Below are 111,668 nucleotides of genomic sequence, written 5' to 3' on the forward strand. Positions count from 1 at the left end.
TGATCGCCCTGTTGCTTTCTATTATTATCACCGTCTCTTCGCGTCGCCTCTCTGCGTCGGTGGTGGGGGGGGGTTCCGGGGGCCCCCCCCCCCCCCCCCCCCGAAGGTGGGGGCGTACGTGATGCGAGGGCCTGGGCTTCACGCCTAAACGGTTCGCACTCTTCGTAGTCGGTGTGCTACTTTCCGCATCATCAATAGAACATAGGAGACCCCGGCGGTGGTGGAACACCCCGGGGTCGGGCACCAGGAGCTGGAACTCCAGATGCAGATTCATCGTAGCGCGCACGTGCGCGCGTTCACCGTTCTACCGAACGGCCTGTTGCAGGACCGTCGGCTCAGTTACACCGCTCGTGGTCTCCTCGCCGACCTCCTCTCCCGGCCGAGCGGCTGGCGGGAGGACGGGCGGCAGATGGCGGACAGCAGTCCGCAGGGGCGGGGTGCCGTGCGGCGGGCGCTCAAAGAACTCAAGGACGCCGGGTACTACCGGGTCGACACGGTCCGGATGGCCGACGGGAGGGTCCGATCCGAGGCCCACGTCTTCGACACCCCGCAGCCCGAACCGGCTGCCCAGCGCCCGGCTTCCGGTGGGCGAGGGACCGGCGGCGCTGTCACTCCTCCCGTAAAGGACCCGGGACAAGAACCCACCCTCCCGGATGAACGGACGCGGGCCGCCGTGGCCACCCTGTTCCGGGTGATCCGGCCCGAACCCCGCCTGCGCCTCGGCGAGGCCGAGGCCCGCGCACTGGCACCGCTCGTCACGCAGTGGCTGGAACGAGGCTGCAGCGGGGCCGAGTTGGCCCACGCCCTGCTCCCCGGGCTGCCCCAGCCGATGCACTCCCCCGTGGCGATCCTCCGGGACCGCCTGCAACGCAAGCTGCCACCCGAACAACCAGCGCCACCGGCTCCGTTCGCCGAGTGCGGCCGCTGCCACGACCCCGTGCCCCGCCCCGGCATCTGCCGCACCTGCGCGGGCCTCGGCACGAGAACCGTCGCGGTCGGAACCGGCGCACCCGCCACGCCCGGAGGCGTCGCCCGGGCGCGCGCGGCCCTGCGCGGGTGGCCCCGGCAGCGGGCCGCCGCAGGCTCCTAGCCGGCGAAGCCGCTCTCGGGGTGGATGATCTCCAGGTCGGTGCCGTCGGGGTCGTCGAAGTGTGCGACCCGAGTGCGGAGGGCGGCGTTCGGGGTGACCTCGCCCGCCACGTCGTCGCCGAGGTCTTGGCCGATCACGCGTAGGCGGGCCGAGGGGTGGCGGCCGCTACCGGTTCAGTGCACCCACAGTGCGCCGGACTGGCCCTTGTACTCCCACTGCTGGGCGTTGGCCCCGTTCGCGGTGGAGGAGTTGGTGATCTCCAGGCACTTGCCGCTGTCGTTCGGGAACTCGAACGTGGCCGAGAGGCCGGCGTGCGAGTCGGCGAAGGCCTGGCCGCCGCCGAGGCCGCTGAGCGCGAGCGCGAGGGCGGCGAGGCCGACGGCGGCGGCGGAGCGCCGGGTGCTGCGAAGTCCGTTGCTGGACATGGATGGTCCCCCTTCGAGGGTGCTGGTGGGTTCGCGTCCACCACCTGATCCCCCGTGCTGGACGCATCATCAGCGTGCCGTTCCCCCAGGGGCGTTGTCGTTAACGGGCAGTCCACTCCGGCTTCGCTCAGCGTCCACCGCCGGCCGTCGCGGCGGCACCGTGGCGGTAGTCGCTGGGCGGCAGCCCGTACGCGCCGCGGAAGGCGCGGCTGAAGTCGGCGGCGCGGGGGAATCCGCAGCGGGCCGCGATGGCGTGGACGGGGGTGGTGGCCAGGGCCGGGTCGGTGAGGTCGCGGCGGGCTCGTTCGAGGCGCTGGCGGCGGATCCAGGCGGCGACGGTTTCCTCCTCGTTCTCGAAGAGGCGGTGCAGGTAGCTGACCGAGATGTGGTGGGCGGCGGCGACGGTGCCGGGGTTGAGGTCCGGTTCGTGCAGGTGGGCGCGGATGAAGGCCCGGATCCGCTGGACCAGTGCCCGGCGCCGGCTCTCCGGCGGTACGGCGTCCTCGGCGTCGAGGTGGTGGGCGAGCAGCGCCGACACCAGGTCGAGGGCTGCGGTGCCCAGCCGGGGCGCGTCGCCGGCCCGGTAGGCGCCGGTGTCGGCGGCGATGCCGTTGAGCAGTTGGACGAGCAGGGCGCCCACGCCCGTGCCCCCGGGCATTCGGCGGGCGATCAGCTCGGCCACCTTGTCCGGGGGCAGCGGCAGCGCCTGCCGGGGGACGGTCAGCCAGGCCCCGCGGATCTGCCGGCGCGGATCGTCGGTGCTCACCTGGAGGGAGATGGGTCGGATGCTGTCGTACATCACCAGGTCCCGAGGGCGCCACTCGCCGTGGCCGTCGGACCGGGACGCGGGGCCGGCGCCGGGGAACGGGAGCGAGAGGAGGTAGAACTCCGGGTCGGACGAGCGGATCAGGCGCGCCGGCCGGCGTACGGTGATCGACGGGCTTTCCATGTTCCAGAGCTGTAGCTCACCGAGCGTCAGGATGCGCAGGTCCGCCCGGAAGTCGACGGCGTTTTCCGTGCCGGCCTCGAACGGGGCGCTCCTCTCGGCGAGTCGGTGCCGCCAGTACTCCAGGCGGTCCGGCGGGGCCACGTCCTCGGTCCGGAACACCGTCTCGTCCAGCATGCCCGCCCTCCCCGACTCGCGCTTCCGGTAAGGGCATTGTCACATCACGAACGGTTTCGTTCAGGAGGCCCCGCGGGGTACCCGGTGCTGCCACTCGCGGGCGAACACCACCGATCCCGCCTCCAGCGCCCGCAGTTGGACGACGCTGATGAAGTGCCCGGCGTCGCAGCGCAGTTGGGTGCGGGTCTGGACGGTGACGTCCCAGCCGATGTCGGGGCGCTCCAGCCGGACGGTGTGGTCGGTGCGGGCCTGGGCGCTGAGCGGGGCGCCGGTGAGCACCCGGTAGGCGGTGACGGTGTGTTCGTCGCGGACCAGGCCGTCGGGGTGGGTGCGGGTGCCGTCGGTGGCGGGGGAGAGTTCGGTGCGCCACTCCTGGCGGCCGATGTCGTGCACGGTGAGGTGTTCGGGCCGGGCGGTGAGCGGTTCGGTGAGGTGGACGTCGAGCGGTTCGGGCAGTGCCGGGGTCTCGAAGGTGACGGGCGGGGCGCCGACGTCGGCGGCGAGGTGGCGCACCGGCAGGCTGAGGGTGGAGCGGGACGGGTCGACGCCGTACCCGGTGTCCTGCGCCGGGGGCCAGACCCAGGGCCAGTAGACCGAGGAGAGGGCGAGCCGCAGCCGGTGGCCGGCCGGGAGCGTCCAGGCGCAGGCCGCGAGCTCGACCTCGGCGTCCGGGCCTTCGGTGACCAGGACGCCCCGGGTGACCAGCTCCGAGGTGCCGTCCGGGCCGACCGCGCACAGCCGCACCGCCACCTGGACGGGCGCCCCGTCCTCGCGCAGCCGCAGCCGTACGGTCGGGGCGCCGAGCAGTTCGACGGGTTCGGGCAGCGGCTGGGAGTCGAAGCAGACCGAGCGGCCGTCCTCCTCGCGCTGGTCCGGCGGCTGGTCGGCGGGGCGGCCGTGGGGGACGTAGGCGCCGGCGTTGAGGCCGGTGTGCTGGGGGGAGCGGACGCGGACGTACCGGTCGTCGGAGGCGGTGCCGGCGGTGCGCAGCGGCCCGTCCAGGCCGTAGTGGATCTCCCGGACGTCGGGGGAGGGCCAGGCCTCGTCCCCGGTCCAGCGGGTGGTGAGCCAGCTGCGCAGGGCGGGTTCCTTGAGGGCGCCGGTGTCGATGCCGCGCAGCCAGTGGTCCCACCAGCGCAGGGTGTCGGGCAGGGCGGCTTCGGGCAGGCCGTGCGGCCAGGGGCCGATCAGGGCGCGCGCGGTGGGGGACTCGGCGAGCAGCCGCAGCACGAAGGAGCAGGACGGGTCGCCCCAGCCGGCCACGGCGAGGGCGGGTACGGACACCGGGACGGTGCTCTCGCCGGCCGCGAGCCAGTCGTCGACGGGCGGCTGCAGCGATTCCAGCCGGGCCAGCCAGGCGGCCCGCCAGGCGTCGCCGACGTGCCGGGGGTCCGGTGGCAGGGCGGCGTCGGCGACCAGGGCGGTGAGCCGGGTGTGCAGGTCGGCGGCGAGCAGGGCCCCGCCGAGCCGGTGGCCGTCCTCGGGGCAGGCGGTGACCACGGCGCCGACGGTCTCGGGGGCGCGGGCGGCGAGTCGCAGGGCGGTGGTGCCGGCCGTGCCGGTGCCGAGCAGGCCGAGCCGGCCGTTGCACCAGGGGCGGCGGGCGAGCCAGTCGACGACGGCGGCGCCGTCGGCGAGTTCCTGTGCGCCGCCGGGTTCGCCGGGGGTGCCCTCGGAGTTGCCGTGCCCGCGGGTGTCGACCCGGACGGCGGGGTAGCCGTGGCCCGCGTACCAGGGGTGGCGGCGGGCGTCCTCGGCGGCGGTCCGGTCGGTGAGGCGGCCGCCGGAGTACTCCAGCAGCGCGGGGCCGGGCTCGTCGCCGACCGGCCGCCACAGCCGGGCGGCCAGCCGGGTGCCGTCGGGCAGCGGGATGCGCAGGTCCTCGCGGGTGGTGTGGAAGGGGTACGACGGCATGGCCGCTCCCATCGGTGCCGGGCGTCGGCAGTGCGACGGTTCGGTACTCCGACAGTAGGGGAGGGAGCGGACCTTTTCCTGGTGAGAGGAGTCGGGTGCGACGGGCCGGGCAGCAGGAGTCGGTCGCGACGGACCCGCCGGGAGGCGCCTCCCGGCGGGAGGCGCCTCGGCGAGGGGTGCGGCGCGGCGAGGGGCGCGGTGCGGTCAGGCCTTGCTCAGCCAGGCGGTGGCGTTGAGGGCGAGGGCGGCGTCGGTGCCCGCCGGGTCGTCCCAGCCGTTGAACAGGGTGTTGCCGGACTGGCCGGTGCCGTCGTCGATCGGGGAGCTGTCGCCCCAGATCGCGACCCGGCCGGTGCCGAAGGTGCTGGTGACGAAGAATGCGCCGGTGTTGCCGCTGTAGCCGGTCCGGTAGACCAGGCCCTTGACGTTCGGGTTGTCGGCGGGCTTGAGGGTGAAGGTGGTGCCGTTGCGCAGGATCGAGCCGGTGACGGTGCCGTAGGGGCCGTGCAGCACCGGGTCGGTCGGGGCGTCGGCCGCGCGCGGGTTGTCGGTGGTGATGTTGAGCAGGTCGACCGAGAAGCCGAAGGGGTCGTTGTTGTTCACCCCGTTGTTGGTCAGCAGGTCGTTGATGATCTTCGGGGAGTCCCAGCCGTCGTTGTTGCGGTCGCTGTTGATGTGGTCGGAGACCAGGAACAGCCCGCCGCCGTTCTTCACGAAGTTCATGAGCGCGGTCTTCTCGCTCGCGGAGAACCGGATGTTGGGCTCCGGGATCACGAAGGTGTCGAAGTTGGCGAGGTCGAGCGCGGCGCCGGTGCCGTAGCTGATGGTGGAGCCGGCCGGGAGGGTCTTCAGGCTGTACTGGCCGGTCTTCTGGAGGGCGACGCCCCAGGCGGACAGGGCGCCGGTCCAGCTCTTCTCGGTGGTGGGGGCGGCGTTCTGGGCCAGCGGGTCGGGCTGGCTGGTGCTGATGATCCAGTCGGCGTTGCCCGCGGTCTCGGCCTTGCTGTTGTCGAACAGCACCCGGTGCGGGGTGGCGCTGACCGCGGCGGCGCGGGTGGCACCCCCGGCGGTGGCGGCGACGGGCGCGACGGGCGCGACGGGCGCGGCGGTGGCGGCGGGGGTGGTGAGACCGGCCGCGAGCAGCGCCGTTCCGGCGAGGGCCGCAGCGGTTCGAATACGGATCGTCATGTGCCGTTCCTCCGTGGGGAGTTGAGGGGGCAGCGCTCGGTTTTCGCGCGTAGAACGGGAGTATCCGCGCGTAGAGCGCGCGGTGAAAGCCCTCCGGGGTTACGAAGCCCTGTACGAGTCGTGACGATCTTCGGGAGGGGGGAGGGAGAGCGGGGTGACGAATCCGTAATTGCGTATGACTTGCAACTGCGCACACCGAGGCGGAAAGATGGCCCAGCTTCGACCACCCGACCGGAAGGACCACGACGATGACCGCCCCCCGTTGGCGCGACCGGCTCACCCGTGAGGAGTGGATCCGCCTGGCCGGAATGGGCGGCTTCATCCTCGCGCTGCACGTCGTCGGCTGGTTCACCCTGCTGGCGCTGGTCGAGCCCGAGCACTACGAGGTCGGCGGCAAGGTGTTCGGCGCCGGGATGGGGCTGACCGCCTACACCCTCGGCATGCGGCACGCCTTCGACGCGGACCACATCGCCGCCATCGACAACACCACCCGCAAGCTGATGGGCCAGGGCAAGCGGCCGCTGTCGGTCGGCTTCTGGTTCTCGCTCGGGCACTCGTCGATCGTCTTCGGCCTCTGCGCGCTGCTGGCCCTCGGCATCCGCTCGCTGGCCGGCCAGGTGGAGTCCGACGACTCGACGCTGCACGAGATGACCGGTCTGATCGGCGTCACCGTCTCCGGGACCTTCCTGCTGCTGCTCGGCCTGATCAACCTGGGCGCCTTCAACGGCATCCTCAAGGTCTTCCGCCGGATGCGGGTGGGCGACTACGACGAGGCGGAGCTGGAGCGCCAGCTGGAGCGGCGCGGGCTGATGAACCGCATCCTCGGCCGGGTCACCAGGGCCGTCACCAAGCCCTGGCACATGTACCCGGTGGGCCTGCTGTTCGGCCTGGGCTTCGACACCGCCACCGAGGTGTCCCTGCTGGTGCTGGCCGGCGGCGCGGCGGCGTTCTCGCTGCCCTGGTACGCGCTGCTCACCCTGCCGATCCTGTTCGCGGCCGGAATGAGCCTGCTGGACACCATCGACGGCTCGTTCATGAACTTCGCGTACGAGTGGGCCTTCTCCAAGCCGGTCCGCAAGATCTACTACAACCTGACCGTCACCGGGCTGTCGGTGCTGGTCGCGCTGGTGATCGGCTCGATCGAGCTGATCGGCCTGCTCGGCGAGAAGCTGGACATCACCAGAGGCCCGGTCGCCTGGATCGGCGAGCTGGACCTCAACTTCGTCGGCTACGCGATCGTCGGGCTGTTCGTGCTGACCTGGGCGGCGGCGATCGCCTACTGGAAGCTCGGCAACGTCGAGGAGAAGTGGTCGGCCGGGCTGGCCGCCGGTTCCGCCGCGGCCGCCACCTCCTCCGCCGCCGCGAAGCCGGAGTAGCCGCCGTACGTCGGGCGGCAAGCGCACGCGCGGGCCGAGGGGCCGGTGACCGGGGTCTGGTCACCGGCCCCTCGGGGCTCTCCGGACGGTGCCGCCGTCACGTCACGGTGTGTGACGTCGTCGCGGGCTACTTCATCGCGGCGAGCACCGCCTGCGCCATCACCTGCTCGCCGGTCGCGTTGGGGTGGAACGGCACGGCGGGAGAGCCGGGCAGCGCGCCCTCGATCCAGCGGTCGTCCGAGCAGACGTCGTGCCCGACGGTCGGCGTCGCGGTGTCCACGTAGGTCGCGCCGTTCGCGGCCGCGGTGGACTTCATCGCGGCGTTCAGCTTGTTGAGCACGCCGTACATGTATTCGACGTCGCCGGGCGTCACCGGCTGGCGCAGGACGCACTTCGAGCCGTCGGCGGGCAGCACGGTCGGGTAGCCGACCAGCAGCACCCTGGCCCCGGGCGCCTTGGCGTGGACGCGCTTGATGGTGTCGGCCAGCTGCGGGGCGATGGTGGTGCGGATCCGCTCGGCCAGGTCGTCGGTGCCGTACTGCCAGGACAGGGTGCTCCAGTCCCAGTAGCCGTGGTGGTAGACGTCCTTGCAGGGCGTGCCGAGCGGGTTGACGACGGCGCCGGCGATGCAGGTGGCGACCAGTTCGCCGAGGCCGAGGTCGCTGGCCGCGAGGTCGTTGCCGCCGATCCCGAGGGTGACCAGGTCGGTGTCGGCGGTCACCGCGTCCAGCTGCGGGTCGTTGACCCTGATGAAGGCGTCGTACTGGGGCTGCGTCATCGCCTTGATCTTGGCGGCGGAGCAGGTGACGTCGGTGTACGTGCCGGCCTTGAGGGCGGCGGCGACGAGGTGCCCGTAGTTGCGGTCGGAGCGCAGGCACAGGCCGGCCGACTGGCCCGGCACGCCGGCGCCGGCGGCGTAGGAGTCGCCGAGCGCCACGTAGTGCTTCGGCGCCGTGCCGGCGGCCTGGGCGGTGGTGGACGTGAGCGCGAGCGCGGCGCCGAGGGCGACGGCGGCGAGCGCGGTGGAATTCCGGAGGTGCCGGGATTTCCGGGCAGGGCGGAGCACGGTTCCTCCTGGGGGAGAGAAACGACGGGTGGGGGGTCGTGCAGGGCCGGGCCACAGCTACCAGCAGGTAAGTTACTGTCAGGTTTCCTCGGCGTCCATGGTTTGCTCGGAAATTGCCGGTATTCCGGCAGATGTGTCCGGATCGCATTTCGCATTTCGCTCCGCCCGGTATCGGAAAGGCGGCGGCGGCATTTCCGAAACGCCTCGGAGCGGAATTCACGCGGGCGGTTGCCACCCGCCGGTTGACCGGGCGTCACCGCAGACCGCAGTATCGGGCGCACAGCCGCGGCGCGTCCCGGACGCGCCGCCACCGCGAGCCGCGACGGAGGACTGCGCATGGCCCTGGACGCCGACGTCATCGTCATCGGAGCGGGCCTCGCGGGCCTCGCCGCCACCGCCGAACTCGCCGACGCCGGACGGAAGGTGATCCTCCTCGACCAGGAGCCCGCCGCCTCCCTCGGCGGCCAGGCGCACTGGTCCTTCGGCGGCCTCTTCCTGGTCGACTCGCCCGAACAGCGCCGGATGCGGATCCGCGACTCGCACGCGCTCGCCCGGCAGGACTGGCTCGGCACGGCCGGCTTCGACCGGCCCGAGGACGCCTGGCCGCGCCGCTGGGCCGAGGCGTACGTGGACTTCGCGGCGGGCGAGAAGCGCGCCTGGCTGCACGGCATGGGCGTGCGGTTCTTCCCGGTGGTCGGCTGGGCCGAACGCGGCGGCTTCCTCGCCGACGGGCCCGGCAATTCGGTGCCGCGTTTCCACATCACCTGGGGCACCGGGCCGGGGCTGCTGGAGCCCTTCGTCCGGCGGGTCCGCGCCGCCGCCGCGCGCGGCCTGGTGGACCTGCGCTTCCGGCACCGGGTCACCGGGCTGTCCGCCACCGCGGGCGCCGTCGACACCGTCACCGGCGAGGTGCTGGTGCCGAGCCCGGCGGGCCGGGGCGAGGCCAGCTCGCGCGAGGTGGCCGGGGGCTTCGAGCTGCGCGCCCAGGCCGTGGTCGTCACCTCCGGGGGCATCGGCGGCAACCACGACCTGGTCCGCAAGGCCTGGCCGGCCCGGCTCGGCACCCCGCCCGCCCGGCTGCTCTCCGGCGTGCCCGCGCACGTGGACGGACTGATGCTGGAGGTCGCCGGCCGGGCCGGGGCCAGCCTGATCAACGGCGACCGGATGTGGCACTACACCGAGGGCATCGAGAACTGGGACCCGATCTGGGCCCGGCACGGCATCCGCATCCTGCCCGGCCCCTCCTCGCTCTGGCTGGACGCGCGCGGCCGGCGGCTGCCCGCCCCGCTGTTCCCCGGCTTCGACACCCTCGGAACGCTCGAACACATCATGTCCACCGGGTACGAGTACACCTGGTTCGTGCTCAACCAGCGGATCGTCGAGAAGGAGTTCACCCTCTCCGGCTCCGAGCAGAACCCCGACCTGACCGGCAGGTCGGTGCGCGGCGTGCTCGGGCGCGCGCTGCCCGGTGCCCCCGGCCCGGTCCAGGCGTTCCTGCGGCACGGGCGGGACTTCGTGGTCGCCGGCGACCTCGCCGACCTCGCCCGGGGCATGAACGCCAGGACGCGCGAGCCGCTGATCGACCCGGACGAGCTGCGCCGCACCGTCGAGGACCGCGACCGTCAGCTGGCCAACCCCTTCGCCAAGGACCTCCAGGTCACCGCGATCCACGGGGCCCGCCGCCACCTCGGCGACAAGCTCATCCGCACCGCCGCCCCGCACCGCATCCTCGACCCCGCCGCCGCCCCGCTGATCGCCGTCCGGCTCAACATCCTGACCCGCAAGTCGCTCGGCGGGCTGGAGACCGACCTCTTCTCCCGGGTGCTGCGGCCGGACGGCGAGGTGCTGCCCGGGGTGTACGCGGCCGGCGAGGCCGCCGGCTTCGGCGGCGGGGGTGTGCACGGGTACCGCTCCCTGGAGGGGACGTTCCTGGGCGGCTGCCTGTTCTCGGGCCGCACGGCGGGACGGGCGGCCGCCCGGGCGGTCGGGTAGCGCGGGCACGGGAGCACCCGGGAGCACCCGGGAGCACCCGGGGCACGGGGGCTCGGGAGCACCCGGGGCACGGGGATCCGGAGGCGCGGGCGCACGGGCGCGCGGGGGTGGGCACGTTGCTACGGGCACGCGGGGGTGCGCACGGGCGCGCGGGGCCCGCCGCCGGGGCCCGTCGCGGGGGCCGACCCGCGGCCGGGGCGCCGGCGGGGTGACAGGTACAGTGCGGAGGCCGGTGCGCAGGGCGCCGCAGAGCCCGAGGGGTGCCAGAACCGATGAGCCGCCGAGACCGCGACGGTGCCCGAGACCGCGACGGCGCCCGGGACCGCAAGCGGGGCGCCGGTGCCCCCGTGACCGTCACGGTGTGCCGGGGCTGCTGCTGCGGCACCGAGGCGAAGCACCCCGGGGTGGACCACGCGGGCCAGTACGAGCGGCTGCGCACGGCGGTGGGCACGGCGGGCCGGGTCCGGGCGGTGAAGTGCCTCGACGTGTGCACCCAGTCCAACGTGGTGGTGGTGGGCCCCTCCGCCGAGGGCCGGGCGGCGGGCGGCCGGCCGGTCTGGCTGGGCTTCGTGCTGATGGACGAGATGATCGACGACATCGCCGCCTGGGTGCGCGCGGGCGGCCCGGGCCTCGCCGATCCGCCCAGACTGCTCGACCTCCAGCTGATCTCGGTCTCCCGGCGGGTCCGCGAGGGCCTGCCCGAGTGAGGCCGCGCCCCGGGCCGTGTCCCGGGCGCTGCCCCGGGCCTCGATCCGCCCGTGCCGCCGGTTCTGCCAGTTCTACCGGCTGATCGTCAGATCGTAGTGAACAGAGGCGGACCCGGGTCTGTCCGAGGGCCTTCCGCACTACCATGACCGATGGCGTCGGGCCGTTCCGGACGGGGCCGAGCCGATTCCGCGCGAGGAAGGAAGCCGATGACGACGGTCTGCCGCATCTGCGCGGGCACCGGCCGGACCGCCGGCCTCAGCTGCCGGACCTGCCAGGGCACCGGCACCACCGAGGTGGGCGGCGGGGGCGGCAACTGCTTCCTCTGCGACGGCACCGGGGTGTACGTGCGCTACCGGGTGGACGCGACCGGGGCCAAGCACGCCTACCGGGACGAGATCTGCCGCACCTGCGACGGCACCGGCAACCGGACCGCCACCCAGTGGGACGACCCCTCCGGCTGACCCCTCCCGCCGCCTTCGCGGCCGCCGCCGCCGACGCGCACTCAGCCCGAGGGGCGGACAGGGGCCATGATGCGCCGTCGGGACGGTACGAGTACGTCGTTTACCGAATCATGGTCGAACATTGACGTTCGAATGGGCGGTACGCTGCGACCCGTTCACCCGGTGTCCGTGCGTGATCAACACGCCGCTGGAAGAGTCCCGCGCATGGATATCCCCAACATGGGCGTGCCGGCCAAGCTTGCCGACCGCATGAGCATGGCCGAGCAGCACGAGTACCTGCGGGCCCGTTTCTCCCGCCGCCGGATGCTGCGCGCCGGTGCCGTGACCGTGGGTGCCGTCGCCGTCGGCGGCGTGCTGGGCGGCGGGACGGCCTTCGCCGCCCCGGCCGGCCCGCAGCTGCTGACCGGTGGCACGACCGACGGCATCGACGGCTCGCTGGTCGCGCCGATCGGCCGTCACCTCCAGTTCGGCCCCGAGCCGGACACCCAGTTCCGCATCTCCTGGCAGGTGCCGGCCCCGGTCAGGAAGCCGTTTCTGCGCTTCGGCAAGACCCCGTGGGACCTGAGCCACAAGGTCCAGGCCGAGGTCCGCGCCCTGCACACCCCGGCGCTGACCCCGACCGGCCAGCCGGTGGACCAGTACTACCTGCACGTGGCGCTGGAGGACCTCCACCCCGACACCACCTACTACTACGGTGTCGGCCACGAGGGCTTCGACCCGGCCTCGCAGCAGCGGATCTCCACCCTGCACACCTTCCGCACCGCGCCCTCCCGCGACCACCGCTGGGGCAAGGTGTACGAGCCGTTCACCTTCACCGCCTTCGGCGACCAGGGCGTCAGCGCCCATGCGGCCGGCAACGACCACATCATCAAGGCCCAGAACCCGGCGTTCCACCTGCACGCCGGCGACATCTGCTACGCCGACCCGGCCGGTTCCGGCACCGACCCGGACAAGTCCGTCTTCAACGCGAAGACCTGGGACGACTTCCTGGTGCAGACCGAGACGGTCGCCGCCGAGATCCCGTGGATGGTCGCGTACGGCAACCACGACATCGAGGCCTGGTACTCGCCGAACGGCTACGGCGGCGAGAACGCCCGCTTCTTCCTGCCGAACAACGGTCCGGACCCGCGCACCGTCCCCGGCGTCTACACCTTCCGCTACAAGAACGTCGGCGTCATCTCGCTGGACGCCAACGACGTCTCCTACGAGATCCCGGCCAACCTGGGCATCTCGGCGAACAAGCAGACCAGGTGGCTGGAGCGCACCCTCAAGGACCTGCGCAACGACGAGACCATCGACTTCGTCGTGGTCTTCTTCCACCACTGCGCCTTCTCCACCACCGTCGCCCACGCCTCCGAGGGCGGTGTCCGCGAGGCCTGGGTGCCGCTGTTCGAGAAGTACCGGGTGGACCTGGTCATCAACGGCCACAACCACATCTACGAGCGCACCGACGCGATCCTCGGCAACAAGGTCTCGAAGCAGGTGCCGAGCGGCGCCACCATCGAGCCGGCCAAGGACGGCGTGGTCTACGTCACCGCGGGTGCGGCCGGCCGCAGCCTGTACAAGTTCGACGTGCCGGACACCTACGAGGGGCACGAGAACCACCAGGACGAGGTCAAGACCTACTACTGGAGCAAGGGCCGGGTGAAGACCCCCGAGACCATCCAGTGGTCGCGGGTGCGCTACACCGGCTACTCCTTCATCAAGGTCGACGTCACCCCGAGGCACCTGGGCCAGAAGTCGGTCATGAAGGTCACCGCGCTGGCCGAGGACGGCACGCAGATCGACAACTACACGATCCTGCGCGAGGTCGGCGAGGGCTGGGACTCGAACCGGGACGACGACGGTCAGGGCGGCGGCTGGGGCTGGTAGTCCCGGTCCCCCGAGCCCGAGCGGGGCCCCGGCGCCGGAGGTTCAGCGCCGGGGCCCGTACATGATCACGGCGACGCCGGCCAGGCAGATCAGCGCGCCCAGCACGTCGTAGCGGGTCGGCCGGAAGCCGTCCACGGCCATGCCCCACAGCAGCGAGCCGGCCACGAACACCCCGCCGTAGGCGGCCAGCACCCGGCCGAAGTGGCTGTCCGGCTGCAGGGCCGCGACGAAGCCGTACGCGCCGAGCAGCACCACGCCCAGGCCGGCCAGCCACCACGGCCGCTGCTCGCGCACGCTCTGCCAGACCAGCCAGCAGCCGCCGATCTCGGCGAGCGCGGCGAGGACGAACAGGGCGGCGGAGCGGAGGACGGTCATGGCCCCGAGCGTACGGGTGGCTCCCGGGTGCTCAGACCTGGCGGTAGGTGGCCAGGAAGCGCCCGATCCGGTTGACGGCCGTCTCCAGGTCGTCGGCCCGGGGCAGGGTGACGAAGCGGAAGTGGTCCGGGCGGGGCCAGTTGAAGCCGGTGCCCTGGACGACGTGGATCTTCTCGCGCAGCAGCAGGTCCAGGACGAACCGCTCGTCGTCGACGATCCGGTGCACCGCCGGGTCGAGCCTGGCGAAGGCGTACAGCGCGCCCTTGGGCTTGACGCAGCTGACGCCGGGGATCTCGTTGAGCGCCTTGACCGCGATGTCGCGCTGCTCGGTGAGCCGGCCGCCGGGCAGCACCAGGTCGTTGATGGACTGGTGGCCGCCGAGCGCCGCCTGCACGGCGTACTGGGCGGGCACGTTGGGGCACAGCCGCATGCCGGAGAGCATGGTCAGGCCCTCCAGGTAGTCGGTGGCGTGCTGCTTGGGGCCGGAGACGACCAGCCAGCCGCTGCGGAAGCCGGCCACCCGATAGGACTTGGAGAGGCCGTTGAAGGTGAGGATCAGCACGTCGTCGGCCAGGGCGGCCAGGCAGTGGTGCTCGGTGCCGTCGTAGAGGATCTTGTCGTAGATCTCGTCGGCCAGCACCATCAGGTGGTGGCGGCGGGCCAGGTCGAGGATGCCCTCCAGCAGTTCCTTCGGGTAGACGGCGCCGGTGGGGTTGTTGGGGTTGATGACGACGATCGCCTTGGTGCGGGCGGTGATCTTGGCGGCGATGTCGTCCAGGTCCGGGTACCACTCGGCCTCTTCGTCGCACAGGTAGTGCACGGCCTTGCCGCCGGCCAGCCGGACGGCGGCCGTCCAGAGCGGGTAGTCGGGCATCGGCACGAGCACCTCGTCGCCGTCGTCGACCAGGGCGGTGACGGCCATCTGGATCAGCTCGGAGACGCCGTTGCCGAGGTAGACGTCGTTGACGGTGACGCCCTGGACCCCGCGCTGCTGGTAGTACTGCACGACCGCGCGACGGGCCGGCAGGATGCCGCGCGAGTCGCTGTAGCCGTGCGCCTTGGGCAGGTTGCGGATGATGTCCTGGATGATCTCCTCGGGCGCCTCGAAGCCGAACGGGGCCGGGTTCCCGGTGTTCAGCCGCAGCACGCTGTGCCCGGCCTCCTCCAGGGCGTTGGCCTGGTCGACCACCGGGCCCCGGATCTCGTAGCACACGTCATTCAGCTTGCTGGACTGCCGAAACTCCATCTGCGGCCTCCCGACCGTCACCACCGCTCCGTTGCTTCAGCTTTGTTCTACCAAGTGTGCACTTGGAAAGTCCAACCTCTTGGCTATGCTGATCCACATGTCACGCCGAAGCTACGACCAGTACTGCGCCGTCGCCCGCGCCCTGGACGCGGTGGGGGAGCGCTGGAGCCTCCTGATCGTCCGTGAGCTCCTCGGCGGCCCGCGCCGCTACACCGACCTGCACGCCGACCTGCCCGGCGTCTCCACCGACATCCTGGCCGCCCGGCTCAAGCAGCTGGAGGCCGAGGAGCTGGTCACCCGCCGCCGGCTGGAGCGGCCCGCCAACGTGACGGTCTACGAGCTGACCGGGCGCGGGCGTGAACTGCGGCCGGTCGTCGAGGCGTTGGGGGAGTGGGGGCTGGCCGCCCTCGGCGAGCAGCGGCCCACCGACGCCGTGCGCGAGCACTGGTTCACGCCCCGCGGCGCGGGGGAGGAGACGGCGGTCGCGGCCGGCTGAGGGCTGCGGGCCGAGGCCCGCGGGCTGTGGGGCGGTGGGGCCGTGGGGCGGCGGCAAGGCCCCCGTCGCCGGCCGCCGCCCCGTGTCCCCAGGATGGCCCGGGCCGATAAACGAACGCTCGACGTGCGATGAGCGCCGGGGCCCGTGCCCGCCCCGGACGGACCCGCACGTACGATCGTCGGATCGTCGGACCGCCGGAGTCATCCCGGGAGAGCGGAGGCCAGCCCGTGCCCACCCCCTACCGCAGCTACGTCGCCGTCGGCGACTCCTTCACCGAGGGCATGTGCGACGACCTGCTGCCGGACGGCCACTACCGGGGCTGGGCCGACCGGGTCGCCTCGGCACTGGCCGCCGAGCGCTCCGGGGCGCAGGGCGCGGACGCCGACTTCCGGTACGCCAACCTCGCCGTCCGCGGCAAGCTCATCGGCCAGATCCACGACGAGCAGCTCGCCGCCGCCACCGCGATGGGCGCCGAGCTGGTCACCCTGGCCGGCGGCCTCAACGACGTGCTGCGCCCCGGCTGCGACATCGACGCGGTCGAGCGGCTGCTCGGCCGCTGCGCCGCCGAGCTGCGCGCCACAGGCGCCACCGTCGTGCTGTTCACCAGCACCGACCCCACCCGCCGCCTGACCGGCAGCGCCCGGCTGCTGCCCGCCATCCTGCGGATGAAGGCCTTCGTCCAGGAGCTGGGCCGGCAGGACGGCTTCGCCGTGGTCGACCTGTTCTCCGCGCCCTGCTTCGACGACCGCCGGCTGTGGGCCGAGGACCGCCTGCACCTCTCGCCCGAGGGCCACCGCCGGGTCGCCGAGGGCGTGCTGGAGGCGCTCGGCCGCCCCGCGGCCTTCGACTGGCGCGCCCCGCTGCCCGCCGCCGCCCCGGCCGGCCGCGCCGAGCGGCTGCGCGAGGACGCCCGCTGGCTGGGCGCCCACCTCGGCCCGTGGATCGGCCGCCGCCTCACCGGCCGCTCCTCCGGGGACGGCCGCCCGGCGAAGCGGCCGGAGCTGCTGCCGTACCGCTGAGGGCCGCCGAGGGCCGCTGAAGGCCGTCACGCCTCCGGCTGGGTCGGCTCCGGCGCCAGGACCAGGCTCGCCATGGGGGCGTGGGTGGTCCAGCCGAGCGCGGTGTAGAGCGCCTGTCCCTCCGGGGTGCCGACCAGCACGCCGGTGCGCGCGCCCCGCTCGTACGCGGCGGACTGGAGCGTGCGCATCACCAGGACGCCCAGGCCCCGGCGGCGGTGCCCGGGCACGGTGGTGATCTGGTCCGGTACGGCCACCGGGCCGGCCAGGCCCGCCTGGCCGCGGGCCGCGGGGTGCCCGTCCTCGGTGCGCACCAGCACCCGGAGGACCCCGCCCCGCTCCCAGGTGGTCACGGTGTACCCGGCCGGGGTTCCGGGCCGCTCGGCCGCGAGCGGGACGCTCATCAGGAAGCCCGGCGCGTCCAGGCGCCACCGCTCGTCCAGCCAGGGGCGCACCGTGGCGTCCTCGGCGAACAGCTTCAGCCAGGTGGTCGGCGCGGTGACGGTCTCGGCGAGCTTGCGGACGTCGGCCTCGGCCGGTTCCGGCAGCACGTGCCGGCCCACCTCGCCGGCCGGCGCGCCGACGTCGATGCTCCAGCCCCAGGGCCGGTCCACCGGCTCGGCGGAGCCGCGCGAGACGGCCCAGCCCGAGATCCACATCCGTACCAGCTCCCTGACGTCCGGTTCCGGCATGCCGCCCACCCCCGTGTGTAATGGTCTCCAGTGCATTTCATAACTTACCGGCGCCGAGGGCTGTCCGGCCAGTAGGATTTCCGGGTTCACGGCGCCGCCCGGCGCCCGGCTGCTGGAAGGACCCCGGAACGTGCGCGAGACCGAGTCGCCGCAGGACCCCACGGCGGCCTCGCCGACCCCGCTCGCATCCGACTGCGGCAGCTGCTTCGGGCTCTGCTGCGTCGCCCTGCCGTTCGCCGCCGGCACCGACTTCGCCATGAACAAGGCGGCCGGCAGCGCCTGCCACAACCTCCAGGCCGACTTCCGCTGCGGCATCCACACCCGGCTGCGCGACCAGGGCTTCCAGGGCTGCACCGTCTACGACTGCTTCGGCGCCGGGCAGCGGGTCTCCCAGGTGACCTTCGGCGGCCGCAGCTGGCGCGAGGAGCCGGACAGCGCCAAGGCGATGTTCGACGTCTTCCCGATCGTGCGGCAGCTGCACGAGCTGCTCCGCTACCTCACCGAGGCGCTCGCCTTCACCGCCGCCGGCCCCCTCCGCGACGAGCTGCGGCAGGCGCTGGAGGAGACCGACCGGCTGGCCGGCGGCACCCCCGAGGAGATCCTCGCCATCGACGTCCCGGCCCACCGGCAGCGGGTCAGCGAGCTGCTGCTGCGCGCCGGCGAACTGGTCCGCGCCGCCGTCCCGCGCCGCCGCGAGCTCCGCGGCGCCGACCTCTTCGGCGCCCGCCTGCGCGGCGCCGACCTGCGCGGGGCCAACCTGCGCGGCGCCCTGCTCGTCGCGGCCGACCTCGCCGGCGCGGACCTGCGCCTCGCCGACCTGGTCGGTGCCGACCTGAGGGACGCCGACCTGGCCGGCGCGGACCTCGGCACGGCCCTCTTCCTCACCCAGGCCCAGCTCGACGCGGCCCGCGGCGACGCCACCACCCGACTGCCCGAGGGCCTCACCCGCCCCGCCCACTGGCCGGAGAAGGCCGCCCCGGCGGCCGGCGGCGGTGGCAACCGCGGGGCCGGTGGCAACCGCGGAGCCGGGGGCAAGGGTGGGGCCAGGGGTGGGGCCGGGCCCCGCTCCGGCAAGGGCGGCGGCCGCCCCGCGCGGGGCGACCGCCGCAGCTGAGACGGTGAAGCGCCGAGGCGTACCGGCGGGCTACTGCCCCAACCGGCCGTCGACGCACTCGCGCAGCAGGTCGGCGTGGCCGCAGTGGCGGGCGTACTCCTCGATCCGGTGCACCAGCAGCTCCCGGACCGAGATCCGGTCCTTCCCGATCCGCTCGCCCAGGTCCTGGTGGCCGGCCAACTCGGCGTCCAGCGCCGCCTGTTCGCGTTCCAGGTCGCGGAACGCGGCGTCCACCGAGGCCTGGTCGCCGACGGCCTCGCCGAAGTCCGCGTCCCGCCTGCCGTACAGCGTGGGCAGCGGCTCGGCGTCGGTGATCCAGTTCCGCCAGTCCCGCTCCACCTCGGCCAGGTGCCGGACCAGCCCGAGCAGTGACATCGTCGACGGCGGCACCGAGCGGCGGGCCAGCTGCTCCGGATCCAGTCCGTCGCACTTCATCCGCAGGGTCAGCCGGTAGTTCGTCAGGAAGTCCTGGAGCGTGGCGAGTTCGCCGTCCGGTCCGGGGCCGTCGTTGTTGCGGGGGTCGTCGTCGGGGTCGGCCCACATGTCGGGGTGGACGGTCGCCTCGGTCCATCGCGCGGGTTGTTCGGTCATGCCGCGCATCGTCGTTCGTGACCACCCCTTCCCGCCACCGGATTGTCGCGCCGCCGGGCCGCCGCCGCGCCTCCGGGCCTCCGCACCTCCGCGCCGCCGCGCGGCTCAGGAGGTCAGCAGGAGGTCAGCAGGCGGGCGCGCAGGGCGTCGGTCTGCTCGCGGTCGATGCCGAGGGGGCCGGTGAGGTAGGCCTCGACCGAGCCGTGGCGCTCGGCGAGGTCGGCGAGGGTGAGCCGGATGACGGCCTCCGGGGCGCGGCCGAAGGCGGGCCAGCGCAGGGTGCGGCCGGGGTGGGCGGCGTGCCAGTCGGCGACGAGTTGCGCGGTGGCGAGCTCGGTGAGGGCGAAGTCGGCGGCGATGTCGTCCTCGCCGACGCCGAGCAGGGTGAGCAGCAGGGCGGCGATCAGCCCGGTGCGGTCCTTTCCGGAGGCGCAGTGGAAGACCACCGGGGCCTCGGCGGCGGTGATCACGTCCAGGGCCCGGCGGATCTCCTGCACCCCGTCCTCGGCGACCTCGGCGAAGCGGTCGGCGAGGTAGCGCCAGGGGTCGAGCTCCGGGTCGATCTCGGCCTGGTCGTACGGGCGGTGCTCGATCGAGAGGTTGTGGTACTCCAGGCCGTCGAACGCGGGCACCCGGCCCTTGGCGGCGATCTCCCAGGGGTAGCGCAGGTCGATCACGGTCCGCACGCCGAGGGCGCGGAGCCGGTCGAGGTCCTCGGGGGTGTCGAGCTTGCCGAGCGAGTCGGAGCGGTACAGCCGCCCCCACCGGACGGACCGTCCGCCGGCGGCCGGATAGCCGCCCAGGTCGCGGAAGTTGTGCAGGGCATCGAAGGAGTGGTGACGCGTTGTCATGCGCGCACTCTAGTCAGCGGCCGCCCGCTCGCCGGAGGGCGGGCCGTAGCCGTGGGCGAGCAGGTCGAAGGCGCCGGTGGCGTCCTCGACGGCCTCGGCGTACAGCTCGTCGGCGGTGCGGCCGTCCCGGATGCGGCGCCAGTTGTGCAGCGCGAGGACCCGCTGGGTGGCGGTGACCTGGGCGGCGAGCAGGGCGGCGGCGAGCTCCTGCGCCCCGGCCGACCCCTGCGCCCGCGCCGCTCCGTTCGCCCGCGCCGCCCCGGGCGGCGCCGCGCGCAGCGCCTCGGCCAGCGACTCCTCGGCGCGGGCCACGTACTCGCCGACCCGCGCGGCCAGGCTGGGCGTGCCGTAGACGAGGCCGGTGAAGGCGAGCACCGCGGGGTGGTCGTTGAGGCCGGTGACCGGGTCGCGCCGGGCGAGCCCGGCCAGGAAGTCCCGCAGCAGCGCGTCGAGCGCCGGCTCGCCGGCCGTCCGGGTGCGGACCACTTCGGCGGCCTGTTCCTGGTGGTCGGCGAAGCGGTGGACGACCAGGTCCTCCTTGGTGGGGAAGTAGGAGAACAGCGTCGGCTTGGAGACCTCGGCGGCCGCCGCGACGTCGGCCACCGACACCCGGTCGAAGCCGTGTTCCAGGAAGAGCGTGATGGCCGCCTCGGAGATGGCCCGCCGGGTCCGCTCCTTCTTCAGCTCCCGCAGTCCCGTCATGCGCCTCAGGCTAGCAGCGGGGATTGACCGGGGCAGGTTTTGGACCAGGTCCTCCGGCGGACGTGTCCCGGCCCGGGAGGGCGGCCGCCGCGCGCCGGCCGGGCAGGGTCCGCGGTGCCCGCCCTACCCGCTGCGGTCGGCGAGCACCTCGCGGACGACGTGGCGGGCGTTGGCGGTCAGCGCGTGGTCGGTGTGGCGGTAGTACGGGATCGTCACCAGTGCGATGGAGAACGCCCAGGCGCGGCCGCGGGCCCACATGGCCTGGTCCGCGTTCAGGGCGGCGCGGAAGGCCGGACGGGCGGCGGCGGGCAGCAGGTTCCAGGCGGCTATCAGGTCGGCGGTCGGGTCGCCGACGCCCATCATGGCGAAGTCGATGACGGCGGCGAGCCGGCCGCTCGGGGCGAGCAGCAGATTGCCGGGGGTGAGGTCGCCGTGCGTCCAGACCGGCGGGCCGGCGTACGCGGGCAGCCGAAGTGCCTCGTCCCACACCGCGGTTGCGGCCGCCGTGTCGATCGAGCCGGAGAGCTGGGCGATGGCCGCGCGGGTGGCGCCGTCCCGGGAGGCGAGCGGGGTGCTGCGCTGGGAGGCCGGGGCGCCGGCCGGGTCGACGTCGCGCAGCGCGTTGACGAAGCCGGCCAGGTCGCGGGCCAGGGCCTGGGGCGCGGCCAGCGAGTTGACCACCGGGTTGGCGCCGTCCAGCCAGTGCAGCACCGACCACTCCCAGGGGTAGCCGACGGCGGGCCGGCCGACCGCGAGCGGCGCCGGGACGGGCAGCGGCAGCCGGGGCGCCAGCCGGGACAGCCACTGCTGCTCCCGCCGTGGGCCCCCGGCGGCCCACTCCACCCGGGGCAGCCGGACGGCGAGTTCGGGCCCGAGCCGGAACATCGCGTTGTCCGCCCCGGGAACGGGCACGGGGGTGATCAGGAGGCGCTCCCACTGCGGGAACTGGACGGAGATCAGCCGCCGCACCAGGGCCGCGTCGACCACCGGTCCGTCGGGATGCATCCGGGTGGCAGCGCACATGCCCGGCAGCGTACAGCGCCGATCGTCACCGTTCAGCCCGATTCCCGAACTGGGCACGTTCCGAAGGACATTCGACACCGATCGGCCGGAGGTCGGCCGGAGGCGGCCTCCGCTCGGCGGGCGCCCGGTCCGGTCCCGGCGCGACACCGGACGGCGCGCCACGCCCGGCCGCCCCGGGTGCGGCCGGGCGCCGTCGTCGGCACCTGCCAGAATGCAGGGCGTACGGCGCAAGCACTGATGGAGAAGGTGACCGGCTTCGTGAGCACGGCAGTCGAACAGGTGGCCCGGCAGGCCCAGCAGGCGATCGAGCGGAAGATCGCCGAGGAGCTGGGCGTCCGCGAGGGGCAGGTGAAGGCGGCCGTCGAGCTGCTCGACGGCGGCGCGACCGTCCCCTTCGTGGCCCGCTACCGCAAGGAGGTCACCGGCTCCCTCGACGACGCCCAGCTGCGTGCCCTGGAGGAGCGGCTGCGCTACCTGCGCGAGCTGGAGGACCGCCGGGCGGCCGTCCTGGAGTCGATCGCGGCCCAGGGCAAGCTGGACGACGCGCTGCGCGCCCAGGTGCTCGCCGCCGACTCCAAGGCCCGCCTGGAGGACATCTACCTGCCGTTCAAGCCGAAGCGGCGCACCAAGGCGCAGATCGCCCGCGAGGCCGGCCTGGAGCCGCTTGCCGACACCCTGCTCGCCGACCCGGGCCAGGACCCGGCCGCGCTGGCCGCGCAGTACCTGAACGAGTCGGTCGCGGACGGCCCCGCCGCACTGGAGGGCGCCCGGGCGATCCTGGTCGAGCGCTTCGGCGAGGACGCCGACCTGGTCGGCTCGCTGCGCGAGCGGATGTGGACCCGCGGCCGGCTGGTCGCCCGGGTCCGCGACGGCAAGGAGGGCGACGGCGCCAAGTTCGCCGACTACTTCGACTTCGCCGAGCCGTACACCAAGCTCCCCTCGCACCGCATCCTGGCGATGCTGCGCGGCGAGAAGGAGGAGGTGCTCGACCTCGACCTCTCCCCGTACGACGGCGAGACCGAGGGCGACCTCCCCGGCGAGAACGACTACGAGCAGCGCATCGCCGCCCGCTTCGGCATCGCCGACCGCGGCCGCCCGGCCGACAAGTGGCTCGGCGACACCGTCCGCTGGGCCTGGCGCACCCGCGTCCTGGTCCGGCTCGGCATCGACCTGCGCGCCCGGCTGCGCGCCGAGGCCGAGGAGGAGGCGGTGCGGGTCTTCGCCGCCAACCTGCGCGACCTGCTGCTCGCCGCCCCGGCCGGCACCCGCGCCACCATGGGCCTGGACCCGGGCTTCCGCACCGGCGTGAAGGTCGCCGTGGTCGACGCCACCGGCAAGGTCGTCGCGTACGACACGATCTACCCGCACCAGCCCGCCAACAAGTGGGACGCGGCCCTGGCCACCCTGGCCGCGCTGGCGAAGAAGCACGACGTGGACCTGGTCGCGATCGGCAACGGCACCGCCTCCCGGGAGACCGACAAGCTCGCCGAGGACCTGCTCAAGCGCCACCCCGAGCTGAAGCTCACCAAGGCGATGGTCAGCGAGGCCGGCGCCTCGGTCTACTCGGCCTCCGCGTTCGCCTCGCAGGAACTGCCGGACCTGGACGTGTCGATCCGCGGCGCGGTCTCGATCGCCCGCCGGCTCCAGGACCCGCTGGCCGAGCTGGTCAAGATCGACCCCAAGTCGATCGGTGTCGGCCAGTACCAGCACGACCTGAGCGAGGTGAAGCTCTCCCGCTCGCTGGACGCCGTGGTCGAGGACTGCGTCAACGCCGTCGGCGTGGACGTCAACACCGCCTCGGCGCCGCTGCTCACCCGGGTCTCCGGGATCACCGGCACGCTGGCCGACAACATCGTGGCGCACCGCGACGCCAACGGCCCGTTCCGCACCCGCAGGCAGCTCAAGGACGTCTCCCGGCTCGGCCCCAAGGCCTTCGAGCAGTGCGCCGGCTTCCTGCGCATCCCCGGCGGCGACGACCCGCTGGACGCCTCCAGCGTGCACCCCGAGGCCTACCCGGTGGTGCGCCGCATCCTGGCCGCCACCGGCGGGGAGCTGCGCGAGCTGATCGGCAACGGCGAGCGGCTGCGGGCGCTGCGCCCGGCGGACTTCGCCGACGACACCTTCGGCGTCCCGACCGTCACGGACATCCTCGGCGAGCTGGACAAGCCGGGCCGCGACCCGCGCCCGGCCTTCCGCACCGCGACCTTCAAGGAGGGCGTCGACAAGATCGGCGACCTGGAGGTGGGCATGGTGCTGGAGGGCGTGGTCACCAATGTCGCCGCCTTCGGCGCCTTCGTGGACGTGGGCGTCCACCAGGACGGGCTGGTGCACGTCTCGGCGCTGTCGAGGAACTTCGTCAAGGACCCGCGCGAGGTGGTCAAGCCGGGCGACATCGTCAAGGTCCGGGTGCTCTCGGTGGACGTGCCGCGCAAGCGGATCGGGCTGACCCTGCGGCTGGACGACGAGGTCGGGCGCGAGCGCGGCGGCGACCGCGGGGACCGCGGGGACCGCCAGGCCCGCCCGCCGCGCCAGGAGCGCCGCGGCGGCGGCCAGGGCAACCAGGGTGGCCAGGGCGGTCAGGGCGGTCGTGGCGGCCAGGACCGGCGCGGTGGCGGCGGCGGTGGCGGCCAGGGCGGCGACCGGGGCGGCTCCGGTGGCGGCGCGCCCGCCAACAGCGCCATGGCGGACGCGCTGCGCCGCGCGGGCCTGACCGGCGGCGGCGGCGGCGACGGCGGCCGGGGCGACCGGCGCTCCGGGCGGCGCTGAGCGGCGACGGACGGATCACGGATCACGGACAACGGATCACGGATCACAGATCACGGCCCGGGGCCGGTGGACGCGCACCACGGCGTCCACCGGCCCCGGGCCGTCGTGACCGTCCGGACGTTCAGGCCAGGATCTTCTCCTTGGCCTTCTGGTACTCCTCCTCGGAGATGGCGCCCTTCTCCTTCAGGTCCGCCAGTTTCGCCAGGTCGTCGACGTGGCTGCGGCCGCCCGCGTCCGGTCCCGACGTCGCCGCGTCCCGGACGTAGGCCTTGAACGCGGCCTGGTTCTCCTGGGCCTGTTGGATGTCGCGTTTGGTCATCGACTGCCCGCGGGCGATCAGGTACACGAGGACGCCGATCAGGGGCAGGATGATCACCAGGACCAGCCAGCCGGCCTTGCCCCAGCCGCTGAGGTCGTGGCTGCGGAAGATGTCCGTGATGATCTTGAACAGCAGGAAGAACCAGAGCACCCAGAGGAAGAACTCCAGCATCGTCCAGAAGATGTTGAGCACCGGGTAGTCCACGGCCAGTGAAGTGGTGTCCATGGCTGAGTAATACCACCGCAAATCGGACATCTTCACTCGATGTTCCGCCGTTCCGGTGACCCCCGCGGTCGCGGGAACGGCGGTCAGGGCCGCTCCGTCACCCCAGTCCGGCCCGGCGGCGCAGCTCCACCGCCAGCGTGACCAGCTCGCCCCACCAGGCGTCGTGCCCGGTCAGCAGCAGCCGCTGGGCCTCCGCGGGCGGCACCGCGCGCACCTCGACGACCTGCTCGCCGTCCGCCGGGTTGGTCGGCGCGGAGTCCAGCGCCACCTCGCCCCAGCCCCACAGCCAGGCCTTCTCCGGGTGCGGCTGCCACGGCCGGTACGGCACCGGGTCCTCGGTGCGGCAGCGGTGCGCGCCCAGCCAGTGCGGCTCGCCGAGCAGCCGGGCGCCCGCCTCCTCGTTCAGCTCGCGGGCGAGGCAGGCGGCGATGCTCTCGTCCTGCTCCCGGGTGCCGCCGGGCAGGAACCAGTGGTCCCGGTCGTCCCGGCAGAGCACCACCCCGCCGTCCGCGAAGCCGACCAGGTGGATGTTGGTGACCAGCGCGTCCGGCGGCAGCTCGGTGGAGAACTGCGCGTCGAACCGCCCCCAGCTCCAGTACTGCGGCGCGTGCAACGCCGGGAACCGCGCGGCGAGTTGGGCGGCTCTGGCAGAGGTGTCGGTGCGGTCCGTGGTGTCAGTCATCAGGAGATCGTAGTGCCGGTCGGGAAACGGCGGGAGGCGGTCGGATGGACGAGGGCGATGTCGGAGGTGGCGATGGCGCGAGGGCGGCGCGGGCGCAGGGCGTCGGTGGGTGCGCCGACCCAACTGCCCAGTGAGATCTCGGCGGTGATGCCCGGTCCGAAGCCCGCGATCAGGCCGGTGGTGCCCTCGGGGACGCCGCCGTCGGCGAACAGCCGGGCCAGGGCGTCGAAGACGACGGCGCTGGCGATGTTGCCGCGTTCGGTGAGCGTGGCCCGGCTGTAGCGGAAGGTGGCGGGCTCCAGGTTGAGGTAGCGGCACAGGTCGTCCAGGATGCGCGGGCCGCCCGCGTGCACGATGTAGAAGCCGAGCCCGGAGACGTCCCAGCCGTGCTCCCCGGCCAGGCCGCGCAGTGCGGGCGCGAGCATCTCCATGGTGCCGGGCACCCGCTTGTCCAGCTGGAAGTGGAAGCCGGTGTCCTTGACCCCGTAGGAGATCCAGTCCTCGGTGTGCGGGACGAGGTGTGAGCCGTTGCGCTCGACCTGCACGCCGTACCCGCCGTTTCCGCGCATCACCACGGCGGCGACGGCGTCCCCGAACAGGCCGTTGGAGAGCAGTGAGCCGACGCCGAGGTCGGTGGGCTGGTAGCAGAGCGAGCAGAACTCGCAGGCGACGATCAGCACGTTGGCGCCCGGGTAGGCGCGGCAGAAGTCGTGGGCCCGGTTGACGGCGGCGCCGCCGGCCGCGCAGCCGAGCTGGGCGATCGGCACCTGGCGGGTGTCGGAGCGGAAGCCCATGGTGTTGATCAGCCAGGCGGTCATCGACGGCATCATGAAGCCGGTGCAGGACACGTAGACGATCAGGTCGATGTCCCGGGCGGTCAACTCGCCGTGGGCGAGGGCGCGTTCGACCACCTCGGGGACGCGCCGCTTGGCCTCGCGCTCGTACACCTCGTTGCGGACGGTGAAGCCCGGGTGGGTGAGGGTCCGCTCGATCGGCTGGACCAGGTGCCGGGTGCGCACCCCGGTGTTCTCGATCAGCCGCAGTGCCAGGCCGAGTTGGGGGTGCCCGGCGTGCAGGGTGCGGGCCAGGTCGAGGGTCTGGTCGAGGGTGATGACGTGCTCGGGCACGGCGATCGCCGGGCGGCAGAGAGTTGCCATGGTGTGGGTCTCCCCAGTGCTGCGGGAACGGTGGGTTGAGGGGAGCGGGCTACCAGGCCACCGGCAGGGTGCGCGGGAAGCGCCAGATCGAGCCGGAGTTCCAGTCGAGTTCGGCGGGCTCGGCGGCCAGCCGCAGCCCGGGGAAGCGGCGCAGCAGGGTGCCGATGGCGACCTGGAGCTCCATCCGGGCCAGGTGCGAGCCGAGGCAGTGGTGCTGGCCGTACCCGAAGGCCATGTGGGTGGGCGCGCCGCGGTCGAGGTCCAGCTCGTCGGGGCGCTCGTAAAAGGCCGGGTCCCGGTTGGCGGTGAGGTAGGAGACGTGCACGGCCTCGCCGGCCCGGATCGGCACGCCGCCGAGCTCGACGTCCTCGGTGGCGACCCGGGCGATGCCGACGCCCTGGCGGAACGGGATGAAGCGCAGCAGCTCCTCCAGGGCGCGCGGCAGCATCTCCGGCTGGGCGCGCAGTTTGGCGAGCTGTTCGGGGTGGGTGAGCAGGGTGTAGGTGAGGTTGCCGAGCTGGTAGGTGCTGGTGTCGTGGCCGGTGACCAGCAGGACCATCGCCATGACGGTCAGTTCGTCCGGCTCGAGCAGTTCGTCGCCGTCGCGGGCGGTGGCGAGGGCGCTGATCAGGTCCTCGCGGGGGTGTGCCCGGCGTTCGGCGGTGAGCTCGGTGAAGTAGCCGCGCAGGGCGGTCTTGGCGGCCTCCTGGCCGTCCCGGCTGCCGGGGCCCATCCGCATCATCGCCACGGCGTGGCCGCGCAGTTCGGCGCGGTCGGCGGCGGGGATGTCCAGCAGTTCGCAGATGGTGGTGAGCGGGAGGCGGTTGGCGAGGTGGTGCATGAGGTCGGCGGGGGCGCCGTGCTCGGTCATCTCGTCGAAGTAGCCGTCGACGGTCCGCTGGGTGGCCGGGCGCATCCGTTCGACCTGGCGGTTGGTGAAGCCCTGGGCGACCAGCCGGCGCAGCCGGTTGTGGGCGGGCGGGTCCATCAGGTTGATCGCCTCGGCCTGGGCGATCGGGGCGGGCGTCATCCGGGGCAGGTCGCGGCCGATGCCCGCGGCGCGGCTGAACCGGCGGTCGGTGGTGACGACCTTGACGTCCTCGTAGCGGGTGGCCAGCCAGGCCTCGCCCTCGCCGTGCGGCAGCCGGATCCGCGCGACCGGGGCCTCGGTGAGCAGCCGCTTCAGGAGGGGGTCGAACTCCAGGCCGTCGGTGTGGTGGAAGGGGCAGTCCCACACGGTGGGGTTGGTGGTCACGGGCCGATCCAAGGGTTGTGGTCATGCCGGGGGGTGGCGCCCGAGGACGGTGGTCAGGTTCGGGCGTGGACATGCAGATGGTGCCCCATGAACTGGCAAAAAGGGGAATTCGGTGAAGAGTTAACTCCAAGGAGTGAGATTCGGATGATAGTCACGCGAATCGGCACACGGGGAGGGCGAGTTGACGGTCAGCCGCCACCCGGAGCGACCAGCCCGGTCTCGTAGGCGAGGACCACCGCCTGCGCCCGGTCGCGCAGGTTCAGCTTGGCGAAGATCCGGGCCACATGGGTCTTCACCGTGGACTCGCTGAGCGTCAGTTCGCGCGCCAGCTCCGTGTTGGAGAGCCCGCGCCCGAGCAGCGCGAGCACCTCCGCCTCGCGCGGGGTGAGCGGGGCGAGGTCGCGGTGCAGCGGCGGGCCGTCGGTGCCCGGGGCCGGGCGCGGCGCCCCGGCCGCGAAGCGCTCCACCAGGCGCCGGGTGATCGAGGGGGCGAGCAGCGCATCCCCGGTGTCCACCAGCCGTACGGCGGCGGCGAGATGGGCCGAGGTGACGTCCTTGAGCAGGAAGCCGCTGGCCCCGGCGGACAGCGCGGCGTAGACGTAGTGGTCCAGGTCGAAGGTGGTCAGCATGATCACCCGGCAGCCGGGCACCTGCGCCAGGATGCGCCGGGCGGCCTCCAGACCGTCCATGGTCGGCATCCGGATGTCCAGCAGTGCCACGTCGGGGCGGTGCAGCACGGCGGCGGCCACCGCCTCGGCGCCGTCGCCGGCCTCGGCGACCACGTCGATGCCGCGCGCGGTGAGGATCATCCGGAAGCCGGTGCGGACCAGCTCCTGGTCGTCGGCGATCACGACCCGCGGCCGGCGCTCCCGCTCCACGTGCTCTTCCCCCGGTCCGTTGCCCAGCTCCACGTGCTCTTCCCCCGGTCCGTTCCCCTGCTCCATGGTCCCCTCCGTCACGGCCGGTCCAGCGGGATCCGGGCGCGGACCCGGAAGCCGCCGCCGAGCCGGCGCCGGGCGTCCAGGTCCCCGCCGTACACCGCGACGCGCTCGCGCAGGCCGAGCAGCCCGCGCCCGGCGCCGTCCGCCCGCTCCCGCGCGGGGGCCGGCGCCGCGCCGGAGAGCACGCTCGGGCCGCTGTTGAGCACCTCCACCCGCAGGTAGTGGTCCGCGTAGCGCACCGTCACCTCCGCCGTCACCCCGTCCCCGTGCTTGAGCGCGTTGGTCAGCGCCTCCTGGACGATCCGGTACGCCGTCACGTCGATGCCGCCGGGCAGCGGCCGCGGCTCGCCGGAGATCCGCACCTCGACCGGCAGCCCGGCGAAGGCGAACCGGTCGATCAGCGGGCTCAGCCGGCTCAGGCTGGGCTGCGGCGCGAACTCGTCCGCGGCCGGCTCCTCGCCGCCGTCCGCGGCGGGGGCGAGCAGTCCGAGCAGGTGCCGCAGCTCGGTCATCGCGTCCCGTCCGGCCGCCTCGACCGCGGCCATCGAGGCCGCCGCCTCCTTCGGCATGGTGGCCAGCACCTCGCGCGCGGCCCCGGCCTGCACCACCATCAGGCTCACGTTGTGGCTCACGATGTCGTGCAACTCGGCGGCGATCCGGGCCCGTTCGGCGTCCACCGCCGTCCGGGCGGCGCTCTCCCGCTCCCGTTCCAGCAGCCAGCCGCGCTCGCCGATGGCCGCCCGGTGCTGCCGCCGCGCCCGGGCGAGCGCCACCGCCAGCCAGCCGGCCGCCGTGCTCGCCGCACCGGCCGTCGCGACGGCCGCCCACTCCCACCCCGTTGCCCACACGACGTCAGCTTCCCAGGTCACGGCATGATCCACATCATCCGGGGGTGCCGCCGCCGTACATCCCGGGTACTACGGCCGCCCTCGGTTACATCCGGGGTGGGACGTGCCCGCGGCGGCCCCGCGCCTACCGTCGTCCACCATGAGCAACGACCACGACGGGACCACCCGGCCGGGCGACGCGCAGGTCGTCGTCGAGCTGTCCGGGGTGCACAAGGAATTCGGCGACGCCAAGGCGCTCGACGGCCTCGACCTGCGGATCCGCGCCGGCGAGGCGGTCGCGGTGATGGGCCCCTCGGGGTGCGGTAAGTCCACCCTGCTGAACATGGTGGCCGGGCTGGACCGGCCCACCGCCGGCACCGTCCGGGTGCAGGGGCAGGACCTCGGGCGGCTGAACGAGAACGGCCTGGCCCTGTTCCGCCGCCGCCACATCGGCATGATCTTCCAGTTCTTCAACCTGATCGACGACCTCCCCGCCCTCGACAACGTCGCCCTGGCCGCCCAGCTCACCGGCACCGGCGCCCGCCAGGCCCGCCGCCGGGCCCTGGAGCTGCTGGACGAACTCGGCGTCGCCCACCGCAAGGACGTCTACCCGGCGACGCTCAGCGGCGGCGAGCGCCAGCGCGTCGCGGTGGCCCGCGCCCTGATGAACCGCCCCGCCCTGCTGCTCGCCGACGAGCCCACCGGCGCGCTGGACAGCCGCTCGGGCGAGCAGGTGATGGACCTCCTGATCGACCTCAACCAGATCGGGCAGACCCTGCTGATCGTCACCCACGACCCCAGCCTGGCCACCCGCTGCGCCAACCGGCTGGTCGAGGTCGCGGACGGGCGCGTGGCGAACGAGCGGACGCTGGAGCCGCAGTCGTGACCGGGGCGGTGTGGCGGGCCTCCCGGGCGGCGGTCAAGCGCCGCCGCGTGCAGACCGTCGTGATCGGCCTGGTCGTCTTCTGCGCCACCACGACCGTCCTGCTCGCCCTCGCGGTGATCAGCGCCGCCCGGGCCCCCTTCGACGCGGCCTTCGGCGAGCAGCGCGGAGCCCACGTCGTGGCGGCCTTCGACCCGGCCGGGGCCTCCGCCGGGCAACTGGCCGCCACCGCCCACCGGCCGGGCGTCGAGGCGGCCGCCGGCCCCTTCGACCAGGTCATGGTGGAGCTGACCGCCGACTCGCTCGGCCGCCCGCCCGGACCGCTGACCCTGGTCGGCCGGGCCGACCCGGCGGGGCCGGTGGACCGGGTGGAGATGCTGGCCGGCCGCTGGGCCACCGCCCCCGGCGAGGTGGTCGTCAACCAGCCGTTCGGGGCGGCGGCCGACACGTTCCTCGGCTCCCCGATCCCCATCGGCGACGGCCGGCAGCTCACCGTCGTCGGCTTCGCCACCAGCATGAGCCAGAGCGCCGGCGGCTGGATCACCCCCGACCAGGCCGCCGCCCTGCACCCCACCGCCCGGCAGATGCTCTACCGCTTCACCGACGCCCCCGACGAGCAGCGGCTCACCTCGGCCCTGGCCACCGCCACCGAGGGCCTGCCGGCGGACGCCGCCGTCAGCGTCCAGTCGTACCTGGTGCTCAAGCAGGCCTTCTCGGCGGGCGCGGACGCCTACCTCCCGCTGATGACGGTCTTCGGCCTGCTCGGCCTGGTCGTCTCCGCGCTGATCGTCGGCAACGTGGTGAGCGGCGCGGTCGTCTCCGGCTACCGGCACATCGGCGTGCTGAAGTCCATCGGCTTCACCCCGCGCCAGGTGGTGACGGTCTACCTGACCATGGTCTCGGTGCCCGCCGCCGCCGGAACCGTCCTCGGTACGGTGGCCGGCTGGCTGGCGGCCTTCCCGATCCTCCGGTCCGCGTTCTCCGGCATCGTCACCGGCACCGCCGTGATCCGGCCCGCCGGCTGGCTGCCGCTCGCCACCCTGGTCGGCGTCCCGCTGCTGGTCGTCCTCGCCGCCCTGGTCCCGGCCTCCCGCGCCCACCGGCTCTCCGCCGCCCAGGCAATCTCGGCGGGCAGCGCGCCGCGCAACGGCCGCGGGCTGAAGGTCCAGCGGTGGCTGAGCGGCACCCGGCTGCCGCGCGCCGTCAGCCTCGGCCTCGGCCAGCCCTTCGCCCGCCCCGCCCGCACCGCGCTCACCATGGCGGCGATCGTGCTCGGCGTGGTCACCGTGACGATGACGGCCGGTCTGAGCACCACCCTGACCCGGCTGGTGGACCACGCCGACGGCCACACCCACGTCAACGTGAAGACCGCCCACTTCGGCGGGAACGGGAACGAACCGAAGCTCACCCCGGCCCAGACCGAGACGATGCTGCGCGCCACCCCCGGCGCCGAACGGGTCAGCACGCGCGGACTGGTCCAGGTCGGGCTGGTCGGTCAGCCCCAGTCCGTGTTCGCCAACTTCTACGGCGGCGACGACGCCGTCGACTCCAAGCGGCTCGACGTGGTGGAGGGCCGCCCGGCGACCGGCCCGGGCGAGATCGAGGCCGGCCCGTCCTTCCTCAGGCAGCACGGGCTCGAGGTCGGCGACAGGCTCACCCTGCTCCTGGACGGCCGGCAGCTGTCCGTCACCATCGTGGGTGAGGAATCCGAGGGCAACGCCCGGGCGTTCACCTCCAACGACGCCACCAGGGCCGCGCTCACCGACGACCCCCACGTGGTCGAGTACGACGTGAGGCTCGCCGAGGGCGCCGACGCCGAGGCCTACCGGAAGGCGGTCACGGACGCCGACCCGAGCCTGTCGCCCTCGGTGTTCGCGCCCGAGGTCGGCGGGCCGATCGCCGCCGTCATCGCCTTCACCACGATCTTCACCGTGCTGCTGTCGGTGGTCGCCTCGCTGGGCGTCTTCAACACCCTGCTGCTCACCGTCCGCGAGCGCCGCCGGGACCTCGGCATGCTGAAGTCGATCGGCATGACACCCCGGCAGGTGGTGGCGATGACGGTCACCTCGGTGGCCTGGCAGGGCGCGGTCAGCGGGATCGTCGGCATCCCGGTCGGGGTGGTGGCCCACCGGCTGATCGTCGAGAACGTCGGGACGATCGTCTTCCCGGAGACGACGATCGAGGTCTGGAACGCCCCGCTGCTGACCGGCCTCGCCCTCGCGGGCGTGGTGATCGCCGTCCTCGGCGCGCTCGTCCCGGCCCGCTCGGCGGCCCGGCTGCCGATCGCCGAGGTGCTCCACAACGAGTGACCGCGCCGCGCGTCGGTGACGGACGCACCGCGCGCGGCGGTGACGGCCGGCCGGTCGGGGACCCCGACAGGCCGGCCGCTTTGTTCCAACGTGCCGAATCGTCCGCCGCGTGCGTCACTCGGCTGACACCTGCTCAATCACCGGTGTGAGGACGCCTATCATCGCGCCATGGCCACCGCTGAGCTGATCCGCATCGTCTCCCGCTCCTCGCCCATGGCGCTCGCCCAGGTCGAGCGGGTCCGCACCGAACTCGCCGCCCTGCGGCCGGGCCTGCGCACCGAGGTGGTGCCCGTCACCACCTCGGGCGACCGCTGGACGGGTGATCTCGCCCAGCTCGGCGGCAAGGGCGCCTTCACCAAGGAGGTCGACGCCGCGCTGCTCGCCGGAGAGGCCGACGTCGCCGTCCACTGCCTCAAGGACGTCCCGGCCGACCGCCCGCTGCCGGCGGGCACGGTCTTCGCCGCCTACCTGCGCCGCGACGACATCCGCGACGCCCTCGTCCACCCCGGCGGCCTGCCGCTGGCCGCCCTCCCGCCCGGCACCCGGATCGGCACCTCCTCCGTCCGCCGGGTCGCCCAGCTCGCCGCCTCCCACCCGCACCTGGAGTGCGTCCCGATCCGCGGCAACGCCAACAGCCGGCTCGCCAAGCTGGACGCCGGGGACGTCGACGCCCTGCTGCTCGCCGTCTCCGGCCTGGAGCGGATCGGCGAGCAGGGGCGGATCACCGAGGTGCTCGGCATCGAGGCGATGTGCCCGCCGATCGGCGCGGGCATCCTCGTCCTGCAGTGCCGCGAGGGCGACACCGCGACCATCGACGCGGTCACCGGCCTCGGCCACCACGACACCTGGCGCGAGGCGGCGGCCGAACGGATGTTCCTGCACGCGCTCCAGGGCCACTGCAACAGCCCGATCGCCGGCTACGCCAGGGCCGAGCGGGACGGCCGCCTCTCGCTGCGCGGCCGTGTCTTCACCCCGGACGGCAAGCAGGTGCTGGACGCCCACGAGTGGGCGGGCGCCCTCAGCCCGGAGGACCTCGGGACGTCGGTGGCGCTGGCGCTCAAGCGGCAGGGCGCCCAGGAGCTGATCTCCTCGATCCCGCACTGACCCGGCATCCGGGCCAGGGGGCGCCGCGATCCGAGGCCGTGCCGCGGGCCCCTGGTGGCCCTGGCGGTGGGCGCGCCTCGGTGGCCGTGCGGTGACGGTCCGGTGGTTTTCCCCGCCCCGCGGAGAACCGGGCGGGGGTCCGGGGCGTCCGTTTGAGGCGTGATCAGTGCGGTGCTCGGCGGGATGCCGATGTTCTGGCCCGGGCTGCTGCTCTCCCTGGTGCCCGCGGCCCTGTGGAACCGGCCGGTGGGGCGGTTGCTGCGGGCCCACTGGGCGGTGGGCTTCGTGCTGCTGCTCGGCCTCGGCGGGGTGGTCGTGGCGACGCTGCTGCCGGACGCCTTCCGGCTCACCGAGGGCGCCGTCCGGCACTGCGCGGTGGACGGCGGCCGGCCGCGCTCGCCGTACGAGCTGCTGCACGTGCGGCACATCGAGCTGAAGCTGGCGACCTACGCCCCGGTCGGCTTCGCGGCCGCGCTGGCCGGGACGCGGCGGCGGGCGGTGGTGGCGCTGCTGGGTGCGGCGGCTCTGCCGTTCGCGGTGTCGGCGGTGCACTTCGCGGTGCCGGCGATCGGGCGGGCGTGTGACGTGCAGGACGTCTGGGACGGGGCGCAGGGGATCGCCCTGGGAGCAGCGCTGGGGCTGGTGGCCGGGCCGCTGGTGCGCGCGGCGCGGGCGCGTTCGCGCGCCGTCTGAACGACTGGCTACCGGTCGAGCAGTGGGAAGAGCCGGGTGACGGCGGCGACCGGTCGGGCCCCGGCGGGCCGGGCGGCCGGGTCGGCCTCGCGGCCCCGGTAGCGGGCGAGCACCTGGCGGACGGCCTCGCCGACGGCGGTGAGCTCCTCGGGCGTCAGGTAGACGACGGCGCTGAAGGCCTCGTCCTGCTGCCACTCGGCGGGGGCCTCGGCGCGCCGGGCGAGCCAGCGCTGGTGGCTCTCGTCCTCCAGGCCGCGCGCCAGTTCGCCGAACTCGGCCTCGTGTGACGGATGTTGGGCGGTCGGCAGGCGCCACGGCCGGGCCCGCCCGTCGGTGGCCGGGGCCTCCTCGATCAGCCCGTACCGGGCCAGCTGCCGCAGGTGGAACGAGCACAGCCCCGAGCTGAGGCCGAGCCGGGCGGCGGCTTCGGTGGAGGTGACGGTGCCGTGCTCGGCGAGCAGTTCCAGCAGCGCGGTGCGGACGGCGTGTTCGGGGAGGGGGCCGGTTCTGACGAGGTCTTCGGTCACTTTGCAAAGTCTGCTACTTTGCAAAGTCGACAGCAAGTCCATCGAGGGAGTGCCTGTGTCCGAGTTGCGCGAACGCCCGACCGTCCTGCGGATCACCGAGGTGGGGGAGGAGATCCTCGGCCGCACCTGCCGCACGGCCACCGAGGAGGACTTCGGCAGCGAGCGCCTGGCCCGGCTGATCGACGACATGTTCGCCACCATGCACGTCGCCGACGGCTGCGGCCTCGCCGCCAACCAGGTGGACGTGGACCTGAGCCTGTTCGTCTACGACTGCCCCGACGACGACGGCGTCCGGCACACCGGCCACGTCCTCAACCCGGTGACGGACGAGCAGGACCCCGGGCGCGCGCTCATCGAGGAGGCCGAGGGCTGCCTCTCCGTCCCCGGCGCGAGCACCAAGCTCGCACGCCCCGCCCGCACCGTGGTGCGCGGGTTCAACCAGCACGGCGAGCCGGTCGTGATCGAGGGCACCGGCTACTTCGCCCGCTGCCTCCAGCACGAGACCGACCACCTCAACGGCGGGCTCTACATCGACCGCCTCTCCGCCCGCGACCGCAAGCGGATGCTGAAGCAGACCGCCGACCGACGGGAGAAGGTCTTCGCCGAGCGCGCCGCCAAGGCCGCCAAGCAGGCGCGATGACCGAACCCGCGCACCTCGCCGCCGTCCGGGCGGCGTACGACACCGTCGCCGCCGACTACCTCCGCCTCGTCGTCCCGCCGGAGGGCATGGACCCGGTGTCAAGGGCGATGCTCGCCGCCTTCGCGGAACTGGTCCGGGAGACGGGTGGCGGCGAGGTCGCGGACCTCGGCTGCGGGCCGGGGCGGGTGACGGCGTACCTGACGGGGCTGGGGCTGTCGGCCTTCGGGGTGGACGTGTCGGGCGAGATGGTCGCGCTCGCCCGTCGGGCCCACCCCCAACTGCGCTTCCTGCAAGGGGCGATGGACGACCTCGGTGTTCCCGACGGGACTCTCGGCGGGATCCTCGCCTGGTACTCCGTCCACCACACCCCGGCGGATCAACTGCCCGCGCTCTTCGCCGAGTTCCACCGCGTACTGGCACCCGGCGGCCATCTGCTCCTCGGCGGCCACGCCGGTGACGTCCGGCTGGACCACGCCCGGGCGTACGGCCACGCGGTGTCGTACGCCTCGTACCTGGTACCGGTGGCGCGCCTGGTCGAGCTGCTGGAGGCGGCCGGGTTCAGCGTCACGGCGCGAGTGGAACAGCCGCACCCGCAGGAAGAAACCCGCTCCTACGCCTGCCTGCTGGCACACCGCTGAGGCCGCTTTCCGAGCGGCGTGGTGCCTCCTGGTTCACCTGGACAGTTCAGGCACTCGCGCGGGCCGGGATCGGGTCGGGGACGATCGAACCAATCCCCGGCCCGGTCAAAGGAGCATCCCCATGGGCCAGTACATCACCGACGTGAACATCCTCGTCGGCTACGACGAGAAGCCGGTCCCCGTCCCCACCGGCTGGCACAAGCTCGACACCGACCTCAACAAAGGCGTGGGGGGCGACTTCCTCTACCTCGCCTACGAGCGGTGGGACCAGGACCGCCCGATCACGGACATCCGGATCCTCGTCGGGGACGAGAAGCCGCCCACGGGCTACCAGAAGATCCCGGTGGACCTCAACAAGGGCGCGGTGGATGCGGACTCGGGGAAGCCCCATCCGCTCTTCATGGCCGTGACCCGAACGGCCGTCGCCGGTCACCAGCCGATCGAGGACCTGCGGATCGCGTCCTGGCGCGAAGGCGACAAGAAGGTCGACCCGCCGTCCGGCTACAGCAGGATCGATGCCGATCTGAACGCCGGAGTCAGCAAGAAGCAGGACGACGCGACCACCACGACGCACATCTACCTCGACCGCAAGCCCGCCGCTTCATGAGGGCTCCTCGTCGGGCGGTCCTCACCGCTGCACTCGTCGCCGTCCTCGCGGGTGGGATGCCGGCCCTCGCCTCGGCCCCACCCGCCGCGGCGGCGAACTGTCCGACGCTCGACACCGGTCTGACCTGGCACGCGGACAACCGGCGGAAGCTCCAGGACTTCATCGACGCGTCCGGCAGCTGCGCCGATCCCGACGCGCACCCGCTGGCCCTGTTCGACTGGGACAACACGCTGGTGAAGAACGACGTCGGCGACGCGACGATGTCGTGGCTGCTGCGCAACGACGAGATCCTCCAGCCTGTCGGCCAGGACTGGTCGACCACCAGCCGCTACCTGACCTCCGAGGCCGTCGCGGCCCTGAGCAAGGCCTGCGGGGACGCCACCGCTGTCGGGAACCCGCTCCCCACGAACACGGACGCCGGATGCGCGGCCGAGATCCTCTCCGTGTACGGCGAGCACGCCACCACCGGTGGTGCGGCGGCCTTCGCGGGCTTCGACCACCGGCGCATCAACCCCGCCTACGCGTGGGGCGCCCAGCTCCTCGCCGGGCACACCGTCGACGAAGTCACGGCCTTCGCCCGCGCGGCCCGCGCGGAGAGCCTGGCGGCCTCCCCGTCGGACTCGGCGCAGGCCGTCCGCACCGTCTGGGTGCGGTACTACGAGCACATGCGCGATCTGGTCGGCACGCTGCGGCGGGCCGGCTTCGACGTGCGGGTCGTCTCCGCCTCCCCCGAACCCGTGGTGCGGGTGTGGGCGGAGGACCTCGGGTTCGCCGCCGACCAGGTGATCGGGATCCGCAACCAGACCGAGAACGGCCGACTGACCGCTCACCTGGCCGACTGCGGCGGCGCGCCGGCGGACTCCGTGATCACCTACATCGACGGCAAACGCTGCTTCATCAACCAGGACATCCTCGGGATCCAGGGCCAGGCCGCCTTCCAGCGGGCGCCCGAGACCGAGCGGCAGGCGTTCGCCGCCGGGGACTCCACCACCGACGTCACCTTCGTGGGAGACGCGACGGGACTCCGCTTGGCCATCAACCGGCAGGCTGCCGAGCTGATGTGCCACGCCTACCGCAACGCGGACGGGAGGTGGCTGGTGAACCCGATGTTCATCGACCCCCTTCCTGCTCTGCCCTGCCGGTACCCCTGCTCCACCACGGCCTACACCGGGCCGGACGGCACGGCGGGGCCGGTGCTCGACGACGACGGCCAGGTGATTCCCGACCAGGTCGACTCCGTCGACTGACAAGGAAATCTTGCTCCCCGGAAATGTGAATCCTGTACGAACTTCTGTGGCTTTCCAGAAAATGCGACGCGCGGTGATCGGGCGTACGCTGACGGTGGTGCTGAGGCATGGTCAACGATGCCGGAAACCGGGCACCGAAAAACACACTTCCCCTGAGAGGGATCCATCATGGGATTCAGTCACATCGACGCGGTCATGGCCGTGCCCGACCAGCCGACCCAATTCTGGGTGTTCTCCGGTACCAAGTACCGGCGCATCGAGATCGTGGTCGAGAGCACGCACCCGTACGGGGACAAGTTGCTCTTCGAGAGCTCGATCGCGACGGACTGGCCCAGTCTGTCCAGCTTCACGACGGTGGACGCCGTGATGAAGGTCCCGGACGGCAGCAACGAGTACTGGGTCTTCTCCGGCAGCCAGTACGTCCGCATCAACGTGGCCAACGGCGAACCGCACGTGGACACGAAGACCTACGGCCCGGGCCCGCTCAGCGAGTGGCCGAGCCTCACCGAGAGCTGACGGTTCGCAGAGGCGGGCCGCCCGGCCGGACATCGGCCGGGCGGCCCGTGGAGCCACGACTGCACCCAGGGAGACGAGAATGTCCGACAAAACGGTCCCGCCCGACCTTCCGCCCTCGGTGATCGAGGCGATGAAACGCAAGCCGCCGGCCGGAGGGCTCGGGGCGGTCAAGCACGTAGTCCTCCTGATGCAGGAGAACCGCTCGTTCGACCACTACTTCGGCAAGGGGTTCCCCGGCGTGCGGGGGTTCGAGGACCGCAACACGGTTCTCCAGTCCGACGGCAAGAAGTCGGTCCTGGAGCAGCCGGACTCCAAGGGGCCCGAGCAGTGGGACGTTCCCGTCGGGGATGTCGACAGAGGCCTCAATCACGACTGGGGCGGCGGCCACAAGGCCTGGCACGAGGGCTGGTACGACTGCTGGGTGGCGGCCAAGACGGTCGACACGATGGGCTACTACGACCAGCCCGAGGTGGTCGGGCTCTACCGGAAACTGGCTGACGCCTTCACCATCTGCGACGGCTACCACTCGTCCGTGATGGGAGAGACCACCAGCAACCGCAATTTCCTCTTCTCCGGATTCGGCGGCTGGGAACCCACGGGAAAAAGAGTGACCGGCGGCGAAGCCCACGACCGGGAGAAGGTCGTGGGGAACACCGCGGCCTACAACTGGACGAGCTATCCGGAATTGTTGGAAGCCAACGGCGTGTCCTGGCAGGTCTACCAGGAGTGGGACAACTTCTACGACAACAACCTGGAATTCCACGACAGGTTCAGACGGATCGCCGCCGCCGTCCTGAAGGGAATGCCCAAGACCTACGCCAGCACGTACAACTTCTACCACCCCGTGGACGACGACGGACATCCTCCCGGGCCGGACGACATCAGCCAACCCGATCTCGACGCCCTGGACGCCCAGGTCAAGAAGCTCTCCGGCGCCGACCGGAGCCTGTTCGAGCGCGCGCTGCGCCGGCACCGGCCCAGCAAGAACGGAGGCGGCGTCGACAACATCCGCGGCTTCGTCCAGGCGTTCAAGGACGACATCACGGCGGGCAAGCTCCCGCAGGTGTCGTACCTGGTCTCCTCGGCGCGGGACTCGGAGCACCCCGGGAACTCGTCCCCGGGCTTCGGCCAGCAGATCGTCTACCAGGTCCTGGATGCCATCGCCTCCAAACCCGAGGTGTGGGACTCCACCATCCTGTTGATCAGCTACGACGAGAACGACGGCCTCTTCGACCACGTGCCACCGCCGGTGCCGGCGAGCCGGTGGGACGACGAGTTCGTGGGGAAGCTGCCCATCGGACTGGGGGCGCGGGTGCCCATGATCGCGGTCTCCCCGTGGACGGTCGGCGGGTACGTCAACTCCCAGGTGTTCGACCACACCTCGCAGGTCCGCTTCCTGGAGAAGTGGCTCGGAGTGCACCAGCCGGCCATCAGCCGGTGGCGTCGCACCGTGGCGGGGGACCTGACGTCGGTCTTCGACTTCGACCGCAGCGCCGCCGTCGCGAAGCCGTACAAGGGTTCCGGACCCCGCCCGGCGCGGCCGCTGCCGTACCAGCCCGACGCCCACGGCGCGCTCGACTTCGACGGGCAGAAGTTCTCCCTGTGGATGGACAACAGCGGCAAGGCCAGCGTGCACCTCGCGCTCTACCCGTACGCCGGCGAGTACGACGTCCCCCAGCACTTCGACGTCCTCGGCGCGGCCGTCGAAGCCGTTCCGGTGAGGGGCGGTGCGTACAACTTCACGCTGGTCGGTCCGAACGGCTTCCGGCGCGAGTTTGCGGGCAAGACCACGGGCGACGCGGCGCTGGTCGACGTCGCCACGGCGGTGGACGGGGCCACGCGGGAGCTGAAGCTCTCGATCACCAACCGGGGCACGTCGGCCGTCAAGGTGAAGCTGGCGCCGAACGCGTACAGCAAGGCCGCCGCGCAGGAGCACGACGTTCCCGCGAACGGGCAACCGGTAGCGGTGACTTGGAAGACCGATGACGCCCAGGGCTGGTACGACCTGACCCTCACCGTCGGGCAGGACTCCTCCTACCGGCGCCGCTTCATGGGGCACATCGAGAACGGCAAGGAGAGCGTCAGCGGCTGACACGCGACGGGCGGGCCCGTACAAGGTGGATCTGTCGAGTGGGGCCAGGTGTCGGACGGTACGCCAACGGCCCGCCGCCGGGAAGGCGGTGGGCCGTTGAGGGGAGGTCCGGTCGGTCAGACCTCGGTGGTGGCGGCGAACGTCACGAACGCCTCCCAGGCGGTCGGCTCGAAGGCCAGCTGGGGGCCGCTCTTGTCCTTGGAGTCACGCACGCGGACGGCACCGGGGGTCTCGGCGACCTCGACGCACTCGCCGCCCTCGTTGCTGCTGTAGCTGCTCTTGAACCATGCCGGCTCGGTGCTCATCGTTCTCCCAGGATCTTCTCGAACAAGGCCAGGGACTCCTCGGGATCGTAAGCCTGCGCCCGAAGGATGTTGTAGCGCGCGTTCAGGATCTGGACCTCGTCCGGATCGGTGATCAGCCTACTGCTCGTCTGCACCTCGACGTAGCCCTGCTGGGGCCGACCTTTGGGAGTGATCAGAATGAACGGTCCACCCATCCCGGCGTGCTCGGTTCTGTTCAGGGGCAGCACCTGGATGACCATGCCGCGCATCCGGCCGACCTCCATGAGGCGGTGGAGCTGAGCGGTGTGTACGTCCCAGCCGCCCAGTGGCCTGCGCAGGACGCTCTCGTCGATCACCCAGCTGAACATTCCTCGAGGCCAGCGGGTCAGCACCTCCTGGCGTGCCATTCGCGCCGCCACCCGCATGTCGATCACATCCTCGGCCAGGGGAGGCTGCCTCATCTCGTAGACCGCTCGCGCGTGAGCCTCGGTCTGAAGCAGCCCGGGGATGCCGAGCGTGGCGTAGTTGTGCGTCTCGATCGACACGTCCTCCAAGCTCACATAGCCTCGGAACCACGCCGGGTGGCGCAATCGCGCCTTGGCCCGGGCCTTCATCACGTCATCCGCCGCGATGGCCAGCAGGCCACCGGCGTTGAGAGCCTTGTCCACTGCGATCAACAACTCGGGCTGTGGGGTTCGCACGCCACGCTCCACCGCGCTGATCAGCTGTTCTCCGTAGCCGACGATCTCGCCGAGCTGCTTCTGTGTCAGTCCCGCTTGCTCCCGTAGGAGTTTGATCTGCTTGCCGATCGCACGGAAGAAGTCCGAGACCTCCGTCAGGTCCTCGGACAGTTCCGTCCGCTCTACGTCGCCCGAGTCGCTCCTGCGTGCCGCACCCATCGCGACCACCCCGTCTGTGATTGAGCCACGAAACAAAAGGCTGTCCGCACCCGTACAGGCACTCTCCGTGCTTGCCGAGTTCCTGGTCAGGGTACTTCCGTCCCGCCACGCTTATCTCCCATGACGACCGAAATCCCCCTCGACAACCCCCGGTCCCGTACCGTCCTCTTCGCCGCCTCCCCCAAGGGCGCCGCCACCTGCCGTCGCCTGGCGAGGCGTCAACTCACCGACTGGGAGCTGAACTCCACGCACACCGAGCCCTTCCACTGCGCGCTCCTGATCGTCGCCGAACTGGCGGCGAACGCGATCACGCACGGACGCATTGCGGGGCGCGGATTCGAGCTTCACCTCTCGCTCACCACCTCCGTGCGCCGGGGTACCACCTTGCGCATCGAGATCAGCGACCCCCGGGGTGACAGGCTCCCCGTCCTCCCCACCGTCCACACCCCCAACTCCCAGACCGGACGCGGTCTCACCCTCATCGACGCCCTCTGCGACCGCTGGGGCACCATCCCCCGCCACCCGAACTCCAAGACCGTCTGGGCCGAGCTCGACCTCGTCCCCGCCGCCACTCCGGACGCCTCCTGAACCCCGCCATACCGGGGACCACCCCACCCCGTGAACCGCCGAGGAGTGGGAAGTCGGCCAGACCGACTTCCCACTCCTCCTCTTCTTCTCTCCGTCCGAATGTCTCGTGCTCAGCTCATGCCATGATCACTCGTCGACCGGTGCCGACGAACTCCACCGGCACCGTGACGTGGAGTGGGGTGGGCTTGTGTCGTCACCGGAGGATCCCTTCGTCGCCTGGCGGGAGGGGTGGCATCCCGACACCAGGCTCTACGGCCTGGACATCGCCGGCCGCCCGGTGGTCGTCCGCGTCAGCGCTCACCGCAGTCGCGGCATCGGAGTGATCGACGCCCGCGACGGCAGCGAGATCGCGGCCTTCGGCGTCGAGGACTGGCACCTGAAGGGCGGTTTCGTCGCCTCGCACGTCTACCGGCCCGACGGCGGTCGTCCGGTGCTGGTCACCGCTCACGACAACCAGGTCGTGCGGCAGTGGGACCTGGCCTCCGGAGAACGCGCCCACCAGGACTTCAGGCCTCGAACGCGCCGGTGGCGGTCGACCGCCGCGCCGATGAACTCGGTCGCGTCGTACCGCGAGGGCGGCCGGACGGTGCTGGCGATCGGCGACAGCGACGGCCTGGTGCGCCGCTACGACGCCGCTTCGGGCTGCGAGGTCGGCCGGCCGCTGAGGCATCCGGCGGGGATCGCGTCGCTCGCCGTGTACGAGATCGGGGGCGACCCGCACCTCGCCTGCGGGGACCGGCAGAACCGGGTGTGGCTGTGGGACGTTCGCTCGGGCCGCCTGGTCAGGAGGGTGGGAGAACCACGGCAGGCCTGGATCCGGCACATCGTCCCGTACGAGGTGGAAGGCCGCGTCCGCCTCGCCGTCGGGAGCAACAGCAGGACGCTCCAGCGGCTGGACGCCGCCGGCGGCGAGTCGCTCGGCACGGTCCTGTGCCACGAGGGCGGTGTGGTGGGCGTGTGCGTCGCCCGCCGAGGGGCGGATTCGGTCCTCGTGGTCTCCTCCGAGCACCTGCACCGCTACGACGCCGCGAGCGGCGAGCGGCTGGGCGAGCCGGTGCGGTGGTGGGAGGGGGACGGGACGCTGGCGGTGTGCACACTCGAAGTCCAAGGCCGCACGGCTCTGTTCGTCGCCGGCATCCACGGGATCTGGCGCTTCGACGCGTTCAGCGGAGCACCTTGGCCGGCCTAGGGTCGGCCCGCACGGAGCAAGGGCAGGTTGCCCGAGCGGCAGATGGGACGGCTGTGGCCGTGCGCCCGGCGCGCGCTTCCGCGCGCTCCTTCCGCGAGCCGGACCGCACGCCGATCATGGACATGCTAACCGGAACGATCACCTACGCACGGCGGCGTCGGTCCGCTTGTCCACGCCTCGCCCGCCACCGTCGCCGTGTGCGCCGGGAGTTCGCGCCGGACACCGACGAAGCCCCAGGAGAGGACCGCGATGGCCATACCCCTGCGCACGCGCCTGACCCGCATCGCCACGCTCGGCACCGCACTCCTCGCCGCCGTGGCGGCCGTCCCGCTCGTGGCGACCCCCGCCGCGGCCGTCGCCGCGAACCCGATCTGTCTGAGCGGCCAGCTCCTCTTCGACTACCAGGCCGCCGAGGAGGGCCCGTCCAAGCCCATCCGGACCAAGCCCGTCCGCAACGCCAACGTCCAGCTGTGGGGCCGCGAGAAGCCCACCGACCCCGCGCGCCGGCTCAACGTCAACGTGGTCTACGACTACACCTCGTACCTCGACGGCTCCTACAACCTCTGCTACACCCCCACCACCACGACGACCATGAGCAGCATGTGGGTGCGGTTCGACGCCGAGAGCTCCCGGCTGTGGAGGACCGCGGACGCCAACGGCACCACGTACACCCTGAACTCGCAGGTCCTGGCGAACGTCTCCGCGAGCACCTCCCTCGGTGTCCTGAAGCCCCCGGCCCAGGCCTCGCGGGCCTGGCACGCCTTCGACACCCTCAACCTGCTGTGGTGGAACCGCACCAACCCGGTCAGCCTGTGCTGGAGCACGCACGAGCCGGACAACTCGGCCTGCACCGAGCTCACCGTCAAGTGGTACCCCGGTTCGACCGACGGGCCGCGATACGGCCTCGACAACACGGTCTACCTCCCCGACGCCGACCCCGACGCCGAGCACGTCGTCCTGCACGAGGGCGGCCACTTCCTGATGGACCGTCTCTACAACGGCGCCTGGCCGCCCAACAGCATCTGCACGCCGAACATCATCTGGGCGGCCAGCTCCCGCCCCTGCGCGTGGGCCGAGGGCTTCGCCAACGCCACCGCCGCCTACCTGCTCGGCGACAACCGGTACGTCTGGGCGGACGGGAACAGCAGCGCCTACGTCTACGGTGGCGGCTGGGACACCGGGGACCAGGTGCCCGGAAACGTGGCCGGCTCGCTGCTCGACCTCTGGCGCCAGGTCGACGGCGGCTGGGAGGGCACCATCAAGGCGTTGACCGCGAACAGCCCGGCCGGCTTCGCCGAGTACTACAAGAACGTCCGGCCCGCCGCCAACCCGCCGCTCGCCACCACGGGCACGGCGCTCGACCAACCGGCCCGACACACCGTCCACTACGCCGTGACGGTCATCGGCGACGGCAAGTACCACGGCCTGACCAACGGCAACAACCTCGCACTGAGGCGGGTGGACCGGTGCTGGGTGGGCAGCACCCACGAGACCGGCATGACCGCCTACGACGCGTCCGTCCCCGAACAGCGCTGGAAGCTGGACGCCAACGCGGACGGCACGGTGCGGATCTCCGACGGCTGTCCCACCCCGCGGGCCCTCACGTCCTTCGGGGAGTACAACCAGACCGGCCTCCAGACGTTCGACCCCGCGGACGCGAAGCAGAAGTGGACGGTCACCCAGAACGACAGCGGCACCCTGACCTTCACCTGTCAGGCGACCGGCCTCGTCCTCACCACCACGAGCACCCAGGCGGCGACCGTCATGCAGGCGAGCAGCACGAACAAGACCCAGCGCTGGGCCGTCCTTCCGTAGACAGGCACGGCACTCCTTCAGTGGCTCCGCCGGCCCCCGGCTTCACGCCCGGCACGGTCACCGCAGCAGCCCTCGCCATCCGGCCCGGCACACGACCGGCCGGACGGAACTCAGGAGGGCGGGCGGTCGCAGACCGCCGCGGTGCCCTTCGCGGGCGGGCGGGTGGTGCCCCGGAAGCCGCCCGCGCGGAGGATCCCGTCGATCCCGGCGTTGACCGATTCCGCGCAGCGGCGGGCCGCCATCAGGTCGCGCAGGGCGCTTTTCAGACCGCCCTCGTCGTGGGCGGTCAGTGCCTGGGCGCAGCGGCGACTGCCGTCGTCCGCCTTGGTGGTCACCGCGTGCCAGTCGGCGCGTAGGTGCGGGTCGGCGGGCACGCGGAACCAGACCGTCTCGAACCAGGCGGCGTTCTCCCAGCGGGCGCAGGCCGGCCGGAGGCGGCGGTCCAGTGCGTCCCAACTGTCCTTGGCGGCCTGGGCCTCCCGGATGGTGGCGGTCAATCGGCTGTCGTACGAGACCGCCATGTCGATGAGGTCCTTGCCGCTGAGGCGGTACCAGGCCAGGATCTGCCGCGAGCGGGTGAGGTCGGACAGCGGTGGGTCCGGGAGCCCCCAGGCCTGCACCAGGGAGCGCTGGGTGGTGAGCTGGTTGACCATGAAGCCCAGCTGGTACCTCCTGAAGCCGCCGTCCGTCGCGGTGCCCACGACCGCCACGACGCACAGCAGGATCACCGCGAGGCGGCGGGCGCGCGGTCCAGGGGCCCGCGGTTCGCGAGCCCGGGTGTCGGGGCGGCCGGTGGAGGGCGCGGCGGACGGCCGTCGACGGCGGACGGCCGTGACAGCGCCGGCGGTGAGCGCGGCGAGGACGGCGGTGAGCCCGGAGAGGGCGAGCGCGTTGTTCAGTACGTACGTGAACGGGAACAAGGGCCTCCACCAGGCCGGCCGCCAGGCGCAGCTGTCCGAGAGGACGGCGAGCGGGGTGACGCAGCCGTCCACCGAGACGAGGAGCGTCACCGTGGCGAACCCCAGCAGGGCCGCCGTCTCGGCGGCGATCAGGGCGCCCAGCAGTCGGAAACGCCGGTCCGCGGCGCTCGCCACGGCGGCGGCCAGGCCGGCGGGCAGGCAGAGCGCCAGCAGCAGGAGGCCCGCGTACCGCAGGGCGTAGAGCCCGCCCCGCGCGTCCGGTCCCGGCTGCCCGGTGTGGATCCAGGCCTGGACGCCGACGACGGCCAGGCCCGCCAGTGCTCCTCCCAGCAGTCCGGGCAGCATGACCCGGCGCAGCGGCGCCACGGGACCGTCCGGCCGGGGCGCCCGGTCCGGCATCCACCGCGGGGTCCAGCCCGCCGTGCCGGATGCCCAGGCGAGCAGCGGCACCACCCACAGGACGATGACGGCCAGTGAGCCCATGGGTGTTTCGGTGATGTTCGACAGCTGTGGGTGCACGGTGGCGAGGCCGGGAATCCTGGTCAGGTCCCCGGTCGGGGCCTTGGAGGGAAGCCACTGCAGGATGGCCTGGGCGACGGCCTGGGCGCTCGGATCGTCCCGGTTCAGGGCCGAGGCTCCGGCGAGCATCCACCAGGTGAGCCACGACGTCATGGCGACGCAGCCGGCGGCCAGGCAGAGCGCGAGCGCGGGGCGCGGGGTCCGACCCCGCGAGGTACGGGTCCACAGGTGCGCGCACTGGGTGGTCCACCAGCCGAAGGCCGCTCCCACCGCCACCGGTACCAGCAGGACCAGCGGCCGCTGCGGTTGCCAGGCCCAGCCCGCGCCCCAGCCGCTGAGGACCAGGCCGGCCGACATGCCGGCGCCCAGCCACCCGCCGGCCCACGCCCCGGAGGGCACCCGGGTTCCGGTCAGGACGGCGTACACCACCGCCCGCCACAGGGCGACGACGATCACGGCGGTCACCAGGGCACCGGGAACGATGACGAGCACCGTCATCAGGTTGTTGGTGAAGTTCACGCGGTACAGAGCGATCTGCCGGAGCACCTGCTGCACGGCCAGGACGGGCACGGTGCCGATGAGGAAGAGCGGCAGGACCGCGGTGCGGAACAGCGGGGCGGGATCGACCAGGGCCCCCTGGCGCAGGCCCCACCGCGGATGGGTGCGCCACAGGTCGAGGAACGCGTCGAGCGTGCGGCGCACCGCGCTCGCGGGCGGCGTGGCGTTGACGGTCCAGCCGTGCGGGTCCGCGCCCCAGCGGACGGCGGCCAGGTCGGCGTAGATCTCCCGGCTGCGCAGCGCGTCGGAGCGGGCGAGGTACAGCAGCACGACCATGACGACGGCCAGCGCCCCGGCCCGGTCCAGCTGCGGCACCCGGCCGTCCGCCACCACGCCGTAGATCACGTAGCCCAGGCAGAGCACGTACGGCAGCAGCACCAGCGCGAGGAAGACCCGCCACAGGGCGACCGTGGCGTACGTCAGGGTGACGTCCCGGTTGGCGATGTGGGCGAGCTCGTGCAGCAGCACCGCCCGGAACCGCTCCGGATCGCGGTGCCGGACGGCGAGCAGGCCGCCGTGCAGGCAGACGACCGGGCGGCGGGTGCGGCCGAAGACCACCGCGCTGACCGAGGCGGCGGCGGGGTCGACCACCACCCGGGGCGTCGGCGCCACGCCCACCGTCGTGCACAGCTCGGTGAGCAGGGTGAGGAGTTCGCCGTCCGGATCCACCGCGGCCAGCGGGATGACGCGGCTGCGCCGGGTCCTCCACCGCGGCAGTGCGGCGAAGAGCAGGGCGGCCACCACCAGCAGGAGCAGCGGCCAGGCGGCCACCAGCCACCACGGCGGCGCGGGCGCCCAGAGGGACAGGCAGAAGCGGGCGGCGGTGACCTGGCCGCTGACGCTGAGCGACGCCTTCCAGTAGCTGCCGTCGGCGGGGTCCACGCCCGCGGCGAGACTGCACCCGCTCTCGTCCCCGTCGGCCAGGGCCCTGACCACTTCGAGGATCATGGCGCCGCCGGCGGTGAGCATCAGGAGCAGCAGGACGACGAACCGGGGGCCCGTGCCCGCACCGAGGACCCTTTCGTCGATCCGCGGCCGTCCGGGCGGTGCTCCGTCCGGTGCCGCGACCGGTGCCCCGGCGGCGTTCACCTAGTCCTGCCCGGAACCGGTGTGGTCGGCGGGGCCGGTGGGGTCGGCGGGAGGCTCCGGTGCGGGGGACAGGGCCAGCCGGGACACGACCCTGTCGGCGAGCTCCTCGGTGAGATCGGGCGGGAGACCGCGCTGCTCGCCCGCCGTCAGGAGCAGGGCCCGCACCTCGACCAGCTGCTCCCTGGTCAGCGGCTGGAGCTCGGCCGCGCGGGCCGGCCGCCGGAACAGCCGCCGCAGCAGGCCCGTCGCCCCCTGCGAGGCACGGTCCACCGTCGTGGCCACCATCCGCTGCGCCACCTCGTCGAGCACCAGCCAGACGACGGGCGTCACCAGGGCGGCGACCTCCCCGATGCCGAACCCGAGCGGCTCGCGCCGCCCGCCGCCGCGGCTCAACCGCCGCACCACGGTGGCGTCGTCGAAACGGCGCAGGCCATCCACCAGGAACAGCTCGTCCGGTGCGAGGGTCTCCACGACCGACCGCACCACGTCCCGTACCAGCACGGTCGGCCGGCCGTCGCCCGTCATGTCCGTTGCGGATCCCACTCGTCCCCCAGACCTTCGAGAATCCTTCCGGCGCGCACGAGGTCGGCTCGCCGGATCGTCCACTGTGGCACGGGATGTGACGGTCTGACAGGACTTTTCCCGAGCCCGCTCCATCTGCTCACGGGCCTTGCCCGGCCCGGTTTTCCGGCTGTCCGGTGGTTCCCGCCGCCGCGACGCGGGCCCGCAACTCCCGGAGGTCCCCGGGGGTGTTCACCGCGCACCAGAAGCCGTCGGCGCGGAATCCCGCCAGCTGCCCCAGTCGCACCAGCCGGGGCAGGGTCGTGTCCGCGTGGTCCCCGTCCTCCGGCAGCAGGGGGACGACGCCGGGCGCGAAGGCGTACACGCCGCCGTTGACCGTGCAGCCGGGCGGGGGCGGCGCGGCGAGCTCGGCGACCCTCCCCGAGGCGTCGCAGACGACCGTGCCCTTCGGCAGCCGGGGCGGGACCAGGGCGACCGTGGCCAGGGCCCCGCACCGAACGTGGTGCGCGCCCAGCGCGGCGAGGGGGAACTCGGCCCAGATGTCGCCGTAGACGGCGAACCACGGCTCCCGCGGCGCCGGAAGCGCCCGGGCCGCGAGCTTCAGTCCGCCGCCCCGCCCCAGCGGCGGGTCCTCGACGACCACGGTGGTGCGGACCGGCGGACGTGCGGTGCGCAGGTAGTCGGTGATCACCTGCGCGCGGTAGCCCGCCGAGACGACCACCGACTCCACGCCCGCGGCGGCGAACCGGTCGAGCTGGTGGCGCAGCAGCGGTGTGCCGTTCACCTCGACCATCGCCTTGGGGGACAGGTCCGTGTACGGGGCGAGGCGTCTGCCGCGTCCGCCGGCGAGGATCACGGCCTGACGGACCGGGGGAGCGGCCTCCGGTGAGCACATTCCCGACCTCCCGGGGGCGACGGCGACGCGGGTGGCCCGCGACGCACCGTGGAGAGCTACCCGACCCGTTCGCCGGGGAATCACCGCCCGGGCGTGTTCGGTCGGGGAACGGAGGCTCTGCCGCACAGGAAGTCGGCCCGCCCGACTTCCTGCTCCGCTTCCTCCGGGCAAACCCTGACGCAAGATCAGGGGGAGGCGGCCCCCCGCCCCTGATGTCCCGGGCGGGCGGGGCCGGAAGACTCGTCGCCGGGGCCGGGAACCACCGGCCCGGACGACGACCAGCCTGGAGCCGACCGCACGTGAACGAGCACGCGAACGAGCACGCGAACGCGCACACGAACGCGCACACGCACCGCACCCGTTGGGCCGCTCTGGCCGCCGCCGGCGCCCTGGCGGCCGCGCTGACGGTCGGGGTGGGCACGCCCGCCCTCGCCGCCGCGCCCGCCGTCGGCACCTCCTCGGCCGCAGCGTCGCAGCACCCGTCCGCGCTGCCGCCGGTGGACCCGGCGGCGATCCGGGCCGCCCTCGCCCGGCGGCCCGCCGCCGACGTCTCCGCCGCGTTCGTGCGGGTCACCGGCTCCACCGGGAGGTTCGAGGGCACCTCGGCGGAGGGCGGCACGGCCGTGGACCCGCGCGGCCGGTTCCGGATCGGGTCGATCTCGAAGGTCTTCACCGCCACCGTGGTCCTCCAACTCGCCGCCGAGGGCAGGATCGACCTCGACGCCGACGTGCGGCAGTACCTCCCGGACTTCCCGTTCCAGGACGTCAGGGTCGGGCAGCTGCTCAACCACACCAGCGGACTGCCCAGCGGCGAGAACACGTTCTGGGGCGACGGCACCACCGGCTGGTTCGAGCAGCACCGGCTCGACGCGCCCACCCCCCAGGAGATCGTGGCCACGATGGCCGGCCAGTCACTGGTCTTCGCCCCGGGCACCGCCCAGCAGTACAACGGCATGAACACCTTCGTCGTCGGGCTGGTCGTCGAGAAGGTCACCGGCCACCGCTACACCGACGAGCTGCGCGACCGGATCATCCGCCCGCTCAACCTGCGCGACACCTCCCTCCCGGACGCCGACGACCCCGCGCTGCGGCACCCCGCGACCCGCCCGTACCTCACCGTCCCCGACGCCGACGGCGGCTCGCACCGCGCGGACGTGACCGAGCAGAGCCCGTGGCCCTGGGCCGAGGGCGGCATGATCTCCAGCGCCCCCGACCTGGACCGCTTCATGACCGCCCTGTTCCAGGGCCGCCTCCTCCCGCCCGCCGAGCAGGAGAAGCTGTTCACCGTCCCGGACGTGCCCGTCACCGCGGACAGCGGCCACTGCCCGGGCGGCACGGCGTGTATGAGCATGGGGCTCGAACGCCTCGCGGCCGGCGGCATCGTCGCCTGGGGCAAGACCGGCTCCCGGCCCGGCTCCACCAGCGGCGTCTTCGCCACCCGGGACCTCGCCCGCAAGGTCGTGTACTCGGTCGACCCGACCGCCGTCGACGGCACCGCGACGCCGTACGCCATCGGACTGCTGACGTCGGCCTTCGGCCTGGGGGCGAAGGGCTGACGGCCGCTCTCGGTCTCAGGGCTGACGCCCGGCTGGCTCGCCAGGGGGAGGCGGTGCGACCGGGCGGTGGACGCGGAGCGGGGGCGGCCTCCGGGACGGTGGACCCATGCTGAAGAACATCCCGGTGGGTGACACCGAACGCCCCGTCCCCCGATGGGCCCTGCGGCTCGCCAAGGCCCTCCCGTTCGTCGTGCTGCCGCACTGCCTGTGGCGGCTGCCGTTCGCCTTCGACTTCCGGATGGGCACCGTCGACCCGCACGCCCCGGCCTACGTCTGGTGGTCCACCCCGTACGTGATCGGCCTGAGCGTGCTCACCGAGGCGCTGACGATCCTGACCCTGGGACTGGTCAGCGGCTGGGGCGAGGTGTTCCCGCGCTGGGTGCCCGGGCTCCGGGGCCGCCGGGTGCCACCCCTCGCGGCGCTCGGCCCCGCCGTGCTCGGGGGCCTGGTCCTGGTGGCCCTCTTCGACGGCATGCCCCTCGCCTGGCTGGGGGTGTTCGCCGAAGTCGGCTACAGCAACGGCTGGTGGATGGCCCTGGGGCGGATCTGCACCTCGACCGCGATGTTCTGGGGCCCGATCACCCTCGCCCTGGCCTGGTCCTACCACCGCCGCCGCTGCCACCACCCGGCCGCCCGGTGAGCCGTACGGGGACGTCGCGGGAGGCCCCGTACGCCTTGGCTTCCGACGCCCCTGGTGCGGCTGCTACGACACCCGGGCAGCCGCCCCGACCCGTCCGGGCCTCACCACTCCGCCACCCGGTAGTCCTTGAGGAACACCCCCGAGACCGGCTCCCCGGCCTCGCCGCGGACGATCGGGTCGTAGACCCGGGCCGCGCCGTCCACGATGTCCAGCGGGGTGCGGAACCCCTGGGCGGCGATCCGGGCCTTCCTGGGGGCCGGGTTCTCGTCCGTGATCCAGCCGGTGTCGACGGCGCACATGTGCACGCCCCGGGTGGCGAGTTCGGCCGCGCTGGTGCGGGTGAGCATGTTGAGCGCGGCCTTCGCCATGTTGGTGTGCGGGTGCCGGGCGGTCTTGTTGCGGACCGCGAACCGGCCCTCCACCGCGGTGACGTTGACGATGTAGCGGGCGGGGCGCGGCGAGGCCAGCAGCAGGGGCAGCAGCCGGTCGCAGAGCAGGGCCGGGGCCAGCGCGTTGACCAGCTGGGTCTCCAGGACCTCCGCGGGGTCGAGCGAACCGAGCGTGGCGGACCAGGAGTTGGCGGGGGCGAGGTCGGGCAGCAGTCCGGCCTCGTCGGTGATATCCAGCAACGAACCGGCGCCGGAGGGGAGTTGGGTGAGGGCGCCGACCGGGCGGAAGCCGGGGGCGTGCTCGATCGCCCGGCGGTCGGCGGCGGGCAGGGCGTCCTGCTCACCCGCGGCCAGCAACGCGTACGACTCGGGCGGGCGGCGCAGGGTCTGCGCGGCGTTGTTGACCAGGATGTCGAGCGGGCGCCCCTCGGTGCACAGCCGCTCGGTCAGGCCGAGCACCTGGCGCGGGTCGCGCAGGTCGATGCCGACCACCGTCAGCCGGTCCCACCATCCCGCGCTGCCCTCGGCGGCGCGGAAGCGGCGGACGGTGTCCTGCGGGAACCGGCTGGTGACGATCAGCTCGGCGCCGTCGCGCAGCATCATCAGGGCGAGCTGGAAGCCGATCTTCACCCGCCCGCCGGTGAGCAGCGCCCGGCGCCCCCGCAGGTCGGTCCGCAGGCCGCGGCGGGCGGTGTTGTCGGCCGCGCAGTCCGTGCAGAGCATGTGGTAGAAGCCGTCGACCCGGCGGTAGGCCTGCTTGCAGACGTAGCACTTGCGCGGCACCAGCAGCTCGCCGACCGGTCCGCCGGCGGCGGCCAGCGGCGCGTCCTCGCGGCGGGTCCGGCTGCCGGTCGCGGTGGTGGCGAGCAGGTCGGCGTCGGCCTGCCGCAGGGTCTGCCGGGCCTCCTGGCGGCGGCGCTTGCGGCTCTCCGTCACGAAGGAGGTGAGCTGCCGTTCGGCGTGCAGCCGGGTGCGGTCGTGGGCGGGCAGGGCGCGCAGCCGGCCGAGGGTGCGGCTGAACGCGGCGAGCTCCTCGGCGCTGACGTCCTCGGCGCTGACGTCCGCCGCACCGGCGGCGTCGCCCGCCGGGTGGATCGTGCTCAGCTGGATGTGGTCGTCCCGGACCGTCATGTCCGCCCCCTCGTGCCGTACAGGTGGGAGGGACTGTAATCGACGGTCCGGGACGATGAGATGCCAATTTCCGCAGGTCGCGTACCGGCTGAAGGCGCTCAGCCCGCGTACTGGCCGAGGATCTTCGCGAACTCGTACGGCCGCTGGGGGATGTTGGTGCACTTGGACAGCGAGCCGCCGGTGCAGGCGTTGGCGTCCCGGGTGGCGTCCCAGAAGGAGAGCATCCCGAGGTGGTTCTGCCGGGCGAAGGCCACCAACTGCTGGGCGTCGGCCTGGTTGTAGACCTGGTGGTCGTCGTTCTCACCGATCATCGGCGTGACGCCGACCATCGCCCACAGCTGGGCGTCGGTCTTCGCCGGGTGGAGCGCCTTGAGCTGGCCGAACAGCGACTGCGCGGCCTGGACGGCGGCGTCGCCGTAGTCGGCCCCGCTCCGGTAGTAGTCCATCGCCATGATGTTGACCACGTCGACGGTCACCCCGGCGTCCCGGGCGGACTTGACGATGGCGACGCCCTCGGCGGTCAGGCCCTCCGGCAGGACGGGCAGGGTGAAGGACACCTTGAGGCCCGGGTGGGCCTTCTGGAGCTTGGCGAGCGCGGCGGAGCGGCGGTCGTTGGCGGCGGTGTCGGCGATGGCCGCGCCCTCGATGTCGAAGTCGACGTAGCGCAGGTCGTACGCGCTCACCACGGCGTCGTACTCGGCGAACAGCGAGTCCACCGTGGTGCAGGCGGCCGCGAGTTCGGTGCCGGCGGCGCCGCCGAAGGAGACCTTGACGTCGCCGCCGGCCGCGCGCAGCGCGTCCACCTGGTCCTTGGCCCAGGCGGTGCGCGGGTCGTAGGCGTTGAACCAGCTGGCCTTGCAGCCGACGCCGGTGACGAAGCCCATCGTGTAGCCCTTGAGGCCGCCCGCCTTGGCCAGGTCGGGCATCGAGGGGGTGGGCCAGGCGCCCATGTCGATGTACGGGGCGACCGGGAGCGCGACGTTCGGCGCCGGGGTGGTCGGGCCCCCGGTGGGAGTGGCGGTGGGCGTGCCGGTCGTGGTGGCGGTGGGTGTGCCGGTGGGGGTGCCGCCCGGGCCGGTCAGGGTGACGTCGTCGGCGAGGTAGCCGCCCTGCCCGTACCAGCCGTGCAGGTACACGGTGACGCTGGTGGTGGCCGGTCCGGTGGTGAAACTGGTGGACAGCTGCTGCCAGTCGGGGCCGCCGGCGGTCCAGGTGGCCGGGTCGGTGACGCCGCTGCCGGTGGCGCCGAGGTAGACGTACGGGCCCTGCACCCAGGCGCTGAGGGTGTACTTGGTGTTGGGCTGGACGCTGACGCTCTGGCCGCACTGCGCGGTGTCGCTCGCGCTCACCGCCCCCTTGAGCGCGTACGTCCCGCTGTGCGCACCGGAGTTGACGACGCTCCCGGTGCCGGCGGAACAGCTCCAGGGGCTGACCGTGCCGCTCTCCAGACCGCCGTTGGCGAGCAGGTTGCCGTCGGCGGCGCCGGCGTTCCCGGCGAGGACGGCCAGCCCGCCGGCGGCGAGCGCGGTGGCGGCGGCGAGGCTCAGCAGGGTGGTCCGGCCGGTGGGACGGCGGTGCGTGGGGGCGGGCAGGGGCGCGCTGGGCATGGGGGTGCCTCTCGGGACGTGGAGGCCGCCCGCGCCGCGAGGGGGAGGCACGGGGCGGGCGGCGGCCTGGGGGTGGTCCGGTGCGGGGGCGTGCGGTGCGGGGCATGCGGTGTGGGGCGTGCGGTGCGGGGGAGCGCGGTGCTGAGCATCAAACTGGACTAGACCAGCTGTGCACGTCAAGCACTTCCCGGCCCCCGACACCCCACCGGGGCAGGTTTTAGGAGCGGTTAAGGCGGCGCGACCGGAGCGTCGACCGTCACGGACTTGACCTTGAGTGCACTCCAAGGTGAAAGCTGAAGGCGTTGATCACGCACCACCACGCGCACCACCTCGCACCACCACCCCGAAACCACTGCGGCCGCCACCACGTGAGGCCGCGGAACCCACGATGGGAGCACCGTCATGCGCAACGCCCCGTTCGGTACCAACGGCCCGGAGATCGGCGTCATCGGTCTCGGCTGCATGGGGATGACCTGGGCCTACGGCGTGCAGAACCGGGACGACGAGAACTCGGTCCGGGTGATCCGGCAGGCGCTGGACCTCGGCGTCGGCCTGATCGACACCGCCGACATGTACGGCCCGTACACCAACGAGGAGGTGGTCGGCGCCGCGCTGGCCGGCCCCTACCGGGAGCGTGCCTTCCTGGCCACCAAGGTGGGCATCGTGCCGGGCGGCTCGGGCCAGCACGAGCGCAACGGCCGGCCCGAGCACGTGCGCCGCTCGATCGACGAGAGCCTGCGCCGGCTGGGCACCAACCACGTCGACCTCTACCAGCTGCACCGGGTCGACCCGGACGTTCCGATCGAGGAGACCTGGGGCGCGTTCGCCGAGGTCGTCGCGGCCGGCAAGGCCCGGAGCATCGGACTCTCCGAGGCGACGGTCGAGGAGATCAAGCGGGCGCAGTCCGTGCACCCGGTGGCCTCGGTGCAGTCCGAACTGTCGCTGTGGACCCGGGACGTGCTGGCCGACGTGCTGCCGTACACCGAGGAGCAGGGCATCGCCTTCCTGCCGTTCTCGCCGCTCGGCCGGGGCTTCCTCACCGGCGGCATCACGTCCTTCGACGAGCTGCCCGCCGACGACTTCCGCCGCCGGCTGCCGCGCTTCCAGCAGGACGCGCTGAAGGCCAACCTGGACCTGGTCAAGGCGGTGCGGGCGGTCGCCGAGCGGATCGGCGCCAGCCCCGCGCAGGTGGCGCTGGCCTGGGTGCTGGCGCAGGGCCGGTACGTCTTCCCGATCCCGGGCACCCGGACGCCGCGCTACCTGGTGGACAACGTGGGCGCGGCCGGGATCCAGCTCTCGGCGGCGGACCTGGCCGAGCTGGACGCGCTGCCGGCGGCGACCGGCGAGCGCTACTGAGGGCGCTGCCCGTGCCGGAGTGCCGGAACGCCGGTCTCAGCGCTCCATCACCCACACCAGCTGCCGTCCGGTCTCGCCCGGAGCCCGGACGGCGGTCTCGGCGACCCGGTCCAGCCGGTAGCCGAGCTTGCGCGGGACGGCCGCGCTGGCGCCGTTCGCCTGGTCGCAGCGGATCTCCACCCGGGTGATCCCGGGCAGTGCCAGTGCGGCCTCGGTCAGCGCCCCGGCCGCGGCGGTGGCGATGCCGCGGCCGACGTGCCCGGTGGCGACCCAGTAGCCGATCTCCAGCGCGCCCGGGCCGATCCGCCCGTGCAGGCCGAAGGCGCCGATCACGCCGCCGGGTTCGGCGTCCAGGCCGGCCAGGTACATGAAGTCGGTGCCGGCCTCCCAGGCGGCCGAGCCGGCCCTGGTCAGCTCGGCGGTCTGCGCCCGGGAGGGGGCCTCGGCCGCCCACTCCATCCAGGGCCGCAGGTGGTCCAGGTTGGCGCGGACGGCCCGGTTCAGCGCCGCCGCGTGGGTGCTGCGGCGGCGGCGCAGCCAGAGGCCGCCGGGCAGCCGCAGCCGCTCCGGCGGCCGCCCGGCGGTCACCTCGGCGACCGGTGGCCGTCCGTCGGCCATCTCGGCGACCGGTGGCCGTCCGGCGGTCACCTCCGCGACCGGTGGCCGTCCGGCGGTCACCTCCGCCACCGGCCGGGCGAGGCCACAGGACCGTGACTGTGCTTGGCTCATGGCGGCGATTATGTCCTTGGCCGGGACCTGTCACCATCCGGGTCCCCCCGGTGGCGGGCGCGCCAGGCCTCGCCCCGGCGCGCCCGGCCTCGCCCCGGCGCGTCAGAGCCGGACCATCACCTCGTCGAGCTCCTTGCGCCGCAGGTCCGGCACGCGCGCCCCCTCGGCCGGGTAGCCGACCGGGATCACGTACGCCGCCCGCTCCTCCGCCGGGCGGTCGCAGACCTCGTTGAGGAACCTCATCGGGCTCGGGGTGTGGGTCAGCGTGGCCAGCCCGGCCTGGTGCAGCGTGGCCAGCAGCAGCCCGACCGCGATCCCCACCGACTCCTTGGTGTAGTACGGGCGCGGCGAGTCCGGGCCCTTGTGGACCTCGAACACCACGATCACGGCCGGCGCGTCCTCCAGGAACGGCTTGCGCCAGTCGGTGCCGATCGGGGCGAGCGCGGCCAGCCACTCCTCCGACGCCCGGTGGCCGTAGAACTCGCGCTCCTCGGCCTCGGCCGCCTCGCGCAGCCGCCGCTTGCGCTCCGGGTCGGTGATCACCACGAACCGCCAGGGCTGGACGTGCGCGCCGCTGGGTGCGGTGCTCGCCGTCCGGACCGCCCACTCGACCACCCCGTCCGGGATCGGGCGGGTGGAGTAGTCGCGGACGGTCCGGCGCTGGGCCATCACGTCGTGGAAGGACCTGCTGCGGGCCTCGGCCTCGTGGGCGGGCACCGTCATGGGGGTGAGCGGGACGGTCGGGTGGGACGTCCCCGCCACGGCGCTGTCTGTGCTGTCAACCATGGCGGACAGCACAGCACATGACGGGCCCTCCGGGAAGAGGTACAGACCGAGAGGTAGAGACCAATCGCCGACCGGTGGCGCCGGTCGCCGGTCGCCGGTTGCCGGTTGCCGGTTGCCGGTCGCCGGTCGCCGATCGGCGTCAGCGTGGGCGTCGGCTCAGAGCTCGTGCACCCGCCCGTCCCGGACCTCGATCCGGCGGTTCACCGACACCGTGTCCAGCATCCGCCGGTCGTGGGTGACCAGCAGCAGGGTGCCGGTGTACGAGCCGAGCGCGGACTCCAGCTGCTCGATCGCGGGCAGGTCCAGGTGGTTGGTGGGCTCGTCCAGCACCAGCAGGTTGACCCCGCGGGCCTGGAGCAGCGCCAGCGCGGCCCGGGTGCGCTCGCCGGGGGAGAGGGTGCCGGCCGGGCGCATCACGTGCACCGCCTTGAGGCCGAACTTGGCCAGCAGGGTGCGCACGTCCTCCGGCGAGAGCTCCGGTACGGCGGCGGCGAAGGCCTCCGCCAGCGGCTCCCCGCCCAGGAACAGCCCGCGTGCCTGGTCCACCTCGCCGACCACCACGCCGGAGCCCAACGAGGCGCTGCCGCCGTCGAGTTCGAGCCGGCCGAGCAGGGCGGCCAGCAGCGTGGACTTGCCCGCGCCGTTGGCGCCGGTGATGGCGACCCGGTCGGCCCAGTCGATCTGCAGGTCCACCGGGCCGAAGGCGAAGTCCCCGCGCCGGGCGCTCGCCCCGCGCAGGGTGGCGACCACCGAGCCGGAGCGCGGCGCGGTGGCGATCTCCATCCGCAGCTCCCACTCCTTGCGCGGCTCCTCGACCACCTCCAGCCGCTCGATCATCCGCTGGGTCTGGCGGGCCTTGGAGGCCTGCTTCTCGGTGGACTCGGCGCGCACCGCGCGGCCCATCTTGTCGTTGTCGGAGGACTTGCGGCGGGCGTTGCGCACACCGTGCTCCATCCAGCCGCGCTGCATCCGCGCCCGGGCCTCCAGCCCGGCCTTGGTGTCGGCGTACTCCTCGTAATCCTCGCGGGCGTGCCGGCGGGCCACCGCCCGCTCCTCCAGGTACGCCTCGTAGCCGCCGCCGTACAGGTTGACCTGCTGCTGGTGCAGGTCCAGCTCCAGCACCTTGGTCACGGTGCGGGCCAGGAACTCGCGGTCGTGGCTGATCAGCACGGTGCCCGCGCGCAGGCCCTTGACGAAGGACTCCAGCCGCTCCAGGCCGTCCAGGTCGAGGTCGTTGGTGGGCTCGTCGAGCAGGAAGACGTCGTAGCGGGAGAGCAGCAGCGAGGCGAGGCCGGCCCGGGCGGCCTGGCCGCCGGACAGGGCGGTCATCGGCAGGTCCAGCGAGACCTTCAGCCCGAGCGAGTCGGCGACCTCCTCGGCGCGCTCCTCCAGGTCGGCACCGCCGAGGTCCAGCCAGCGCTCCAGGCCGGCGGCGTACGCGTCGTCGGCGCCCGCCCGGCCCTCGACCAGGCCCTCGGTGGCCTCGTCCAGGGCGGCCTGCGCGGCCGCCACACCGGTGCGGCGGGCCAGGAAGTCGCGCACCGACTCGCCCTCGCGCCGCTCCGGCTCCTGCGGCAGGTGGCCGATGTTGGCGCTCGCCGGGCTCAGCCGCAGCGAGCCGCCCTCGGGGGTGTCCAGGCCGGCCAGCAGCCGCAGCAGGGTCGACTTGCCGGCGCCGTTCACGCCGACCAGGCCGATCACGTCGCCGGGGGCGATGACCAGGTCCAGGCCGGAGAAGAGGGTGCGTTCGCCGTGGCCGGCGCTGAGGTCCTTGACTACGAGTGTCGCGCTCATGATGGGGCCGATTGTAGGAGGAGCGGCCCGGTCGGCGGAAAAAGCGGGGGCCGCGGCTGTGGCAGCCGCGGCCCCCGGGGCACCGCTCGGCGGATCACCCGGCCTTGATCACGTGGCCTCGGACTCGGTCGCGTGGCCGTGATCGCGTGGCCGTGGTCACTCGCCCTTGATCACTTGGCCTTCTTCGAGAAGTACTCGAACATGTGCTGGGCCACGTCCTCCAGGTACGGACCGGCCTCGTAGGTGTTCGCGCCGTTGCCGATGGAGGTGTCGCTCACCAGGGCCGGCTTGCCGTCCTTGGTCGCGTACCAGCCGCCGCCGCTGCTGCCGCCGGTCATGTTGCAGCCGATCATCAGCATCGCCGGGCGGCTCGGGTCGCCGGTCTTCTTGGACGGCTTGCCGCCGTCGCAGTGCTCCAGCTCCACGCCGTCGAAGGGCTTGCCCTCCGGGAAGCCGTAGTTGCTGACGGCGCCGACCTGGTCACGCGGGGCGTTGAACCAGAGCGGGACGGAACCGCCGACGGTCTCCTCCAGCGACTTGCCGCCCGGGTTGGGGTTGGCGACCTTGATGATGCCGAAGTCGTACTGGCTCCACGGGCCGCCCTTCTCCGGGTCGGCCTCGCCGGCCCACTGCGGCGAGACCATGCCGGAGGTGGCGGTCCACTCGCCGTACGGCTCGGCGTCCTCCAGCTTGGCCTGCTTGTTGCCGTTGCTCAGCACGCCGTTGCTGTTGAAGGCCGGGGCGAAGGTGATGTCGGTGTAGTACTTGTTGCCCTTGCCGCCGTGCAGGCAGTGGCTGGCGGTCCACACCAGGTTGCTCTTGCCCGGGTTGGCCGGGTCGGAGACGACGGTGCCGGAGCAGACGTAGTCCTCGTTGCCGTCCTTGAAGAAGATCTTCCCGTTGACGTGCATGTTCTTCGGGAACGGGTGCGCCACGGGCTTGGCCGGGACCACGGCGGGCATCTGGTCCGCGCCGCCGCCGGGCTGGGCCGCGGTGGGCTGGGCGGTGGGCGTGCTGGTGGCCGGCGCGGCGCCGGTGGGCTGCGCGGGCGGCTGGGTCGCCTCCGGGGCGGGCTGGGGCAGCGGCTTCGGCTTGGCCTCCAGCAGCTTCTGCAGGGTCCAGTAGCCCTTGACCGCCGGGGTGATCACGTTCGCCTGGGCCCACTTGTCCCAGTCCTCGAGCTTCCAGGTCTTCAGCTCGTCGAGCGTCGGAAGCTTGATCGGCGCGGCACCCGGAGTGCCGGCGGCGGTGGCCGCGCCACTCGGAGCCGCGGTCACGGCCGGGTCGGCGTTGTCGGGGCCGCACGCGGTGGCGACCACCATGGTCAGCGCGGCGACGGAGGCGCCCAGGACGGCACGGCCCGGCCGGGATATCGGTGACATGAGTTCAAATCCCCCTGTTGACTACCGCCATGCGGCCCGTTCCCCGGGTGCGGCCCCACTCGGCCGCAGGCATGGCAGGTGAGGAGTCTGCCATGCGGCCGGGGAACTCCCGGCATCCGCCCCGGGCCGGGACGGGGCCTTCACGGGACCGGGACGAGGCTGTCACGGGACCGGGACGAGGCTGTCACCGGTTGGGCACGGGATCGGCACCCGCCCTCCGTCGGGGGCCGGCTCGGACCGGGCCGCCGGGTAAATCGGTTGCGGGCGGTACGCGGGCTGCCTACCGTGGTCCGGGTCATCAGCCAGACAAGGAGAAGGCCGTTGCTCTACTGAGGTCCCGGGACACCGCCCCCGCCGCGCAGGCACTGCTGCCGTCGCGCGGTGCGCGAGTGTGCGACCTCAGTCACGGCCCGTGGCGTTCCTCTGCGTGACGCCACCTCTTTCTCTCCTCCGGCCGTCCCCGGTTTCCGCACCCGCGGTGTCTCCCCGTGTTGCTCACCACCCCTTCGGCAACCACCCCGGGAGGCCTGTATGGCACATCACCCCACCACCACCGCCGTCCTCTGCACCGAGCTCTCGTTCGAGTGGCCCGACGGCAAGCCCGTCCTGGACGGCTTCCAACTCGCCGTCGGCCCCGGCCGCACCGGCCTGATCGGGCTCAACGGCGCTGGCAAGTCCACCCTGATGCGGCTGATCGCCGGCGAGCTCACGCCCACCGGCGGCACCGTCCGGGTCGACGGCGAACTCGGCTACCTGCCCCAGGGACTGACGCTCGACACCAGGTTGCGGGTGGACGAGGCGCTCGGCATCCGCGGCGCCCGCGAGGCCCTGCACGCCATCGAGTCCGGCGACACCGACCAGCGCCACTTCGACGCGATCGGCGACGACTGGGACGTCGAGGAGCGCGCCCGCGCCACCCTCGACCGGCTCGGCCTGCACCGCCTCGCCCTCGACCGCACCACCGGCGAACTCTCCGGCGGCGAGGCGGTGCTGCTGCGGCTGGCCGCCCTGCTGATGGCCCGCCCCGACGTCCTGCTGCTCGACGAGCCCACCAACAACCTCGACCGGGCCGCCCGCGAGCGGCTCTACGAGGCGGTGGCCGGCTGGAACGGCGTGATGCTGATCGTCAGCCACGACCGCGAACTGCTCCGGTACGTCGACCAGATCGCCGACCTCCGGGACGGTGAAGTCACCTGGTACGGCGGCAACTTCGAGGACTACGAACGCACCCTCGCGGCCCAGCAGGAGACGGCCGAACGGCTGCTGCGCAACGCCGAGGCCGACGTCCAGCGCCAGAAACGGGACTTGGCCGAGGCCCGCGTCCGGCTGGACCGCAGCGCCGCGTACGGCAAGAAGCGCTCGGTCACCCGCAACGACCCGCACATCTTCGCCGGGATGCTCAAGCGCAAGGGCCAGGAGACGGCCGGCCGTCTCCAGGGCATGCACACCGAGCGCCTGGAGGAGGCCAGGGCCCGGCTCGGCGCGGCCGAGGAGGCGGTGCGGGACGACGCCGAGATCCGGATCGACCTGCCCCGCACCGCCGTCCCGGCCGGCCGTACCGTGCTCACCCTGGACAGGGTCCGGCTGCCCTACGGCACCACCGCCGACATCGAGCTGCGCGGGCCCGAGCGGATCGCCCTGGTCGGCCGCAACGGCGCCGGCAAGTCCACCCTGCTGCGCACCATCGCGGGCGAACTCGGCCCGCTGGAAGGGGAGATCATCACCCCGGTGCCGCTGCGGCACCTCCCGCAGCGGCTCGACCTGCTGGACGACGATCGCTCGGTCGTGGAGAACGTCAAGCTGTTCGCCCCCGCCGCCGGGGACAACGCGGTCCGCGCCCGGCTCGCCCGCTTCCTGTTCCGCGGCGCCCGGGCCGACCAGCCCGCCGCCACCCTCTCGGGCGGCGAGCGGTTCCGCGCCACACTGGCCGCCCTGCTGCTGGCCGACCCGCCGCCGCAGCTGCTGCTGCTCGACGAGCCGACCAACAACCTGGACCTCGCCAGCGTCCGCCAGCTCACCCAGGCACTGGCCGCCTACCGGGGCGCGCTGATCGTGGCCAGCCACGACCTGCCGTTCCTGCGCGGCCTGGGCCTCACCCGGTGGCTGGAGCTGGACGGCGAACTGCGGGCGGTGGAGCCGATGTAGCGCCTACGGCTGCGGCTCCTGCTGCTCCTGCCGCTCCTGCTGCTGGTCCTGGGCGTCCTGGGTGTCCTCGGCGTGGTGGTCGCCCTGGGTGTCCTCGGCGTGGTGGTCGCCCCGGGCGTCCTCAGTGAGCATCCGGCGGGCCGTGCTCAGGGCCGAGTCCCTGAGTGCGGCCAGCTCGCCCGGGGTGAACACGGGGGTGCGGACGTTCGGCGGGATGCCCGGTCCGTCGAAGGTGCCGCCGTTCCGGGTGAGGTACTTCTCGTTCGGCAGGATGACCAGGAAGTCCGGCGAGAGCGTCTTGATCAGCACGTCGGAGAAGACGCCCTGAGTGTTCTCGCCGACCCGGAGCACCCTGGGGGAGCGGCCCGTCATGGCCTGGGTGAAGGTCTCCGCCGCGCTGGTGGAGATGGAGGAGGTGAGCACCGCCACCGGACCGTTGAAGCGTGCGCCCGCCGAGGGCCGCACGGTGATCGGGTCGGGCCGGGTGAACTTCGTCGGGTCGGCCGGGTCGTTGCGCGCGACCTTCCGGTAGGCGACGTAGGGGCGGTCGGTGAGCCGGGCGGCGATGTGCAGCCCGAGCGCGTCCGAGCCGCCGCTGTTCAGCCGCACGTCGACGACCAGGCCGGCGAGACGGTCCGGGCCGGCCAGCACGGCGTCCAGCGCCCGGTCCAGCTCGTCGAGCTGGCTCTGGTGCCCGCCGTCCGCGTACCTGCCGAAGCTGCTCACCCGGAGGTAGCCGATGCCGTCGGGGAGCCGGCCCACGCCGAGCCTGCCCTCGGCGAAGAGCTGCTCCGGGCCGGTGAGCTGCGCGGCCGAGGCCTGCTGGGCGCGGGCGGCCAGCTCGTCGGTCTTGACCGTCGACCCGGGCCGCTGCCCGCCGAAGACCTCCTTCGCATGCCCGTCGACCACCCGGGCCAGTCCGGTGTGGGCGTCGCCGAGCGGGCGGAGCATGTCCACGAAGACGGCCTGCAACTGGTCGGCGGTCGTCGCCGGGGTGATCGTGCGCCGCTTCTCGTCCCGCACGGCGTGCCAGTCGATGCCCTTGGCGGCGAAGAAGGGGTAGTTCTCCTCGAAGTTCTCCCAGAACCGGTCGAAGACCGCGAGCGGATCGTTCGGGGCCGGCGTGGCGCACAGCGGCGGCAGGGCGCCCAGCCGGGTGAGCGCCTTGCTGCCGACCCCGCCCTCCTCGCGTTCCACGGCCCGGTTCCGGCCCTTGGGGGCGAGGGTCAGGGCGAGGTCGCCCATGCCGTAGCGGGTGGTGCCGTCCGGGCCGGGCGCCTCGGTACGCGTCCCGGTCACCCACCCGGGCACGCAACTGTGCGCCGTCACGTCGTAGGTGGTGAAGCGGTCCCCGGAGACCGCCGCCAGCAGACCGTAACCCTCCATCCGCCAGACCCCCTCCAACGGGTTCGCCCGGCCACCTCCCTCGGCCGCGGCCGCCCCCGGCGCCGCCAGCCCCACCGCCGTCGCGAGCGCCACCGCCACGGCCGCCGCCCTGCCCGTGCTCCTGCGTGTCATCTCCGGCCTCCGCCGAACCCCGGTCTCCCCCGCGGAACCCCTCCGCCACCGCTCCCGACCGACGCTACGGCCGGCCCCGCCGGCCGCGCGTCATCCGGCGAGCCGCGGCCGCTTCCTCCTCCGGGCCCATCCGCTTCCTCCTCCAGGCGCATCCGGGGACGGGAGGAATGGTCCCCGGCGGTCTCGACAGCGGGCCGGTTCGCCGTCGGGCGGGATTCCTCGCGGCGGAGGGAGCGTCAGTTCTGCGGCGTCAGTTCTGCGGCGTCAGGCCTGGGGCGTCAGGCCTGGGGTGCCGCCGGTCGCAGCCGGCCCGCGATCCGCGTCCCGAGCCGGTCCAGTCCGACGACGAGGGCGGCCAGCACCACGAACTCGACGGTCAGCAGGGCGATCTGGCCCCAGACGTAGCCGTAGCCCTTGGTGGTCGGGTCGAAGAAGAAGTAGGGGTAGGGCATCGGGTAGTCGTCGAACAGCGCGTTGCGGGTGAGCACGATCGCCGCGTAGCCGAGCGGGAAGCACAGCCAGAGCGGTATGTCCTTCCACGCCGCGGCGTTGCGCGGCCTGAGCACCAGCCAGTCGACGATCACCATCACCGGCGTCACGTAGTGCAGGAAGAACGACGACCAGTGCGCCAGCACGTCCGGCCCGCTCACCAGCCCGGGCAGCGGGTTGGCGCCGTGTTCGAGCAGGATGTGCGAGACCAGCCCGGTGATCAGGATGTACAGCGTGGCGGCGCCGCGCAGCCGGGGCGCGGGCGCGTCCACGGTGCCGCGCTTGAGCATCCAGTAGACCGCGCCGACGAAGTAGCCGAACACGATCACGTTGCTCTGCACGGTGAAGTAGACCAGCGGCGCCGTTCCGAGGATCAGGCCGAGGCCCGCCGAGAGCACGATGCCCATGCGCCACCACAGCGCGGGTCGGGTCCGGACTGTCATGCGGCCACCAGTTCGTTCCAGGCGATACGGGAGGTATCGGAAGTTTGCGGGGGAAAGCCGCACTCTACTCGCTGGTCACGATCGGACGGAATCCGTGTTCGACGCCCTCGGGGCGCTGGGGGCCGCGACACGACCACGGCGGGACCGGGGGCCAGGGGGCGGGCCTGCGGACTGAACTGGCGTCAGCCCGGCAGCACGAAGCCCGACTCGTACGCCGCTATGACCGCCTGGGTGCGGTCCCGTGCGCCCAGCTTGGCCAGCACGCTGCCGACGTGCGTCTTCACCGTCTCCTGGCTCACCACCAGCTGCCGGGCGATCTCCCCGTTGTTGAGCCCGGTGGCCATCAGCCGCAGCACCTGGCCCTCCCGCTCGGTCAGCCGCCCGATTGGCCCCCGGTCCACCCGGCCCGCCCGTTCGGCCTCCCGGCGCCGGTCCGCGCCGTGGCGCAGCGCGAGTTCGCGGACGGCCGCCGGGAACAGCAGCGAGTCGCCGCGCGCGACCAGTCGCACCGCCTGCACCATCTCCTCCGCCCGGGCCCGCTTCAGCAGGAACCCGGTCGCGCCCGCGCGCAGCGCGTCGTACACGTGGTCGTCGTGCTCGAAGGTGGTGACCACCAGGATGCGCGGCGGCTCCGCCATCCCGTTGACCAGCTGCTCGGTGGCCCGGATACCGTCGATGCCGGGCATCCGGACGTCCATCAGCACCACGTCCGGGCGCAGTTCGCGCACCAGCGGGACGACCTCGGCGCCGTCGGCGGCCTCGCCGACCACGGTGAGGCCCGGCTCGCTGTCGATCACCACCCGCAGGCCCAGGCGGACCAGCCGCTCGTCGTCCGCGATCACCACCCGGATGCTGTCGTCGCCCCGGCCCACGTCGCCGCCCCCGCCTTCGAGCGCGTCCGTGTCTTCGTTGCGTTCGTTTCCCGCGTTCCCGTTCACGTTCACGTCGTCCCTCCCACCGGCAGCCAGACGGCCAGCCGCCACGTCGTTCCGTCCTCGCCCGGCCCCGCCGTACTGCCGCCGCGCAGGGCCGCCGCCCGTTCCGCGATCCCGCGCAGCCCGCGTCCGCCGCCGGGGCGGCTCGGCCGGGCGGAGCCGAGCGGGTTGGTCAGCTCGATCTCCAGCCGGCCGTCGGCCAGGCCCACCCGCAGCCCGGCCGGGGCGGGCCCGGCGTGCCGCAGCACATTGGTCAGGCCCTCCTGCACGATCCGGTACGCCTCGCGGGAGACCGCCCCGGGCAGGCCGCCCAGGCCGGGCGCCAGCTCGGCCTCCACCGCCACCCCGGCGCGGCCGAGCTGGCGCAGCAGGTCGTCCAGCCCGGCGAGAGTGGGCCCGGACGGTCCGGCGGCCTCCGGGTCCTCCTCGCGCAACAGCCCGAGCACGGTGTCGAGTTCGGCGACGGCGGCGCGGGCGGTCTCCTCGATCGCCGCGAGCGCCTCGGCGGCGAAGTCCGGGTTGCTGCGCAGCACCCGGGCGGCGGCCGAGGCCTGGATGCCGACGGCGCTGAGCGCGTGCCCCACCGAATCGTGCAGTTCGCGGGCCAGCCGGTTGCGCTGGGCGAGCACGGTGGCCCGGCGCTCGGCGGCGGCCACCCGCTCCTCCGGGGTCGGTCCGAGCAGGGCGGGCGCCCAGCGGGCCAGCAGCGCGCCGCAGACGGCGTTGGTGCCGACGATCAGCAGCAGCACCCCGAGGCCGAGGGCCGGTCCGGTGACCAGCCAGCCGGGGAAGAGCCGCTCCCACGCCCGGACGAACTCCCTGGTCCCCGCGAAGCCGCAGATCAGCACCACCGCGAAGGGGGTGCCGGCCAGTGTCATCCCGGCGACGATCCCGCCGAACAGGACGTGCAGCACGTACCAGAGCGCGGTGCGCCGGCGGGCGGTCCAGGAGCGGGCCGGTCCGGTGGCGAGTTCCTCCGGCCGGGCCACCGCGCACAGCGCCCGGGCGGCCGCGCCCTCCAGCCCCCGCACCGTCGGCACCAGCGCGGTGATCGCGGCCATCGGCAGCGAGGTGAGCAACGACAGGACGTACAGCAGCAGTTGGCGGGCGGGCGACTGGTTCGGGTTGAGCGCCCCGTACAGCACCACTGACAGCATCCAGTACGGCATCAGCAGCGCGCCGCCCAGGACCAGGTGCACCCAGCGCAGCCGGGCCCGCCGCCCGAGCGCGGCCCCCGCCGCACGCCGCAACCGGCTGTCCACCCCCGTGATCACCCGCGCGACTCTACGGCAGCGGCGCGCCGTCGGGTGCCCCATTCGGTCAAGGTCGTCGCCCCGACCGTCAGGACCAGCACCGCCGCCACCACCTGGGCGGTCTGCACCAGGGGCATCAGCCCGGGCACGGCCGTCCGCAGCTCGGTCACCCGGGTCGTCGTCGCCCCGAAGGCGACCAGCTGCCAGCCGCCCCAGCCGAACAGCGAGCCGGCCGCGGTCCACGCCACCAGCAGCGGCCCGAGCAGTCGGCGCCCCGGCCGGATCCGGAAGACGAGGACCAGCAGCGCCACCGCCGCGGCCACCGCCATCACCGCGGTCACCCCGTCCATCACCGCCACGCCCCGGATCCGCTCCTCCACCATGATCTGCGGCAGTCCGGCGGTGCCGCCGAGCGCCCAGTAGGTCCGGCCCGCCGCGACGCCCGCGGCGAGCAGCGCGGCGACGCAGGCGAGGGCGCGCTGCACCGTCAGGGTGGGGGAGTCGGGCAGGTCGCCGATCCGCTCCCGCAGCAGCCCGGGCCAGCGGCGGCGGGCGTACAGGGCGAAGGCCGTGAGCAGGGAGAGGCCCTGGACGCAGAAGCCGCCGTACACGACGAGGAAGACCCAGTCGCCGATGCCCTTGTCGTCCGGGGCGCCGCGCTCAGGCCCGAGCACCAGGAGGCTCAGCAGGTACAGCGGCAACGCGACCAGGATGGTGCCGAGCAGCCCGGTCGCCGCCCACATTGGGAACGCCACCAGTCCGGCCGGCGCCCGCCGCCCCCACGGCCGGACGAACGCCAGCGCCAGGGCGACGGCGATCGCGTCCATGCCGAAGGTCAGCAGGTTCACCAGCCACAGCCGGTCCATCGCGCCGGGGTCGTCCGCCCCCACCGGATGCCCGGTCAGCCAGAGCAGCTTCAGCGTCAGGTACGGCCCGGTCGCCGCCACCGCCGTCCACGCCGCCCCGGCACGCACCACGTGCTCGTTGATCCTCATGCCCCCAACGGTCCCGCCGGGCCCCGCCCCGCGGCCTCCGCCCGGGGCGCGATCCCGCTCCCCCTGGCGGGGGATCTCCGGCTCAGGCCGGTGCGACCTGAGGAGCCGTCCGGTGGATCACCCGATCCTCCTCGTCGGTGCGGCCGTCCGGGTCGGCGACCAGCCCGAGCCGCTCGGCGAGCCGGCGCGAGGGCAGGTTGTCCGCGTGGATCAGCGCGACCACGGGGATGCCGGGGAAGCGCGGCAGCGCCTCGGCCATCGCCGCCCGGGACGCCTCCGCCGCGTACCCCAGGCCCCAGGCGGACGGCCGGAACCGGTAGTAGAGGTTGAACACCCGCTCCCCGTCCAGCGTGTGCAGGTACAGCCCGGCGAACCCGATCACCGTCCCCGGCTCCTCCCTGGTGGCGACGGCGCAGTACCCCACACCGTCCCGCACCCAGTCGGCGACGAACCCGTCCAGCATCTCCCGGCCCTCCGCCCGGTCCCGCTGCGGCCCGTTCGGGTTGTACCGGTTGGTCTCCGGATCCCCGTGGATCGCGAACACCGCCTCCAGGTCCCCGTCCTGCGGCTGTGTCAGCACCAGCCGCTCGGAGACGGCGACGACCGTGCGGGCGGTCGGATCGGTGGTGGTGGTCATGGCGCTCCCCGTGTCTCGCGTAATAGCTCCACGGCAAGATAGGCCATTACCCATCCCCCCGCCCACCCATTTCCACCCGCCCGCCGCTCGCTAGAGGATCGGCTCGCAGCCGATCGCCTTGCCCCCGGCGGTGAGGAACTGGCGCACCAGGTCCTTCTGGTCGGGGAACAGGAACGGCTTCTCCAGGCCCGAGGTGATCCCGCCGGTGATGGTGAAGAAGACGTCCTTTCCCTGGCACGTGGCGACGAGTGTTCCATCCGCCACCCACTGGGCCCGCCCCAGGCCGGACGTGCTCACACCGCCCTTCCAGGCCAGGGCGGTGGTCCGCGGCTCGGTCGTGATCGCGAATTCCTGCACCCGGCTGTCGTGCTGCGGGTCCCCGCCGATCCGGCACGACCAGATCGGGGCGGTGGCGGTGGTGACCTGCTGCGGCATGCGCCACCGGGCCTCGGGGTTCCTGGCGGGGGCGAACCCGGGCAGTCCGCAGAGGCCGTTCCAGTCCGGGTCGGTCTCGGCGCCCTTCTCCGACAGGGCGGTCGGTGCCGGGAGCACCCCGTTGCCGCACCCGCGCGCCTTGGCGAGGCCGTTGGCGAAGGCCACGGCCAGACGGGCCCTGGTCTCGTCGTGGCCCTGCCCGTCGGCGCGCACCTCGGCGCGCACGCCCTTGTCGCACCCCTCGGGGAGCACCGCCCACGCGGCGTCCGGCGTCACCGATCCGACCGAGCCGCCGGAGAACAGCCGGGCGTCGGAGGCGGCCAGCGTGCCCGGCCCGTCCTCGGCGTTGCGGAGGGGGGTGAACCGCACGGTCTTCTCGGACGTCTCGAACAACCCGGAACGGACCACCGCGGTGCAGCTGTTCCCGGTGGACGCCTCCGTTGCCGAGAACCCTCTCCGGTGCTCGCTGATCCGCCCGGAGCCCAGGAGGTCGTGCAACTCGTCCGCCGTGGCGGCGCCGTCGCACACGCTGTCCGGCCCGCCGACATTGGTCAGTCGGTACGCCGCGAACCCCGCCGCCCCCACCGGGACGAGCGAGAGCGCCACCACCACGGCGGCCGCCCGCAACCGTAGTCCTCTGGTGGTGAATCCCCGTCGGTCGAGTGCGGCGTCGATGAGCCCCGGAGGGGTACCGGAACCGCCGGAAGGAGCATCGTTCCTCATGGCTTCCACCTGCTCACGACCGCCCGAACACGGTGCGGTAGGTACTGTCGATGGCGATGTTGTAGCTGGTCCGCCCGTCCGTCTTCAGCTGTTGCGACACGCTTCCGGTCTGGTCGGCGGCGGTGGCGTCCGTCCCGAACTGGGCCACCCTGTCATCGATCATCTTGTTCAACTGGTTCTGCCCTGCGGAGAAGTGGGAGCTCAGGTTTCCCTGGAGCTCGGAGTCGGCCAATGCCTTGGCGTCATTTGCGTACTGGGCAGTCCCGACATCGACCAGGCGCTGGGCGATGTCGCCGAGCGGCAACAGGTTCGCGGGCGTGCCGAGTAGGTGGTAGTTCATCTTCGCGTCCCAGTCCGCCTTCGCCTTCGCGGACTCCGTGTGCTCCGAAGCCGTATCGGCGAACACGGCGTCGAGCGCGCCGAGAGCGGAGCCCGCCTCCTGGGTGAAGGAGTGGAGCCTGTGATTCGCACCGCCCACCACATCGGGTTTGAATGCCTCGGGGCCGTAGTCGCCGAGGCGGGCGGCGATCTCCCGGGACTCGGCGCTGTGGATGATCGCGAACGAAGCAGGGTCCTCGGAGGCACCACGGATCACACGCAACAACTGGTCGCGCTGGATGGTGAGCCCGTCCGGTTGGGCGGGCCCGGACAACTCCTTGCCGAGGATCTCGTGCATGTTCGGGGCGTAGTCGGCGATCATGTCGGCCATCGGCCGACGGAGCGCCGCCGGGAGGCTGGTCTTGTCCCCGGGGCCGCTGCCGGCGAAGGTCTTGAGCGTCTCGTCCATGATCTGCGACATGACCTTGTCGTGCGGGCGGACCGGTGGCTGGTTGCCGTGAGGGTCCCGGCCGGTGGTGGCGGCTTCCAGGGCGTCGCCGAGTGCTGCGCGTGAGGTGTCGCGAACGAGGTCGTCCATCTGGTTCTGCTCGTAGCCCTGGTTCGGCCACTTACGCTCGTGCAGCACGTAGTCCAGGTTCTTGGTCTTTCCAGGATCGAAGAAGTCCTTCGACGCTCCCGGGTCGCGGCTCAGTGCACTCATCAGGCCGCCCATCGGGTCGGTCTGACCGGTGAGGGCGCTCCAGTTCGGGCCCCAGAGCTCCTCGCCCTTGACCTTGCTGTTGCGCTCGTAGTCGACCAGATCATTGCCGACCCTGAGGAGGAACGGCTTGTCGAATACCCCCTTCGCCCCCATCAGCTTCGCCAGTGCCGGGTAGTTGTCGTTGTAGCCCGCTGCCGAGCCGCCGGGGCGGCGGGCAGCGGCTAGCAGGCCGTCCTGCCACTCCTTGCCCATCCCGCCTTCGCGGGTGGCGGTGGCCAGTGCGACGGACAGGTTGCCGTAGACGTCCTGGTAGCTCTTGGGGTTCTGCTTGCCGTGGGCGAGGCCTTCGTAGACCTTGCTGTACTCGAGCAGAGCGTCGGGGCCGGTCTTGCCGCCGTAGTTGAGGCCGTTGAGCAGGGTGGTGGAGAAGTCCTTGTTCTCCGCGTTGGCGGCCATGAGGGCCTGTAGCTGCTTGAGCTGGTCGTCGGAGAGGCTGCCGGCCTTGGACATCAGGTCCGTGGCCCGCTTGGCGTCGGCGACCGGGCCGGCGCCGCCCGGGGTGGGGTTGAAGGCGGTGGTGCTGGTGCCGATGTCGGCCTGGAGGTCGATGGTGGCCCGCTGGTCGGCGGCGGTGGCCTTCGCGACGGCCTTGCCGAGCCGGTCCGCGATGGCCTGGGCGTTGGCCCGGATCGTGCGTTCGGCCTCGGGGTCGTTCCTCGACTCCTTCGGTACGGTCCAGTTGACCGCACCGTCCGCGGTGACGCTCAGATCGCTGTCGGCCTGTGCGTCGTGGAGCGCCAGGTCGAGGTCGCGGCGGGCGGCGGTGAAGTCCTCGGCGGCGGTCTTCATGATCGCGGCGAGGGCGGTGGCGACGGCCGAGGCCTGCTTGAAGTCGCCGTCGATGCCCTGCATGGCGGTGGTCGCTGCGTCGGCGGCGTCGCCCTTCCAGCCGGCCCGCTGGGCGGTGCTGGTGAGGTCCTTGGCGACCCGGCCGTCCAGGGCGGTGAGGGCCTTGGCCACGCCGGCCCAGGCCTCGGCGGCCTCGTTCACCCCGGAGAAGTCGGCCTCGTGCAGTTCCTTGAAGGACACCATCTCTTCGTTCCCCCTTGCCTTCTACTGACCCGGACGGAAGCCGGCGGTGATGGCGGCCTCGTTGGACTGGTAGTACTGCTGCGTCCGGTCGAGGTTGTCGGCGGCGCCGCCGAGCTTGCCGTGCAGGGTCTTGCACTGCTGCATCCACCGCTCCGTGCTGCTGGTGAGGGCGCCGCCGAAGGAGAAGCCGCGGATCCTGGCCGACGCGGTGCTCGCGTACTCGGTGAGGCTGTGCGCGCCCGCGCCCGCCTTGCCGTTGGCGTTGTCGAGGTCGGTGGCGATCTGGCGGGCTATCGCGGCCGAGGCGGTGAGTTCGTACGGGGTGTCCAGTCGGGTGGTGGCCTTGCCGGGCGGCATGAGGGGGAGCGGTGGCACGGTGGTGTCGCTCGTCTGTGCCGGATTGGCGTACGGCGACTTCGCGGCGTACGTGGACGCCGGGCCCGGCATCGGGTCCTTGGCCGGTGCGACCGGTCCTGTGACGAAGTTCGGGCTACCCATGTGCGGAGATCCTCCCCGATCGGCGATGCGGCCGCTCCCCTGCGGCATGACGACCGTACAGGGAGCCACTGTCAGTGCACTGACCCACCCTCCGTCATTCCGGGTGCGCGGGGAGTGGTCGGGCTCACCGGGGCCCGGGTGAGGGGGAATCGGCGGCTCGGCGCGGGGGAGGAGGTCTTGTTACCGGCGAGTCGCTTGCCTATCATCCCGAGTGTTACAGCTTTACTGTCAAACCCATCGGGAAGGGTTCAGCAGCCAGTGGGTGACGCGAGCAGTGCGCCGGCGGCCGGGGGGCCGCTGGCGGGTGTGCGGGTGGTGGAACTCGCCGGGATCGGGCCGGGGCCGTTCGCGGCGATGCTGTTGGGGGACCTCGGGGCGGACGTGGTGCGGGTGGACCGCCCGGAGCCCTCGCCGCTGGGCACCGATCCGGCGTACGACCTCAGCAACCGCAACAAGCGTTCGGTGCTGATCGACCTGAAGTCCCCCGAAGGTCCCGGGCAGGTGCTGGACCTGGTCGAGCGGGCGGACCTGCTCATCGAGGGCTACCGGCCGGGCGTCGCGGAGCGCCTCGGAGTCGGGCCCGAGGCCTGCCTGGCGCGCAATCCGGCGCTGGTGTACGGACGGATGACCGGCTGGGGGCAGCACGGCCCCCGGGCGGCGACCGCCGGGCACGACCTCGGGTACGCGGCGGTCGCCGGGGTGCTCGGGATGGTGGCGGCGCCGGGCGGGGCCGACGAGGCCCCCGGCATCCCGGCCAACCTGCTGGGCGACTACGCGGGCGGCTCGCTCTACCTGGTCGTCGGCCTGCTCGCCGGGCTGCACCACGCCCGGGCCACGGGCGCCGGACAGGTCGTCGACGCCGCGATCGTGGACGGCGCGGCGCACCTCGGCAGCATGCTGTGGGGCCTGCTCGCGGCCGGCCACTGGCAGGACCGCCGGGGCGTCAACCTGCTGGACGGCGGTGCGCCGTTCTACGCCCTCTACCGGGCGTCCGACGGCGGGCACCTGGCCGTCGGCGCCCTGGAGCCGCGCTTCTACGCCGAGTTCGCCCGGCTGCTGGAGCTGGGCCCCGACGCGCCCGGCCAGTACGACCCGGCCCGCTGGCCCGAGCTGCGGGCCCGGATCGCCGCCCGCTTCGCCACCCGGACCAGGGCCGAGTGGGAGGCCGTCTTCGCGGGCTCCGACGCCTGCGTGGAACCGGTGCTGACGATGCGTCAGGCAGCCGCCGACGGTCACCTGTCGGCGCGCGGGACGTACGCCGAGGTGGACGGAGTCGCCCAGCCCGCCCCCGCCCCGCGCTTCTCCGCGACCCCCGGCGCCCTGCGCCGCCCGCCGGCCCGGCCGGGCGCGGACACCGGCGAGGTGGCCCGCGACTGGGGCGTCCCCTCCCTCGGTGCCGGCGTCCCGCCCTCCGACCCCGGCGTCGCTTCCCCCAACCCCTCGGCAGAGCAAGGAGAGTAGCGGTGCGGCGCGAGATCTTCACCGAGCAGCACGACGACTTCCGGGCCACCGTGCGGGCCTTCCTGGCCAAGGAGGTGCTGCCGCACTACGGCCGCTGGGAGAAGGCCGGCATCGTCGACCGCTCCGCCTGGCTCGCGGCCGGCCGCCAGGGCCTGCTCGGCCTCGCCGTCCCCGAGGAGTACGGCGGCGGCGGCACCCCCGACTTCCGCTACGCCGCCGTGCTGGCCGAGGAGTTCGCCCGGGCCGGTGCCTCCGGACTGGCGATCGGCCTGCACAACGACATCATCGGCCCGTACCTCACCTCGCTCGCCACCGAGGAGCAGAAGCGCCGCTGGCTGCCCGGCTTCTGCTCGGGCGAGCTGATCACCGCGATCGCGATGACCGAGCCCGGTACCGGCTCCGACCTCCAGGGCATCCGCACCCAGGCGGTCGGCCAGGGTGACCACTACCTGCTCAACGGCGCCAAGACCTTCATCTCCAACGGCATCCTCGCCGACCTGGTGATCGTGGTCGCCCGCACCACCCCCGAGGGCGGCGCGCACGGGCTGAGCCTGCTGGCCGTCGAGCGCGGAACGCCCGGTTTCGAGCGCGGCCGCAATCTCGACAAGATCGGCCAGAAGGCCCAGGACACCGCCGAGTTGTTCTTCGAGGACGTCCGGGTGCCGAAGGAGAACCTGATCGGCGAGCTCAACGGCGGCTTCGTCCACCTGATGCAGAACCTCGCCCAGGAGCGGCTCACCATCGCCGCCGCGGCGATCGCCGGGGCCGAGTACCTGGTCGAGATCACCACCGACTACGTCAAGCAGCGCGAGGCCTTCGGCCGTCCGCTCGCCAAGCTCCAGCACGTCCGCTTCGAGATCGCCGAACTGGCCACCGAGTGCGCCGTCACCCGGGCCTTCGTGGACCGCTGCATCACCGAGCACAACCGTTGGGCGCTCACCCCGGCGGACGCCTCGATGGCCAAGTGGTGGGCCACCGAGCTGCAGAAGCGCACCGCCGACCGCTGCCTCCAACTGCACGGCGGCTACGGCTACATGAGTGAGTTCCCGGTCGCCCGGGCGTTCACCGACGGCCGCATCCAGACCATCTACGGCGGCACCACCGAGATCATGAAGGAGATCGTCGGCCGTTCCATCCTCGGCTGACCGTTCCACCCCTCACGTCTTACATCTCACGTCCCCGAGCGTTCCCCGCAGACCCCCTGCCCCGAAAACCCGCTGAAAGGCGTTCCCACCGTGACCACCGAAGCGTACGTCTACGACGCGATCCGCACCCCGCGCGGCCGGGGCAAGGCCTCCGGCTCGCTGCACGGCACCAAGCCGATCGACCTGGTCGTCGGACTGATCCACGAACTGCGCAACCGCTTCCCCGGGTTGGACCCGGCCGCGATCGACGACATCGTGCTCGGCGTGGTCAGCCCGGTCGGCGACCAGGGCTCCGACATCGCCCGGATCGCCGCCATCGCGGCCGGCCTGCCCGACACCGTCGCGGGCGTCCAGGAGAACCGCTTCTGCGCCTCCGGCCTGGAAGCCGTCAACCTGGCCGCCGCCAAGGTCCGTTCCGGCTGGGAGGACCTGGTCCTGGCCGGCGGCGTGGAGTCGATGTCCCGGGTCAAGATGGCCTCCGACGGCGGTGCCTGGTTCGCCGACCCGATGACGGCGTACGAGACCAACTTCGCCCCGCAGGGCATCGGCGCCGACCTCATCGCCACCATCGAGGGCCTCTCCCGCACCGACGTGGACGCCTTCGCCGCCGAGTCCCAGGCCCGCGCCGCCAAGGCCCAGGCGGACGGACTGTTCGACCGCTCGGTCGTCCCGGTGCGCGACCGCAACGGCCTGGTCGTGCTGGAGCGCGACGAGTTCATCCGCCCCGGCACCACCGTCGAGACCCTGGCCGGCCTCAAGCCCTCCTTCGCCGCCATCGGCGAGGCCGGCGGCTTCGACGCCGTCGCCCTCCAGAAGTACCACTGGGTCGAGGCCATCGACCACGTCCACCACGCGGGCAACTCCTCCGGCATCGTGGACGGCGCCGCGCTGGTGGCCATCGGCAACCGCGAGGTCGGCGAGCGGTACGGGCTGCGCCCGCGCGCCCGGATCGTCTCCGCCGCCGTCTCCGGCTCCGAGCCGACCATCATGCTCACCGGCCCCGCCCCGGCCACCCACAAGGCGCTCGCCAAGGCGGGGCTCACCGCCGCCGACATCGACCTGGTCGAGATCAACGAGGCCTTCGCCGCGGTCGCGCTCCGCTTCATCCGCGAACTCGGCTTCCGCCACGACCAGGTGAACGTCAACGGCGGCGCGATCGCGCTCGGCCACCCGCTCGGCGCCACCGGCGCGATGCTGCTCGGCACCGTGATCGACGAACTGGAGCGGCGTGACCTGCGCTACGGCCTGATCACCCTCTGCGTGGGCGGCGGCATGGGCATCGCCACCATCGTCGAGCGCATCTGAGCCCACCCGTCGCCCGCCGCCACCCTTCTTGGGACACGCCGTGCGTGGCACCTCCTCCGCAGACCGGTAGATCTGGAGACCGTGAACCCATGAGCGACACCACCACCATCCGCTGGGAGCAGGACCAGGACGGCGTGGTCACCCTCGTCCTCGACGACCCCACCCAGTCCGTCAACACCATGAACGAGGCCTTCGCCGCCGACTTCGAGACCGTCGTCGAGCGGCTGGCGGCCCTGGCCGCCTCGGACGCGCTGCGCGGCGTGGTGATCACCTCCGGCAAGAAGACCTTCTTCGCCGGGGGAGACCTGCGGATGCTCTCCGCCGCCCGCCCCGAGGACGCCGAGGCCGTGTTCGAGAAGTCGATGCGGATCAAGCGCTCGCTGCGCAAGCTGGAGACCCTCGGCAAGCCGGTCGTCGCCGCCGTCAACGGCAGCGCGCTCGGCGGCGGCCTGGAGATCGCCCTCGCCTGCCACCACCGGATCGCGCTGAACAGCCCCGCCAGCCGGATCGGCCTGCCCGAGGTGACCCTCGGCCTGCTGCCGGGCGGCGGCGGAGTGGTCCGTACGGTCCGGCTGTTCGGCATCACCGACGCCCTGCTGAAGTTCCTGCTCCAGGGCCGCCAGTACCGTCCCGCGCAGGCGCTGGAGCACGGACTGGTCCACGAACTGGTCGACACCCCCGAGGAACTGGCCGCCCGGGCGCGCGCCTGGATCGAGGCCAACCCGACCGCCGTCCAGCCCTGGGACGTCAAGGGCCACAAGATCCCCGGCGGCACCCCGGCCACCCCGGCCTTCGCGGCCAACCTCCCCGCCTTCCCGGCCAACCTGCGCAAGCAGCTGAACGGCGCGCCCTACCCGGCCCCGCGCAACATCCTGGCCGCCGCCGTGGAGAGCGCCCAGGTGGACGTCGACACCGCGATGACCATCGAGACCCGCTACTTCACCGAGCTGGTCTGCGGGCAGACCAGCAAGAACATGATCCAGGCGCTGTTCTTCGACATGCAGGCGGTCAACTCCGGTGCCGGGCGGCCGAAGGACGTCGAGAAGCGGCCGGTCCGCAAGGTCGCGGTGCTCGGCGCCGGGATGATGGGCGCGGGCATCGCCTACACCTGCGCCAAGGCCGGCATCGACGTCGTGCTCAAGGACGTCAGCGTCGAGGCCGCCGAGCGCGGAAAGGCCTACTCCGAGGGGCTGCTGAACAAGGCCGTCGCGCGCGGGCGCTCCACCGAGGCCAAGCGCGACGAGCTGCTGGCCCGGATCACCCCCACCGCCGAGGCCGCCGACCTGGCCGGCTGCGACGCGGTGATCGAGGCCGTCTTCGAGAACACCGAGCTCAAGCACAAGGTGTTCCAGGAGATCGAGGGCGTGGTCGACGCCGACGCGCTGCTCTGCTCCAACACCTCCACCCTGCCGATCGGCGTGCTCGCGGAAGGAGTCGAGCGCCGGAACGACTTCATCGGGCTGCACTTCTTCTCGCCGGTCGACAAGATGCGGCTGGTCGAGATCATCCGCGGCCCGCAGACCGGCGACGAGGCGCTGGCCCGCGCCTTCGACCTGGTCCGGCAGATCGACAGGACCCCGATCGTGGTCAACGACTCGCGCGGCTTCTTCACCTCGCGGGTGATCGGCCAGTTCATCAACGAGGGCGTCGCCATGGTCGGCGAGGGCGTCCACCCGTCCAGCATCGAGCAGGCCGCCGCCCAGGCCGGCTACCCCGCCAAGGTGCTCTCCCTGATGGACGAACTCACCCTCACCCTGCCGCGCAAGATCCGCGACGAGTACCGGCGCGCGGCGGAGGCGGCCGGCGGCACCTGGACGCCGCACCCGGCGGACGCGGTCGTCGACCGGATGGTCGACGAGTTCGGCCGCCCCGGCCGCAGCGGCGGCGCGGGCTTCTACGAGTACGGCGAGGACGGCAAGCGCGGGCGGCTCTGGCCCGGACTGCTGGAGCACTTCGGCGGCGGCGCCACCGAGGTGCCCTTCGAGGACCTCAAGGAGCGGATGCTGTTCAGCGAGGCGCTGGACTCGGTGCGCTGCCTGGAGGAGGGCGTGCTGACCTCGGTCGCCGACGCCAACGTCGGCTCGATCCTCGGCATCGGCTTCCCGGCCTGGACGGGCGGTGTGTTCCAGTACATCAACGGCTACGAGGGCGGACCGGCCGGCTTCCTGGCCCGCGCCCGCGAACTCGCCGCCGCGTACGGCGAGCGGTTCGCGCCGCCGGCGCTGCTGGAGCGGGTGGCCGCCGAGGGCCGGACCTTCACGGACTGACCCGCAGACCCGCCCGGGCTCCGGTGGGGGCCGTGCCTGGGGCCGTGCGTGGGCCGTGTGGGGCCGTGCACCGCACGGCCCCACACAGCCCCGCTACTGCTTCTTCTCTTCCCCTGCCTCTTTCTCTCCCTCTCCCTCTTCCTCCTGGCGCAGCTCCTCGCCCAGCTCCTCCCGCAGGTACCGCTGGAAGGCGGTGACCAGCGCCTGCGCCACCATCGGCTGGATGTGGTCCGTCAGCGCCCGCATCCGCGCCAGCTCCTCCGGCGTGGGCTCGCTCTCCCGGTACGGCTTCCACACCGTCTCGCGGAACAGCCGCTGCAACTCCCGCGCCGTCGCGCGGCTGTGCTCCACCACCACCGCCCGGGCGGCCAGCAACGTCTCCAGCGGGATCGGCACGTCCAGGATCCGCACGCCCAGCGGCAGCAGCCCGGGATCCACCCGGAACACCTCCGGATCCCCCGTCCGCTCCATCGCCCCCATCGCGGCGAGCCGCTCGACCTGCTCCTCCGTCAGCCCCCGCCCGGCCCGCCGCTCCAACTGCGCCCTGGTGGCCTCCTCCGGGGCCTCCGGCGTCCAGGACGCCACCAGCGCACGGTGGATCGCCAGGTCCAGCGGGGTGCTGTCCTCCGGCAGCCGCGCCAGGTACCGCTCGATCGCCGCCAGCGTCAGCCCCTGCCGCTGCAACTCCTCGATCAGCTCCAGCCGGTCCAGGTGCACCGCCCCGTACAGCCCGACCCGCCGCGGCCCCAGCTCCGGCGGCGGCAGCAGCCCCTTCGTCCCGTAGAACCGCACCGTCCGCACCGTCACCCCGGCCCGCGCCGCCAGCTCGTCCACGGTCAGCCGCAGCCCGACCCCCACCCCGCCGTGCTCCCCCATCCGCCGCCTCCCACACTGGCACACTCCTGCTGTGACACCAGCAGTGTGACAGTGCCCGCCGCCCCGGGTCCATCAGCTCCATCGGGCCCATCAGCTCCATCAGGCCCAGCGGAGGAACACCCCTGCGCCGATCACCGGCTACGGCGCAGGGCAGATCGGGTCGGGTAGCTCGGGTCGGGCAGACGGGGCCGGTCGACTCCGCGACGTGACGGATTCGGGCGGGGCGGAGCCTGGTTGCGGAGCCTGGTGGGGCGGCGGGCGTCGTGGTGGGGTGGGCTGTCAGGCGAGGGTGGCGTGGTGGCGGCGGGTGACTTCGGGGTGGGCCCTGGTGTAGCCCTTCCACTCGTTGAGGCCGAAGTCGGCGAAGAGCGGGTTGGCCGGGTCGTCGGTGGCGCCGGGGGCGTGGTGGGCGAGCGGGAAGTCGAGCGGCTCGATGTGGGCGTCGAGGCGGGGGTTGAAGAAGAACGGCACCGAGAAGCGCTCGCGGGCGCCGGGCGGGCTGACCACGCGGTGGCTGGTGGCCTTGAGGTAACCGTCCGTGGCCACCTCCAACAGCTCGCCGAGGTTGACGACGAAGGCGCCGTCGAGCGGCGGGACGTCCAGGAAGGTGCCGTCCGCGCGCTCGACCTGGAGGCCGCCGACGGTGTCCTGCAGCAGCAGGGTGATGAAGCCGTAGTCCTTGTGGGTGCCGACGCCCTGGCCGGTGCCGTCCGGGGCGGTGCCGGGGTAGCGGACCAGCTTGAGGCGCAGGTGGGGGTGGCCCGCGAAGGCCTCGTCGTAGAAGTCGGGCCGGGCGCCGATGGCGGCGAGGAGTTCGTGCAGCAGGCGGCGGGCGACCGCGCCGAGGTGGTCGATCCAGCCGAGCGCGGCGGTGCGCAGCGCGGGGAGCGCCTCGGGCCACTGGTTGGGCCCCTCCAGCCACCAGTACGGGGGCTCGCCGGCACCGGGGACGTGCGGGGGCAGCTCGGCGCCGATGTCGAGCTGGTCGCGCCAGTCCTGGCTGCCGCCGGTGCGCTCGTCGCCCGTGCGGGTGTAGCCCCGGTAGTGGGGGGAGTTGAGGTTGCTCACGGCGAGGCGGTCGGCCTCGGGGAGGGCGAAGAAGGCCCGCATGGCCCGGGCGAGCGCGGCGGTCTCATCCGGGGTGACGCCGTGGCCGACGAGCTGGAAGAAGCCGACGCCGGTGGCCGCGGCGCGGAGCTCGTCGTGCAGGCGGCGGCGGTCCTCGGGGCTGCCGTCGGCGAGCGAGAGGTCAATCACCGGGAGGGCGTCCGCCGGGGCGGAGCCGGTGCCGGTCTCGGATATGGGCGTGTACTGCTGCGTCATGTGTGACATCCGCTGGGTCTCGTCCCGGCTGGTCCCGGTGGTCGACCGGGGGAGGCCGGAGCAGCGCCTGGTGCGGCGGATGCTCGGGAGCCGGGGGGTGGTGGCGGCCGGGCAGGGGCCGCCGTGAGGGTGGGTGGCGCGAGGTTCAGCCGGAGCGTCGACAGGACATGGTCGTCACGCGGAGCAGGTCCACGTGGCGGCGGCGAACAAGGATGAGCACCTCACCAGCGTAATTGACCCGTTCTGCGGCAGGCGAGCCCCGTACAGCGGAGGGCCACTGGCCATTTGTCGGTGATCTATCAAGTTTTGTGCCGGTGGTGCCGGAGTGGGTCGACGGCGGCTCCTCTCAGGAGTTGTTGAGGTAGGCCAGGACGGCCAGGACCCGGCGGTTGTCGTCATCGGAGGGCTGGAGGTCGAGCCGTACGAAGATCGATGCGGTGTGCTTGGCGACCGCCCGCTCGGTGATCACCAGCTGCTGGGCGATCGCCGCGTTGGACCGGCCCTCCGCCATCAGCGCCAGCACCTGCCGCTCGCGCGGTGAGAGGGTGGAGACCGGGCCGGCCGAGGAGTTGTGGGTGAGCAGCCGGGTGATCACCTCCGGATCCATCGCGGTGCCGCCCTGGGCGACCCGCCGGACGGCGTCGATGAACTGGGTGCCGTCCATCACCCGGTCCTTGAGCAGGTAGCCGATCCCGCCGGTGCTGCCGGCGAGCAGCTCGCGCGCGTACAGCTGCTCCACGAACTGCGACAGCACCAGGACGGGCAGACCCGGATGGGCCCGACGAGCCGCCAGCGCGGCCCGCAGGCCCTCGTCGGTGAAGCCCGGCGGCAGCCGGACGTCGACCACGGCGATGTCGGGACGGTCCGCGGCGATCGCGGCGAGCAGCTGCTCGCCGTCCTCCACCGCCGCGGTGACCTTCATGCCGCCGGCCTCCAGCAGCCGGGTCAGGCCGTCCCGGAGGAGGAAGAGGTCTTCGGCGATGACAACGCGCACGGGATCTCCAGGTTCACGATGGTCGGCCCGCCGGACGGGCTGCTGATCGCGAGCACCCCGTCGAAGGCGGCCAGTCGGCGTTCGGTTCCGCTGAGGCCGGTTCCCCGGGACGGGTCGGCGCCGCCGCGCCCGTCGTCGGTGACCGATATCCGCAACAGCCCGCCACTGTGCCCTATCTCGATCCACACCTGCGAGGCCCCCGCGTGTTTCACCACGTTGGCCAGCAGCTCCGTCACCGCGAAGTAGGCCGCCGACTCCACCGGGGCGGGCGCCCGGCCCGGCAGGGCGCCGCTGAAGCCGACCGGCAGCGGCATGTCCAGCGCCGTCGCCTGAACCGCGTCGGCCAGGCCGCGGTCGGCGAGCACCGGGGGGTGGATGCCGCGGACCAGGTCCCGCAGCTCGCCCAGCGCCTTCACCGAGGACAGCCGGGCCTCGGCCAGCAGCGGACCGAGGGCGTCCGGGTCGTCCTTCAGCTGCTCGGCCACGGTCAGCAGCATGCCCAGTGCCACCAGCCGGGCCTGCGCCCCGTCGTGCAGGTCCCGCTCGATCCGGCGCAGCTCGGCCGCGCCGGCGTCGATGGTGTCCGCCCTGGTCCGCGCCAGATGGCTGACCTGGCGGGCGAGCTCGGCCCGCCGGGAGGGCCCGAGCAGGGCCCGGGCGGCCTTCTCGTGGATCCGCAGGGCCGGTGGGGCGGCCCACAGGACGGCCGCCGGAGCGACGGCCAGGCCCATCGAGTAGACGACGCCCAGGGCGAAGAACCGTCCGTCCCGGCCGAAGACCTCCAGGGCGACCGGGGTCAGCACGATGATCGCGGCGGTGAGCAGCACGGCGGCGCCGGTGAGCAGCGTCCAGGCGAAGTCCCGCCAGGTCGCCGGATCGGTGAGCCAGCCTCCGGCCCGCAGCCGCCGCCAGGGACCGGCCCCGACCGGTCGGCGGTACGGCACCGGGATCGGCCGCCCGCTCCACTTCCCGACCGTCCGCCTGCTCTCCGTCGCGATCCAGCGGGCCCCGAACAGCCCCAGCACCAGCAGCGAGGGCGCCAGCCAGAGCGAGCCGGACCGGCCGCCGGGCGCGGCACCCCCGTAGAGGTGCGTCGCCATCAGCGCTATCGCCCCCGGGGCGAACAGCGCGGCGCCGACCGCCCGGCCGCCGCCCCCGGTGGCCCAGCAGAGTGCCCAGAGGGCGACCGGCGCCATCGGCACCACCAGGATCATCGGCCCGCCCGGGTGGAAGTCCCGGGGCTCGTCCGGACCGAACAGCGCGGCGGCCAGCAGGACCGGCCCCGCCAGCAGCGCGAGGAGGCCCGTCACGGCCAGCGTCGCCGCGTACCAGGCGCGCACCCCGTCCGCGCACGCCCGGCCGACCCTCAGGGCCAGCCCGTTCAGCACTCCCGCGTTCATGACGCGCCCCCTTTTCCTTCCGTGGCCCCCGGTCGGGGATCTCGAAGCCGCAGACCCGAGACCGCGGCCCCGTAGACCGCGGCCCCGTAGACCACGGCCCCCGAGACCGCGGACCGAAGCCGCAGACCCGAAGCCGCGGCCCCCGAGGCCACGGGCCTGAAGCCGTCGTTCCGAGGCCCCGCGGACCCGGTTCCGATCTTTCGATGGGTCAGTCTGCCTGTCCGGGCCGCCCGGTGCTCTAGGCCTGAACACCCAGTTCGGGGTGTATCTGGATACACCCCGTAGAGGCCGTCCAGACGGCTGTCGGCACCCCGCCTCGGATTCGTAGCGTCATGTCCCGTCAGCCGGCCCGGGGTCCCCGGTGCCGGACCCAGAACAGTGGAGGGCCCGTGAACGCGCCGATCATCCGGATCCGCGGCGTCAGCAAGACGTACGACCGATCCGACGCCGCCCGTCCCGCCCTGGCCGGGCTCGACCTGGAGGTCCGGGCCGGCGAGGCGCTGGCCGTGCTCGGCCGCTCGGGCAGCGGAAAGTCCACCCTGCTGAACCTGATCGCCGGCCTGGACCGCCCGAGCGAGGGCGAGGTGGAGGTGGACGGCGTCGCCGTGCACCGGCTCGGCGAGGCCGCGCTCGCCGAGTACCGGCGGGCGCGGATCGGCATGGTGTTCCAGTTCTTCAACCTGCTGGACGACCTGAACGCGGAGGACAACGTGCTGCTCCCCGCCCAGCTGGCGGGGATGCGGCGGGAGCAGGCCCGGGCCCGGGCCAGGGAGCTGATGGAGCGGCTGGGGGTGGCCCGGCACGCCAAGGCCTTCCCCGGCCGGCTCTCCGGCGGCGAGCGCCAGCGGGTCGCGGTGGCCCGGGCGCTGATGAACCGTCCGCCGCTGTTGCTGGCCGACGAGCCCACCGGGGCGCTGGACACCGCCTCGGCCGCCGACGTCCGCGACCTGCTGCGCGGGCTCAACGCGGAGGGCCAGACGATCCTGCTGGTCACCCATGACACCGCGTTCGCCGAGGCCTGCGCCGAGCGGACGATCGAACTGCTCGACGGCCGACTGGTCCGGGACACGGCGGCCGCGGCGGCACCGGGCGGTGGCCGATGAGCGCGCTCGGCAAGGTGGTGCGCGCCGGGGTCGGCCGTCGGCGGGTGCAGACGCTGGTGATGGTGCTCACCACGATGGTGTCCGTGACGGCGTGCATCCTCGCGCTCGGCCTGCTGGTCGCCGCCCAGGGTCCCTACCAGCGCTCCTTCGCGGATCAGCGCGGCGCCCACCTCAACGTGCTGTACGACCGGGCGAAGGCGAGCCCCGCCGAGCTCGCCGCGTCGGCCCACGCGCCCGGCGTGACGGCCACGGCCGGCCCCTACCAGGCGGTGACCGTCCAGCCGCGCTCCGGCCCCGGCACCCGGATCCCGCCGGCCGGGAGCCCGCTGCCGCCGATGACGCTCGTCGGCCGTGCCCAGGACGGTGCGCTGGACGGCCTGCGGATCACCGAAGGCCGCTGGATCGCGGGCCCCGGCGAGGTGGTGTTCCTGGACGGGCACTCCCCGCTGGCGGTCGGCGACAGCACGGAGTTCCCGGACCTGCCGGGGCACCCGACGCTCAAGGTCGTCGGCCTGGCGGCCTCGGTCTCCTGGAGCGCGGACGGCTGGGTCGCCCCGGAGCAGGTGGCCGGGCTGACGGCGCCCGGCACGGCACCCGCCGTCCAGTACCTCTACCGCTTCGCCCACGCCGACGGCGACGCCGAGGTGGCGGCCGACCGCGCCGCGCTGGCCGCCGCCGTCCCGGGCGAGGCGATCGCCAGGGTCACCTCCTACCGGCCCGCCCGGGAGGAGGCGAACCGAACGGCCTCGACCTTCGTCCCGTTCGTCACGGCCTTCGGGGTGCTCGGGCTGGCCATGTCGGTGCTGATCATCGGCGTCGTGGTCAGTGGCGCCGTCAGCGCCGCCGCCCGGCGGATCGGCATCCTCAAGTCCCTGGGCTTCACCCCCGCCCAGGTGGCGCGCGCCTACGTCGGCCAGGCGCTGATCCCCGCCGGGCTCGGCACGGCGCTCGGTGTGTGCCTCGGAAACCTGCTGTCCGTGCCGGTCCTCGGGCTGGCCCACAAGGCCCTGCGCGGAGGGCTGCTCGGCATCCCGACCTGGGTGGACGCCGTGGTCGCGGTGATGGCGCTGGCGGCCGTGACGGGCACCGCCCTGGTACCGGCCCTGCGGGCCGGGCGGCTGCGGACGGTGGAGGCGCTCGCGGTCGGCCGGACGGCTCCGGGCGCCAAACGGGCGGCCGCCAGCCGCGCGGTCGGGGAGGCGGGGACGGCGGCTGGGGCTGGGGCGGCGGGCCCGCTGTCCCGGGCGCAGGACCTGATCGGCCGGCTGCCGGTGCCACGGGCGTTCAGTCTCGGGCTGGCCTCCCCGCTCAACCGGCCGGGCCGCTCGGCGACCACCGGCGCCGCCGTGGCGCTCGGCACGGTCGGGGCCACCCTCTGCGTCGGCCTGACGCTCTCGCTGGGCTCAATCCAGGAGGGCCTGACGGCCGGCCGCGCGGACAAGGTGGTGGTCCAGGCCCCGATCGAGGGCAGCGCGCAGCCCGTCGACCATGTGGACGAGGCGGCCGTGACCCAGGCCATCGAGGACCGACCGGGCACCCGCGCCTGGTACAGCACCGCTCCGGCCCAGGCCACCCTGGCCGGGGGCACCGGGCGCTCCGAGGTGCTCGCGTTCAGCGGCGACGCCTCCTGGAGCGGCTTCCAACTGGTCTCCGGCCGCTGGTTCCACGGCCCCGGCGAGGTCGTGGTGGCCGCCGCCTACCTGCGGGCCAATCAGGCGAAGGTCGGTGACACCGTCGCCCTCACCGACCATGGCCGCAGCATCCCGGCGAAGATCACCGGCGAGGTTCTGGCCACCAATGACGTGGTGTTCACGGACCGGGCCGCGCTGGCGCCGCTCGGCGGCGCGATCCACGCCGAGGCGCTCACCTTCCACATCGACCTCACCCCGGGCAGCGACACTCAGGCCTACGCCGACGAGCTCGACCAAGCGGTGAAGCCGCTGGGCTTGAGCGCCGATCCCGGCGGGGAGCACGTCAACATCGTGGTGCTGGCGATGAACACCCTGGCGGGCGTGCTCACGGTGCTGCTCTCCGTGGTGGCGGGGCTCGGGGTGCTCAACACCGTGCTGCTGGAGACCAGGGATCGGGTGCACGACCTCGGAGTGTTCAAGGCACTCGGGATGTCGCCCCGGCAGACGGTCGGCATGGTGCTCACCTCGGTCTGCGGCAGCGGGCTGGTGGCCGGGTTGATCGGAGTCCCGATCGGTGTCCTGGTGCACCACCAGGTGATGCCCGCGATGGCCCGGGCAGCCGGGATCGGGGTGCCGGACGCCGACCTCGCCGTGTTCTCCCCGGCGGTGTCGGGGCCGCTGATACTCGGCGGCCTGGTGCTGGCCCTGCTCGGCGCCGCCCTCCCGGCCACCTGGGCGGCCCGCACCCGGACGGTCACGGCGCTGCGGACGGAGTGACAACGGGGGAGGAGCGGGAGCGGAGCCGCCCGGCGTCCGGTCCGGCCCGGTCTGATCCGGCACGGGAGCCCTCGTAAGGCTCCCGTGCCAGACAGGCCAGACAGGCCAGGCCGGGGTAGACCGGTCCGGTCCGGTGCCGGCCGGACCGGGCCAAGGCAAGGCAGGGCAGGCCAGGCCACGTCCTCCGATCGGCGTGGCTCAGGACAGCCGTGCCGCCGCGTACGCCTCCATGGCGGCGCGCTGGTACGCGGCCAGGCCGGGGGCGATGGCCTCGTACGCGGCGCTCCACTGCTCGTTCTCGGTGCAGGACCGGGCGATCGCCAGGAACTCCTCGGTCGGGACCGAACGGATGGTGCGGAGCAGCTGGTACTCCTCGTCGATCGTGCTCTGCACGGGCTCGGCGTCGGCCGGGTGGCCGGCCGCCATCAGCTCCGCCAGGTGGATCATGCGGGCGGTCCGCTCGCGCTGTCCGGCCTCGATCTCGGCCGGGGACATCGCGGCGGTCGCGCGCCGGGCGGCCTCGGCGTGCTCGGGGAAGTCGCGCAGGCTCGCGTCGACGTCGTCGGGCTGGATGCCCTCGAACAGGTTCTCGGGGCGGTTGATGGTCATGAGCGTGCCGTCCTTCCGGGAGCGTTCCAGGTCGGCGATCGTGCGGGAAACGGTGGTGGCCAGGGCATCGAGCCGGTCGCGCTCGGCGACCAGCCGTCGGCGGTGGCCCCGCAGGGCCTCCAGCTCGTCGACCTGATCGCCCAGGATCCGGGCGATCTCGGTCAGCCCCACGCCCAGGGCCCGCAGTACGAGGATCTGTTGCAGCTGGAGCAACTGCCGTTCCTCGTAGTAGCGGTGGCCGTTGGAGCCGATCCAGGCCGGGGGCAGCAGCCCGATCTCGTCGTAGTGCCGCAAGGTCCTGGCGGTCACGCCGGACATCCGGGCCACTTCGGCGATGGGCCAGGCCATGGCCGCCTCCCTCGTTCTCCACGTCCTCACGTTCGCGCGGACCGGGGCCGGTTCTCCGGCCCCGGTCACGACGGTAGAAGCTGCCGCTGCGGCAGCTTCAAGCCCGAGGCTCCCGCCGCCTGTACATCCCGGACGTCCCGTACGCCCCGCACGCGGCCTACGCCTCGCCGAACCAGCCCAGGGACTGCCCGTGCGGCCCGGTGAAGGCCACCGGCCGCTCGTCCAGCGCGAGCGCGAACAGCCCGGAGGCGGCCGGGGCCGGGCGGGGGAGCCGTCGGGCGACGGCCGGCAGCACGGAAACCGCCTCGTTGGAGATCCAGTGCCCGGGCGACTCGCGCATCGTCGTCGCGAACTCCTCCCGCTGCTCCGGCGGCAGGTACGCGAGCACCGCGCTGTGGAACACCACCGGCGTTGCCCCGGCCGGAGCCCGCGCCACCAACTCCTCAACCGTCGCGTTGAGATCGCCGCGCACCAGCAGCGGCGGTTCGGCCCGGGCGACCCGAACGGCGCCGCGCAGCCGGTCCAGCCGATGGGTCTGCTCGGGCCAGACCAGCGACTCCAGCCAGCGCACGTCCTCCTCGGCCCGCACGTCCAGCGGATTGAGGTCGATCCCGGCCCGCCACACCACCTCGGGCAGCCGCTCCCGCAGGGAGCCGGGGAGCGGCACCGGACCGCTCACCACGCAATCCAGCGTCACCGGGCTCGCCTCGGAGCCGAACTCTGCGACCGGGACACCGGCCCCGCTGCCGCTGCCGCTGCCGCTGGCGCTGTTGCTGCTCTCGCTCCCACGTCCGGCTCCGGACAGGTAGCGGTACCGATACCGGTCCGGGTAGAGGCAGAGCCCGGCTGAGGCACCGACCTCGATCAGGGCGAGTGGCTGCGGCAGCGTGGCCAACAGCGGCAACAGGGTGGCGCAGCGGCCCGCCTCGTTGGTCTGCGTCCGCCGCTCCAGCATCGTCGCCGAGACCTCGGTCCAGTGCTCAACCGCCCAACCACGGAAGGCCGACCAGCCCTCGGTCACCGGCCCGCCCAGGTGCCGGACCGCGCCGAACAGCAGGTTCGGCTGACGCTTGGCGGTAGGCAACCCGTCCAGCAGCGCACACAACTGCCCGTCCTCGGCGACGCGTTCGGCCAGCTCCTGGTAGATCGGCGAGTTGCCGTGCGCCTCCCTCTCCGCGAACGTCCGGTAGAGCTCCCCCGTATCGCTGCGCATCCCCCGCAGGTCCCTTCGACGCTTCTCGAGTGATCGAATCGGCTCAGCCTACGCCTGGCCCCGCACCCTCCCGCCGCCCGCAGTTGGCCGACCGGCCGACGCCGGGTGTCGAACCCCGGGCGTTGAACCCCGGGCGTCGAATCCCAGAGCGTTGAACCCCGAGCGTCGAGCACTGCGTGCCCGATGACCCCAAGATCCAACAGGGGAACGGTTCCCCCGCGCTGCTCGGCGCTGCGCTGCCCGGCCCAGCCCAGCCCGGCCCGGCCACCGCCCCTCACCAGGGCCAGCACCAGCACCAGCACCAGAACCAGGCCGACCGAAGCGCTCAGCCGAGCAGGCCGCCCATGTGCCCGTCCTCGGCGAGCAGTCGCCAGGAGCAGCCGGGTGAGGCGAACGCCTCCGGGTCGACGGCCTCCACCAGCCGGTCCACCACCGCGCTCAGCAGTGCCTGCGGATCGAACACCGCCCAGGTGTCCCGGGCCCGGCCGTAGTCCCAGCGGTCCCACTCGGCGCGCAGCCGCTCGTACGTCCAGAGGGCGTAGAGCAGGGCGGACAGGTCGCGGTTCAGGTAGGCCTCGGGGTGGCCGTCGTCGTACCAGTCCGGCAGCTCCAGCCGGCCGGTGGCGCCGTCCAGGGCGATCGTGAGGTCGGTCGGCCAGTCCCCGAGGGCGAGGAAGTCCCGCTGGTACGGCCGCTCCTCCTCGCCGTCGAAGTACTCCGGGTACGCCTCGCCCATGGTGACCAGCGGTTCCTCGCACACCCCGAACATCGCCCCGCCCAGCGGCAGGCCGACCTCGGTCAGCAGCTGCCGGGTCGGCCCGTGCACCAGGGCCGCGGGCAGGTCCTCGGACCGGAACCGGTGCACCTGGCCGGGGCCGCCGTCCTGGTCCGTCAGCGCCGCCAGCTCCGCCGCCAGCTCCGGGGCCAGTTCGTACGCGGGTCCGCCCGGCGCGCCCGGCAGCGCACCCCAGCCCAGCGCCCGCACCAGCAGCGCGGTGCCCCAGTGCGGGGGCGGCGCGGACCCGTCGCCGAACAGTCCGGGATCGATCTCCCGCATCCGCCGCTCGGCCCCCGCCAGCACCTCGGCGACCACGGTGGGCCCGCGTCGCCCGTCCATCGCCTCCGGCCGTCGCGCCTCCGCGGCCACCGTGTCCACCTCACGCACCAGGTTCGCCAGCGCGGCCACGCCGGAGGCCAGCAGGTCGCGCCGCGAGCCACCGTTGTCCAGGAACACCTCGCCGGTCACCCCGTCCAGCAGCACCAGGCTGCCGCCGGCGGCGAACGGCGTGCAGTACTCCGTCTCCCCGAGGACGAACAGCCGCTCCGCCTCCGCCGGGAACGCCGTCAGCTCCCCGTCCTCAAGCGCCTCGAAGTCCAGGAACGCGCCGGTCGCCGGCAGTCCCTCCCGCGCCAGGAACTCCCGACTCCCCGTGTGCACCACCCCACCCGGCAGCTCCACCACCCGCGCAAACCCCACGTGTCCAACCCTTTCCCTGCCTGCCCCGTGACCCACAGACCCTAGCGGCCCGGCCCGACAACACCGAGGCACCCCGCGCGGGGAAGTGGTGTGGCGGCGCCGTCGATGTTCCAGTGCTCGGGCAGGTCCGTGTCGCCGGAGGCGCAGGTGTGGTGCTTCTCGCGGACGAGGTTGCAGCGGGGCACATCGTGGGCAGCGGCGGAAGGCCACCGCGTGGGTGAAGGCGCCGGGGTGCGGCAAGCAGCCGGGTGACAGGTCGACAGGTGGGGTGTGGCGGCTCCGGCAGGAGCCAGCCCGGTGCCGCCCGGTGCCGCGTGGCACCGGGCGGCCGCGTGGCTTACAACTGTGCGGCGCCGTCGATGTTCCAGCGCTCGGGCAGGTCCGTGTCGCAGAAGGCGCAGGCGTAGTGCTCCTCGCGGACGAGGTTGCAGCGGTCGCACCGTGGGCAGCGGCGGAAGACCATCGCGTGAGTGAAGGCGCCGGGGTGCGGGAGCCCGATGCGGGTGAGGGCGGCGGTGACGGCGGGCCAGGAGGCGGTGTCGGGGCAGTAGCCGGTGGAGTGGTTGCTGACCGTCTCGACCTCCCAGCCGTCCCGCGACCGGTGGAACCCGATCTCCCCGGCGCTCATCACCAACTCCCCGCCCGCGCACGCCACATGCTCGCTACGGCGCGGGGCGAGCCGCAGTGCGCCGCCCAGGTCGACCACGAAGGTGAACGGTTCCGCGAGCTCCTCCGCCGTCCGGTCCGCCACCCAGGTGGCGAACTCGCCCGGGGTCCGCGCCGGTTGGCCACCCGGGCCGTCGACTCCCGCCCGCAGTTCCGGCGGACCCACGTACCGGTACGCCCGCCCGAAGCCGTCCGTCACCTCCGCCGTGACTCCCCGTTCGGCCAGCAGTGTCCGCCAGCGCGCCATCTCGACGGCCGTCCCGCTCAGACCGAAGTCCCGTAGCCCGTCGAGGAGCTCCCGTGCCTGGCTGATCGGGATCCCCGAGCTCTCGCGGAGCGCCCGGAGCGCGGCCACCGGATCGGTGAGCGGCCCGGCGAGCCGGAGCCGGGCCGGGCCGTGCGTGGTCAGCAGTGCCTCGCGGACGTCCTGCGGCGCGGCCTCCGGGCCCGAGTTCTCGCAGCAGGCGGCTCCGCACTGGGGGCAGTGGCGCTCGGCGTCCCACCACAACTCCCGCCCGTGCATGAGGAACTGCCCGAGGCTGCGGACGGCGGCGCCTCCACAGTCCGTGCACCGGACGGCCACCCGAGCGCCCTGCCCCTCGTCCGTCGCACCGGCTGCCCCCATGCCCGACACCCTACGGAACCCTGCGCCGCCGTCGGCCCCACCCGCCTCCACTCCCTCCCGGTTCAGGCCAGCCCGCCGGCCTGCCGGGCCGCCTGCTCCACGCGGTCGTGGTGGGCCCGCCACCAGTCGGCGTCGCCGGGGGCGGTGTTGGCGCCGTCGGAGCGCTGGCCGGTGGCGCCGTCCACGAGTTCGCGGACCAGGTCGGCGTGTCCGACGTGGCGGTGGGTCTCGGCGATCATGTGGACGAGTACGCGGTGCAGGGTCTGTTCGTGGCGGGCGCCGAACGGGACCTTGCCGACGGCGTCCAGCGGCAGGGCCTCGATGGTGGCGTCGGAGTGCGCCCAGACCCGCCGGTAGCGCCCGATGACCTCCTCGGTGCTCTCGTCCGCCCGCGCCCACATGTCGCCGTTCGGCTCGGTCTGGCCGATGATCCACACGGGGGCCGGTTCGGGGAAGGGGCGGCCGAAGGTGTCGCCGAAGTACAGGGCCTCGGCGCCGGTGACGTGCTTGACCAGGCCCAGCAGGTTGGTTCCGGTGGGGGTGAGCGGGCGGCGCAGGTCGTACTCGGAGAGGCCTTCGAGCTTCCAGAGCAGGGCGTCGCGGGCGTCCTGGATGTAGATCCGGAGGTCGGTCTTGTCGTCTGTCACGGTCATGGGATCAGTCTGGTGATCACGGAATCCCTGTCCATCGATTTCCCCTCCCGCGATTTCCCCTCCCGCTCGCCCCCAGGCCGGAAGTCAACTCGTGCCATGATCAGGTCCGTTCACCCGAGAACGGCCCCCGAAGGAGCGGTCATGGCCGACGGCGCCTGGACCTGGGACGAGACACTGTTCGCCGGAACGGCCGCCCACTACACCCGCGGCAGGCTCCCGTACGCACCCGGCCTGGCGGAGGGGCTGGCCGAGGCGCTGGGGCTCGACGGCCAGGGGCCCGAGGGGCTGGGGCTCGACGGACGCGGGCGGCTGCTCGACGTCGGGTGCGGGCCGGGCACGCTGGCGCTGGCCCTGGCGCACCTGTTCGGCGAGGTCGTCGGGGTGGACCCGGATGCCGGGATGATCGCCGAGGCGCGCCGGGCCGGCGCCGCGGAGCCCAAGGCCACCTGGGTGCGGGCCCGGGCCGAGGAACTGCCGCCGGGCCTCGGCACCTTCACGCTGGCGCCTTCGGCCAGTCCTTCCACTGGATGGACCGCGACCTGGTGGCGACGAGCGTCCGGCACATGCTGAGGCCCGGCGGCGCCCTGGCGCACATCTCGGACCTGAAGGGCGAACCCCGGCCCACCGAGGGACTGCCGCACCCGCCGGTCCCGTGCGCCGCGATCGGCGAGCTGGTCCGGCGCTACCTCGGCCCGGTCCGCCGCGCCGGGCAGGGGCTGCTGCCGCACGGTACGCCGGACGGCGAGGCCGCCGTCCTCGCCCGGGCGGGCTTCACCGGCCCGCAGCGGATCGTCGTCCTGGGCGGGCGACCGCTGGAACGTACGGCCGACGACGCGGTCGCGGGCGTCTTCGCGCTCTCCTCCTCGGCCCCGCACCTCTTCGCCGAACGCCGCCCGGCCTTCGAGTCGGATCTGCGGGGCCTCCTCGCCCGGACCTCGCCGTGGGGGCTCTTCTCGGAGCGGCAACCGAGCAGCGAGGTGTTCATCTGGCGCACCGCGGAGGAGCGTTGACGACGGGGGAGGTGGGGGAGCAGCCGGGAGCGGTCAGCGGACCACGTCGAAGACCTGCTTCTGGAGGCCGTTCCCGTACACCTCGTGCTCGACCAGCTTCAGCTTCTGGGTGTCCTTGTCCGTCGTGCTGAACAGGCGCTTGCCGGCGCCGAGCAGCAGCGGGAAGACGAGCAGGTGGTAGCGGTCGATCAGACCGGCGTCCGAGAGGGCGTGGTTCAGGGTGGCGCTGCCGTGGACGATGATCGGGCCGCCCTCGGTCTCCTTCAGCGCGGCGACCTCGTCGAGCGAACGCAGGATGGTGGTCTCGCCCCAGTTCGGCACCAGGTCGTCCTCGGCGAGGGTGGTGGAGACGACGTACTTCGGCAGCGCCTTGTAGCGGGCGAACTCCGGCATGTCCGGCCACACCGGGCTGAACGCCTGGTAGCTGACCCGGCCGAGCAGCATCGCGGTGGCCTCCTCCTGCTCCCGCCCCTTGATCTCGAACGCCTCGGGGAGGAACTCGATGTCCTTGAAGGTCCAGCCGGAGTTGCGGTAGCCGGGTTCGCCGCCGGGGCCCTCGACGACGCCGTCGAGCGAGACGAACGCGGTGCTGATCAGGGTGCGCATGGGTGGTTCCTCGGTTCTCGTGCGGTTTCTCGTGCGGATCTGGGGCTGTCAGGGTCGGTCGGGTCGGGCGGTTCAGGAAGGCCAGGAGAGCCAGGAAGGCCAGGTGGATCAGGTGAGCACCCCGGCCAGCCACTGCTGCCAGGCGGCCTCGGCCTCGGCCCCGTCCGGAGCCGGGCCGAAGAGGTGGTGGAACATCAGCACCAGGCCGGAGCCGTGGTGGAAGGTGTAGAGCCCGTCGGCGGTGCGGACCTCGAAGCGTTCGTCGTCCGCCCAGACCACCTCGCCGTCCAGCGGGGGCAGGCCCGTCGGTTCGCCGTGGACCGGTGTGCCCGCGGCGACCGGGAGCGGCAGCGACAGGGCGTGGGCGAGGAGGGCCCGGACCTCCGGCTCCGGTCGGCCGGCCGACGGCGCGGCGGCGAAGACGGGGGCGGCGGTGCGTCCGGGGAAGTGGGTGAGGTACTCGCGGAGCGTGTGGAGGTGGAAGGGCCAGCCGCGGCGCAGCGCGTCGTACTCGTCCTGCCAGTCGTCGCCGAGCAGGCCGCTGTGGACGACGCGGAGCACGGTGGCGCCGCCGTCCCGACCCTCGATCAGGTACTCGAAGGCCATGAACCGGCCGTCCTCGCCGGTGGCCGTACGGGTGGCCAGGCGCTTGCCGGGCTCGTAGGCGGTGACGACCGCCTCCGCGCGGTGGCCTCCGGTCTCCATGACGGCGGTGCCGCCCTCGCGCGGGTCCAGCTCGTTGCGGCCCATGAACCAGGAGTCGATCCCCGGTCCGGTGGCGATCGCCTCCCAGACCTGTTCCGGGCTCGCCGGGAGGGAGGTCTCCAGCTCGATCTCGAAGGGGTGGGTCATCGCGGTTTCTCCTGGTTCGGTGCGGTTGCGGCCCCCTCCGCCGCGCTGCCGGTGGCGTCGGCCTCCGGCCCGGCCCCGGCCGGTTCCGCCCCCGCCCCCGCCGCGGCCCCCGCCCCGGCCTCGGCGTCAGCCGGCGCCCCCGCCTCGGCTCCGGGCTGTACGGCGGGGATCTGGTGGAGCCCGACGACCACCCGGTGGTCGCGCCCCCCGGGAGCGGATTCGTCGTGGTAGCGGCTGACGAGGGTGGCCACGGACTGGGCCAGTTCCTCGGCGAAGGCGGCCCGGTCGGCCGCGGAGGCGAACCGCACCTGCGCGTCGATGCCGAAGGTGGCGACCCGCCGCCGGGCGCGGGAGGCGCCGGTCAGCAGGGACCCGACCTCCTGCACCAGCCGGGAGCCGAGCGCCAGCAGCCAGCGGGCGGAGAGCTGGTCGGGGGAGCGGGCGGGGTCCGGGCTCACGGCGGCCAGGACGCCGGGGGAGATCACGTAGGAGGCCGCGGTGGCGCGGTACACCCGTTCGGTGACGTTGCCCTTGCGGCGCTCCTCGGCGAGTTCGACGAGGCCGTGCCGCTCCAGTTCCTTCAGGTGGTAGTTGATCTTCTGCCGGGGCAGTCCCAGCCGGGCGGCCAGCATGGCGGCCGAACCGGGCTCGGCCAGGGCGGCGAGGAGGCGTGACCGCATGGGGTCCAGCGAGGCCTCGGCCGCAGCGGGTTCTTCGATCACGGCGACTTCCAGCACCGTTCCAGCATCCAACCGACAAAAAAATTTGTCAAGGAAAAAACACCTGTCGGTAGCCCGGCCGGACGAACCCGGTCCCCCGGACGGCGCCCGTGCCCCGCCCCCCGCGCGGGGCACGGGCGCCGTCGGCACCGGGAGCGCCGACACCGGCGCTCCACGACCAGGGCCCCAGTCGCCCCGCCGCCCGTCCGGCCGACCCATCGTCAGAAGTGGCTCCGCTCGCCACGCTTGTCGTGCCCGGCGACGGTCAGCCTGCACTGGCCGTCCTCGCAGGAGCGCTGGAGGCGGCCCCGCGAGACGGTCTGCGCCAATCCGATCGCCCAGCACATCGGGCAGCCGCGCAGGGCGAACAGGCCGACCGGCAGCAGGACCAGGCTGACCGGTCCGACCAGCGGGATGAGGGCGACCGAGCCGATCAGCGAGCCGAAGCCCACCACGCCGCGCGCGATGTGCTCGGGCAGGGACTTGCTGGCGAAGTCGGGGCCCTCGGGGCCGGCGCCGACCTCAGGCTTCGGTTCGGTCGTCGTTGCGGTCATCGTTCCCTCCGGGGACTGGTTCGAGAGGGGCCCGCAGCGTCCGTTGGACCGCCGAACGGGCCCGGTGCAGGCGGGACTTCATCGCGGCCGTGCTGAGGCCCAGGGCGTCGGCGACCATTCGGCCGCTGTGGCCCTGGACGTCCCGCATGATCAGCACGCGGCGCTGGTCGGGTGGCAGGGCGGCGACCGCGGCCGCCACCCGGTCCGCTTCCAGCCGTCGCAGGACCGCCTCCTCGGCCGAGTCCGCGTAGGCGGGGGTGGAGGCGGAGGCGGAGGCGAAGGTGGAGTCAGAGGCGTCCCGCTGCAGCGGCATGCTGTGGTCCCGCAGTCGGGTCCGCGCGCGCCGGAGGCACTCGTTGCGGACGATGCGGAACATCCAGGACGCCAGGGCGCCGGAGGCCCGCAGCATCCCGATCTTGCGGTACAGGATGATCAGGGCTTCCTGTGCCGCGTCCTCCGCGTCCTCCGGGGTGGCGCAGAGGGAGTGGGCGAATCGCTGCACGTTGGGGTGCGAGCCCGACACGAGTGCGGCGATCGAGTCGACGTCCCCGCCCTGCGCGGCGGCGATCAACTGCTCGCCGGGCCAGGTCGATTCAGCCACGCCCGGCTCGCTTGCGCTTCACGACCAGCATGCAGGTGCAGAGCAGCACCAGGGCGACGGCGATGCCGATTCCGATGATCATCACTACCTCCGGATTCCGTGTCCGACGGTTGTCGGAACGTTTATAAGAGGCGTGGGTGGCTCCAAAGGATTCGGCTCGCGGCGCGGAAAATCCGCCCGCGGCCAGGTCTGGCAGGCCTGGGCGGGCGGTCAGATCCGGTCGGTGCCGAACAGGGGGTCGAGCGGTTCGTCCTCGTACCCGAGGACGAGGCACTCCGTGGCGACCGGCCCCTGGGAGAGCTCTGCGAGTCGTGCGAGGGCCGTTGCCTCGGAGGGAAGCGCGGCGGGGTCGAGGCCGAGTGCCCGGGCCGCGCGGTGGCGCCGCTCGTCGAGGTCGGGGACGTCCTCCCGGTAGCCGTCGGCGACGGCTCGAAGCTCTTCGGCCGTCCGTCCGGGAGCGTCCCGCCACCACGGCGCCACGAGGCACAGCCGCAGCAATTCGGGCAGTCCGAGGGCGAGCGGGCCGGCCTCGCCGTCGAGGCTCACGTACACCACCGGGCGTTCCTCGCCGCCCTCGCCGACGAAGCAGAAGGCGTCTCCTGTGCCCGCCCGCGCGAACTGCTCCAATCGGGCCCCGGAAGCGAGACGGACTCCGTCCTCCAGCTCGTGGTCCGCCGGGCTCGTCGCATCGAGGTCGGCGACCCCGGCGAAGAACGCGACCACATCCTCATCGCCGGCGAGCAGGGGCAGCAGCGCGTCGGGCCGGGGCAGGTCGCCGGTGCCGCCGGCCGTGGCAGTCGATCCGTTCACCCCGCAACCGTAACCAGGGCCTCGGCGCCGGTTGCGACCCGGGCGGCAACCGTGGCTGCGCGGTTTCATCGGGGGAGTCGGGGAGGCCGCGGTCAAACTTCGCTGGGACTCGCCGAACTTCGCGCTTCGCTATACGGAGAGTGACGGATGGGGTGGACGGGTCGGACTTGAATCTTTGCGAACGAATGTTCGATCCTGGGGTTGTGCCCGTTTTCGAATCTGTTTTCGAATCCACCGCCGAGCAGCTCGCACGTCCCGTGCTCCGCCCGGTGGCGTCTCCGGCTGCCGTGCCGGGGGAGCGGGGGGAGCGAGAGGGGTGGGCGACGTCGGACGCCGGGCGGGCGGCGGAGCCCCGGGGGCTGCTGCCGGTGCCGTCCGCGCTGCGGGAGGTGCTGCCCGACGGCGGGCTGCGCCGGGGGACGGCGGTGTCGGTGGCGGGCGGGGACACCGGGCTGCTGCTGGCGCTCGCCGCCGGGGTGAAGGAGACCGAGGGCGGCTGGGCCGCGGCGGTCGGACTGCCGGACCTGGGGCTGGCCGCCGCCGAGGGGTACGGGCTGGACCTGCGGCGGCTGCTGGTCGCGGACGATCCGGGGCCGCACTGGGCCGAAGTGGTCTCGGTGCTGGCCGGCGCGGTCGAGCTGATCATGCTGCGCCCGGACGGGCCGGTGCCGCCGAAGCCGGCCGCCCGGCTGGCGGCGGTGCTGCGGCGCAGCGGCTGCGTGCTGCTGGTCGCCGGACCGTGGCCGGGCGCGGCACTGCGGCTGGGGGTGCGTTCCGGGCGCTGGTTCGGGCTGGGCGACGGCCACGGGCAGCTCGCCGGCCGGCAGGTGGAGGTGGTGGCCGAGGGCCGTGGCTCGGCGGCACGCGGCCGGACGGTCCGGCTCTGGCTGCCCGACGAGCACGGCGCGGTGCGCCCGCTCCGGGAGCAGCCGCGACAGGGGCGGCCGCAGCCGGCGGCGGAACCGGAGGTACCGGAGGTGCAGGTACTGCCGGCGATACCGGCGATACCGGCGATACCGGCACTACCGGTGATGCCGGCACTACCGGCGGCGGAGCCGAGGGCACCCCGCGTGGCGGCGGTGGTCTGAGATGGCGGACGACAGAACTCCCCGGGTGCTGGTGGTCTGGTGCCCGGACTGGCCGGTGGTGGCCGTCACCGGCGACGACCCGGTCGCGGTGACCGAGGGCGGGCGGATCCTCGCCTGCTCGGCGGGCGCCCGGGCGGCCGGGGTGCGGCAGGGGCAGCGGCTCAAGCTGGCCCAGCGGCTCTGCCCGGAGCTGGAGCTGCGCGACCGCGACCCGGAGGCGGAGACCCGCCGCTTCGAGCCGGTGGTCGCGGCGGTGGAGGCGTTCACACCCCGGGTGGAGGTGATCCGCCCGGGCCTGTGCGCGATCCCGGTGAAGGGACCGGGCCGCTACTTCGGCGGCGAGGAGGCGCTGGCCGGCAAGGTCGGCAGAGCGGTGGCGGACGCCCTCGGGCAGCCCCTCGTCCCGGACGCCGTCCCGGGCGCGGTGGCCGTCGAGGCCCGACCGGCAACCGGCTCCCGAGCCGAATCCGCCCCGCAGGCCCAGACCGTCCAGGCTCCAGCCGCCCCGCAGGCCCAAGCCCCAGCTGTCCCGCAGACCCAGGCCCCAGCCGCCCCCCAGGCCCAGGTCGGCGTCGCCGACGGCCTGTTCGCCGCCGTGCTCGCCGCCCGGGCCGGGGTGCTGGTCCCGGCCGGCCGGACGGCGGAGTTCCTCGCCCCGTACCCGGTGGGCGCGCTGGGCGACGAGGCGCTGGCCGAACTGCTCGGGCGGCTCGGCCTGCCCACCGTCGGGGCCTTCGCCGCCCTGCCGGCCGAGTCGGTCGCGGACCGCTTCGGCCCGTCCGGGACGGTCGCGCACCGGCTGGCCCGTGGCCTGCAGCCGCGCCCGCTGGTGCCGCGCGACGAGGAGCCGGACCTCTCCGTCGAGCAGCGCTTCGACCCGCCGGAGCCGCTGGCCGAGCCGCTGGTGTTCGTCGCCCGCACACTGGCCGAGCAGCTGCACGAGCGGCTGGCCGGGGCGGGGCTGACCTGCCGCCGGGTGGCCGTCGAGGTGGCCTGCGCGGACGGTCGGACGGCCTCCCGGTTGTGGCGGCACGAGGGCCGGCTGTCCGCGACGGCGCTGGCCGAGCGGGTCCGCTGGCAGCTCCAGGCCTGGCAGGGCGCGGGCACCTTCACCGGCGACGGGGAAGGCGGCGAGGACACGGGCTTCACCCTGCTGCGGCTGGCCCCCGACGGCCTCTCCCCGGACCAGGGCCGCCAGCTCGCGCTATGGGGCCAGGCCGTCGCGGACGACCGGGTGGAGCGGGCGGTCGCCCGGGTGCAGGCGGTGCTCGGCCACGCGGGACTGCGCCGGATCGAGCCGGCCGGCGGACGCGGCCCGGGCGAGCAGGCGGTCAAGGTGCCGTGGGGCGAGCCGTACGAGGCGGCGGTGCCGGCCGACGCTCCCTGGCCGGGGCGGCTGCCGGAGGTGTGGCCCGCCGTGGTGCTGCGGGAGCCCGCGCCGGTGCGGGTGCTGGACGGGGCCGGGCAGCCGGTCACGGTGGACGGCCGGGCGGGGGTGTCGGCCCGTCCGGCTCTGGTCGTGGTCCGGGGCCGGGAGGAGCGGGTGGACGGCTGGACCGGGCCCTGGCCGGCGGTCGAGTACTGGTGGGACCAGTCGCTGGCCCGGCGCCGGGCGCGGTTCCAGGTCGTGGTGGGCGGCGGCCGGGCGCTGCTGCTCACCGTGGAGGGGGGTGCCTGGTACCTGGAGGCCGGCTACGACTAGCGGCCCGGCACCCGGAAGCAGAGCCCGCAACGAAGAGGAGCAGGACGAGCACGAGGGGAAGCAGCACAAGCACGAGAGGAAGCAGCGCAAGCACGAGGGGGGAGCAGCACGAGCACGAGAACGACGAAGGCAACCCCCGATGGGCTTCACCAGCCACCCCACCCTCCCCTGGAGCGAACTGCACCGCCGGCTGACCGGCGCGGCGCCGGACCGTACGGTCGTCCCGCTGCGCCGCTCCGGTCCGGTCGAACTCCCACCCCCGGAAGTCGAGTTCGGGGCATCCTCCGGGAAGGCCGCCGAGCCCTGGGCCGAACTGCACGTCCACTCCGCCTTCAGTTTCTTGGACGGCGCCAGCGACCCGGAGGACCTGGTCGCCGAGGCGGTCCGGCTGGGCGTGGAGACCCTCGCGATCACCGACCACGACGGCCTGTACGGAGCCGTCCGGCTCGCCGAGGCGGCCCGGGGCACGGGCCTGGCCACCGTGTTCGGCGCCGAGCTGACCATCCGCGACGGCGGGACGGGCAGCGGGACGGGCGGCGGGGCAGACCGTGGGTCGAACGGCAAGCCGAGCAGCAAGTCGAACGGCAAACCGAGCGGCAAGTCGAACGGCAAACCGGGCAGCGGAACGGAGGAACACCTGCTGGTCCTCGCCCGCGACCCGGCCGGCTACCGCCGCCTCTCCGCCGCGATCGCCGCCGCCCAGCTGGCCGGCGGCGCCAAGGGCAACCCGGTGTACGACCTCGCGGCGCTCGCCGGGGCGCACGGCGGCCACTGGGCGGTGCTCACCGGCTGCCGGCTCGGCCGGGTCCCCGCCGCGCTGCCCGACCAGGCCGAGGCCGAGCGCCGGCTCCGTACCCTCGCCGAGGCGTTCGGCCCCGAGAACGTCCACGTCGAGCTGATCGACCAGTGGCTGCCCGGCGACGACCGGCGCAACGACGCCCTCGCCGCCCTCGCCGCGAAAGTGCGGCTCCCCGTGGTGGCCTCCACCAACGCCCACCACGCCGGCCCCGCCCAGGGGCGCCTCGCGCAGAGCCTGGCCGCGCTGCACGAACGCCGCACCCTCCAGGACGCGGTCGGCTGGACCCGGGCGGCCGGCACCGCGCACCTCCGCTCGGGCCGCGAGATGGCCGGCCGACTGGCCCGCTTCCCCGGGGTGCAGCGGGCCACCGTCGAACTCGGCCGGGCCTGCGCCTTCGACTTCGCCCGGCTGGACCCGGAGCTGCCCGGTTTCCCCGTCCCCGAGGGCGGGACCGAGATCAGCCATCTGCGTGCCCTGGTCGCGGCCGGCGGCCCGGCCCGCTTCGGCCCCGGCAACGCCGCCGCCCGCCGTCAGCTCGGCAAGGAGCTGGACGTGATCGAGGACCTCGACCTGGCCGGCTACTTCCTGATCGTGCACGACATCGTGGACTTCTGCCGCAGCCGGGACATCTGGTGCCAGGGCCGCGGCTCGGCCGCCAACTCGGCGGTCTGCTACGCCCTCGGGATCACCGCCGTCGACCCGATCCACTACAAGCTGCTGTTCGAACGCTTCCTCTCCACCGCCCGGGACGGGCCGCCCGACATCGACCTGGACATCGAGAACCGCCGCCGCGAGGAGGTCATCCAGTACGTCTACGGCCGGTACGGGCGCGAGCACGCCGCCCAGGTCGCCAACGTGATCACCTACCGGCCCCGGCTGGCGATCCGCGACGCCGCCCGGGTGCTCGGCTACCCGCAGGGGCAGGTGGACGCGTTCAGCCGGCAGACCGACTTCCGCTCCGCCCCGGGCGCGGACGCCGTCATCCCGGCCGACGTGCTCTCGCTCGCCGGCCAACTCCACGGTCTGCCCCGCCACTTGGGCATCCACTCGGGCGGCATGGTGCTCACCCGGGAGCCGATCGGCGAGATCTGCCCCACCGAGTGGGCCCGGATGCCCGGGCGTTCCGTGCTCCAGTGGGACAAGGAGTCCACCGCCGGCGCCGGACTGGTGAAGATCGACCTGCTCGGTCTCGGCATGCTCGCCGCCCTGCACGACGCCTGCGACCTGGTCGCGGAGCACCACGGCCTGCGCTACGACCTGGCCGGCATCCCGGACGACGACAAGGGCGTGTACGCGATGCTGCGCCGGGCCGACACCGTCGGCGTGTTCCAGGTCGAGTCCCGGGCGCAGATGGCGACCCTGCCCCGGCTCAAGCCGGACCACTTCTACGACCTGGTGGTCGAGGTCGCGCTGATCCGCCCCGGGCCGATCCAGGGCGGTTCCGTCCACCCGTACCTGCGCCGTCGTGCCGGGGTGGAGCCGGCCGGCTGCCCGCACCCGCTGATGGAGAACGCGCTCGGCAAGACCCTGGGGGTGCCGCTGTTCCAGGAGCAGATGATGCAACTCGCCATCGACTGCGCCGGGTTCACCCCGGCCGAGGCCGACCGGCTGCGGCAGGCGATGGGCGCCAAGCGCTCGCACGAGCGGGTCGCCCGGCTGCGCGACCGGCTGCTCGGCGGGATGGCCGAGCGCGGCATCCCGCCCGAGGTGGCCGAGGACGTCTACGGCAAGATCGAGGCCTTCTCCAACTACGGCTTCCCGGAGAGCCACGCGATCAGCTTCGCCTACCTGGTGTACGCCAGCGCCTGGCTGAAGCACCACTTCCCGGCGGCTTTCACCTGTGCCCTGCTGGCCAACCAGCCGATGGGCTTCTACTCGCCGCTCAGCCTGGTCGCGGACGTCCGCCGGCACGGCGTGCGGGTGCGCGGGGTGGACGTCAACGCCAGCGGGGCGCGGCCCACCCTGGAGCCGTACCGGGGGCCGACCCCCGAGCCGCCGCTGACCGCCGGGCGCCCGCAGCCGGCGATCCGGCTCGGCCTGGAGACGGTGCGCGGCATCGGCACCCCGCAGGCCGAGGCGATCGTGGCCGGGCAGCCGTACGCCGGCCTGGAGGACTTCGCCCGCCGCACCGGCCTGCCCGGGCATGCCCTGGAGGCGCTGGCGACGGCCGGGGCCTTCGACTGCTTCGGTCTGACGAGACGTCAGGCGCTGTGGGCGGCAGGGGCGTTCGCCGGGATGTCGGCCGGCCTGATCCCCGGCACCACTCCCGGCGCCGAGGCTCCGGAGCTGCCCGGTATGAGCCCGGTCGAGGAGACCATCGCCGACCTGTGGGCCACCGGCACCTCCGCCACCAGCCACCCGCTCCAGCACCTGCGCGCCCGGCTGGAGCGCGGCGGCGCCCTCCCCGCCGACCGGCTCCCGGACGTGCCACCGGGGACGGCGGTGGTGGTCGGCGGCCTGGTCACCCACCGGCAGCGGCCGCCGACGGCCGGCGGGGTGCTCTTCCTCAGCCTGGAGGACGAGACCGGGCTGATCAACGTGATCTGCAACCGCCCGGTCTGGGAGTCCCAGCGCCGCACCGCCCTGGACCGGGCCGGGCTGCTGGTCCACGGCCACATCGAGCGCGACCGGGGCGCCACCAATCTGATCGCCACCCGGCTCACCCCGCTCCGGATCGGCCTCTGAGCGGGGCGGACGGTGCCACCAGACGTCCTGGCCGCTCCGTGGCCCCTGAGCGCGGGAGGAATCAGTTCGGGTACCCGATCCCCGCCAGGTCCTCGGCGAGCTCCTCCGGGTCGGTCTCCGGGTTGAGCGCCGCCACCACGGCGGGGGTGAGCGGGCGCAGCGCCAGGACGTGCTCGATCGCGGCGAGGTCCAGCTCCTGCTCCGGCTCGAAGTACTCCTCGGCCCACGCCAGGTAGGCCTCCGCCGAACCGTCCAGCAGCAGCCCGAAGAGGCCCTCCGCGCCGTGCTCGGCGGGCGTGCCGCACTCGGCGGGCATGCCGTGCCAGGCGCTGTCCTCCGGCGCGCGCCAGAAGCAGACCGTCACGACCGGCCCGTCCTCGTGCTGGAAGGCGGGCTCCTCGGCGAAGCGGCGGAACTCCTCCGGCACGGCCGCGAGCAGCTCCGGGGCGTTGGGCGCTTCGTGGTCGAAGCCGCGTCCGTAGGCGCCGGCGGGGGAGAAGACCACGAACCAGTCGTCGCCCTGGCCGTTGCGCATCGAGGCCATCTCCTCGCCCTCGTCCCAGGCGGCGTCGAAGGAGTGGTACCGCGACTCCCAGTCGTCCGGGCAGAGGATCGCGTCGAGCGCGGCCAGCGCGCGGCAGCGGTCGCGCAGGTCGGGGACGGCGGGCAGGCGGCTGAGCAGGTCGTTCATGCCGCCATTCAACCCCGGGCCGCCGACAGCGCCGCGCCCCGGGCCTCGACGGCGCCGCGCCCCGGGCCCTGGCGGCGACCCGCCCCGAGGGGCCGGCCGCGAGCCTCCCGGGGCGCACCCTGCGCCCGCGCGCCCTACGCCCGCGCCCCGGGCTGCCGCCCCTTGCCCGGCGCCCCGGCGAAGGCCTGGGCGATCGGGAGCCAGGCGGTGGCGACCGGCCCGGTGGCGGTGAGGGCGAGGTCGTCCCGGTGGCGGCGCTGGGTCACCAGCAGGCAGAAGTCCAGGGCCGGGCCGGACACCACGTCCTGCGCCCCGGCCGGGCCGATGGACCAGGCGCCGCCGCCGGGCGCGGTCAGGTCGAGCCGGACCGGCTGTTCGGGCGCGGGCAGCCCGTGCAGGGTGAAGGCGAAGCCCAGGGTGCGCAGTCCCAGGTGGGCGATGTGCCGCAGTCGGTCGGTGGGCTCGCGGGTGGCGCCGAGTGCGTCCGCGACGTCCTGGCCGTGTGCCCAGGTCTCCATCAGCCGGGCGGTCGCCATCGAGGCGGGCTTCATCGGCGGGCCGAACCAGGGCAGCCGGACGTCGGCGGGGGCGGCGGCGAGCGCGGCCAGCGCTTCGGCCCGCCCGGCCCGCCAGCGGGCGAGCAGTGCCTCGGGCTCGGCGGCCGCACCCGCGCGGGCGCCTTCCTCCACGGGGTCGGCGCCGGCCGTCACCAGCTCGTGGAAGCGCCCGCCGAGCGAGGTGCCGAAGGCCTCCGGGTCGCGCGCGGCCAGTGCGGTCCAGTCGTCGGTCCAGGTCAGGTGGGCGATCTGGTGTGCCACCGTCCATCCCTCGGCGGGTGTCGGGCGGGCCCAGTCCTCGGCGGGCAGTCCGGCGACCAGGCCGTCCAGCACCGCGCTCTCGGCCCGCAGGTCCGCCAGCAGTCCGCCCAGGACATCGCCCGGGGTGTTCGGGTCGGTCATCGGTTTTCCCTCCGGCATCGGCTTCCCTTCCGGTCGAGGCGGTCGCCGCTCGGTGCCGGCCGCCCGACAGCGGCCACCCGGCAGTGACCACCTGATGGTTACTACCCGCCGGTAGCCACGGGCGCACCCTCCGCCCGCCCGCTCACCGGCGTCCACGACTCCACGAAACACGCATGTCACTACTCTCGCCACCGGCCCCATCGCGTGTGACAATTCCGCGATGACCAGGGCTGCGGACCCCCACCTTGCGCAACCCCTCGCCGACGCTGTGCGATCCGGCGGCCCCGACGGGCCCGAGGACCCCGGCGGCCCCGGCGGCCCCGAACTCGCCGCGCGCGCCGCCGAGCTGGTGCGGGACGCCGTGCTCGGCGATCTCGCCCGCCGGGTGGTGGCCGAGTGCGGGGTCGACGTCGGCCTGGTCGGCGTGCCCGAGCCGCTGCCCGGGAGCCGCCCCGGCAGCGAGGGCATGGTGCTGCGGCACTGGGCCGGCACCCGGGCCGACCTGCTGCACGACGCGCCCGTCCCGGCCGGAGTCGGCCTCGGCGGCCGGGCGCTCGCCGAACGCGCGCCCACCTGGGTGCCCGACTACCGTGCGGCGACGACGATTTCGCACCACTACGACGAGGCCGTGGCCGCCGAGGGCCTGTACGCGATGCTCACCGTCCCGCTGATGGACGGCGGCGCCGTGCGCGGCGTGGTGTACGCCTCGCTGCGCAGCGTCGTCCCGTTCGGGGACGTGCGGATCTCCGCGGTCGGCGCGCTGGCCAAGGCGGCGGCCCGGGCGCTGGCCGGGGCCGCCGCCTGGAGCCGCGAGCGGCCCCGGAAGGCCGTCCCCGTACCGCCGTTGACCCCGCGCGAGCACGAGGTGCTGCGCTGGGCGGCGACCGGCCGGACCAACCCGGAGATCGCCGCCCGACTGGGCCTGACCTGCAACACGGTGACGGGCTACCTCAAGTCCGCGATGCACAAGCTCGGTGTCCGCAACCGGACCGAACTCGCCGTCGCGGCACGGGAGTCGGGGCTCGTCAGTTGACCTGGCGGTCCCGCCCGGACCAGTACGGCTCGCGCAGCCGGAACTTCTGCAGCTTCCCGGTGGCGGTACGCGGGAGGGCGTCCCGGAACTCCACTGTGGTGGGCGACTTGTAGCCGGCCAGCCGCTGCTTGCAGTGTGCGATCAACTCGGCCTCGGTGACCGCCTGGTGGCCCTCCCGGAGCACCACCAGCGCCTTCACCGTCTCGCCCCACTTCTCGTGCGGCACGCCGATCACCGCCGTCTCGGCGACCGCCGGGTGGTCGTACAGGCAGTCCTCCACCTCGATCGAGGAGACGTTCTCCCCGCCGCTGATGATGACGTCCTTCTTGCGGTCGGAGATGGTCAGGTGCCCCTCCGTGAGGGTGCCGCCGTCACCGGTGTGGAACCAGCCGTCCGCCAGCGCCTCGGCCGAGGCCTCCGGCTGCTGCCAGTAGCCGTCCAGCACGGTGTTGGAGCGCACCAGCACCTCCCCGGAGGCGTCCACCCGCAGCCGGGTGCCGAGTGCCGGGGCGCCCGCCTGCACCAGCTTCTCGGCCCGCTCGGCGGCCGGCAGCGCGTCCCACTCGGACCGTGAGCGGTTGACCGTGACGACCGGGGACGTCTCGGTCAGGCCGTAGATCTGCATGAACTCCCAGCCCAGCTGCTCCTCGACCTGCTGCACCACCGAGGTCGGCGGCGGGGCGCCGGCCACGATCATCCGCACCCGGTCCCGGCCGGGCACCGGGCCGTCCCAGTCGGCGGCCGCGTCCAGCACCATCTGGACCACGGCCGGTGCGCCGCACAGGAAGGTCACCCCGTGCCGTTCGACCCGGCGCAGGATCTCCGCGCCGTCCACCTTGCGCAGCACGATGTGCCGGGCGCCGAGCCCGGTGAGGGAGAACGGCAGGCCCCAGCCGTTGGCGTGGAACATCGGCAGGGTGTGCAGGTAGACGTCCCGGTCGTTCGCGCCGAAGTGCAGGCCCATCAGTGTCGCGTTCAGCCAGACGTTGCGGTGGGTGAGCTGAACGCCCTTGGGGCGCGCGGTGGTTCCGCTGGTGTAGTTGATGGTGGCGGTGTCGTTCTCGTCCACCGCGTACCGCCGCGGGGTGCCGTCGAAGTCGTACAGCACGGCGTCGCTGTCCGCGCCGAGCACGAACTTGTGCTTGGCCACCACCCCGCTCAGGGAGTCGGCGACCTCGGGGTCGACCAGCAGCACCGAGGCGCCGCTCTGCTCGACGATGTACGACACCTCCTCGGCCTTCAGTCGGAAGTTCACCGGCACCAGCACCCGGCCGTAGCCGCTCACCCCGAAGAAGGAGGTCAGCAGCCGGGCCGAGTTGTGCGAGACGACCGCGACCCGCTCACCCGGCCCGACGCCGAGCCGATCCAGCCCGGCGGCCTGGGCCCGGGCCAGCTCGGCGACCCTGCGGTAGCTCAGCTCGCCCCAGGATTCGGCCGGCTGCACCGGCTCGTCGACGATGCCGACCCGGTCGCCGTAGACCAGCTCGGCCCGGTCGAGGAAGTCCATCACGGAGAGTGGAATCTGCATGCGCCCACTGTCCTCCCCCGCCCGCGCCCTGCACACCCCCGATCGGGGGTGTCACCCGTCCGTGGGCGCCGCGTCAGCGTTTGTGGGCGCCGCGTCGGCGTTCGTGGGCATCGCGTCCCTGACCGCGGGGAACGCCGTGCGTGCCGTGCGCCTGCTAAGAAGGTCGCAACGCACGGTCCAGCCAACGGGGAGCACACTCATGAACGACCAACGGCCCGGCACGCTCCACGAGGCCGTCGGCGGCATCGACGTCCTGCGCCGGCTCAGCCGCACCTTCTACCGGGGCGTCCTCGACGTCTCCGCCTCCCCGGCCGGTACCGACCTCGGCGAGCCCGGCCCGACCCCGCGCTGGGGCTGGGAGGGCCTCAAGTGACCGTCACCGCACCCCTGGTGGCCGATGGCCTGCTGCTGCGTCCGTTCGAGGACGCCGACGCGCCCGCCCTGATCGAGGCCTACCGGGACGAGACCCTGCGCCGCTTCACCCGCACGCCGGTGGACGACGCCGAGCAGGCCGCGCACTGGCTGCGCCTCCAGTACGAGGGCCGGGCGGCCGGCACCCGGTACGCCTTCGCCGTCCTGGACGCCGGCGAGCTGGTCGGCAACGTGGTGCTCAAGCGCGGCGCCCCGGGCGGGGAGAGGGCCGAAGTGGGGTACTGGACGGCCGGCCCGGCCCGCGGCCGGGGGGTGGCCCCGCGCGCGCTGGAGGCCCTCACCGCCTGGGCCTTCGCCACCTTCGCCGAGGAGGGGCTCGTCAGGCTCGACCTGCTGCACGAGGGCGACAACCACGCCTCCTGCCGGGTCGCGGAGAAGAGCGGCTACCCGCTCACGGAGATCGTCCCGGCCTTCCCGCCGTACCCGCTGGACGGCCACCGGCATTCCCGGAAATGGCTGGACGGGCCCGAACCGGGCAGTTCAGAGTAGGCGCATGGCTTCTCTGGTACGGCATGTGACGATCGATTGCGCCGACGCGTACGCCCTGGCCTCCTTCTGGGCGCAGGCGCTGGACGGCGCCCTGGGCGAGGAGGACAAGCCGGGCGACGAGGAGGTGGAGGTGAGCTCCGCGGGCGCCTCGCTGCTCTTCATCCGGGTGCCCGAGGGCAAGTCGGCGAAGAACCGGACCCACCTCGACCTCCAGCCGCAGGACCGCGGCCGGGACGAGGAGGTGGAGCGCCTGGTCGCCCTGGGCGCCGCCGTGCTGGCGGACCACCGCCGCCCGGACGGCACGGGCTGGGTCACCCTGGCCGACCCGGAGGGCAACGAGTTCTGCGTCGAGCGCAGCCGGGCCGAGCGCGCCGCCACCGAGAACGCCTGACGGATCGGATCGGCCGAGATCGGCCGGGATCAGCCCAGACCGGTCCTGATCGCTCCGAAGCAGCCCAGGAGCAGTCGAGGGGTCAGTCGGGCCACTCGCCCATGGCCGCCCGCCAGGTCCACGAGGACCTGCGCGGGCGGCCGTTCAGTTCCCCGCGCCCGGTGCACCAGAGCAGGACCTCCGCCGGGTGGGCGGCCGGCTCCCGCGGCGCGTCCGGGAAGAGCCGGTCGAGCACGAGGCGGCACAGCTCGGCGGGCGGCCGCCAGGGCAGGCCGAGGCCGCTGGTGATGTCGTGGGTGTGCAGCAGGGTTTCGGCGACGCCCATGGCGGCGAAGCCGAACGGCTCGCAGGGCCCGTGGTGGTAGGCGCGCAGCTCGGGCGGGGCGGCGTCCAGGGCGGTGGCGAGGAGCTGCCCGGCGGCGGTGACCACGGTGAGCACCTGGGCCGGGCCGGCCTCGGGCCGGACGGTGAGGTCCAGCGGCAGGTAGCGGTCCCGGGGGCGGGCGGCGAGCGCGACGTGGGCGGCGGTGTCGCGGCAGCTCCACTCCAGGAGTCCGGCGGGCGCGCCCCAGTCGCGGTCCTCGGCGTGCGGGGCGAGGACCGCGAGTGAGGCGTCCAGGGCGGCTCGTACGGCGTCGCCGTTGCGCATGCTCACTCCTTCGACGGAGCGTCACATGGTAGTCGCCTCAACGGTGTTCATCCCAGCTGGATCGAGCGCTTGGCCAGTCCCATCCAGAATCCGTCGATGACGCTGCGCTGGCTGTCCAGGTCGGCCTCGCCGGCGCCGAGGGTGACGAACAGCGGGGCGAAGTGCTCGGTGCGCGGGTGGGCGAGGCGCCCGGCCGGGGCCTTGTGCTCGAAGTCGAGCAGCGCGTCCAGGTCGTGGGCCTCCAGGGCGCGCCGGCCCCAGTCGTCGAACTCGGCCATCACCGAGGTGATCCGGCCGTCGCTGCTGAGCGCCCGCAGGTTGTGGGTGAAGAAGCCGCTGCCGACGATCAGCACGCCTTCGTCGCGGAGCGGGGCGAGCTTGCGGCCGATCTCCATCAGCCGTTGCGGGTCGAGGGTGGGCAGCGAGACCTGGAGCACCGGGACGTCGGCGTCCGGGTACATCTCCACCAGGGGGACGTACGCGCCGTGGTCGAGCCCGCGGTCGGGGATGTCCTGGACGGGCGTGCCGGGGGCGCGCAGCAGCTTGCGCACGCGCTCGGCGAGCTCCGGTGCTCCGGGGGCGGCGTACTGGACCCGGT

Annotated in this window: 98 protein-coding genes and 4 pseudogenes (1 of these 102 running past the window's edge); 42 read left to right on the forward strand and 60 right to left on the reverse strand. The window is 73.4% G+C overall.

The features are described from left to right. Nucleotides 1-673 precede the first annotated feature (673 nt). Nucleotides 674-1,090 (forward strand): hypothetical protein, encoded by a 417-nt coding sequence (locus tag ACFWP2_RS16875; protein ID WP_380451775.1) that lies wholly within the window; start codon nucleotides 674-676, stop codon nucleotides 1,088-1,090. Here ACFWP2_RS16875 and ACFWP2_RS16880 read toward each other — a convergent pair. From ACFWP2_RS16880 to ACFWP2_RS16900, 5 genes and pseudogenes are all read right to left on the reverse strand, one after another. Further along, on the reverse strand, nucleotides 1,087-1,227 hold the full coding sequence (locus ACFWP2_RS16880; protein ID WP_380451777.1) for a hypothetical protein: 141 nt from the start codon (nucleotides 1,225-1,227) through the stop codon (nucleotides 1,087-1,089). The two genes, ACFWP2_RS16875 and ACFWP2_RS16880, sit on opposite strands and share 4 nt — an antisense overlap. Nucleotides 1,228-1,263: 36 nt before the next feature. Further along, a complete protein-coding gene (locus ACFWP2_RS16885; protein WP_380451779.1) occupies nucleotides 1,264-1,515 on the reverse strand; it encodes an RICIN domain-containing protein in 252 nt (83 codons plus the stop codon). Between the two features lie 127 nt (nucleotides 1,516-1,642). Next, nucleotides 1,643-2,638, reverse strand: a complete 996-nt coding sequence (locus tag ACFWP2_RS16890; protein WP_380451781.1) for a helix-turn-helix domain-containing protein — start codon at nucleotides 2,636-2,638, stop codon at nucleotides 1,643-1,645. A 60-nt stretch (nucleotides 2,639-2,698) separates the two neighbouring features. Further along, complete coding sequence (locus ACFWP2_RS16895; protein WP_380451783.1) at nucleotides 2,699-4,552, reverse strand: CocE/NonD family hydrolase; 1,854 nt, start codon at nucleotides 4,550-4,552, stop codon at nucleotides 2,699-2,701. A 207-nt stretch (nucleotides 4,553-4,759) separates the two neighbouring features. Next, a pseudogene (locus tag ACFWP2_RS16900) lies at nucleotides 4,760-5,740 on the reverse strand (hydrolase); the annotation flags it as partial. A 248-nt stretch (nucleotides 5,741-5,988) separates the two neighbouring features. On the opposite strand from ACFWP2_RS16900, the gene ACFWP2_RS16905 reads away from it, so the two are divergent. Next, entirely contained in the window at nucleotides 5,989-7,116 is a 1,128-nt protein-coding gene (locus ACFWP2_RS16905) for a HoxN/HupN/NixA family nickel/cobalt transporter (RefSeq protein ID WP_380451785.1), read from the forward strand. Between the two features lie 127 nt (nucleotides 7,117-7,243). Here the strand turns inward: ACFWP2_RS16905 and ACFWP2_RS16910 are convergent, their stop codons facing one another. Further along, a complete protein-coding gene (locus tag ACFWP2_RS16910) occupies nucleotides 7,244-8,182 on the reverse strand; it encodes an SGNH/GDSL hydrolase family protein (RefSeq protein WP_380451787.1) in 939 nt (312 codons plus the stop codon). 336 nt (nucleotides 8,183-8,518) lie between these two features. Between ACFWP2_RS16910 and ACFWP2_RS16915 the strand changes: the two genes are divergently transcribed. The 4 genes from ACFWP2_RS16915 to ACFWP2_RS16930 all read left to right on the forward strand — a co-directional run bounded on the left by ACFWP2_RS16915 (nucleotide 8,519) and on the right by ACFWP2_RS16930 (nucleotide 13,215). Continuing rightward, the gene (locus ACFWP2_RS16915; RefSeq protein ID WP_380451789.1) at nucleotides 8,519-10,174 is read left to right on the forward strand and encodes an FAD-binding dehydrogenase; all 1,656 of its coding nucleotides are present in this window, start codon (nucleotides 8,519-8,521) and stop codon (nucleotides 10,172-10,174) included. 272 nt (nucleotides 10,175-10,446) lie between these two features. Continuing rightward, nucleotides 10,447-10,881: a (2Fe-2S) ferredoxin domain-containing protein gene (locus ACFWP2_RS16920; protein WP_380451791.1), complete on the forward strand. Its 435-nt coding sequence runs from the start codon at nucleotides 10,447-10,449 to the stop codon at nucleotides 10,879-10,881. A gap of 207 nt (nucleotides 10,882-11,088) precedes the next feature. After that, nucleotides 11,089-11,343, forward strand: a complete 255-nt coding sequence (locus tag ACFWP2_RS16925) for a hypothetical protein (protein WP_380451793.1) — start codon at nucleotides 11,089-11,091, stop codon at nucleotides 11,341-11,343. Nucleotides 11,344-11,547: 204 nt separating this feature from the next. After that, complete coding sequence (locus tag ACFWP2_RS16930; RefSeq protein WP_380451795.1) at nucleotides 11,548-13,215, forward strand: purple acid phosphatase family protein; 1,668 nt, start codon at nucleotides 11,548-11,550, stop codon at nucleotides 13,213-13,215. Between the two features lie 42 nt (nucleotides 13,216-13,257). Here ACFWP2_RS16930 and ACFWP2_RS16935 read toward each other — a convergent pair whose 3' ends face one another. Continuing rightward, on the reverse strand, nucleotides 13,258-13,590 hold the full coding sequence (locus ACFWP2_RS16935; RefSeq protein ID WP_360347853.1) for a YnfA family protein: 333 nt from the start codon (nucleotides 13,588-13,590) through the stop codon (nucleotides 13,258-13,260). Between the two features lie 31 nt (nucleotides 13,591-13,621). Then, complete coding sequence (locus ACFWP2_RS16940) at nucleotides 13,622-14,836, reverse strand: pyridoxal phosphate-dependent aminotransferase (protein WP_380451798.1); 1,215 nt, start codon at nucleotides 14,834-14,836, stop codon at nucleotides 13,622-13,624. 97 nt (nucleotides 14,837-14,933) lie between these two features. On the opposite strand from ACFWP2_RS16940, the pseudogene ACFWP2_RS16945 reads away from it, so the two are divergent. Next, a pseudogene (locus ACFWP2_RS16945) lies at nucleotides 14,934-15,287 on the forward strand (winged helix-turn-helix transcriptional regulator); the annotation flags it as partial. A gap of 272 nt (nucleotides 15,288-15,559) precedes the next feature. Then, nucleotides 15,560-16,351, forward strand: a complete 792-nt coding sequence (locus tag ACFWP2_RS16950) for an SGNH/GDSL hydrolase family protein (RefSeq protein WP_380451800.1) — start codon at nucleotides 15,560-15,562, stop codon at nucleotides 16,349-16,351. 26 nt (nucleotides 16,352-16,377) lie between these two features. Here ACFWP2_RS16950 and ACFWP2_RS16955 read toward each other — a convergent pair whose 3' ends face one another. Then, complete coding sequence (locus ACFWP2_RS16955) at nucleotides 16,378-17,040, reverse strand: GNAT family N-acetyltransferase (RefSeq protein WP_380451802.1); 663 nt, start codon at nucleotides 17,038-17,040, stop codon at nucleotides 16,378-16,380. Nucleotides 17,041-17,170: 130 nt separating this feature from the next. On the opposite strand from ACFWP2_RS16955, the pseudogene ACFWP2_RS16960 reads away from it, so the two are divergent. Further along, nucleotides 17,171-18,001: pseudogene (locus ACFWP2_RS16960) on the forward strand (pentapeptide repeat-containing protein); the annotation flags it as partial. A gap of 183 nt (nucleotides 18,002-18,184) precedes the next feature. Here ACFWP2_RS16960 and ACFWP2_RS16965 read toward each other — a convergent pair. The 4 genes from ACFWP2_RS16965 to ACFWP2_RS16980 form a co-directional block, all read right to left on the reverse strand. After that, on the reverse strand, nucleotides 18,185-18,745 hold the full coding sequence (locus ACFWP2_RS16965; RefSeq protein WP_380451804.1) for a DinB family protein: 561 nt from the start codon (nucleotides 18,743-18,745) through the stop codon (nucleotides 18,185-18,187). Nucleotides 18,746-18,858: 113 nt separating this feature from the next. Further along, nucleotides 18,859-19,596, reverse strand: a complete 738-nt coding sequence (locus tag ACFWP2_RS16970; protein ID WP_380451806.1) for a tyrosine-protein phosphatase — start codon at nucleotides 19,594-19,596, stop codon at nucleotides 18,859-18,861. Nucleotides 19,597-19,605: 9 nt separating this feature from the next. Continuing rightward, nucleotides 19,606-20,298 carry a TetR/AcrR family transcriptional regulator gene (locus ACFWP2_RS16975; RefSeq protein WP_380451808.1) on the reverse strand — a complete coding sequence of 231 codons (693 nt, stop codon included), beginning with the start codon at nucleotides 20,296-20,298 and terminating at the stop codon, nucleotides 19,606-19,608. 123 nt (nucleotides 20,299-20,421) lie between these two features. Continuing rightward, the gene (locus tag ACFWP2_RS16980; protein WP_380451810.1) at nucleotides 20,422-21,321 is read right to left on the reverse strand and encodes an aminoglycoside phosphotransferase family protein; all 900 of its coding nucleotides are present in this window, start codon (nucleotides 21,319-21,321) and stop codon (nucleotides 20,422-20,424) included. 258 nt (nucleotides 21,322-21,579) lie between these two features. On the opposite strand from ACFWP2_RS16980, the gene ACFWP2_RS16985 reads away from it, so the two are divergent. Next, nucleotides 21,580-24,087 carry a Tex family protein gene (locus tag ACFWP2_RS16985; RefSeq protein ID WP_380451812.1) on the forward strand — a complete coding sequence of 836 codons (2,508 nt, stop codon included), beginning with the start codon at nucleotides 21,580-21,582 and terminating at the stop codon, nucleotides 24,085-24,087. A 121-nt stretch (nucleotides 24,088-24,208) separates the two neighbouring features. Here the strand turns inward: ACFWP2_RS16985 and ACFWP2_RS16990 are convergent, their stop codons facing one another. The 6 genes from ACFWP2_RS16990 to ACFWP2_RS17015 form a co-directional block, all read right to left on the reverse strand. Continuing rightward, on the reverse strand, nucleotides 24,209-24,631 hold the full coding sequence (locus tag ACFWP2_RS16990) for an SHOCT domain-containing protein (RefSeq protein WP_380451814.1): 423 nt from the start codon (nucleotides 24,629-24,631) through the stop codon (nucleotides 24,209-24,211). 97 nt (nucleotides 24,632-24,728) lie between these two features. After that, on the reverse strand, nucleotides 24,729-25,313 hold the full coding sequence (locus tag ACFWP2_RS16995; RefSeq protein ID WP_380451816.1) for an NUDIX domain-containing protein: 585 nt from the start codon (nucleotides 25,311-25,313) through the stop codon (nucleotides 24,729-24,731). After that, complete coding sequence (locus ACFWP2_RS17000) at nucleotides 25,313-26,470, reverse strand: type III polyketide synthase (protein WP_380451818.1); 1,158 nt, start codon at nucleotides 26,468-26,470, stop codon at nucleotides 25,313-25,315. The genes ACFWP2_RS16995 and ACFWP2_RS17000 overlap by 1 nt, the downstream gene beginning before the upstream one ends. Nucleotides 26,471-26,519: 49 nt before the next feature. Beyond that, complete coding sequence (locus ACFWP2_RS17005) at nucleotides 26,520-27,725, reverse strand: cytochrome P450 (RefSeq protein ID WP_380451821.1); 1,206 nt, start codon at nucleotides 27,723-27,725, stop codon at nucleotides 26,520-26,522. Nucleotides 27,726-27,913: 188 nt separating this feature from the next. Then, nucleotides 27,914-28,669, reverse strand: coding sequence for a response regulator (locus tag ACFWP2_RS17010; RefSeq protein ID WP_380451823.1), 756 nt, complete (start codon nucleotides 28,667-28,669; stop codon nucleotides 27,914-27,916). An 11-nt stretch (nucleotides 28,670-28,680) separates the two neighbouring features. Further along, on the reverse strand, nucleotides 28,681-29,535 hold the full coding sequence (locus ACFWP2_RS17015; protein WP_380451825.1) for a sensor histidine kinase: 855 nt from the start codon (nucleotides 29,533-29,535) through the stop codon (nucleotides 28,681-28,683). Nucleotides 29,536-29,653: 118 nt separating this feature from the next. On the opposite strand from ACFWP2_RS17015, the gene ACFWP2_RS17020 reads away from it, so the two are divergent. The 4 genes from ACFWP2_RS17020 to ACFWP2_RS17035 all read left to right on the forward strand — a co-directional run bounded on the left by ACFWP2_RS17020 (nucleotide 29,654) and on the right by ACFWP2_RS17035 (nucleotide 34,482). Beyond that, entirely contained in the window at nucleotides 29,654-30,379 is a 726-nt protein-coding gene (locus tag ACFWP2_RS17020; protein WP_380451827.1) for an ABC transporter ATP-binding protein, read from the forward strand. Continuing rightward, entirely contained in the window at nucleotides 30,376-32,685 is a 2,310-nt protein-coding gene (locus ACFWP2_RS17025; protein WP_380451829.1) for an FtsX-like permease family protein, read from the forward strand. The genes ACFWP2_RS17020 and ACFWP2_RS17025 overlap by 4 nt, the downstream gene beginning before the upstream one ends. 168 nt (nucleotides 32,686-32,853) lie before the next feature. Continuing rightward, complete coding sequence (gene hemC, locus ACFWP2_RS17030) at nucleotides 32,854-33,789, forward strand: hydroxymethylbilane synthase (protein WP_380451832.1); 936 nt, start codon at nucleotides 32,854-32,856, stop codon at nucleotides 33,787-33,789. 159 nt (nucleotides 33,790-33,948) lie between these two features. After that, complete coding sequence (locus ACFWP2_RS17035; RefSeq protein ID WP_380451834.1) at nucleotides 33,949-34,482, forward strand: hypothetical protein; 534 nt, start codon at nucleotides 33,949-33,951, stop codon at nucleotides 34,480-34,482. Between the two features lie 8 nt (nucleotides 34,483-34,490). Here ACFWP2_RS17035 and ACFWP2_RS17040 read toward each other — a convergent pair whose 3' ends face one another. Then, complete coding sequence (locus ACFWP2_RS17040) at nucleotides 34,491-35,009, reverse strand: helix-turn-helix domain-containing protein (RefSeq protein WP_380451836.1); 519 nt, start codon at nucleotides 35,007-35,009, stop codon at nucleotides 34,491-34,493. Between the two features lie 49 nt (nucleotides 35,010-35,058). Here ACFWP2_RS17040 and def point away from each other — a divergent pair, with 49 nt between their 5' ends. From def to ACFWP2_RS17070, 6 genes are all read left to right on the forward strand, one after another. After that, on the forward strand, nucleotides 35,059-35,649 hold the full coding sequence (gene def / locus ACFWP2_RS17045) for a peptide deformylase (protein WP_380451838.1): 591 nt from the start codon (nucleotides 35,059-35,061) through the stop codon (nucleotides 35,647-35,649). After that, nucleotides 35,646-36,287 (forward strand): class I SAM-dependent methyltransferase, encoded by a 642-nt coding sequence (locus ACFWP2_RS17050; protein ID WP_380451840.1) that lies wholly within the window; start codon nucleotides 35,646-35,648, stop codon nucleotides 36,285-36,287. Before def ends, ACFWP2_RS17050 begins: the two co-directional genes overlap by 4 nt. A gap of 121 nt (nucleotides 36,288-36,408) precedes the next feature. Next, a complete protein-coding gene (locus tag ACFWP2_RS17055; protein WP_380451842.1) occupies nucleotides 36,409-36,894 on the forward strand; it encodes a hypothetical protein in 486 nt (161 codons plus the stop codon). Further along, a complete protein-coding gene (locus ACFWP2_RS17060; protein ID WP_380451844.1) occupies nucleotides 36,891-38,141 on the forward strand; it encodes a haloacid dehalogenase-like hydrolase in 1,251 nt (416 codons plus the stop codon). Before ACFWP2_RS17055 ends, ACFWP2_RS17060 begins: the two co-directional genes overlap by 4 nt. 168 nt (nucleotides 38,142-38,309) lie before the next feature. Then, nucleotides 38,310-38,657 carry a hypothetical protein gene (locus tag ACFWP2_RS17065; RefSeq protein ID WP_380451846.1) on the forward strand — a complete coding sequence of 116 codons (348 nt, stop codon included), beginning with the start codon at nucleotides 38,310-38,312 and terminating at the stop codon, nucleotides 38,655-38,657. Nucleotides 38,658-38,736: 79 nt separating this feature from the next. Continuing rightward, entirely contained in the window at nucleotides 38,737-40,749 is a 2,013-nt protein-coding gene (locus ACFWP2_RS17070; RefSeq protein ID WP_380451848.1) for an alkaline phosphatase family protein, read from the forward strand. Nucleotides 40,750-40,865: 116 nt separating this feature from the next. Here the strand turns inward: ACFWP2_RS17070 and ACFWP2_RS17075 are convergent, their stop codons facing one another. Both ACFWP2_RS17075 and ACFWP2_RS17080 read right to left on the reverse strand, forming a co-directional pair. Next, complete coding sequence (locus ACFWP2_RS17075) at nucleotides 40,866-41,054, reverse strand: DUF397 domain-containing protein (RefSeq protein ID WP_380451850.1); 189 nt, start codon at nucleotides 41,052-41,054, stop codon at nucleotides 40,866-40,868. Beyond that, nucleotides 41,051-41,932, reverse strand: a complete 882-nt coding sequence (locus ACFWP2_RS17080; RefSeq protein ID WP_380451852.1) for a Scr1 family TA system antitoxin-like transcriptional regulator — start codon at nucleotides 41,930-41,932, stop codon at nucleotides 41,051-41,053. The genes ACFWP2_RS17075 and ACFWP2_RS17080 overlap by 4 nt, the downstream gene beginning before the upstream one ends. A 120-nt stretch (nucleotides 41,933-42,052) precedes the next feature. Here ACFWP2_RS17080 and ACFWP2_RS17085 point away from each other — a divergent pair, with 120 nt between their 5' ends. The 3 genes from ACFWP2_RS17085 to ACFWP2_RS17095 all read left to right on the forward strand — a co-directional run bounded on the left by ACFWP2_RS17085 (nucleotide 42,053) and on the right by ACFWP2_RS17095 (nucleotide 45,524). Continuing rightward, the gene (locus tag ACFWP2_RS17085; protein WP_380451854.1) at nucleotides 42,053-42,520 is read left to right on the forward strand and encodes an ATP-binding protein; all 468 of its coding nucleotides are present in this window, start codon (nucleotides 42,053-42,055) and stop codon (nucleotides 42,518-42,520) included. Between the two features lie 187 nt (nucleotides 42,521-42,707). After that, entirely contained in the window at nucleotides 42,708-43,709 is a 1,002-nt protein-coding gene (locus tag ACFWP2_RS17090) for a WD40 repeat domain-containing protein (RefSeq protein ID WP_380451856.1), read from the forward strand. Between the two features lie 249 nt (nucleotides 43,710-43,958). After that, nucleotides 43,959-45,524, forward strand: a complete 1,566-nt coding sequence (locus ACFWP2_RS17095) for an RICIN domain-containing protein (RefSeq protein WP_380451858.1) — start codon at nucleotides 43,959-43,961, stop codon at nucleotides 45,522-45,524. 110 nt (nucleotides 45,525-45,634) lie between these two features. On the opposite strand, the gene ACFWP2_RS17100 is transcribed toward ACFWP2_RS17095, so the two are convergent. The 3 genes from ACFWP2_RS17100 to ACFWP2_RS17110 all read right to left on the reverse strand — a co-directional run bounded on the left by ACFWP2_RS17100 (nucleotide 45,635) and on the right by ACFWP2_RS17110 (nucleotide 50,027). Beyond that, entirely contained in the window at nucleotides 45,635-48,610 is a 2,976-nt protein-coding gene (locus ACFWP2_RS17100) for a M48 family metalloprotease (protein WP_380451860.1), read from the reverse strand. Next, the gene (locus ACFWP2_RS17105; protein WP_380451862.1) at nucleotides 48,611-49,153 is read right to left on the reverse strand and encodes a hypothetical protein; all 543 of its coding nucleotides are present in this window, start codon (nucleotides 49,151-49,153) and stop codon (nucleotides 48,611-48,613) included. It abuts the gene before it with no gap. 118 nt (nucleotides 49,154-49,271) lie between these two features. Next, on the reverse strand, nucleotides 49,272-50,027 hold the full coding sequence (locus ACFWP2_RS17110) for an NDP-sugar synthase (RefSeq protein ID WP_380451864.1): 756 nt from the start codon (nucleotides 50,025-50,027) through the stop codon (nucleotides 49,272-49,274). Nucleotides 50,028-50,326: 299 nt separating this feature from the next. On the opposite strand from ACFWP2_RS17110, the gene ACFWP2_RS17115 reads away from it, so the two are divergent. Together ACFWP2_RS17115 and ACFWP2_RS17120 are read left to right on the forward strand one after the other, a co-directional pair. Further along, nucleotides 50,327-51,583, forward strand: a complete 1,257-nt coding sequence (locus ACFWP2_RS17115; RefSeq protein WP_380451867.1) for a serine hydrolase domain-containing protein — start codon at nucleotides 50,327-50,329, stop codon at nucleotides 51,581-51,583. 106 nt (nucleotides 51,584-51,689) lie between these two features. Then, a complete protein-coding gene (locus tag ACFWP2_RS17120; RefSeq protein WP_380451869.1) occupies nucleotides 51,690-52,223 on the forward strand; it encodes a hypothetical protein in 534 nt (177 codons plus the stop codon). A gap of 101 nt (nucleotides 52,224-52,324) precedes the next feature. Here the strand turns inward: ACFWP2_RS17120 and ACFWP2_RS17125 are convergent, their stop codons facing one another. Both ACFWP2_RS17125 and ACFWP2_RS17130 read right to left on the reverse strand, forming a co-directional pair. Further along, nucleotides 52,325-53,743, reverse strand: a complete 1,419-nt coding sequence (locus ACFWP2_RS17125; protein WP_380451871.1) for an SDR family oxidoreductase — start codon at nucleotides 53,741-53,743, stop codon at nucleotides 52,325-52,327. A gap of 98 nt (nucleotides 53,744-53,841) precedes the next feature. Further along, nucleotides 53,842-55,350, reverse strand: coding sequence for a carbohydrate binding domain-containing protein (locus ACFWP2_RS17130; RefSeq protein WP_380451873.1), 1,509 nt, complete (start codon nucleotides 55,348-55,350; stop codon nucleotides 53,842-53,844). A gap of 402 nt (nucleotides 55,351-55,752) precedes the next feature. Between ACFWP2_RS17130 and ACFWP2_RS17135 the strand changes: the two genes are divergently transcribed. Continuing rightward, nucleotides 55,753-56,706, forward strand: a complete 954-nt coding sequence (locus ACFWP2_RS17135; RefSeq protein ID WP_380451875.1) for an aldo/keto reductase — start codon at nucleotides 55,753-55,755, stop codon at nucleotides 56,704-56,706. A 36-nt stretch (nucleotides 56,707-56,742) separates the two neighbouring features. Here ACFWP2_RS17135 and ACFWP2_RS17140 read toward each other — a convergent pair whose 3' ends face one another. From ACFWP2_RS17140 to ACFWP2_RS17155, 4 genes are all read right to left on the reverse strand, one after another. Then, nucleotides 56,743-57,435, reverse strand: a complete 693-nt coding sequence (locus ACFWP2_RS17140) for a GNAT family N-acetyltransferase (RefSeq protein ID WP_380451878.1) — start codon at nucleotides 57,433-57,435, stop codon at nucleotides 56,743-56,745. Nucleotides 57,436-57,537: 102 nt separating this feature from the next. Further along, on the reverse strand, nucleotides 57,538-58,221 hold the full coding sequence (locus tag ACFWP2_RS17145) for a nitroreductase family protein (protein ID WP_380451880.1): 684 nt from the start codon (nucleotides 58,219-58,221) through the stop codon (nucleotides 57,538-57,540). Nucleotides 58,222-58,377: 156 nt separating this feature from the next. Then, nucleotides 58,378-60,015: an ABC-F family ATP-binding cassette domain-containing protein gene (locus tag ACFWP2_RS17150; RefSeq protein ID WP_380451882.1), complete on the reverse strand. Its 1,638-nt coding sequence runs from the start codon at nucleotides 60,013-60,015 to the stop codon at nucleotides 58,378-58,380. A gap of 170 nt (nucleotides 60,016-60,185) precedes the next feature. After that, the gene (locus ACFWP2_RS17155) at nucleotides 60,186-61,397 is read right to left on the reverse strand and encodes a hypothetical protein (RefSeq protein WP_380451884.1); all 1,212 of its coding nucleotides are present in this window, start codon (nucleotides 61,395-61,397) and stop codon (nucleotides 60,186-60,188) included. 531 nt (nucleotides 61,398-61,928) lie between these two features. Between ACFWP2_RS17155 and ACFWP2_RS17160 the strand changes: the two genes are divergently transcribed. Then, entirely contained in the window at nucleotides 61,929-63,542 is a 1,614-nt protein-coding gene (locus tag ACFWP2_RS17160) for an ABC-F family ATP-binding cassette domain-containing protein (RefSeq protein ID WP_380451886.1), read from the forward strand. Nucleotides 63,543-63,545: 3 nt separating this feature from the next. On the opposite strand, the gene ACFWP2_RS17165 is transcribed toward ACFWP2_RS17160, so the two are convergent. From ACFWP2_RS17165 to ACFWP2_RS17205, 9 genes are all read right to left on the reverse strand, one after another. After that, nucleotides 63,546-65,060, reverse strand: a complete 1,515-nt coding sequence (locus tag ACFWP2_RS17165; RefSeq protein ID WP_380451888.1) for a S41 family peptidase — start codon at nucleotides 65,058-65,060, stop codon at nucleotides 63,546-63,548. Between the two features lie 278 nt (nucleotides 65,061-65,338). Next, nucleotides 65,339-65,992 (reverse strand): Pr6Pr family membrane protein, encoded by a 654-nt coding sequence (locus ACFWP2_RS17170; RefSeq protein WP_380451890.1) that lies wholly within the window; start codon nucleotides 65,990-65,992, stop codon nucleotides 65,339-65,341. A 182-nt stretch (nucleotides 65,993-66,174) separates the two neighbouring features. Continuing rightward, on the reverse strand, nucleotides 66,175-66,843 hold the full coding sequence (locus ACFWP2_RS17175) for a response regulator (protein ID WP_380452054.1): 669 nt from the start codon (nucleotides 66,841-66,843) through the stop codon (nucleotides 66,175-66,177). 89 nt (nucleotides 66,844-66,932) lie between these two features. Then, nucleotides 66,933-68,201, reverse strand: a complete 1,269-nt coding sequence (locus ACFWP2_RS17180; RefSeq protein ID WP_380451892.1) for a sensor histidine kinase — start codon at nucleotides 68,199-68,201, stop codon at nucleotides 66,933-66,935. Beyond that, on the reverse strand, nucleotides 68,198-69,175 hold the full coding sequence (locus tag ACFWP2_RS17185) for a hypothetical protein (RefSeq protein ID WP_380451894.1): 978 nt from the start codon (nucleotides 69,173-69,175) through the stop codon (nucleotides 68,198-68,200). The genes ACFWP2_RS17180 and ACFWP2_RS17185 overlap by 4 nt, the downstream gene beginning before the upstream one ends. 82 nt (nucleotides 69,176-69,257) lie before the next feature. Next, the gene (locus ACFWP2_RS17190; RefSeq protein ID WP_380451896.1) at nucleotides 69,258-69,812 is read right to left on the reverse strand and encodes a GNAT family N-acetyltransferase; all 555 of its coding nucleotides are present in this window, start codon (nucleotides 69,810-69,812) and stop codon (nucleotides 69,258-69,260) included. Nucleotides 69,813-69,902: 90 nt separating this feature from the next. Beyond that, nucleotides 69,903-70,874, reverse strand: a complete 972-nt coding sequence (locus tag ACFWP2_RS17195) for a hypothetical protein (protein WP_380451898.1) — start codon at nucleotides 70,872-70,874, stop codon at nucleotides 69,903-69,905. A gap of 109 nt (nucleotides 70,875-70,983) precedes the next feature. Then, nucleotides 70,984-73,101 carry a hypothetical protein gene (locus tag ACFWP2_RS17200; protein WP_380451900.1) on the reverse strand — a complete coding sequence of 706 codons (2,118 nt, stop codon included), beginning with the start codon at nucleotides 73,099-73,101 and terminating at the stop codon, nucleotides 70,984-70,986. Between the two features lie 21 nt (nucleotides 73,102-73,122). Further along, nucleotides 73,123-73,599, reverse strand: a complete 477-nt coding sequence (locus ACFWP2_RS17205; protein WP_380451902.1) for a hypothetical protein — start codon at nucleotides 73,597-73,599, stop codon at nucleotides 73,123-73,125. Between the two features lie 258 nt (nucleotides 73,600-73,857). On the opposite strand from ACFWP2_RS17205, the gene ACFWP2_RS17210 reads away from it, so the two are divergent. From ACFWP2_RS17210 to ACFWP2_RS17225, 4 genes are all read left to right on the forward strand, one after another. Further along, the gene (locus ACFWP2_RS17210) at nucleotides 73,858-75,060 is read left to right on the forward strand and encodes a CaiB/BaiF CoA transferase family protein (protein ID WP_380451904.1); all 1,203 of its coding nucleotides are present in this window, start codon (nucleotides 73,858-73,860) and stop codon (nucleotides 75,058-75,060) included. A gap of 2 nt (nucleotides 75,061-75,062) precedes the next feature. Next, nucleotides 75,063-76,205, forward strand: a complete 1,143-nt coding sequence (locus ACFWP2_RS17215; RefSeq protein ID WP_380451906.1) for an acyl-CoA dehydrogenase family protein — start codon at nucleotides 75,063-75,065, stop codon at nucleotides 76,203-76,205. 90 nt (nucleotides 76,206-76,295) lie between these two features. Further along, the gene (locus ACFWP2_RS17220; protein WP_380451908.1) at nucleotides 76,296-77,510 is read left to right on the forward strand and encodes an acetyl-CoA C-acetyltransferase; all 1,215 of its coding nucleotides are present in this window, start codon (nucleotides 76,296-76,298) and stop codon (nucleotides 77,508-77,510) included. 89 nt (nucleotides 77,511-77,599) lie between these two features. Beyond that, nucleotides 77,600-79,777: a 3-hydroxyacyl-CoA dehydrogenase NAD-binding domain-containing protein gene (locus tag ACFWP2_RS17225; protein WP_380451910.1), complete on the forward strand. Its 2,178-nt coding sequence runs from the start codon at nucleotides 77,600-77,602 to the stop codon at nucleotides 79,775-79,777. A 93-nt stretch (nucleotides 79,778-79,870) separates the two neighbouring features. Here the strand turns inward: ACFWP2_RS17225 and ACFWP2_RS17230 are convergent, their stop codons facing one another. Beyond that, nucleotides 79,871-80,653 carry a MerR family transcriptional regulator gene (locus ACFWP2_RS17230; protein ID WP_380451912.1) on the reverse strand — a complete coding sequence of 261 codons (783 nt, stop codon included), beginning with the start codon at nucleotides 80,651-80,653 and terminating at the stop codon, nucleotides 79,871-79,873. 279 nt (nucleotides 80,654-80,932) lie between these two features. Continuing rightward, nucleotides 80,933-81,976 carry an isopenicillin N synthase family dioxygenase gene (locus ACFWP2_RS17235; protein ID WP_380451914.1) on the reverse strand — a complete coding sequence of 348 codons (1,044 nt, stop codon included), beginning with the start codon at nucleotides 81,974-81,976 and terminating at the stop codon, nucleotides 80,933-80,935. On the opposite strand from ACFWP2_RS17235, the gene ACFWP2_RS17240 reads away from it, so the two are divergent. Beyond that, nucleotides 81,975-82,103 (forward strand): hypothetical protein, encoded by a 129-nt coding sequence (locus tag ACFWP2_RS17240; protein WP_380451916.1) that lies wholly within the window; start codon nucleotides 81,975-81,977, stop codon nucleotides 82,101-82,103. The two genes, ACFWP2_RS17235 and ACFWP2_RS17240, sit on opposite strands and share 2 nt — an antisense overlap. A gap of 219 nt (nucleotides 82,104-82,322) precedes the next feature. Here the strand turns inward: ACFWP2_RS17240 and ACFWP2_RS17245 are convergent, their stop codons facing one another. Both ACFWP2_RS17245 and ACFWP2_RS17250 read right to left on the reverse strand, forming a co-directional pair. Beyond that, the gene (locus ACFWP2_RS17245; RefSeq protein ID WP_380451918.1) at nucleotides 82,323-82,970 is read right to left on the reverse strand and encodes a response regulator; all 648 of its coding nucleotides are present in this window, start codon (nucleotides 82,968-82,970) and stop codon (nucleotides 82,323-82,325) included. Then, complete coding sequence (locus ACFWP2_RS17250; protein ID WP_380451920.1) at nucleotides 82,922-84,370, reverse strand: histidine kinase; 1,449 nt, start codon at nucleotides 84,368-84,370, stop codon at nucleotides 82,922-82,924. Before ACFWP2_RS17250 ends, ACFWP2_RS17245 begins: the two co-directional genes overlap by 49 nt. Before the next feature lie 389 nt (nucleotides 84,371-84,759). Here ACFWP2_RS17250 and ACFWP2_RS17255 point away from each other — a divergent pair, with 389 nt between their 5' ends. Both ACFWP2_RS17255 and ACFWP2_RS17260 read left to right on the forward strand, forming a co-directional pair. Next, nucleotides 84,760-85,473, forward strand: coding sequence for an ABC transporter ATP-binding protein (locus ACFWP2_RS17255; RefSeq protein WP_380451922.1), 714 nt, complete (start codon nucleotides 84,760-84,762; stop codon nucleotides 85,471-85,473). After that, on the forward strand, nucleotides 85,470-87,881 hold the full coding sequence (locus ACFWP2_RS17260; RefSeq protein WP_380451924.1) for an FtsX-like permease family protein: 2,412 nt from the start codon (nucleotides 85,470-85,472) through the stop codon (nucleotides 87,879-87,881). Before ACFWP2_RS17255 ends, ACFWP2_RS17260 begins: the two co-directional genes overlap by 4 nt. A 198-nt stretch (nucleotides 87,882-88,079) precedes the next feature. Here ACFWP2_RS17260 and ACFWP2_RS17265 read toward each other — a convergent pair whose 3' ends face one another. The 5 genes from ACFWP2_RS17265 to ACFWP2_RS17285 form a co-directional block, all read right to left on the reverse strand. Further along, nucleotides 88,080-88,838 carry a MerR family transcriptional regulator gene (locus ACFWP2_RS17265; protein WP_380451926.1) on the reverse strand — a complete coding sequence of 253 codons (759 nt, stop codon included), beginning with the start codon at nucleotides 88,836-88,838 and terminating at the stop codon, nucleotides 88,080-88,082. A 157-nt stretch (nucleotides 88,839-88,995) separates the two neighbouring features. Further along, nucleotides 88,996-90,051 carry a DUF2332 domain-containing protein gene (locus ACFWP2_RS17270; RefSeq protein ID WP_380451928.1) on the reverse strand — a complete coding sequence of 352 codons (1,056 nt, stop codon included), beginning with the start codon at nucleotides 90,049-90,051 and terminating at the stop codon, nucleotides 88,996-88,998. A gap of 325 nt (nucleotides 90,052-90,376) precedes the next feature. Continuing rightward, nucleotides 90,377-91,528, reverse strand: coding sequence for an SUKH-4 family immunity protein (locus tag ACFWP2_RS17275; RefSeq protein WP_380451930.1), 1,152 nt, complete (start codon nucleotides 91,526-91,528; stop codon nucleotides 90,377-90,379). Nucleotides 91,529-91,865: 337 nt separating this feature from the next. Next, a complete protein-coding gene (locus ACFWP2_RS17280) occupies nucleotides 91,866-92,819 on the reverse strand; it encodes a hypothetical protein (protein ID WP_380451932.1) in 954 nt (317 codons plus the stop codon). A 62-nt stretch (nucleotides 92,820-92,881) separates the two neighbouring features. After that, the gene (locus ACFWP2_RS17285; protein ID WP_380451934.1) at nucleotides 92,882-93,472 is read right to left on the reverse strand and encodes a DinB family protein; all 591 of its coding nucleotides are present in this window, start codon (nucleotides 93,470-93,472) and stop codon (nucleotides 92,882-92,884) included. Nucleotides 93,473-93,613: 141 nt separating this feature from the next. On the opposite strand from ACFWP2_RS17285, the pseudogene ACFWP2_RS17290 reads away from it, so the two are divergent. Continuing rightward, nucleotides 93,614-94,482: pseudogene (locus ACFWP2_RS17290) on the forward strand (class I SAM-dependent methyltransferase). A 33-nt stretch (nucleotides 94,483-94,515) separates the two neighbouring features. Here ACFWP2_RS17290 and ACFWP2_RS17295 read toward each other — a convergent pair. The 6 genes from ACFWP2_RS17295 to ACFWP2_RS17320 form a co-directional block, all read right to left on the reverse strand. After that, a complete protein-coding gene (locus ACFWP2_RS17295) occupies nucleotides 94,516-95,088 on the reverse strand; it encodes a dihydrofolate reductase family protein (protein WP_380451937.1) in 573 nt (190 codons plus the stop codon). 108 nt (nucleotides 95,089-95,196) lie between these two features. Then, nucleotides 95,197-95,940, reverse strand: a complete 744-nt coding sequence (locus ACFWP2_RS17300; protein WP_380451939.1) for an SRPBCC domain-containing protein — start codon at nucleotides 95,938-95,940, stop codon at nucleotides 95,197-95,199. After that, complete coding sequence (locus ACFWP2_RS17305) at nucleotides 95,937-96,677, reverse strand: ArsR/SmtB family transcription factor (protein WP_380451941.1); 741 nt, start codon at nucleotides 96,675-96,677, stop codon at nucleotides 95,937-95,939. The genes ACFWP2_RS17300 and ACFWP2_RS17305 overlap by 4 nt, the downstream gene beginning before the upstream one ends. Nucleotides 96,678-96,880: 203 nt before the next feature. Next, entirely contained in the window at nucleotides 96,881-97,213 is a 333-nt protein-coding gene (locus ACFWP2_RS17310; protein WP_380451943.1) for a hypothetical protein, read from the reverse strand. Continuing rightward, entirely contained in the window at nucleotides 97,182-97,814 is a 633-nt protein-coding gene (locus tag ACFWP2_RS17315) for an RNA polymerase sigma factor (RefSeq protein ID WP_380451945.1), read from the reverse strand. The genes ACFWP2_RS17310 and ACFWP2_RS17315 overlap by 32 nt, the downstream gene beginning before the upstream one ends. Nucleotides 97,815-98,024: 210 nt before the next feature. Then, entirely contained in the window at nucleotides 98,025-98,624 is a 600-nt protein-coding gene (locus ACFWP2_RS17320; protein ID WP_380451947.1) for a hypothetical protein, read from the reverse strand. A gap of 368 nt (nucleotides 98,625-98,992) precedes the next feature. On the opposite strand from ACFWP2_RS17320, the gene ACFWP2_RS17325 reads away from it, so the two are divergent. The 3 genes from ACFWP2_RS17325 to ACFWP2_RS17335 all read left to right on the forward strand — a co-directional run bounded on the left by ACFWP2_RS17325 (nucleotide 98,993) and on the right by ACFWP2_RS17335 (nucleotide 104,898). After that, a complete protein-coding gene (locus ACFWP2_RS17325; protein WP_380451949.1) occupies nucleotides 98,993-99,712 on the forward strand; it encodes a hypothetical protein in 720 nt (239 codons plus the stop codon). A gap of 1 nt (nucleotide 99,713) precedes the next feature. Continuing rightward, nucleotides 99,714-101,414 (forward strand): DNA polymerase Y family protein, encoded by a 1,701-nt coding sequence (locus ACFWP2_RS17330; RefSeq protein ID WP_380451951.1) that lies wholly within the window; start codon nucleotides 99,714-99,716, stop codon nucleotides 101,412-101,414. A gap of 139 nt (nucleotides 101,415-101,553) precedes the next feature. Continuing rightward, nucleotides 101,554-104,898: an error-prone DNA polymerase gene (locus ACFWP2_RS17335; RefSeq protein WP_380451953.1), complete on the forward strand. Its 3,345-nt coding sequence runs from the start codon at nucleotides 101,554-101,556 to the stop codon at nucleotides 104,896-104,898. Between the two features lie 61 nt (nucleotides 104,899-104,959). Here the strand turns inward: ACFWP2_RS17335 and ACFWP2_RS17340 are convergent, their stop codons facing one another. After that, nucleotides 104,960-105,589, reverse strand: coding sequence for a hypothetical protein (locus ACFWP2_RS17340; protein ID WP_380451955.1), 630 nt, complete (start codon nucleotides 105,587-105,589; stop codon nucleotides 104,960-104,962). A gap of 134 nt (nucleotides 105,590-105,723) precedes the next feature. Then, nucleotides 105,724-106,548, reverse strand: a complete 825-nt coding sequence (locus tag ACFWP2_RS17345) for a TIGR03084 family metal-binding protein (RefSeq protein WP_380451957.1) — start codon at nucleotides 106,546-106,548, stop codon at nucleotides 105,724-105,726. A gap of 220 nt (nucleotides 106,549-106,768) precedes the next feature. On the opposite strand from ACFWP2_RS17345, the gene ACFWP2_RS17350 reads away from it, so the two are divergent. Continuing rightward, nucleotides 106,769-107,581 (forward strand): LuxR C-terminal-related transcriptional regulator, encoded by an 813-nt coding sequence (locus tag ACFWP2_RS17350; RefSeq protein ID WP_380451959.1) that lies wholly within the window; start codon nucleotides 106,769-106,771, stop codon nucleotides 107,579-107,581. Here ACFWP2_RS17350 and ACFWP2_RS17355 read toward each other — a convergent pair. After that, the gene (locus ACFWP2_RS17355; RefSeq protein ID WP_380451962.1) at nucleotides 107,574-109,109 is read right to left on the reverse strand and encodes an AMP-binding protein; all 1,536 of its coding nucleotides are present in this window, start codon (nucleotides 109,107-109,109) and stop codon (nucleotides 107,574-107,576) included. The genes ACFWP2_RS17350 and ACFWP2_RS17355 overlap by 8 nt on opposite strands. 199 nt (nucleotides 109,110-109,308) lie before the next feature. Here ACFWP2_RS17355 and ACFWP2_RS17360 point away from each other — a divergent pair, with 199 nt between their 5' ends. From ACFWP2_RS17360 to ACFWP2_RS17370, 3 genes are read left to right on the forward strand one after another with little or no spacing between them, the layout of a single operon-like run. Then, complete coding sequence (locus ACFWP2_RS17360; RefSeq protein WP_380451964.1) at nucleotides 109,309-109,482, forward strand: hypothetical protein; 174 nt, start codon at nucleotides 109,309-109,311, stop codon at nucleotides 109,480-109,482. Further along, nucleotides 109,479-110,030: a GNAT family N-acetyltransferase gene (locus ACFWP2_RS17365; protein WP_380451966.1), complete on the forward strand. Its 552-nt coding sequence runs from the start codon at nucleotides 109,479-109,481 to the stop codon at nucleotides 110,028-110,030. Before ACFWP2_RS17360 ends, ACFWP2_RS17365 begins: the two co-directional genes overlap by 4 nt. A 4-nt stretch (nucleotides 110,031-110,034) precedes the next feature. After that, nucleotides 110,035-110,421 (forward strand): VOC family protein, encoded by a 387-nt coding sequence (locus tag ACFWP2_RS17370; RefSeq protein ID WP_380451969.1) that lies wholly within the window; start codon nucleotides 110,035-110,037, stop codon nucleotides 110,419-110,421. A gap of 82 nt (nucleotides 110,422-110,503) precedes the next feature. Here the strand turns inward: ACFWP2_RS17370 and ACFWP2_RS17375 are convergent, their stop codons facing one another. Then, nucleotides 110,504-111,070, reverse strand: a complete 567-nt coding sequence (locus ACFWP2_RS17375) for a hypothetical protein (protein ID WP_380451971.1) — start codon at nucleotides 111,068-111,070, stop codon at nucleotides 110,504-110,506. 47 nt (nucleotides 111,071-111,117) lie between these two features. Then, on the reverse strand, nucleotides 111,118-111,668 hold the 3' portion of the coding sequence (locus ACFWP2_RS17380; RefSeq protein ID WP_380451973.1) for a dioxygenase. It continues 232 nt past the right edge of the window; only the last 551 of its 783 coding nucleotides appear in the window; its start codon lies beyond the right edge, outside the window; its stop codon occupies nucleotides 111,118-111,120.

Source organism: Kitasatospora sp. NPDC058444 (genome assembly GCF_042721415.1).
Lineage (GTDB): Bacteria > Actinomycetota > Actinomycetes > Streptomycetales > Streptomycetaceae > Kitasatospora.

Bases quoted from the DNA above. Each gene is read 5' to 3' on its own strand.
- ACFWP2_RS16885 (WP_380451779.1), bottom strand. From the start codon at position 1,515: ATGTCCAGCAACGGACTTCGCAGCACCCGGCGCTCCGCCGCCGCCGTC.
- ACFWP2_RS16890 (WP_380451781.1), bottom strand. From the start codon at position 2,638: ATGCTGGACGAGACGGTGTTCCGGACCGAGGACGTGGCCCCGCCGGAC.
- ACFWP2_RS16895 (WP_380451783.1), bottom strand. From the start codon at position 4,552: ATGCCGTCGTACCCCTTCCACACCACCCGCGAGGACCTGCGCATCCCG.
- ACFWP2_RS16905 (WP_380451785.1), top strand. From the start codon at position 5,989: ATGACCGCCCCCCGTTGGCGCGACCGGCTCACCCGTGAGGAGTGGATC.
- ACFWP2_RS16915 (WP_380451789.1), top strand. From the start codon at position 8,519: ATGGCCCTGGACGCCGACGTCATCGTCATCGGAGCGGGCCTCGCGGGC.
- ACFWP2_RS16920 (WP_380451791.1), top strand. From the start codon at position 10,447: ATGAGCCGCCGAGACCGCGACGGTGCCCGAGACCGCGACGGCGCCCGG.
- ACFWP2_RS16925 (WP_380451793.1), top strand. From the start codon at position 11,089: ATGACGACGGTCTGCCGCATCTGCGCGGGCACCGGCCGGACCGCCGGC.
- ACFWP2_RS16930 (WP_380451795.1), top strand. From the start codon at position 11,548: ATGGATATCCCCAACATGGGCGTGCCGGCCAAGCTTGCCGACCGCATG.
- ACFWP2_RS16935 (WP_360347853.1), bottom strand. From the start codon at position 13,590: ATGACCGTCCTCCGCTCCGCCGCCCTGTTCGTCCTCGCCGCGCTCGCC.
- ACFWP2_RS16940 (WP_380451798.1), bottom strand. From the start codon at position 14,836: ATGGAGTTTCGGCAGTCCAGCAAGCTGAATGACGTGTGCTACGAGATC.
- ACFWP2_RS16955 (WP_380451802.1), bottom strand. From the start codon at position 17,040: ATGCCGGAACCGGACGTCAGGGAGCTGGTACGGATGTGGATCTCGGGC.
- ACFWP2_RS16965 (WP_380451804.1), bottom strand. From the start codon at position 18,745: ATGACCGAACAACCCGCGCGATGGACCGAGGCGACCGTCCACCCCGAC.
- ACFWP2_RS16970 (WP_380451806.1), bottom strand. From the start codon at position 19,596: ATGACAACGCGTCACCACTCCTTCGATGCCCTGCACAACTTCCGCGAC.
- ACFWP2_RS16975 (WP_380451808.1), bottom strand. From the start codon at position 20,298: ATGACGGGACTGCGGGAGCTGAAGAAGGAGCGGACCCGGCGGGCCATC.
- ACFWP2_RS16980 (WP_380451810.1), bottom strand. From the start codon at position 21,321: ATGTGCGCTGCCACCCGGATGCATCCCGACGGACCGGTGGTCGACGCG.
- ACFWP2_RS16990 (WP_380451814.1), bottom strand. From the start codon at position 24,631: ATGGACACCACTTCACTGGCCGTGGACTACCCGGTGCTCAACATCTTC.
- ACFWP2_RS16995 (WP_380451816.1), bottom strand. From the start codon at position 25,313: ATGACTGACACCACGGACCGCACCGACACCTCTGCCAGAGCCGCCCAA.
- ACFWP2_RS17000 (WP_380451818.1), bottom strand. From the start codon at position 26,470: ATGGCAACTCTCTGCCGCCCGGCGATCGCCGTGCCCGAGCACGTCATC.
- ACFWP2_RS17010 (WP_380451823.1), bottom strand. From the start codon at position 28,669: ATGGAGCAGGGGAACGGACCGGGGGAAGAGCACGTGGAGCTGGGCAAC.
- ACFWP2_RS17020 (WP_380451827.1), top strand. From the start codon at position 29,654: ATGAGCAACGACCACGACGGGACCACCCGGCCGGGCGACGCGCAGGTC.
- hemC (WP_380451832.1), top strand. From the start codon at position 32,854: ATGGCCACCGCTGAGCTGATCCGCATCGTCTCCCGCTCCTCGCCCATG.
- ACFWP2_RS17050 (WP_380451840.1), top strand. From the start codon at position 35,646: ATGACCGAACCCGCGCACCTCGCCGCCGTCCGGGCGGCGTACGACACC.
- ACFWP2_RS17055 (WP_380451842.1), top strand. From the start codon at position 36,409: ATGGGCCAGTACATCACCGACGTGAACATCCTCGTCGGCTACGACGAG.
- ACFWP2_RS17060 (WP_380451844.1), top strand. From the start codon at position 36,891: ATGAGGGCTCCTCGTCGGGCGGTCCTCACCGCTGCACTCGTCGCCGTC.
- ACFWP2_RS17065 (WP_380451846.1), top strand. From the start codon at position 38,310: ATGGGATTCAGTCACATCGACGCGGTCATGGCCGTGCCCGACCAGCCG.
- ACFWP2_RS17070 (WP_380451848.1), top strand. From the start codon at position 38,737: ATGTCCGACAAAACGGTCCCGCCCGACCTTCCGCCCTCGGTGATCGAG.
- ACFWP2_RS17075 (WP_380451850.1), bottom strand. From the start codon at position 41,054: ATGAGCACCGAGCCGGCATGGTTCAAGAGCAGCTACAGCAGCAACGAG.
- ACFWP2_RS17080 (WP_380451852.1), bottom strand. From the start codon at position 41,932: ATGGGTGCGGCACGCAGGAGCGACTCGGGCGACGTAGAGCGGACGGAA.
- ACFWP2_RS17085 (WP_380451854.1), top strand. From the start codon at position 42,053: ATGACGACCGAAATCCCCCTCGACAACCCCCGGTCCCGTACCGTCCTC.
- ACFWP2_RS17095 (WP_380451858.1), top strand. From the start codon at position 43,959: ATGGCCATACCCCTGCGCACGCGCCTGACCCGCATCGCCACGCTCGGC.
- ACFWP2_RS17110 (WP_380451864.1), bottom strand. From the start codon at position 50,027: ATGTGCTCACCGGAGGCCGCTCCCCCGGTCCGTCAGGCCGTGATCCTC.
- ACFWP2_RS17120 (WP_380451869.1), top strand. From the start codon at position 51,690: ATGCTGAAGAACATCCCGGTGGGTGACACCGAACGCCCCGTCCCCCGA.
- ACFWP2_RS17125 (WP_380451871.1), bottom strand. From the start codon at position 53,743: ATGACGGTCCGGGACGACCACATCCAGCTGAGCACGATCCACCCGGCG.
- ACFWP2_RS17130 (WP_380451873.1), bottom strand. From the start codon at position 55,350: ATGCCCAGCGCGCCCCTGCCCGCCCCCACGCACCGCCGTCCCACCGGC.
- ACFWP2_RS17135 (WP_380451875.1), top strand. From the start codon at position 55,753: ATGCGCAACGCCCCGTTCGGTACCAACGGCCCGGAGATCGGCGTCATC.
- ACFWP2_RS17140 (WP_380451878.1), bottom strand. From the start codon at position 57,435: ATGAGCCAAGCACAGTCACGGTCCTGTGGCCTCGCCCGGCCGGTGGCG.
- ACFWP2_RS17145 (WP_380451880.1), bottom strand. From the start codon at position 58,221: ATGGTTGACAGCACAGACAGCGCCGTGGCGGGGACGTCCCACCCGACC.
- ACFWP2_RS17150 (WP_380451882.1), bottom strand. From the start codon at position 60,015: ATGAGCGCGACACTCGTAGTCAAGGACCTCAGCGCCGGCCACGGCGAA.
- ACFWP2_RS17155 (WP_380451884.1), bottom strand. From the start codon at position 61,397: ATGTCACCGATATCCCGGCCGGGCCGTGCCGTCCTGGGCGCCTCCGTC.
- ACFWP2_RS17160 (WP_380451886.1), top strand. From the start codon at position 61,929: ATGGCACATCACCCCACCACCACCGCCGTCCTCTGCACCGAGCTCTCG.
- ACFWP2_RS17165 (WP_380451888.1), bottom strand. From the start codon at position 65,060: ATGACACGCAGGAGCACGGGCAGGGCGGCGGCCGTGGCGGTGGCGCTC.
- ACFWP2_RS17170 (WP_380451890.1), bottom strand. From the start codon at position 65,992: ATGACAGTCCGGACCCGACCCGCGCTGTGGTGGCGCATGGGCATCGTG.
- ACFWP2_RS17185 (WP_380451894.1), bottom strand. From the start codon at position 69,175: ATGAGGATCAACGAGCACGTGGTGCGTGCCGGGGCGGCGTGGACGGCG.
- ACFWP2_RS17190 (WP_380451896.1), bottom strand. From the start codon at position 69,812: ATGACCACCACCACCGATCCGACCGCCCGCACGGTCGTCGCCGTCTCC.
- ACFWP2_RS17200 (WP_380451900.1), bottom strand. From the start codon at position 73,101: ATGGTGTCCTTCAAGGAACTGCACGAGGCCGACTTCTCCGGGGTGAAC.
- ACFWP2_RS17205 (WP_380451902.1), bottom strand. From the start codon at position 73,599: ATGGGTAGCCCGAACTTCGTCACAGGACCGGTCGCACCGGCCAAGGAC.
- ACFWP2_RS17225 (WP_380451910.1), top strand. From the start codon at position 77,600: ATGAGCGACACCACCACCATCCGCTGGGAGCAGGACCAGGACGGCGTG.
- ACFWP2_RS17230 (WP_380451912.1), bottom strand. From the start codon at position 80,653: ATGGGGGAGCACGGCGGGGTGGGGGTCGGGCTGCGGCTGACCGTGGAC.
- ACFWP2_RS17240 (WP_380451916.1), top strand. From the start codon at position 81,975: ATGTGTGACATCCGCTGGGTCTCGTCCCGGCTGGTCCCGGTGGTCGAC.
- ACFWP2_RS17235 (WP_380451914.1), bottom strand. From the start codon at position 81,976: ATGACGCAGCAGTACACGCCCATATCCGAGACCGGCACCGGCTCCGCC.
- ACFWP2_RS17250 (WP_380451920.1), bottom strand. From the start codon at position 84,370: ATGAACGCGGGAGTGCTGAACGGGCTGGCCCTGAGGGTCGGCCGGGCG.
- ACFWP2_RS17260 (WP_380451924.1), top strand. From the start codon at position 85,470: ATGAGCGCGCTCGGCAAGGTGGTGCGCGCCGGGGTCGGCCGTCGGCGG.
- ACFWP2_RS17265 (WP_380451926.1), bottom strand. From the start codon at position 88,838: ATGGCCTGGCCCATCGCCGAAGTGGCCCGGATGTCCGGCGTGACCGCC.
- ACFWP2_RS17270 (WP_380451928.1), bottom strand. From the start codon at position 90,051: ATGCGCAGCGATACGGGGGAGCTCTACCGGACGTTCGCGGAGAGGGAG.
- ACFWP2_RS17280 (WP_380451932.1), bottom strand. From the start codon at position 92,819: ATGGGGGCAGCCGGTGCGACGGACGAGGGGCAGGGCGCTCGGGTGGCC.
- ACFWP2_RS17285 (WP_380451934.1), bottom strand. From the start codon at position 93,472: ATGACCGTGACAGACGACAAGACCGACCTCCGGATCTACATCCAGGAC.
- ACFWP2_RS17295 (WP_380451937.1), bottom strand. From the start codon at position 95,088: ATGCGCACCCTGATCAGCACCGCGTTCGTCTCGCTCGACGGCGTCGTC.
- ACFWP2_RS17300 (WP_380451939.1), bottom strand. From the start codon at position 95,940: ATGACCCACCCCTTCGAGATCGAGCTGGAGACCTCCCTCCCGGCGAGC.
- ACFWP2_RS17310 (WP_380451943.1), bottom strand. From the start codon at position 97,213: ATGACCGCAACGACGACCGAACCGAAGCCTGAGGTCGGCGCCGGCCCC.
- ACFWP2_RS17330 (WP_380451951.1), top strand. From the start codon at position 99,714: ATGGCGGACGACAGAACTCCCCGGGTGCTGGTGGTCTGGTGCCCGGAC.
- ACFWP2_RS17335 (WP_380451953.1), top strand. From the start codon at position 101,554: ATGGGCTTCACCAGCCACCCCACCCTCCCCTGGAGCGAACTGCACCGC.
- ACFWP2_RS17340 (WP_380451955.1), bottom strand. From the start codon at position 105,589: ATGAACGACCTGCTCAGCCGCCTGCCCGCCGTCCCCGACCTGCGCGAC.
- ACFWP2_RS17345 (WP_380451957.1), bottom strand. From the start codon at position 106,548: ATGACCGACCCGAACACCCCGGGCGATGTCCTGGGCGGACTGCTGGCG.
- ACFWP2_RS17350 (WP_380451959.1), top strand. From the start codon at position 106,769: ATGACCAGGGCTGCGGACCCCCACCTTGCGCAACCCCTCGCCGACGCT.
- ACFWP2_RS17355 (WP_380451962.1), bottom strand. From the start codon at position 109,109: ATGCAGATTCCACTCTCCGTGATGGACTTCCTCGACCGGGCCGAGCTG.
- ACFWP2_RS17360 (WP_380451964.1), top strand. From the start codon at position 109,309: ATGAACGACCAACGGCCCGGCACGCTCCACGAGGCCGTCGGCGGCATC.
- ACFWP2_RS17370 (WP_380451969.1), top strand. From the start codon at position 110,035: ATGGCTTCTCTGGTACGGCATGTGACGATCGATTGCGCCGACGCGTAC.
- ACFWP2_RS17375 (WP_380451971.1), bottom strand. From the start codon at position 111,070: ATGCGCAACGGCGACGCCGTACGAGCCGCCCTGGACGCCTCACTCGCG.